The sequence below is a fragment of the Peribacillus sp. Hz7 genome, assembly GCF_042136355.1.
In the GTDB taxonomy this organism is placed as follows: domain Bacteria; phylum Bacillota; class Bacilli; order Bacillales; family DSM-1321; genus Peribacillus; species Peribacillus asahii_A.
Genome location: NZ_JBHHJV010000013.1, coordinates 1 through 110,105 on the forward strand (window position 1 = coordinate 1; position 110,105 = coordinate 110,105).

96 protein-coding genes and 4 pseudogenes are annotated in these 110,105 nt (G+C 36.3%); 20 read left to right on the forward strand and 80 right to left on the reverse strand.

Annotation, left to right across the window (positions count from 1 at the left end; all coding sequences use genetic code 11):
• Window positions 1-144: 144 nt before the first annotated feature.
• The gene (locus ACE199_RS16100) at window positions 145-462 is read right to left on the reverse strand and encodes a hypothetical protein (RefSeq protein WP_218973843.1); all 318 of its coding nucleotides are present in this window, start codon (window positions 460-462) and stop codon (window positions 145-147) included.
• Window positions 446-982, reverse strand: a complete 537-nt coding sequence (locus ACE199_RS16105) for a hypothetical protein (protein ID WP_252282520.1) — start codon at window positions 980-982, stop codon at window positions 446-448. Before ACE199_RS16105 ends, ACE199_RS16100 begins: the two co-directional genes overlap by 17 nt.
• A 133-nt stretch (window positions 983-1,115) precedes the next feature.
• On the opposite strand from ACE199_RS16105, the gene ACE199_RS16110 reads away from it, so the two are divergent.
• Entirely contained in the window at window positions 1,116-1,301 is a 186-nt protein-coding gene (locus tag ACE199_RS16110) for a DUF8096 family protein (RefSeq protein WP_127760961.1), read from the forward strand.
• A 365-nt stretch (window positions 1,302-1,666) separates the two neighbouring features.
• On the opposite strand, the gene ACE199_RS16115 is transcribed toward ACE199_RS16110, so the two are convergent.
• From ACE199_RS16115 to ACE199_RS16150, 8 genes and pseudogenes are all read right to left on the reverse strand, one after another.
• Window positions 1,667-1,981, reverse strand: coding sequence for a hypothetical protein (locus ACE199_RS16115; protein WP_127760962.1), 315 nt, complete (start codon window positions 1,979-1,981; stop codon window positions 1,667-1,669).
• Between the two features lie 1,237 nt (window positions 1,982-3,218).
• Window positions 3,219-4,019 carry a fumarylacetoacetate hydrolase family protein gene (locus tag ACE199_RS16120; RefSeq protein ID WP_375350706.1) on the reverse strand — a complete coding sequence of 267 codons (801 nt, stop codon included), beginning with the start codon at window positions 4,017-4,019 and terminating at the stop codon, window positions 3,219-3,221.
• Window positions 4,020-4,677: 658 nt separating this feature from the next.
• On the reverse strand, window positions 4,678-5,973 hold the full coding sequence (locus ACE199_RS16125) for an IS110 family RNA-guided transposase (protein ID WP_375350707.1): 1,296 nt from the start codon (window positions 5,971-5,973) through the stop codon (window positions 4,678-4,680).
• 234 nt (window positions 5,974-6,207) lie between these two features.
• Window positions 6,208-7,302, reverse strand: a pseudogene (locus tag ACE199_RS16130) (sigma-54 interaction domain-containing protein); the annotation flags it as partial.
• A gap of 151 nt (window positions 7,303-7,453) precedes the next feature.
• Window positions 7,454-7,585, reverse strand: coding sequence for a hypothetical protein (locus ACE199_RS16135; protein ID WP_483878205.1), 132 nt, complete (start codon window positions 7,583-7,585; stop codon window positions 7,454-7,456).
• Window positions 7,586-7,966: 381 nt separating this feature from the next.
• Window positions 7,967-8,404: pseudogene (locus tag ACE199_RS16140) on the reverse strand (sigma 54-interacting transcriptional regulator); the annotation flags it as partial.
• A 226-nt stretch (window positions 8,405-8,630) separates the two neighbouring features.
• Window positions 8,631-9,695, reverse strand: a complete 1,065-nt coding sequence (locus tag ACE199_RS16145; protein ID WP_375350708.1) for a GerMN domain-containing protein — start codon at window positions 9,693-9,695, stop codon at window positions 8,631-8,633.
• A gap of 297 nt (window positions 9,696-9,992) precedes the next feature.
• Window positions 9,993-10,274, reverse strand: coding sequence for a hypothetical protein (locus tag ACE199_RS16150; RefSeq protein ID WP_119118799.1), 282 nt, complete (start codon window positions 10,272-10,274; stop codon window positions 9,993-9,995).
• 351 nt (window positions 10,275-10,625) lie between these two features.
• On the opposite strand from ACE199_RS16150, the gene ACE199_RS16155 reads away from it, so the two are divergent.
• Entirely contained in the window at window positions 10,626-11,234 is a 609-nt protein-coding gene (locus ACE199_RS16155) for a ClpP family protease (protein WP_375350709.1), read from the forward strand.
• A gap of 252 nt (window positions 11,235-11,486) precedes the next feature.
• Here the strand turns inward: ACE199_RS16155 and ACE199_RS16160 are convergent, their stop codons facing one another.
• From ACE199_RS16160 to ACE199_RS16175, 4 genes are all read right to left on the reverse strand, one after another.
• Window positions 11,487-12,059 (reverse strand): cell wall hydrolase, encoded by a 573-nt coding sequence (locus ACE199_RS16160; RefSeq protein WP_375350807.1) that lies wholly within the window; start codon window positions 12,057-12,059, stop codon window positions 11,487-11,489.
• Window positions 12,060-12,310: 251 nt separating this feature from the next.
• Window positions 12,311-12,592 (reverse strand): hypothetical protein, encoded by a 282-nt coding sequence (locus ACE199_RS16165; protein WP_375350710.1) that lies wholly within the window; start codon window positions 12,590-12,592, stop codon window positions 12,311-12,313.
• A gap of 264 nt (window positions 12,593-12,856) precedes the next feature.
• Entirely contained in the window at window positions 12,857-13,756 is a 900-nt protein-coding gene (locus ACE199_RS16170) for a sulfite exporter TauE/SafE family protein (protein WP_375350711.1), read from the reverse strand.
• A 450-nt stretch (window positions 13,757-14,206) separates the two neighbouring features.
• Window positions 14,207-15,457, reverse strand: coding sequence for an erythromycin esterase family protein (locus tag ACE199_RS16175; RefSeq protein WP_375350712.1), 1,251 nt, complete (start codon window positions 15,455-15,457; stop codon window positions 14,207-14,209).
• A gap of 274 nt (window positions 15,458-15,731) precedes the next feature.
• Between ACE199_RS16175 and ACE199_RS16180 the strand changes: the two are divergent.
• Window positions 15,732-16,834, forward strand: a pseudogene (locus tag ACE199_RS16180) (RNA-guided endonuclease InsQ/TnpB family protein).
• Window positions 16,835-17,301: 467 nt separating this feature from the next.
• On the opposite strand, the gene ACE199_RS16185 reads toward ACE199_RS16180, so the two are convergent.
• The 7 genes from ACE199_RS16185 to ACE199_RS16215 all read right to left on the reverse strand — a co-directional run bounded on the left by ACE199_RS16185 (window position 17,302) and on the right by ACE199_RS16215 (window position 25,395).
• The gene (locus ACE199_RS16185; RefSeq protein ID WP_375350713.1) at window positions 17,302-18,279 is read right to left on the reverse strand and encodes a glycerophosphodiester phosphodiesterase family protein; all 978 of its coding nucleotides are present in this window, start codon (window positions 18,277-18,279) and stop codon (window positions 17,302-17,304) included.
• Window positions 18,280-18,481: 202 nt separating this feature from the next.
• Window positions 18,482-19,939: a GntP family permease gene (locus ACE199_RS16190; RefSeq protein ID WP_375350714.1), complete on the reverse strand. Its 1,458-nt coding sequence runs from the start codon at window positions 19,937-19,939 to the stop codon at window positions 18,482-18,484.
• A gap of 124 nt (window positions 19,940-20,063) precedes the next feature.
• Window positions 20,064-20,504 (reverse strand): MaoC/PaaZ C-terminal domain-containing protein, encoded by a 441-nt coding sequence (locus ACE199_RS16195; RefSeq protein ID WP_375350715.1) that lies wholly within the window; start codon window positions 20,502-20,504, stop codon window positions 20,064-20,066.
• A gap of 81 nt (window positions 20,505-20,585) precedes the next feature.
• The gene (locus tag ACE199_RS16200) at window positions 20,586-21,377 is read right to left on the reverse strand and encodes an enoyl-CoA hydratase (protein WP_375350716.1); all 792 of its coding nucleotides are present in this window, start codon (window positions 21,375-21,377) and stop codon (window positions 20,586-20,588) included.
• 84 nt (window positions 21,378-21,461) lie between these two features.
• Complete coding sequence (locus ACE199_RS16205) at window positions 21,462-23,015, reverse strand: acyl-CoA synthetase (protein ID WP_375350717.1); 1,554 nt, start codon at window positions 23,013-23,015, stop codon at window positions 21,462-21,464.
• Window positions 23,016-23,307: 292 nt separating this feature from the next.
• The gene (locus ACE199_RS16210; protein ID WP_375350718.1) at window positions 23,308-24,675 is read right to left on the reverse strand and encodes a sigma-54 interaction domain-containing protein; all 1,368 of its coding nucleotides are present in this window, start codon (window positions 24,673-24,675) and stop codon (window positions 23,308-23,310) included.
• 393 nt (window positions 24,676-25,068) lie between these two features.
• Window positions 25,069-25,395, reverse strand: coding sequence for a YnfA family protein (locus tag ACE199_RS16215; protein WP_375350720.1), 327 nt, complete (start codon window positions 25,393-25,395; stop codon window positions 25,069-25,071).
• A 202-nt stretch (window positions 25,396-25,597) separates the two neighbouring features.
• Here ACE199_RS16215 and ACE199_RS16220 point away from each other — a divergent pair, with 202 nt between their 5' ends.
• Both ACE199_RS16220 and ACE199_RS16225 read left to right on the forward strand, forming a co-directional pair.
• Complete coding sequence (locus ACE199_RS16220; RefSeq protein ID WP_375350721.1) at window positions 25,598-26,659, forward strand: tartrate dehydrogenase; 1,062 nt, start codon at window positions 25,598-25,600, stop codon at window positions 26,657-26,659.
• A gap of 188 nt (window positions 26,660-26,847) precedes the next feature.
• Window positions 26,848-27,105, forward strand: a complete 258-nt coding sequence (locus ACE199_RS16225; protein WP_119118279.1) for a hypothetical protein — start codon at window positions 26,848-26,850, stop codon at window positions 27,103-27,105.
• Between the two features lie 104 nt (window positions 27,106-27,209).
• Here the strand turns inward: ACE199_RS16225 and ACE199_RS16230 are convergent, their stop codons facing one another.
• Entirely contained in the window at window positions 27,210-27,386 is a 177-nt protein-coding gene (locus tag ACE199_RS16230) for a hypothetical protein (RefSeq protein ID WP_164853185.1), read from the reverse strand.
• A gap of 220 nt (window positions 27,387-27,606) precedes the next feature.
• Between ACE199_RS16230 and ACE199_RS16235 the strand changes: the two are divergent.
• Window positions 27,607-27,882: pseudogene (locus ACE199_RS16235) on the forward strand (IS1595 family transposase); the annotation flags it as partial.
• Window positions 27,883-27,921: 39 nt separating this feature from the next.
• Window positions 27,922-28,491, forward strand: coding sequence for a dihydrofolate reductase family protein (locus tag ACE199_RS16240; RefSeq protein ID WP_375350722.1), 570 nt, complete (start codon window positions 27,922-27,924; stop codon window positions 28,489-28,491).
• A gap of 279 nt (window positions 28,492-28,770) precedes the next feature.
• On the opposite strand, the gene ACE199_RS16245 is transcribed toward ACE199_RS16240, so the two are convergent.
• On the reverse strand, window positions 28,771-29,112 hold the full coding sequence (locus ACE199_RS16245) for a winged helix-turn-helix transcriptional regulator (protein ID WP_375350723.1): 342 nt from the start codon (window positions 29,110-29,112) through the stop codon (window positions 28,771-28,773).
• Window positions 29,113-29,286: 174 nt separating this feature from the next.
• Between ACE199_RS16245 and ACE199_RS16250 the strand changes: the two genes are divergently transcribed.
• Window positions 29,287-29,880: a nitroreductase family protein gene (locus ACE199_RS16250; RefSeq protein ID WP_375350809.1), complete on the forward strand. Its 594-nt coding sequence runs from the start codon at window positions 29,287-29,289 to the stop codon at window positions 29,878-29,880.
• 50 nt (window positions 29,881-29,930) lie between these two features.
• Here the strand turns inward: ACE199_RS16250 and ACE199_RS16255 are convergent, their stop codons facing one another.
• The 29 genes from ACE199_RS16255 to ACE199_RS16395 form a co-directional block, all read right to left on the reverse strand.
• Window positions 29,931-30,692 (reverse strand): SDR family NAD(P)-dependent oxidoreductase, encoded by a 762-nt coding sequence (locus ACE199_RS16255; protein WP_375350724.1) that lies wholly within the window; start codon window positions 30,690-30,692, stop codon window positions 29,931-29,933.
• Between the two features lie 108 nt (window positions 30,693-30,800).
• Window positions 30,801-31,670 (reverse strand): HD domain-containing protein, encoded by an 870-nt coding sequence (locus tag ACE199_RS16260; RefSeq protein ID WP_375350725.1) that lies wholly within the window; start codon window positions 31,668-31,670, stop codon window positions 30,801-30,803.
• Between the two features lie 165 nt (window positions 31,671-31,835).
• On the reverse strand, window positions 31,836-32,606 hold the full coding sequence (gene fadH, locus ACE199_RS16265; RefSeq protein WP_375350727.1) for a 2,4-dienoyl-CoA reductase: 771 nt from the start codon (window positions 32,604-32,606) through the stop codon (window positions 31,836-31,838).
• A 132-nt stretch (window positions 32,607-32,738) separates the two neighbouring features.
• Window positions 32,739-33,122, reverse strand: coding sequence for a MaoC/PaaZ C-terminal domain-containing protein (locus ACE199_RS16270; RefSeq protein ID WP_375350728.1), 384 nt, complete (start codon window positions 33,120-33,122; stop codon window positions 32,739-32,741).
• 11 nt (window positions 33,123-33,133) lie between these two features.
• The gene (locus ACE199_RS16275; RefSeq protein ID WP_375350729.1) at window positions 33,134-33,544 is read right to left on the reverse strand and encodes an FAS1-like dehydratase domain-containing protein; all 411 of its coding nucleotides are present in this window, start codon (window positions 33,542-33,544) and stop codon (window positions 33,134-33,136) included.
• 526 nt (window positions 33,545-34,070) lie between these two features.
• Complete coding sequence (locus tag ACE199_RS16280) at window positions 34,071-34,454, reverse strand: MaoC/PaaZ C-terminal domain-containing protein (protein ID WP_375350730.1); 384 nt, start codon at window positions 34,452-34,454, stop codon at window positions 34,071-34,073.
• A gap of 11 nt (window positions 34,455-34,465) precedes the next feature.
• Entirely contained in the window at window positions 34,466-34,873 is a 408-nt protein-coding gene (locus ACE199_RS16285; RefSeq protein ID WP_375350731.1) for an FAS1-like dehydratase domain-containing protein, read from the reverse strand.
• A 24-nt stretch (window positions 34,874-34,897) separates the two neighbouring features.
• Window positions 34,898-36,082 (reverse strand): acetyl-CoA acetyltransferase, encoded by a 1,185-nt coding sequence (locus ACE199_RS16290; RefSeq protein WP_375350732.1) that lies wholly within the window; start codon window positions 36,080-36,082, stop codon window positions 34,898-34,900.
• Window position 36,083: 1 nt separating this feature from the next.
• On the reverse strand, window positions 36,084-37,496 hold the full coding sequence (locus ACE199_RS16295; RefSeq protein ID WP_375350733.1) for an OB-fold domain-containing protein: 1,413 nt from the start codon (window positions 37,494-37,496) through the stop codon (window positions 36,084-36,086).
• Between the two features lie 85 nt (window positions 37,497-37,581).
• The gene (locus ACE199_RS16300; RefSeq protein ID WP_375350734.1) at window positions 37,582-38,754 is read right to left on the reverse strand and encodes an acyl-CoA dehydrogenase family protein; all 1,173 of its coding nucleotides are present in this window, start codon (window positions 38,752-38,754) and stop codon (window positions 37,582-37,584) included.
• 49 nt (window positions 38,755-38,803) lie between these two features.
• Window positions 38,804-40,357: a long-chain-fatty-acid--CoA ligase gene (locus ACE199_RS16305; protein ID WP_375350735.1), complete on the reverse strand. Its 1,554-nt coding sequence runs from the start codon at window positions 40,355-40,357 to the stop codon at window positions 38,804-38,806.
• A 19-nt stretch (window positions 40,358-40,376) separates the two neighbouring features.
• Window positions 40,377-41,471, reverse strand: a complete 1,095-nt coding sequence (locus ACE199_RS16310) for a CaiB/BaiF CoA transferase family protein (RefSeq protein ID WP_375350736.1) — start codon at window positions 41,469-41,471, stop codon at window positions 40,377-40,379.
• Between the two features lie 89 nt (window positions 41,472-41,560).
• Window positions 41,561-42,472, reverse strand: coding sequence for an SDR family NAD(P)-dependent oxidoreductase (locus ACE199_RS16315; protein ID WP_375350737.1), 912 nt, complete (start codon window positions 42,470-42,472; stop codon window positions 41,561-41,563).
• 30 nt (window positions 42,473-42,502) lie between these two features.
• The gene (locus tag ACE199_RS16320) at window positions 42,503-43,681 is read right to left on the reverse strand and encodes an acyl-CoA dehydrogenase family protein (protein WP_375350738.1); all 1,179 of its coding nucleotides are present in this window, start codon (window positions 43,679-43,681) and stop codon (window positions 42,503-42,505) included.
• Window positions 43,682-43,734: 53 nt separating this feature from the next.
• Window positions 43,735-45,030 carry an acetyl-CoA hydrolase/transferase family protein gene (locus ACE199_RS16325; RefSeq protein WP_375350739.1) on the reverse strand — a complete coding sequence of 432 codons (1,296 nt, stop codon included), beginning with the start codon at window positions 45,028-45,030 and terminating at the stop codon, window positions 43,735-43,737.
• A 60-nt stretch (window positions 45,031-45,090) separates the two neighbouring features.
• On the reverse strand, window positions 45,091-46,284 hold the full coding sequence (locus tag ACE199_RS16330; protein WP_375350740.1) for a thiolase family protein: 1,194 nt from the start codon (window positions 46,282-46,284) through the stop codon (window positions 45,091-45,093).
• Window positions 46,285-46,319: 35 nt separating this feature from the next.
• A complete protein-coding gene (locus ACE199_RS16335; RefSeq protein ID WP_375350741.1) occupies window positions 46,320-47,180 on the reverse strand; it encodes a hydroxymethylglutaryl-CoA lyase in 861 nt (286 codons plus the stop codon).
• Window positions 47,181-47,197: 17 nt separating this feature from the next.
• On the reverse strand, window positions 47,198-48,373 hold the full coding sequence (locus ACE199_RS16340) for an acyl-CoA dehydrogenase family protein (protein ID WP_375350742.1): 1,176 nt from the start codon (window positions 48,371-48,373) through the stop codon (window positions 47,198-47,200).
• Between the two features lie 30 nt (window positions 48,374-48,403).
• On the reverse strand, window positions 48,404-49,180 hold the full coding sequence (locus ACE199_RS16345) for an enoyl-CoA hydratase/isomerase family protein (RefSeq protein WP_375350743.1): 777 nt from the start codon (window positions 49,178-49,180) through the stop codon (window positions 48,404-48,406).
• A 40-nt stretch (window positions 49,181-49,220) separates the two neighbouring features.
• Window positions 49,221-50,003, reverse strand: a complete 783-nt coding sequence (locus tag ACE199_RS16350) for an enoyl-CoA hydratase/isomerase family protein (RefSeq protein ID WP_375350744.1) — start codon at window positions 50,001-50,003, stop codon at window positions 49,221-49,223.
• Between the two features lie 60 nt (window positions 50,004-50,063).
• Window positions 50,064-51,263, reverse strand: coding sequence for a CaiB/BaiF CoA transferase family protein (locus tag ACE199_RS16355; protein ID WP_375350745.1), 1,200 nt, complete (start codon window positions 51,261-51,263; stop codon window positions 50,064-50,066).
• Window positions 51,264-51,346: 83 nt separating this feature from the next.
• Entirely contained in the window at window positions 51,347-52,129 is a 783-nt protein-coding gene (locus ACE199_RS16360; RefSeq protein WP_252295107.1) for an IclR family transcriptional regulator, read from the reverse strand.
• Window positions 52,130-52,230: 101 nt separating this feature from the next.
• The gene (locus ACE199_RS16365) at window positions 52,231-53,409 is read right to left on the reverse strand and encodes an acyl-CoA dehydrogenase family protein (RefSeq protein ID WP_375350746.1); all 1,179 of its coding nucleotides are present in this window, start codon (window positions 53,407-53,409) and stop codon (window positions 52,231-52,233) included.
• A 190-nt stretch (window positions 53,410-53,599) separates the two neighbouring features.
• On the reverse strand, window positions 53,600-55,177 hold the full coding sequence (locus ACE199_RS16370) for a class I adenylate-forming enzyme family protein (RefSeq protein ID WP_375350747.1): 1,578 nt from the start codon (window positions 55,175-55,177) through the stop codon (window positions 53,600-53,602).
• Between the two features lie 345 nt (window positions 55,178-55,522).
• The gene (locus ACE199_RS16375; RefSeq protein ID WP_375350748.1) at window positions 55,523-55,933 is read right to left on the reverse strand and encodes a PaaI family thioesterase; all 411 of its coding nucleotides are present in this window, start codon (window positions 55,931-55,933) and stop codon (window positions 55,523-55,525) included.
• A 36-nt stretch (window positions 55,934-55,969) separates the two neighbouring features.
• Window positions 55,970-57,034: a TRAP transporter substrate-binding protein DctP gene (dctP, locus tag ACE199_RS16380; protein WP_375350749.1), complete on the reverse strand. Its 1,065-nt coding sequence runs from the start codon at window positions 57,032-57,034 to the stop codon at window positions 55,970-55,972.
• Window positions 57,035-57,101: 67 nt separating this feature from the next.
• Window positions 57,102-58,277 (reverse strand): acyl-CoA dehydrogenase family protein, encoded by a 1,176-nt coding sequence (locus ACE199_RS16385; RefSeq protein WP_375350750.1) that lies wholly within the window; start codon window positions 58,275-58,277, stop codon window positions 57,102-57,104.
• Window positions 58,278-58,682: 405 nt separating this feature from the next.
• Complete coding sequence (locus ACE199_RS16390) at window positions 58,683-59,465, reverse strand: SDR family NAD(P)-dependent oxidoreductase (RefSeq protein WP_375350751.1); 783 nt, start codon at window positions 59,463-59,465, stop codon at window positions 58,683-58,685.
• Window positions 59,466-59,490: 25 nt separating this feature from the next.
• Window positions 59,491-60,675: a CaiB/BaiF CoA transferase family protein gene (locus ACE199_RS16395; protein WP_375350753.1), complete on the reverse strand. Its 1,185-nt coding sequence runs from the start codon at window positions 60,673-60,675 to the stop codon at window positions 59,491-59,493.
• Between the two features lie 490 nt (window positions 60,676-61,165).
• Between ACE199_RS16395 and ACE199_RS16400 the strand changes: the two genes are divergently transcribed.
• On the forward strand, window positions 61,166-62,704 hold the full coding sequence (locus ACE199_RS16400; RefSeq protein ID WP_375350755.1) for a 2-isopropylmalate synthase: 1,539 nt from the start codon (window positions 61,166-61,168) through the stop codon (window positions 62,702-62,704).
• A gap of 213 nt (window positions 62,705-62,917) precedes the next feature.
• Here ACE199_RS16400 and ACE199_RS16405 read toward each other — a convergent pair whose 3' ends face one another.
• From ACE199_RS16405 to ACE199_RS16425, 5 genes are all read right to left on the reverse strand, one after another.
• Window positions 62,918-63,904, reverse strand: a complete 987-nt coding sequence (locus tag ACE199_RS16405) for an NAD(P)H-dependent flavin oxidoreductase (RefSeq protein ID WP_375350756.1) — start codon at window positions 63,902-63,904, stop codon at window positions 62,918-62,920.
• A gap of 109 nt (window positions 63,905-64,013) precedes the next feature.
• Window positions 64,014-65,384, reverse strand: a complete 1,371-nt coding sequence (locus ACE199_RS16410; protein WP_375350758.1) for an MFS transporter — start codon at window positions 65,382-65,384, stop codon at window positions 64,014-64,016.
• 132 nt (window positions 65,385-65,516) lie between these two features.
• Complete coding sequence (locus ACE199_RS16415; protein ID WP_375350759.1) at window positions 65,517-66,572, reverse strand: TRAP transporter substrate-binding protein; 1,056 nt, start codon at window positions 66,570-66,572, stop codon at window positions 65,517-65,519.
• Between the two features lie 56 nt (window positions 66,573-66,628).
• Window positions 66,629-67,906, reverse strand: coding sequence for a TRAP transporter large permease (locus ACE199_RS16420; RefSeq protein ID WP_375350760.1), 1,278 nt, complete (start codon window positions 67,904-67,906; stop codon window positions 66,629-66,631).
• A 50-nt stretch (window positions 67,907-67,956) separates the two neighbouring features.
• Window positions 67,957-68,493, reverse strand: a complete 537-nt coding sequence (locus tag ACE199_RS16425) for a TRAP transporter small permease (protein ID WP_375350762.1) — start codon at window positions 68,491-68,493, stop codon at window positions 67,957-67,959.
• 1,026 nt (window positions 68,494-69,519) lie between these two features.
• Between ACE199_RS16425 and ACE199_RS16430 the strand changes: the two genes are divergently transcribed.
• Window positions 69,520-71,370: a sigma 54-interacting transcriptional regulator gene (locus ACE199_RS16430; protein ID WP_375350764.1), complete on the forward strand. Its 1,851-nt coding sequence runs from the start codon at window positions 69,520-69,522 to the stop codon at window positions 71,368-71,370.
• A gap of 109 nt (window positions 71,371-71,479) precedes the next feature.
• On the opposite strand, the gene ACE199_RS16435 is transcribed toward ACE199_RS16430, so the two are convergent.
• The 3 genes from ACE199_RS16435 to ACE199_RS16445 form a co-directional block, all read right to left on the reverse strand.
• Entirely contained in the window at window positions 71,480-73,222 is a 1,743-nt protein-coding gene (locus ACE199_RS16435; protein WP_375350766.1) for an adenine deaminase C-terminal domain-containing protein, read from the reverse strand.
• Between the two features lie 104 nt (window positions 73,223-73,326).
• Window positions 73,327-74,103 carry an IclR family transcriptional regulator gene (locus tag ACE199_RS16440; protein WP_375350768.1) on the reverse strand — a complete coding sequence of 259 codons (777 nt, stop codon included), beginning with the start codon at window positions 74,101-74,103 and terminating at the stop codon, window positions 73,327-73,329.
• Window positions 74,104-74,232: 129 nt separating this feature from the next.
• Window positions 74,233-76,413, reverse strand: a complete 2,181-nt coding sequence (locus ACE199_RS16445) for a malate synthase G (protein WP_375350770.1) — start codon at window positions 76,411-76,413, stop codon at window positions 74,233-74,235.
• Between the two features lie 404 nt (window positions 76,414-76,817).
• Between ACE199_RS16445 and ACE199_RS16450 the strand changes: the two genes are divergently transcribed.
• Window positions 76,818-77,651 (forward strand): MBL fold metallo-hydrolase, encoded by an 834-nt coding sequence (locus ACE199_RS16450; RefSeq protein ID WP_375350771.1) that lies wholly within the window; start codon window positions 76,818-76,820, stop codon window positions 77,649-77,651.
• 4 nt (window positions 77,652-77,655) lie between these two features.
• On the opposite strand, the gene ACE199_RS16455 is transcribed toward ACE199_RS16450, so the two are convergent.
• The gene (locus tag ACE199_RS16455; RefSeq protein WP_375350773.1) at window positions 77,656-78,300 is read right to left on the reverse strand and encodes an NUDIX hydrolase; all 645 of its coding nucleotides are present in this window, start codon (window positions 78,298-78,300) and stop codon (window positions 77,656-77,658) included.
• A gap of 200 nt (window positions 78,301-78,500) precedes the next feature.
• Here ACE199_RS16455 and ACE199_RS16460 point away from each other — a divergent pair, with 200 nt between their 5' ends.
• Window positions 78,501-79,646, forward strand: coding sequence for a DUF2515 domain-containing protein (locus tag ACE199_RS16460; RefSeq protein ID WP_375350810.1), 1,146 nt, complete (start codon window positions 78,501-78,503; stop codon window positions 79,644-79,646).
• Complete coding sequence (locus ACE199_RS16465; protein ID WP_375350775.1) at window positions 79,573-80,034, forward strand: CBO0543 family protein; 462 nt, start codon at window positions 79,573-79,575, stop codon at window positions 80,032-80,034. Before ACE199_RS16460 ends, ACE199_RS16465 begins: the two co-directional genes overlap by 74 nt.
• A gap of 381 nt (window positions 80,035-80,415) precedes the next feature.
• Here ACE199_RS16465 and cspC read toward each other — a convergent pair whose 3' ends face one another.
• From cspC to ACE199_RS16500, 7 genes are all read right to left on the reverse strand, one after another.
• Window positions 80,416-80,616 (reverse strand): cold shock protein CspC, encoded by a 201-nt coding sequence (gene cspC / locus ACE199_RS16470; RefSeq protein ID WP_010331195.1) that lies wholly within the window; start codon window positions 80,614-80,616, stop codon window positions 80,416-80,418.
• Window positions 80,617-80,904: 288 nt separating this feature from the next.
• A complete protein-coding gene (locus tag ACE199_RS16475; protein WP_375350778.1) occupies window positions 80,905-82,350 on the reverse strand; it encodes a DEAD/DEAH box helicase in 1,446 nt (481 codons plus the stop codon).
• Window positions 82,351-83,255: 905 nt separating this feature from the next.
• Window positions 83,256-85,511 carry an RNA polymerase recycling motor HelD gene (gene helD, locus ACE199_RS16480; protein WP_375350780.1) on the reverse strand — a complete coding sequence of 752 codons (2,256 nt, stop codon included), beginning with the start codon at window positions 85,509-85,511 and terminating at the stop codon, window positions 83,256-83,258.
• A gap of 495 nt (window positions 85,512-86,006) precedes the next feature.
• Entirely contained in the window at window positions 86,007-86,879 is an 873-nt protein-coding gene (locus tag ACE199_RS16485) for a DMT family transporter (RefSeq protein ID WP_375350782.1), read from the reverse strand.
• A gap of 243 nt (window positions 86,880-87,122) precedes the next feature.
• Complete coding sequence (locus ACE199_RS16490; protein ID WP_375350784.1) at window positions 87,123-87,491, reverse strand: ArsR/SmtB family transcription factor; 369 nt, start codon at window positions 87,489-87,491, stop codon at window positions 87,123-87,125.
• Window positions 87,492-87,926, reverse strand: coding sequence for an SRPBCC family protein (locus tag ACE199_RS16495; RefSeq protein WP_375350786.1), 435 nt, complete (start codon window positions 87,924-87,926; stop codon window positions 87,492-87,494). It abuts the gene before it with no gap.
• Between the two features lie 385 nt (window positions 87,927-88,311).
• Window positions 88,312-88,509, reverse strand: coding sequence for a tyrosine-protein phosphatase (locus ACE199_RS16500; protein ID WP_375350787.1), 198 nt, complete (start codon window positions 88,507-88,509; stop codon window positions 88,312-88,314).
• A gap of 588 nt (window positions 88,510-89,097) precedes the next feature.
• Here ACE199_RS16500 and ACE199_RS16505 point away from each other — a divergent pair.
• Window positions 89,098-89,895, forward strand: coding sequence for an HAD family hydrolase (locus ACE199_RS16505; RefSeq protein ID WP_375350788.1), 798 nt, complete (start codon window positions 89,098-89,100; stop codon window positions 89,893-89,895).
• 2,094 nt (window positions 89,896-91,989) lie between these two features.
• Here the strand turns inward: ACE199_RS16505 and ACE199_RS16510 are convergent.
• A complete protein-coding gene (locus ACE199_RS16510; protein ID WP_375350789.1) occupies window positions 91,990-92,574 on the reverse strand; it encodes a TetR/AcrR family transcriptional regulator in 585 nt (194 codons plus the stop codon).
• A gap of 185 nt (window positions 92,575-92,759) precedes the next feature.
• On the opposite strand from ACE199_RS16510, the gene ACE199_RS16515 reads away from it, so the two are divergent.
• Together ACE199_RS16515 and ACE199_RS16520 are read left to right on the forward strand one after the other, a co-directional pair.
• Window positions 92,760-93,641, forward strand: a complete 882-nt coding sequence (locus tag ACE199_RS16515) for an ABC transporter ATP-binding protein (protein ID WP_375350790.1) — start codon at window positions 92,760-92,762, stop codon at window positions 93,639-93,641.
• 9 nt (window positions 93,642-93,650) lie between these two features.
• Window positions 93,651-95,261, forward strand: a complete 1,611-nt coding sequence (locus tag ACE199_RS16520) for an ABC transporter permease (protein ID WP_375350791.1) — start codon at window positions 93,651-93,653, stop codon at window positions 95,259-95,261.
• 736 nt (window positions 95,262-95,997) lie between these two features.
• On the opposite strand, the gene ACE199_RS16525 is transcribed toward ACE199_RS16520, so the two are convergent.
• Window positions 95,998-96,789 carry a tyrosine-protein phosphatase gene (locus tag ACE199_RS16525; RefSeq protein ID WP_375350792.1) on the reverse strand — a complete coding sequence of 264 codons (792 nt, stop codon included), beginning with the start codon at window positions 96,787-96,789 and terminating at the stop codon, window positions 95,998-96,000.
• A 244-nt stretch (window positions 96,790-97,033) separates the two neighbouring features.
• On the opposite strand from ACE199_RS16525, the gene ACE199_RS16530 reads away from it, so the two are divergent.
• Window positions 97,034-97,630, forward strand: a complete 597-nt coding sequence (locus ACE199_RS16530) for a TetR/AcrR family transcriptional regulator (RefSeq protein WP_375350793.1) — start codon at window positions 97,034-97,036, stop codon at window positions 97,628-97,630.
• A gap of 299 nt (window positions 97,631-97,929) precedes the next feature.
• Here ACE199_RS16530 and ACE199_RS16535 read toward each other — a convergent pair whose 3' ends face one another.
• On the reverse strand, window positions 97,930-99,225 hold the full coding sequence (locus tag ACE199_RS16535; RefSeq protein ID WP_375350794.1) for an ATP-binding protein: 1,296 nt from the start codon (window positions 99,223-99,225) through the stop codon (window positions 97,930-97,932).
• A 243-nt stretch (window positions 99,226-99,468) separates the two neighbouring features.
• Window positions 99,469-100,053 (reverse strand): DUF4878 domain-containing protein, encoded by a 585-nt coding sequence (locus ACE199_RS16540; RefSeq protein WP_483878206.1) that lies wholly within the window; start codon window positions 100,051-100,053, stop codon window positions 99,469-99,471.
• Between the two features lie 435 nt (window positions 100,054-100,488).
• Between ACE199_RS16540 and ACE199_RS16545 the strand changes: the two genes are divergently transcribed.
• Window positions 100,489-101,550: a sulfite oxidase gene (locus ACE199_RS16545; RefSeq protein ID WP_375350796.1), complete on the forward strand. Its 1,062-nt coding sequence runs from the start codon at window positions 100,489-100,491 to the stop codon at window positions 101,548-101,550.
• A gap of 64 nt (window positions 101,551-101,614) precedes the next feature.
• Here ACE199_RS16545 and ACE199_RS16550 read toward each other — a convergent pair whose 3' ends face one another.
• From ACE199_RS16550 to ACE199_RS16565, 4 genes are all read right to left on the reverse strand, one after another.
• The gene (locus tag ACE199_RS16550) at window positions 101,615-102,037 is read right to left on the reverse strand and encodes a pyridoxamine 5'-phosphate oxidase family protein (protein ID WP_375350797.1); all 423 of its coding nucleotides are present in this window, start codon (window positions 102,035-102,037) and stop codon (window positions 101,615-101,617) included.
• A 92-nt stretch (window positions 102,038-102,129) separates the two neighbouring features.
• Window positions 102,130-102,303, reverse strand: a complete 174-nt coding sequence (locus tag ACE199_RS16555; RefSeq protein WP_375350811.1) for an asparagine synthase — start codon at window positions 102,301-102,303, stop codon at window positions 102,130-102,132.
• A gap of 98 nt (window positions 102,304-102,401) precedes the next feature.
• Window positions 102,402-103,430 carry a spore photoproduct lyase gene (gene splB, locus ACE199_RS16560; RefSeq protein WP_375350799.1) on the reverse strand — a complete coding sequence of 343 codons (1,029 nt, stop codon included), beginning with the start codon at window positions 103,428-103,430 and terminating at the stop codon, window positions 102,402-102,404.
• A 25-nt stretch (window positions 103,431-103,455) separates the two neighbouring features.
• On the reverse strand, window positions 103,456-103,674 hold the full coding sequence (locus ACE199_RS16565; protein WP_252290850.1) for a transcriptional regulator SplA domain-containing protein: 219 nt from the start codon (window positions 103,672-103,674) through the stop codon (window positions 103,456-103,458).
• 200 nt (window positions 103,675-103,874) lie between these two features.
• On the opposite strand from ACE199_RS16565, the gene ACE199_RS16570 reads away from it, so the two are divergent.
• The gene (locus tag ACE199_RS16570; RefSeq protein ID WP_127760156.1) at window positions 103,875-104,240 is read left to right on the forward strand and encodes a carboxymuconolactone decarboxylase family protein; all 366 of its coding nucleotides are present in this window, start codon (window positions 103,875-103,877) and stop codon (window positions 104,238-104,240) included.
• A gap of 154 nt (window positions 104,241-104,394) precedes the next feature.
• Here the strand turns inward: ACE199_RS16570 and uvsE are convergent, their stop codons facing one another.
• Window positions 104,395-105,360, reverse strand: a complete 966-nt coding sequence (gene uvsE, locus ACE199_RS16575; RefSeq protein ID WP_375350801.1) for a UV DNA damage repair endonuclease UvsE — start codon at window positions 105,358-105,360, stop codon at window positions 104,395-104,397.
• 244 nt (window positions 105,361-105,604) lie between these two features.
• Between uvsE and ACE199_RS16580 the strand changes: the two genes are divergently transcribed.
• On the forward strand, window positions 105,605-106,789 hold the full coding sequence (locus ACE199_RS16580) for a NupC/NupG family nucleoside CNT transporter (RefSeq protein WP_375350803.1): 1,185 nt from the start codon (window positions 105,605-105,607) through the stop codon (window positions 106,787-106,789).
• A 212-nt stretch (window positions 106,790-107,001) separates the two neighbouring features.
• Here the strand turns inward: ACE199_RS16580 and ACE199_RS16585 are convergent, their stop codons facing one another.
• The 3 genes from ACE199_RS16585 to ACE199_RS16595 form a co-directional block, all read right to left on the reverse strand.
• Window positions 107,002-108,225 (reverse strand): MFS transporter, encoded by a 1,224-nt coding sequence (locus ACE199_RS16585; protein WP_375350804.1) that lies wholly within the window; start codon window positions 108,223-108,225, stop codon window positions 107,002-107,004.
• A gap of 780 nt (window positions 108,226-109,005) precedes the next feature.
• Window positions 109,006-109,713 (reverse strand): DUF2306 domain-containing protein, encoded by a 708-nt coding sequence (locus ACE199_RS16590; protein WP_375350805.1) that lies wholly within the window; start codon window positions 109,711-109,713, stop codon window positions 109,006-109,008.
• Between the two features lie 307 nt (window positions 109,714-110,020).
• Window positions 110,021-110,105, reverse strand: an 85-nt coding sequence (locus ACE199_RS16595; RefSeq protein WP_375350812.1) for an IS3 family transposase, incomplete at its 5' end; no start/stop codon positions are given.

Below are 110,105 nucleotides of genomic sequence, written 5' to 3' on the forward strand. Positions count from 1 at the left end.
TTTCAAATAAAGCAAAAACCTTCCAAACTAAGTTCAGAGGGTTATTTGAGTTGTGCATTTTTAGTATAGCATGAAGTTATTTTTAATTTAAAAGATTTTTATTGACAAACTATTAGCTGGTTTAGTTGAAGAAGAAATATCGTTTCAATCATTAAAGTAATGATTGTACATTCTAAACAAAGAGTTTCTTCTTTTATTACTTGGTTCTTTATAATGGTCAATAAACCCATTACCTAAAGACATACTCCCAAATCCCTTACTTACTCCAAAGATGTATTTTCCAGGTACAAAAGGGTATTCCTCTACTTCCCATTTTGCATCTTTATTATTTTGTACAACCACTTCTCCAAAATAAATTGCCATTACTTTTTCAAATTCATTTCTATCTAATCCCAGCTTTACGAATGCAGAAAAAGCACACCTGATTATTCGGATGCTTCCCCATCTATATTTCCAATTCACTTCTTATATCCGAAGGAATTATTCTTATTTCTAATAAATTACTCCAAATAATTGAAATGGCACAACGTAACTTACCATCTAAACCATCTCCGTACTTTCCACAATAGAAGCCAAGGTTTTTTTCATAGTCAGTCCTAGTTTTAGAACTAAATTGCCCAATAATATTTTTTTCTAAAATTTCCTCGTTGAATTTGTAATCTAAGTTATGGGCTAATTTATTACGAATTTTATTAAAATTATTAAGTGATTTTTTTTCTGAATCAGGCACTATTCCTAAAGCAAACACTAAATTTTCCTTTTGAGCGAAGGTCATTTTAGGAATTTTTAAATACTCAGGCTTTTCCACATACTCTAGAAGTATTAGCTCAAGCTCATATTCAATATAAAGATGAGCCTTTACTAAAACGTACATAATATTCTGATCATCTATATCTTTATTAAATTTTTCTACTCTCGCTTCGACTTCAGTTGCTATTTTTGATAGTCTTTCAATAAATTCTGCGTCCATCTCTTTTTTCAAAGTCTAATCACCCTTTCAATCTAGAATTCAATTCGACACCAGGAGCTGAATTCCTGCAAATAATCGCTAGTCGCTTGATGAATCTATGATTAATGGTATCATTGTCTAATTGAATAAAAGAAGGTGATCTAAGTTGTCTGAAGAAGCTTCAAAAGAACTAAAAGGGTATGATACAAGCATCGTTTACGATTATAAAGAGTATCCTGATGTAATCAGTGGTCGTTGTGACAATTGCGGTAATGCTCAATTTGAAAGCTCAGTAAAGAACTATATATTTTTACGCAAGTGCCGTCATTGTGGCATGATGAAATCTATTTAACCCTGTCACTCGATAGGGTTTTTGAACATAAGAAAAGCACCTGGGTTCCACACCAAGTGCTTTCAGCGCTCCACGATTTATTATACATTGGGGTTTTTTACCGTTTGACTCAATTATAACCTAATCATAATAAAGATATACTTTCTAAAGCAGATACAAGAATAATTTAACTTATGTCTACTTTACAAGGTACAGAACTTGCAAAGAATACCGAAAGACGACACATTGTGCCGCCCTTTGCTTTATTCTCGATGATATAAATTTAACATGTATAAATCCTAACAACACGATTTATTCCCGACTTTTTTTAGGAATAATTTCGAGTTTTTTTAGGAATTATTTCTCCGTTTCTTTGAACTGCGCTGTTAATTTTCTGGTCTGTTTAATGCTTTTGCTGCTATGTCCCTAACCTTATCTGGATTTAAAGCCTCTTCCTTTTCTGAATAATAAACAGCCATTTCATTTAGTTGTTCTAACGCCTTCTCATATACACTAATTATTTTATTGATTGTTTTAGCAGCAATTAATAACTGCTCAGCTGTGCCAAAGGCTAAGAGTTCTCCTTCTTCTTGGTCAATAAGCAAAGGCGTTCCGTTTTCCCCGTTCTGTCTAAAGTAAATACCTTTAGCCGTTCGAATTAGTACGTCACCATTAGCCAAATAAATCTTTCTCTCATTCATTAGATACACCTCCTTTTCTTCGAACTGTGCTGTTACTTCGGTGTTTTAGCCATGTTCTTCAATGAGCTGAGAACATCATCTAGTACTCTTTTATCTCTCGATATGTTTCAGTTTGTTTCTATATGCCAAATGATATTTTTGAGCATTTCTTTAATTTCCATTTCCTTCATCACCTATCTCTTCGTAATAGCAAGATTCAGGTTCAAAGCCAGTTTATAAAAAGCTTTCCATCGTATCTTTGAATAAGTTTTTTCCGATATAGCTGGCTGAAATTTGAAACAGTACACCTGATAATCTGAAGTATATTCTGCATCCTCAGACATATACCGTTCTTCAATCAGAAAACGTTCCATTTTTGGTAATCGGCGAACAGCCCATTCGACACGCTCACTAAATAAAAACAAAAAGCACCAAAAAACTGGTGCCTTTAGCTCGCTTAAGATAGTAATGATGTTTTGAAAATTTGTTTGAAGTTGTTTTTACAAGTTTCTCCTCCTTAATATCCTCAATAACTTTTAGATTTTTTTCCTCATCGATTCCATCTAAATCATCAGTTGTAATGAGATTATTACCTAATCCAAGTTTTTCATAGTCCTTGTTAATTATATATTCTATCGAGGATATGTTCGAAATATATTAGGATGATATAAATGGTTCTGGTACAAATATGACTTGTTAGAAACATAGAATCTCAATATCCTTTTCATTTATCAATTATGATGCTACCCTCAAGTAATTTATGTATAAATTTGTTGCTTTAAAATATAGTTTGATAATATTGATACTAATAACTCTGATAAATGAACAAAAAGAAAGAGCGTGTTTTGAAAAAAGATTGATCAAAACACGCTTTTAATACATTCAATTGAATCATTTTTTATAAAAAAGTTTGATCATTTCTGTGACCCTTCTTCCGTTAAAGCCCCCGTTTGTTGAATAAAAAAAGAGATGCCGCAGCAACCTCCACTCTTAAACTCAAACACTCCGTTAGTTCATTAAGAAATGATTCAATACTCAACTATATTTAGCCATTGACCATCAGGTTTATCATTTATCTTAAATAAATTGACACCAAGCTCTTTTAATACTGCCGTTACTCTAGCAGCACCACATACAAATGCAAGTACAAAGAAACTCTTCTTTCTTTTTATTGCGATGTCCTCTGTAACATTTTAAAAAGTCGGCTCATCTATTTATGAATATTTTCATTTTTGGTTATTAAGAATGCTGGCACATCCTACTGGACAGAATTACACAACTGACCGATTTTCTCGACTTCCACAACTACCACATCCCCCGACTTAACCGGGCAGCTGCCAGATGGTGAACCCGTGGCCAAAATGTCACCGGGCTCCAGTGTCATCACCTGCGAAAGCCAGCTGATTAGATACGGAATGCTCAGAGACATTTGATTGGTATTCCCGTCTTGGACAACGCGGCCGTTTAAAGTGGTTACAATCCGCAAATTTGTAGGATCTACCCCGGTAACGATGCACGGCCCCAAAGGCCCGAACGTATCAAATCCTTTGCCCCTCGTAAACTGTGGATCTTTTTTTGTAAGATCTCTTGCTGTGACGTCATTAAATATCGTGCAACCAAACACATAATCAAGCGCATCTTCTTCTTTAATGTTTTTTCCGCGCTTTCCAATGACCAGGGCTACTTCCCCTTCAAGTTCCACTTGGTTGGTTAGATCGTTGGGAGGAAGAAAAATCGTTCCCTTGTCTGGAATAAGCGAAGATAATGGCTTTAAAAATAGAAATGGCTCTATAAGGTTTGGCTCTCCCCCTGTTTCCTTCGCATGATCTGCATATGTCCAGCCGAAATTAACCACTTTAGAAGGTTTTACTGGCTCCAAAATTTTCACGTCACTATATTTCACCTTTACCCCGTCATACTTTATTTCCTTGTTGACAAGTTCAGCAAAACTGCTAGACAGTTGTAATATTATCTCATCATCCTCAACAATACCGTAATGTATTTTGCCATGTTGATTCTGATAGCGAACTATTTTTTGTGTTTTTTGTAGTATATGCATAATGAATAAACTCCTTTGATAAGTAAGGTATACTGACCTCAGGTAATATAAAATTCGGGTCTCCACATAATCGCAAACGAAGACTTCCAACTCCATTATAACCGATAAGCTCAATGAAACTGAAATTTAGCTTCCACATACAATTAAAGCTACCCAATAGTTTAAGTACATTTCTTCACAAGGTATTCCAAATATTAACATAGATACATACCCATTTTTCTTAAAAGGTGTTGTTCAACAATCTCCCTCAATAAAGAATGTAAAATCTAACGATTTCTCCTGTTTTCTTAGATTCTCATAGTAGTCTTGTTTCAAAGATTACCTTTTGTATGGATAAAGATACATTATTAGGATAAAATTGGACATTTGAAGAAAAAAGACTTGTAGCTTACTAACCAATCACTTGCATAAATTGGGTAATTATCAAAAATATGATAGCACTGGTGGATGTCCACATGTCTCATGGAGGTCAACCCTCCCATGCCTCACAGAGTCTTTGCTCCCAAATTCCTTCGTCCAACCTTTCCATGAGGTGGATGTCAGTTACGCTGGCCCACAGGGTCCTTGCCCGAAGTATTGTTGCTTTACTGACTAATCCGTGCTTCAATGTCCAATAACCATCAATACCATTACAATTGTAATCCCATCTACAAAAGAATTAAGCGAATACTTCTGCCTTCTGATATCCTGTCATATGAGGAATATCCTTCAACATTCTCTCTTCCTGAAACTCAAACTGTTTTTTACCCATGGCAAATAATATTCGTATTAATTTATTACACAAAGCGATAATAGATTGCATCTTTTTCAATGGGTTGTCAGGTCGTTGTGTGTAATAGGTATGGAGTGCTTTAAAAGCTGAATTCTTCGCAACGAGTACCATACAAACTCTGAACAACAGAGCACGAAGTTTCTTTCTACCTCGCTTCGTAATTCTTGTTTGTCCTTTGTGCTTACCAGACGTATTTTCCTTGAGACTTAACCCAGCGAGCTTGATGATTTGCCTAGGGTGAGAGTACTCATTTAGATCTCCGACTTCTGCAAAAAAGCCTGCGACAGTATCTCTTCCGATTCCCTTGATGGCAAGCATCTGTTGAACGCCAGGTATTTGATCAATTAATGCATCTATTTTGGTATCCAATTCTTCGAATTTAGACTGGATTAATTCATATTTAGCTATCAATGTTTGTAATTCTAATTTCTCCATATCTGCCCCTTGACGAATACCAATAGATTCACGGGCTACTTGTTTTAAGTCCTGAATCTTACTAAGTCCTACACTACGTTTAACAGCTTTTCTTAAGTAATTTAATAGCTCTTGATCAGAGAAATGTACAAGTTCATGTGGTAATACATTTAACTTTAAAAATTGTAAAGCTGCCTTACCTTCCCAATTCTTAAAAACTGTTAAAAATTCAGGGAAATATCGGTCAATCCAGTTATGCATTTGACCCTGTACAATTTGTTGGTCAACAGTTAAGAAATCACGAATTTTCTTAGCCACACGGAGTTCTTCATAAATTCCTTGTGGAATAGTTGGTTCAGCATATCTCCCGTCCTTGACCAATTGCGCAATAACTCTAGCATCTTTTATATCGTTTTTAGTTGGTGAATTATCATCTAATTCCTTACTTTTCTTTACGTGTAATGGATTAACTAACACAAATTTAATCGTATGTTCCCTAAGAATATAAGCTAAATTAAGCCAATAATGACCTGTCGGCTCCATACCGACAATCACTTGATCCATCGTTTGAGCTTGCATAAGTCGTGAGATCCAATTAAGAAAATGACAAAATCCTTCTTTTGTATTTTCAAAGTAACAAGGTGAGCCAAACTCTAATCCTCTAAAATCTTGAGCTCTGGCTACATGTTTGAATTTTGCAATATCTACTCCGATAATAAGTGTTTTAGGAGTAATTTGAGAGATTTTCTTATTTTGGTTATAATTCATGATAGGCCTCCTGGTTATGATAGATTTTGTCCTTTTCGCTGGCCAGCTTCAGGACATTTTAATCATATCAAGAGGTCTTTTTGATATTCAAATCTCATTTTCATTCATTACAGGAATGCTGGCTCTTTTGTTGAATAGAATGACTCACATTTTTTTAAACAACTTTATTATCTCTGTACAGCTTTTTCGGTATATCATTTTTTGCACAGTTAAATAAAATGTTGCATGTAATTATTATTTGCGCAAATTAGTTTTTTCCATTTTATAGTACAGGCTTCTTACTGAAATCCCCAGTGATTTAGCAGTCAGCATTTTATTCCCTTTAAAGGTCTGTAATGCTTGCTGAATAACTTTCGCTTCGTATGTTGCGACTATTTCACTTAAAGACTCGCCTGTTTTAAACAGAGTTTCAAACGATGAAGCAGCTTCATTCCGATAGTCAAGGCTTGGGCTTGGGCTTGTGCCTACTAAATTTGGAATATGCTCCGCTTCAATTATTTGTTCATCGAACTTCATTAAAATAATTGCTTGGCCTAAAATATTTTCTAACTCCCGAACGTTCCCTGGCCAATCATATTGTCTTAGTTTTTCAATTGCATCTTCTGTAATCCCTTCAATACTTCGTCCATATTCTTGATTAATCTTATGAATTAAATGCTCTGCTAACTCCTTCATTTCCTCTTTCCTTTTTCTCAAAGGAGCAATAAAAACAGGCATACGATTTAATCGAAAATAAAGATCTTCTCGAAAGTCTCCACTCTTAATAGATTGCTCTAAATCAATATTCGTTGCGGCAATGACACGTACATTAATAGGAATCGGTTTCGTTCCCCCAACTCGCATGATTTCACGCTCTTGTAATACGCGAAGTAACTTGGCTTGAATCTTTGGCGTTAACTCGCCAATTTCATCTAAAAACAAACTGCCGTGATTCGCTTCCTCAAAAAAACCGACCTTACCACCTCGTTTTGCCCCTGTAAACGCCCCATCCTCATAACCAAACAACTCGCTTTCCAACAAAGATTCCGAGACAGCTGCACAATTGACGCGTACAAACTTATTAAATTTTCGCTCACTAGCATTATGAATCGCATGAGCAAATAATTCTTTTCCTGTTCCCGATTCACCACGCAGCAGCACCGTTGCTGGCGTTTTAGCAGAAAGTTTAGCGTGTTTAATAGCCAATACCATATCATCAGACCGTCCAATAATATCCTCAAAAGAATATTTTGCTTGTAATGTTCGTATAAGCCGCTGAGCATGCTTTAATTCATTCGTCAATTTTGGGATTTCAGAAACATCATGTATAACGCCTACACTTCCTTTCAATGCTTGGATTAAAGTCCTTAGGGACTGCCAAACGAATTATTGCGAGGATAGAGGCTATGCACATGATCAAAAAGAATTCATCCATCAACTATTTGGACTAGTTGCTTAAGACCAGGGGGCACTATAAATCTTACGCTTTTTTATATTTTCTTCAAGTATTTGCACCAGAAACGGGATTAATGATATACTCAACACCTTCATTTTTGATGTTACCGTTTTCAATCATAATCTTTTCTGCCCTATCAAAGGTGCGTTTCATAATCACGTAGATATTCATTTGCATCTCTCTATTTTCCTTATATATCCAATCTTGAATACTTGCTAACTTAAAACAATTATGTTGTCCTGTGATTGAACTCTTGAATGAAGTACTCCTTTTCTATTTCATGTTTACCAATTACTTGAAGGGAATCCCCCTCCGATTCTTCCTTACTTTCTATAGTTTCATGACGACCGCTTCCCCATCTACCACCATCTCCTCGTGCTGATTCAATACTTGCGTTTTTAACTTAATAATTTTCTTATCATCCCTTTTTTCCACTACCTCAACAGTCGCCTTAATTATATGTAGGCGTAACGCATTGGTTTATTTCTTCATAGGAACAAAAAACACGAGGAAACCTGGAATTTCACCTATTTTCCACTCGTGTTAAGTGATATTTATTTACTTTTCAACAATTACACCTTCGAATGTAGCTTTATAAATTTTATAAATATCATCTTTTAATAAAGGCATTGGACTACGCGCTAAAAGACGTTTTTGCTCTATGGCATCATTTATTAAACTTTCAAATGCATCCTCGGGAATATTAAAGCCTTTTAATGTAGATGGAATGTTTACATCTTCCACTATACGTTTTAACTCCTCTACACATCTATATGAGGCTTCTTCTTGTGAAAGATTTACTTGAATCTTTGGGGTTAACTCGCCAATTTCATCTAAAAACAAACTGCCGTGATTGGCTTCCTCAAAAAAACCGATCTTACCGCCTCTTTTGGCTCCTGTAAATGCCCCATCTTCATAACCAAACAGCTCACTTTCCAACAAAGATTCCGAGATACCTGCACAATTGATACGTACAAATTTATTAAATTTTCGCTCACGTCTATAACAGCTATTGCTGTAGTATCATTGAGGCAAAAAGAAAGCACGGGACGGTCCCCGCGCTTCTCTGTTTTTGTATATCTACACATTGGATAGTTAGTAAATGATAATAAGCATCTATTGAGAAAGGTGAAATATCAGTTTTTCGGGTGGAATAGAAATGTAAAAATAATGTTATGAAAACCATCATATTTTTGTGTTTGGATAATTTTCAACATACTTCCTATTTTATTTCAATAGCACCATCTACATTTACTTCAAAAAAACCCCCTTTTTCCATAGCGATGTGTCCGGATGAATAAGGTTCATTATCAATAGTGAGATATACTTTTGCCACTCCATAATACTGGCCGAAGGTATTAACAATGCTTTGAAGAATCATTCCTTCATACGCAGCACCGGCACTCATTTCTGTTAAAAAAGCTTGATTCAAGTCAATGTACAAATTGTTATCTTTATTTAAATACAAACTGTTAATTTTTGTGTTTTCAGAGAATACCGGTTCTACTGTATTCGGTACGTTTTCTTTATAAGCATCTTCTAAAACCTTTTTGGTTATAGAGTTTGTCAGGAATGAAAGCTCCCTACTTTTAAAATACAGCTTATCATCATCAATATTAGGGTAGTAAAAAGTAATTGTTTGGACTAACGGGGCGTTTTCTTCAATTTTACTCAAAGAAGAGGATACCTCCATTCCCTCTGAAAAAAATGAAGTTTTTACTAAACCTACTCCTTTAGCATAGTAATCAATGTTTCGTCCATTAGAGCCTTCTGTCGTTACCTCAATCGCTTTATAATTTCCGGAAGGAGTCGATACATCCACAGAAGTATTGGTTATAGTTCTAACACTCGAGTCCTCGAGTCTCCAAGTTGTTCCTTTTTTTAATGGTTCCATTAATAAGGTTTCTTCATCCCCCGTTTTTGTTTCTAAAAGGTTTTCTCTATAGTAAGCCTCTGCTCTTGAGTAGGTGCTGGTTAACTTACCATCTTTTAATTCAACGACACGAGCCATAACGGTTCCGCCATTATCGATTCTTTCTTGTAGTTTGTTCTCAGAAGTATAATCAACGTAAACATTAAATGAAGCGTATTCATTTCCTTTTCCATCGTATATATATCGAGTATTTTCTTTAATTGGGTAATAATCTTCAATTTTTAAAGATTGGACCGAAGGGGCTTTCTCCTTAGTATTCACTTCATTATTATGGTTGCTGGAGTTACTTTCTGATTGGCATCCAGCCAATAAAATAACAAGTGCTGCTGAACCTATTAATATACTTTTCTTCATGTTGATCTCCTTTATCATTCGTCTATTCCGTGTGCTTATAGGGCTTTTTATTATGTATTGTAGAATTTCTTGGACAAAAATCTTTATTTTTTCGATGCCTTTTTGAAGGGAGGCCAGTTGCTCTTATAAAAAACGGAATTGTGGATAGAGAGGCACTGAAAAAAGCCGATAGTAAAAAAATTCCCTTAGCAGAAACCGCCACCAAATCCTGCACTAGCGCCATTACAAAAAGTACCAAGGACTTTCCTTGGTACTTTTATAACGGCAAATACACGATTAACACTTTGCGCATTTCTATTAACTTGCAAGCTCTGTATCTAATTGGACTCCTGTTGATAATATTTCATCTATATATTGAAGCACATCATGATTTTCTACATCGTCAAATAATGAATAATAAGAAATATAATTTGTTTTTAACATATTTTCTTTGATATCTTTCTTATCAATAGCATCAAGGATAACTAATTGGGGTTGATTATTCTCATACTCTCCAGCGGCCAAGAAATACTCGTTTTCATATGTAAAGATAATGTTATAGAAACCATCATATTTTTTCGTTTGGATAATGTTAAACATATTATTAATCCCCCTACTATTTTGATTTCACCTGTTCTAAAGCTGATTTATATATATATCATTCTAAACGACAATCGTTGAAAAAAATGTCGATTCCTATCCTGAACGACACATTTTTTAACGACAAATTTCTTGCATTCTGCCAATTCCCTACCAAATATGGGAGCTTTCTTTTAAATAGCATCGTTTTACTTGATATGAAACAGGCTACAAGGCAGCATTTTAAGTGGATATTGAGGATGAATGCTGTCGCGAAGATTATGTTTGTTGAATAAATTAGTAAATAGGTATGATGGCATGACCATCCTCTTCCTTTCTATATGCACACATATGATAAAGGAGGGTTTTATAATGAAAAAAATTGAATTCGACAAAGAATATTTGGAGTTAGTTGCAAATTTACCTGATTCTCTTGAGGAGTATCAGTTTTATCTGGGACTGAAAGAACGAAGAATTTATTTTAATTATGATGTGGATACAACCATTGTCAATAAAATTGTTTATTGGATTCAAGAATGGAATCGAGAAGATAGAGAATTAAATATTCCAGTCGATAAAAGAAAAACAATACAAATTTATATAACATCTAATGGTGGAGATGTAGTGGCAGGTTTTGCTGCTATCGATGCCATCCAATCAAGTGAAACGAAAGTTGAAACGATTGGTATAGGTTCGTGTGCTTCTATGGGTGCTTTACTGTTAATTAGCGGACATTATAGAAAAGCATATCCCAATACAGTCATTCTTATTCATGATGGGAGTATGGCTGTTCAATCCACTTCTAAAAAAGCGAAAAACACAATGAATTTCTATGATCGTTTAGATGATCGCATTAAGCAGTTTGTTGTGGAAAATACAAACATTTCAGAGGAGCTGTATACTGAGAAGGAAGATGAAGAATGGTATATGTTCGCGAATGATGAGGGATTAAGTTTAGGAATTGTACATGAAATCATCTAATAGTTTACGAGAACTTCTTAACATAGCGTTTGTTTTTTCTTAGTGATTAGACAAGTGTTGGATAAGAAGTTTTTATATAGCATTTGTATCAAGGAAATTTCATCATTAATCGAAATTAAACCAAGACCAACGCTAGTGCTCCAATGTATTGGATCACTAGCCATGTCGAAAAATTAAGTAGAACTTATATAGAACTTTTTTGTAAAAAAATAAGCACTAAAAGGACAGACCCTTTGTGCTTATTAATAACCGTTATTTTGCGAATACGTGATCGCCGATACGAACAGTCACTGGACGAGAAAAAATCCATTCACTTGTTGATTTTTGAGGATTATAGAAATATAAAGAACCATTACCTTGTCCACGAAAAGCAATCGCTTCATCTATCGCTCTATAATCTTCACTAGTTGGCGTATTATGAATCCGTCCATCTTGTACTGGTGAAAATGCATAATGTCCTTGGTCTATTTGGTATATAACACTCTTAATGTCATTTGGAAATAACGAACTGTCCATACGATTGAACACTACTGTTGCCACCGCTACCTTACCTGAAAAAGGCTCTCCTGCCGCTTCTGCATGCACCAATTGAGCTAAAAGTGTTCTTTCAGCAGATGTGATTGTAGGAATAGTCAAACGTTGGCCAATATACAAATTATTATCCCACTCATTATTAGTCTTTTGAAGAGAAATTAAAGGTACTCCATATCGTTGACTAATTTTCCACATTGTATCTCCTGGTTTAACAGTATAATCAGTCGCAGCATCAACAGAATGAACTTGGAAAGCTGATAATGTCATCCCTAATGAAGCTACGAGCAACATTTTTTTAAATATTTTCATATGTACCCCCTAGCAATTTATCTAGTAATCACATATAAGGGTAACAATTCTATTATTTTATTTCCACATACTAAAAATACCAATCCTTGAAAATTCAATTATATCAATACTTCATTTAGCTTCTGTTAATTTTTTCTGTTATCAATCCGTGAGCGGGACCATAAGAAAAAGCTTGGATAATCCAAGCTTTAAACTGTTAATATGATTACAATAATTGTAATTTTATGTTATTATTAACTTGCAAGCTCTGTATCTAATTGAATCCCCGTTGATAATATTTCATCTATATATTGAAGCACATCGTGATTTTCTACATCATCAATTAATGAATAATAAGAAATATAACCTGTTTTCAACATGTTTTCTTTGATATCTTTTTTATCAATAGCATCAAGGATAACTAATTGAGTTTGATCATTCTCATATTCTCCAGCAGCCAAGAAATACTCGTTTTCATATGTAAAAATAATATTATAGAAACCATCATATTTTTTCGTTTGGATAATGTTAAACATATTATTAATCCCCCTACTATTTTGATTTCACTCGTTCTAAAGCTGATTTATATATATATCATTCTAAACAATAATTATTTAAAAAAATGTCGATTCTTCTCCCGAGATACATATTTTTAAACGACAAATTTTTCGTTCTGTCAATTAGAGCAAAATAAAAAATGGACAGGAATACTCAAATTCCCATCCACTTTCTTCTATGTTTTTCTTATTCTTCTCTTTTATCATTTCTTCAATAAATCATAGAACGATTATATAAATGGATTAACTAGCCAACTTTCTATTTTTTTCTTTTTCAGCAGCCTGGTTTGTTTTCATCTTGCGAATACCAAAGAAAATAGCTACTCCCCATCCCAAAAATAGAAAACCATAAATAACAGGATAGTATATTTCATTTGTTACCCATGTGCCTAAAATTGTGCGTGCATTTACTATAATAATAAAACCTCCAACTAAAATCCCCATTAGTTGAGCTGGAACCATTCGAACGAGCCATGCCGCAATCGGTGCAGCAACGATCCCTCCTATCATCAGCGCTCCGACCCAAAGCCAATTCACGACTTCCCATCCTAAAGAAATGATAAAACCGACAGTCGCAGAAATAGCGATAGCAAACTCGCTCGTATCTACTGTTCCAACTACTTTACGCGCTGTCATTCCTTTTTTGGATAAAAGAACAGGTGTTGCAATCGGTCCCCATCCGCCGCCTCCCGTTGCATCCGCAAAGCCGGCAATTAAACCTAATGGTATAGATTGCTTAACTGATAATGGTTTTGATTCCTTTTCTTCACTAGACTGAAATTTAAACAGAAAACGAAAAATAACATAGAAACCAAGCAATAGAAGGAATGCCGAAACGTAAGGCTTAACGACATCGCCAGGTAAATTACTTAAGAAGCACGCACCAGTGAAAGCCCCAATTGATCCTGGAATAATCAGACGATATACCAATTGTTTATCCACGTTGCCAAATTTGATATGAGATACTCCCGAAGCAGCCGTTGTCACGACTTCAGAAAGATGGACGGAAGCAGAAGCTACTGCCGGTGCAATACCAAATGCTAATAAAAGAGAAGATGATGTGACGCCATATGCCATCCCTAATGCTCCGTCAATTAGTTGTGCTAAAAAACCTACAAATGCTAAAACAATCAGCTTTTTCATATTTTTCCTCCTGGTGCCTTTTATTTGATTATGTATTATCTGAAAATACGGAATTTACAGAATTTTATTTTTTTGAAAAAACTCCTACTCTAAGCAGTTAAGAGTAGGAGCCTTCAGTTTGTCTGATCAGCTGCCTCATTTTCTTTTTCATAACAAGTATTCAACTAGAATTTTTTGAAATATAAATAAATTTTATATTATTGATAATAACCGTACTTTTCCTACCTGTCAACTATAGTTTAGTTTTTTCTTTCCTTGTATTTGATATAAACTAGATTTTAGATTGTACCTTTGAAATAACGTTTAATTGAGTTCACACTATAAGCTTTGATAAAAGAGTAAATAAAAAAGCGTGTTTTGAAATAAAGATAGCTCAAAACACGCTTTTCATATATTCAAGTAAATCTATAGTGACAGGTGCCACTCAATCGAATAATTGTACAAATCTACTCATAAAAGTGTTAATGCTTTTGTCTCATCAATATGGATAAACGCATCATATCGTTCAGACAAACGAGAAGGCACATAATTTCCGTAATGTTCGTGAGCAGGATTATATACAACACCAATTGCCCGGTGCCCAATTACATTGCGAAATAAATGCTTGTTTTCTTCTGTAAAGAGCAAATATTGATTAAAGCTACCAGCGTTGTGCATCACTTCTTCCCAACTTCCTTCCGTACCTTTTGGAACAGTCATGACCTCAGCAGGATCTCCCCATCTTTTTGCAGCAATAACAGTGCCCTGATATGTACCAAAACCAATCGCATATACATTGTTTTGTCCATATTTTTCTCGAGTTAATTGACCTACGTTAACCATTCCTTCATCAGCCATATCCGTAGCTCGAGCATCACCAATATGCGTGTTATGTTCCCAAATGATCCCTTTTGCCGCTGCACCATAAAAGTTTCCGATATGGTGAAGGGCTTCGACCATATGACGATCCCGAATATTCCAAGATTCATTATCATTTGTCACCATCGTATGATAATAATGCTCAGCGTTGTTCGCAACAATCGCATTAATATTCATATTAAGAGCTGCTTCAGGATCTTCGGTATGAATACTTTTGCTTTCTTTTATAGTATTTAGTAGCTCGAGGATTTCGCTCATACAATTTTCCCCATAAAATGCAGAAGAAATTCCGTACATTTCTAGCTTACGTTTATATGGATCAAAACATTCAATGGCATTTAATGCTTTTTGCAGATCAGGCGACTTGATTTTTTTAAAATAGTCTACGATTGCTTCCATAGACTCCCATAAACTATACACATCAAGACCATAAAACCCTACTTTTTTCTCCGGTTGTGTTTGGTTATACGAATGTAACCAATCGATAAGATTCACAATTTCATGATTAGCCCACATCCAACTTGGCCAGCGGTTAAACGATTTTTTCAACACATCTTCCGCACTTTGATATTCGGGAGCCAATCCTTTTACATAGCGGTTTACTTCATAACAAGCAGGCCAGTCTCCTTCAACAGCGATAAAAGAAAAGTGATGTTCTTGAATAAGCTGCTTTGTTAATTCAGTCCGAGTGGTATAGAACTCGCTCGTACCATGACTCGCTTCACCAAGCAAAACATATTTAGCATGACTTGCTGCGTTAATCAAAGGCTGAAGTTCTGTTGGACTTGAAAATTTAACAGCATAATTCTTAATTTCGTCTATTAATTGACTTGTTTTTAACAATTCCGCTCACCTCTTCTTTAGTATGAACGGATTTAAGTGACTTTATCTAAAATCGGCAAGGATACCCCTACTTCAGTCGTGTGAAGGGCGTTAGCCCAACGATAAGTGGGGGAGGAATTTCCGTCAGATACGGTATGGTACGGTGAAAATCGTAAGATTTTGTGCCATATCAAGTATCTGAAACTTCCGCCTTGCCTCCTCCTTCCTCTGTTAAGTTATTTACTTTAACTAAAAAATTGGTATAATTTGGTTAGCGGAAGGTGATGTGAAAATAATGTCTACCATTACTGCAAAAATACAAATCTATGTTTCCGATAATCAAGCTCAAAGTTTAAGGATAACGACTAGTGCTTATCGCAAAGCTTGTAATTGGTTATCGAAACAAAAAACCTAAACCAAACAAGTCTTAATAACTTGTATTATTCTGATTTACGAAATCAATTTGGACTAAAAAGTCAAATGGCTCAATCCGTGATGAAAACCGTAATCGCTCGTTACAAGTCAGCTAAATCGAATGGACATGAATGGTCTTTGATTGAATTTAAATTTCCTGAATATGACCTTGTATGGAATCGTGATTACTCACTAACTAAAAATCAATTTAGCGTAAATACACTGGATGGTCGTCTAAAGCTAAATTATGAACGTAAGGCTATGAAGAAATACTTCAATGGTACTTGGAAATTTGGCACTGCTAAATTAGTGCATAAGTACAAGAAGTGGTTCTTGCATATCCCGATGACAAAAGAGTACCAAGTATTAGGCCTAGCAGATGTAAATAGTATTGTCGGTATTGATTTAGGAATGAACTTTCTTGCTACTACTTATGATAGTCAAGGTAAAACCACTTTCTATAATGGCAACATTGTCAAGCATAAGCGTGGTAAGTTTAAAGCTACTCGCAAACAACTCCAAATGCGACAAACACCATCTGCTCGTAAGAAACTAAAACAAATTGGTTCAAGAGAAAACTGTTATGTAACTGATGTAAACCATCAAATTACAAAGGCACTCGTTGATAAATACCCTAGAGGTACTATGTTTGTTTTAGAAGATTTGACAGGTGTTCGCACTGCCACTGAAAAAGTACGAGTAAAAAACCGCTATGTTTCTGTGTCCTGGGCTTTCTACCAATTCCGTCAAATGCTTGAGTATAAAGCTGAATTGAACGGACAGAAGGTGATTGTGGTAGACCCAAAATATACTTCTCAAACTTGCCCCAAATGTGGACATATTGAAAAAGCAAATCGTAATAAAAAGCTACACACTTTTAAGTGCAAAAATTGCCAATACCAATCAAATGATGACCGTATTGGTGCTATGAATCTACACCGTAAAGGAACTGAACATATTGGTGTAGTTACCACAGGAGTATAACTCTTGTGGTAGGGGCGAAGTCAACCGTCCTTATGTTCCATCACACTAAGGTAGGAGAGCATTGCTCGTTCGTACTACTGGGTAGGAACAAGCGTAGTTGCTCGCTATGAGGGTAGAAGCACTGTCAAACTCTGACAGACGCAAGCCCCCACTTCAAACAGACCGTAAGGTCGTTAAGTGGCGGGTTGTTGACTAAATGTTCCATCTAATGAATAAAAACAAGATAACTTCATAAACCGTTTCCAAAAGAAAACACCCATTTAAATGGAATGTAGCTGACTTTGATGTGTATATCAGGTTGAATATGGCATAATACCTTATCTTTGATAATATCAATATATATAAAACTGGTTACAACTCCAAAATTTACACAACTGATATTACACTATGTTAAAAAAATAATAAACCGAAAATAAACTGAGCGCTAAAACCGCTCAGTTTATAAAAATTCCACCACAAAGGCAGATTTATTCTTGTAAGATAGGAGCAACTACATCAATTCTATTGGTCCAAACGCCTCCAGAATAGTTAGATGGCAGACGCTTAACATCCTCCGCCGTATCAAAACCTTCTGACCATCCTCCATCACCTGCAACAATGAATACTCGAGTATCTACATTTTCTAATCGTTTGATAAATTTATCCGGCCATCCCCACATCCACGAAGCATATGTCTCTGGAATGTGAATTTGTGTATTTTGACAAGCAGCAGGAACATATCCCGTCCATCCTACAGCGATATAAGGAAGCATACAACTTTTCATCGTAGCCATGGACATGACCCGAAGTTCTGGCAGACTTTCTTTTAATGCTTGAATAGGTTGATCTCCACCATAAACCGTTAATTGACTTAAACGTTCTTTTGATAATTTAGAAAGAGTATGAGCCAGTTGTTCTCCTTCTGCTGGGTCATCACTTTTAATATGAATTAAAAACGATTCATCTGGAAAATAGGACAACACTTCTTCAAGTGAAGGCATAAGTCCTACTCCTTTGCCACGGAACGGATAGCTTTTTCCATTATCAGCCGTGTATCCATATCCGATATCAAGAGACTTCAATTCTTGCATAGTATGTTCCCTCGTTACCCCTTTTCCATCTGTCCGGCATTCAAGTGTCCAATCATGGAAAATAGCAAACTGACCATCTTTTGTAGGTTGGACATCAAATTCAACGATATCAGCACCCGCTTCAAAGGCTGCTTCCATAGACGGGATCGTATTCTCTAGATAAGGATGTTCCGGCTCATAAATCCTTTCTGCCGTACATGTATCACCTGTAATTCCTTCCATATGGAATGTTTGAGCCATTCCTCTATGCGCTAGCAGTAGAGGGACTTCATCTGTCGTTTTAGTAAATAAAGAGGTATTATTTACGTACATGAATACTACTAAAATGAATAAAAACAAGACAAATCTTTTTATAAATATTTTAATTTTCTTCATAACTTCTCCAATTTTTTTATATGTAATGATGAACTTTTATAGTTTAGCATGGATACCCTTCGCTTGTATCGTTACGAAACTCTAGATAAGCTTTTCTAACATTAAAAAGGTATAATCCCTCTATATTTGTGAGGAGATTATACCTTTTTAATTAAAGTAATTTCGTTAGATTTTTGAAGTCACAGCAAACTTCATTCGTTTTTTAGATAAGACCAGTCAGCATATAAACACCGATAATGAAGAAAGCTGCAAAAGATTTAATAATCGTTATAGCAAAAATATCTTTGTAAGCTTGACGATGTGTTAAGCCGCAAACTACAAGTAAAGTGATAACAGCACCGTTATGCGGAAGCGTATCCATTCCACCGGCTGCCATAGACATTACGCGGTGCATGACTTCTAATGGAATGTTAGCGGCATTAGCTGCCTCTACATACTTCTCTGCCATTACACCTAATACAAGACTTATTCCTCCAGATCCAGATCCCGTCATTCCTGCAAGAATATTTGTCGATACCGCCCCATTTACTAGCGGGTTAGTAAAAGTTGAAGAAAGAGCATTTTGAACGATGGCAAACCCAGGTAAAGCTGCGATAACTCCTCCAAATCCAAATTCAGATGCGGTATTCATTGTAGCAAGCAAGGCCCCGCTTATCCCAACACTCATACTTTCTTGGAAATTCTTTTTAACCTCCTGAACGTTTAGAGCAATGGCCGTTACAATCCCTACAAGAAGCGCCATTACAACTGACCAAATACCAAGATTCTGACTTAAGTTAACCGTTCCAAAACTCTCTAATCCAATTTTCGCAAAATCAAATCCATTCTCATACCATTTAGGAATGTAGGTGGTGAAAAACTTATTCATAACACCTACCAATACAAGCGGCAGAAAAGCAAGCCAATCTTTCGCCTTTATCTTTCCATCTGAAAGTTGAGTGGCAGGTGCAGACTTAGCTTCATGAATATCCGCTGCTTCACTAGCGGCTGCCATCTCATTGATTGCATTTTTTCCGATTCCGTAATACCCTTCCCCATTTGCAGCTGCCTTACGTCGACGGCTCTCTAAATACCACATACCGAGACTGAAAATGAACACTGCACCAATCATTCCAAGTATTGGAGCAGCATAGATATCGGTACCAAAGAAACTTGTTGGAATAACATTCTGAATCTGCGGTGATCCTGGGATGGCATCCATTGAGAAAGTAAAAGCACTAAATGCAATGGTCGCTGGAATGAGTCGTTTTGGAATATTTGCTTCGCGGAACAACTGAGCTGCAAAAGGATAAATAGCAAACACAGCTACAAATAAGCTAACCCCGCTGTAGGTAAGAATAGCACCCATTAGCACAACAGTAAGAATGGCTTGTTTAGCCCCAATAAACCGAACAATAACCTTAGCTATTCTCTCAGCGATTCCAGTAATCTCAATTACTTTACCAAAAATAGCACCAAGTAAGAAAACAGGAAAATATAGTTTTACAAAGCCAACTAACTTTTCCATAAAAATATTAGAGAAGAATGGTAACACATGACTTGGTTCAGTGAAGAATACAGCTAACAATGCACATATTGGAGCCAAAATAATAACAGAATAGCCTCGATAAGCGCCAAATATGAGTAGCCCTAGAGCTGCTAGAATAATAATAAGGTCCATAAATCAATCTCCTTTTACAGTTATATAAAGCCTCTCTAGATATAATCAATGTGCTGAGATGACCTGCCTAAAGAAGAAGGAACATCTGTATTCTTTCTTGAGAATTAACATACAGAAAGTCCTTTTATTCTGCACTTTTCTTGTTCATCAAAATTTTCATATCAAAGACCGCAACCGTTTCACCGGTTTGTTTCTTCACTTCTTGTAATACAGTAACTAGCCCTTGTGATTGACTTCTATCTTTTAGGTCGATTACCTTTGCGTTGAGATGGATTGTGTCACCGATAAAAGTGGGATTTGTAAACCGAACCTTATCCATTCCATAGAAGGCCACTACGATGCCAGGTTCAAACGCTACCAATCCAGTCGTAATCGAAAGAATCGCCATTCCGTGGGCAATGCGTTGCTCAAACTGCGTTCCCTTCGCGTACTCTGCATCACTATGAAGTGAATACCAATCCCCGCTGAAAGCAGAAAACATAACTAAGTCAGATTCAGTAATGGTTCTTCCCTTTGATTGCCAAGTTTCACCTATGTTATAATGCTCAAAATATTTATTAAACATTGTAACCCGCTCCTTTTCAAAAGTTTAAAATAATATTTTCATACATTCCCTTATGTACTCACTTAAGATTGTTTTCTACGATTACTTATCTATAAATTTTGGTTTCCGCTTCTGGATAAAGGCTTCAACCCCTTCTTTTACATCCTTTGTTTGCAAAACATGACCAAAATACTCAGCTTCCGTAACTAAGCCTTCATGAAGTTGTTGTTCATAGCCAATATCAAGAGAGCGCTTGGCAAAGGAAAGAGCCGGCAATGAAAAATTGCTTATACATTCCGCTAGTTCCAACGCTTTTTCTAAAGATTTTCCTTTAGGAACAACATGATTAACTAGTCCAATTTGTTTTGCCTCTTCTGCAGAGAGCGGCTGACCAGTAAAAATCATTTCTTTTGCTTTCGCTTTTCCAACTAATCGTGAAAGCCTTTGGGTACCCCCAGCTCCTGGAAATAACCCCAATTTAATTTCAGGAAGGCCAATTTGAATTTGTTCCTCCGCTATTCGAATATCACACGATAAAGCTAATTCACATCCTCCGCCTAGCGCCAAGCCGTTGATTGCAGCAATCGTTGGTTGAGATAAACGTTCAATCTTGTTAAGAGGTTCCTGAAGCCAAAGTGATTTTTGCTTTCCTTCTTCCACCCCTTTTCCCATCCATTGTGGAAAGCTCTTTATATCTCCACCAGCAACAAAAGCCTTTTCCCCTTGACCAGTAATAATCACAACTTTAATTTCCGAATCGTTTTCAATTTCATCTAATATAAGTGTCAATTGTTCAATAACGTCAGCACTAAATACATTTACAGGTGGATTATCAATCACAATTTTTGCTATCTGACTCTGCTTCGACCATGATACAACTTGAATTTTATTCATTGGATTCCACACCAACTTTCTTTTAAATGTAAACATCAATCTACTATATAAGTATTTCTCTTTTTATCTATTGAAATATGGGATTTAATTTATACCACTATACTGATTTCGTAAAACATACTTTTGAACCTTCCCTGAAGGGGTGCGGGGTATTTCATTCACAAATTTGACTTCTCTAGGTTTCTTATAACTTGCTAGGTGTTTTTTACAAAATTCAACTACATCCTCTTCCGTTAGGGTAGCTCCTTCTTTCTTAACAATTACCGCACATACAGCTTCAATATATTTGGGATCAGGAACACCGATTATCGAAACTTCCTTCACATCCGGATGGCGGTATAAAACATCTTCAATTTCCGCTGCATAAATATTTTCACCGCCGCTTCGAATCATATCTTTTTTTCTCCCTACTATTGATAGATACCCATCTTCATCGAATACTCCTAAATCTCCTGTTTTACACCAACCTTCAACAAATGTTTCCATTGTTGCATCAGGTCTCCTCCAATACCCCTCTGAAACCCCCGGGCTTTTAATTGCAATTTCACCAATTTCACCAACAGCAAGAGGCCTTCCATTATCATCAATGATATTAATTTCCGTAAGAGGCATTGGCTTTCCAACGGTATGACCCTTCGTAAAATTATCTTCCGGATCGAGCGCAGCCGCAATTGGTTGACCTTCAGTTAAACCGTACACTTGAACAACTCCAAGATGTGGAAACTTCATTTTCAATTGTTCGAGCGCCCATGGCATGAGCGGGTCACCACCGGTATAAATTGTTTTTAAAGCTTTCAAATTATAATGATCTAGATTAGGCATATTTAACATTTCATAAATCATAAATGGGAATAAAAAACAATCGGTTACATTTTCATTCTCTATTACGGATAGAATCCTTCCAATCTCGAAACCTTGGCTTTTCGTAATAATAACCGTCCCACCCATCATTAGAATCGGAAGGGCGATATCTTCCATAGCTCCAACATGATAGAGTGGACCAGTAGTCATCCCAACTTCCTGACCAGTAAACTTCCATTTCAATGCTTGTATTGCAGAAAACCAATATGTTGTATCATGAGTCCAAATCGCCCCTTTAGGTCTTCCGGTTGTCCCAGACGTATACATCAGCATAACTGGATCATGTAATTTAATATGTCTCACGTTTACTTCTTCTATCGAACCGCTCTCTAACATACTCCATGGTTCAGACCAATGCGGGATAGCATCTTGGCTATTCTCAAGACAAATAAAACGCTCAACAGAAACTTGATTCACAATCCCTTCCAGCTGCTTAGATAAATTCGAATGAAAACATACTATTTTCGTCTGCGAATCGTTTAATGCATATTCAAGCTCAGCACTTGAAAGCCTAAAATTAAGTCGGACAGCAATTGCTCCAATTTTTGCAACGGCAAAATAAAGACCGAAATATTCAAGGCAGTTATGAAGCAAGATGCCAACACGGTCTCCTTTTTCAACCCCAAGTTCACAAAGCTTATTTGCATAGGAGTTTGATATACGGTGAAGATCCGAATATGTCCATGATTTTCCCATCTCTTCTTGTATGGCTACTTTTCTATGATTTAACGTATTTAAATCATTGGCCATTTTTCTTGTGAAAAATCCAATATCCAAATAAAATTCCTCCCTTTCGTTATATTAACTATATGTAATGCAATATTTATGCCAAATTTTGTAATTTAATGGTATCAACATTTTCAGGATTAAATTGTTAAATAATTAAATATTTTTTCCAGAAGTTTGGAAAGTCTTTACTGCAAAACTTTCTATAATTGATGAAAGTAACATATTGATAGTGTCTAATTTATTGCATCTCTTCCTAATCTATTGAGGAAAAACCAACATTCATTTGAAAATAAAAATAAATCCGGGATTTCGGAGTGCATTCCGAAATCCCGGATTTATTTTATTTGATCAGAATCTGATATTTCTTTATTTTATCGTATATAGTAGAATTCCCAATTCCAAGAGCTGCTGCTGCTCGGTTTTTATCGAAATTAAACTTCTTTAGTGCTTTTTCAATTACCTTCTTTTCTGTTTCTTCTACAATATCTTTTAAGCTTCTTTCCTCTGCTTCCAACTTGTAATTTTTCAAATAATGGGGTAAATCATCTATTCTTATTTCTCCATTACTTGATAGATGAACCCCTGCATTAATTACATTCTCTAATTCTCTTATATTTCCTGGCCAATCATATTGCTCAATTAACGATAGAACTTCCGGGTGTATAGAAGTAATTCTTTTTCCTATCTTAGCTGCGGCCTTTTTTAGAAAATGCTCTACAAGTAAAGGGATATCTTCCGTTCTATCACGTAAAGCAGGAATGAATAATTGAACTGCATTAATTCGGTAAAATAAATCTTCACGAAAAAGCTTTTGTTCAATCAATTTTTCTAAAGGACGGTTTGTAGCTGCAATCACCCGAACATTTATTTTTTTAGGATACAGCGAACCTACAGGCTCATATTCGTTCTCCTGAAGAACTCTTAATAACTTAACTTGCATATGCAAAGGCATATCACCAATTTCATCCAAGAAAATTGTTCCACCATCTGCAAGTTCGAACTTTCCTATTTTTCCTCCCTTTTTTGCCCCAGTAAAAGCACCTGCCTCATAGCCAAAAAGTTCCGATTCAATCAATTGTTCCGGAATAGCTCCACAATTCACCTTTACAAATGGTTTATCCATTCTTCCGCTAAATTGATGAATGCTATGCGCAATAATTTCTTTACCTGTACCACTTTCTCCTCGAATTAAAACAGATATATTCCCCATGGCGACTCTTTTTACAAAATCCTTTAACTCTTGGATTTCTTGTGACTTTCCAATTAAATCATGTGAAGAATACTTAATCCCGCCTGGTATTTCCCATTCCTTTTGATAAAATTTATAATTGATTAAAAGTTCGTTAATATGGCTGTTCATATTCTTCCAATCAGCAAGATCTCTAAAAGTAATAATCCCTATCGCACCAAGTATTTCATTATTTTTTATAATAGGGATTCGATTAGCAATAACAAAATCGTTATGAAGAAAATGTAAGTCGGCCATTTCGGCTTTACCTGTTTGTACTACTAAATGCATTCTTGTATTTTCAATCACATTTGTGACGTGCTCACCAATCACTAGTTCCCGTTCAATTTTTAAAAATTCACAGTAATTATTGCTTATATATTGGATTTTCCCATTAATATCAACAATGACAGTGCCATAATATGTACTTTCAAATACTATATCTAGTATCTTATTATTAAAAAAATGCTCTGTAATCATCGTAATCTCCTTTTTGTAATTTGTGTTTTATGATAAAATTGGTAATAAAAGTAATACCATTAACTATAGCACAATTACAATATTATGGAAATCAAGATTTTCCAATACAGAACTAAGGTTTTTTTCACATATGAACAAATGTAACCTCAAAATCTATACGCAACGAACACTAACTATTTTGTAGAAATAGATTGGCAAGTACCCATTGGTATCAGCTTAATGATAATGCAGCTGAACTGCACGACAATCCTGACAAGAAATGTATGTATGAAACAAGACTGTTTTTCTCTCAAGTGTTGCTTACCCCAGTCTCGCCTCTGTCTCTTCTTATGGAAGATGGTAAGTGGGAGATTTGTGAGAAAAGGACCCCGGCGGCTTTAGCCATGGGAGTTGTTAGTGACGTGGTGCTAATAATATGACTGAAACTCCAACTAAGCATATACCTGCCCCTATCCAATCGTATAGATCAGGTGTTTTTTTATCAATGCCCCATCCCCACAATACAGAAAGCACGATAAATACTCCTCCATAGGCAGCGTACACTCGACCGAATGATGGGAATGATTGAAATGTAGCAATCACACCGTATAAAGCTAATGCTATTCCACCAAAGATTCCCCAATAAACAGATTTTCCTTCTCTTAACCATAACCAAATAAGGTATCCCCCGCCTATTTCCGCTAAACCTGCTAGTATAAATAATACAATAGCATAAAGCACTTCATTCACTTCCTTCAAAAATTTTAATGATATACAAGTAATATCATAACGTATTCTTCTATTTTCTAAACTCTTAAAAGTAAAAAATTTTTGCTCATTCTTATTGTCTAATACTACAAAATATTGGAATGTTTTGTATAATAGATTAGATGCTTATAAATTATTTTGAAAAAGCATAGTATGAATCCAAGGGGGATACAACATGAAAAAGTGGGAGATTTCCGTTATTCCTGGAGATGGAATTGGAACAGAAGTAATGCCAGAAGCCATTAAAGTTTTAGATGTGCTGGCCGATATTCATGGGGGGCTTAACTTTACATATAAAGAATATCCATGGAGTTGTGAATATTATCTAGAACACGGTGTGATGATGCCAAAAGATGGATTAAAGCAACTAGAACAAAGTGATGCCGTTTTTTTAGGAGCGGTTGGAAATCCAAAACTTGTTGCAGATCACGTATCTCTTTGGGGACTGCTTGTTAATATCCGAAGAGAATTCGAACAAGTCATCAATGTTCGTCCTGCAAAACAAATGAAAGGAATTCTGTCTCCGCTCGCCAACCCGCGAGAATTTGATTTCATTGTAGTAAGGGAAAACAGTGAAGGAGAATATAGTGAAATTGGAGGAAGAATTCATTCTGGCGAAGATGAAATGGCGATTCAAAATGCTGTTTTTACTAGAAAAGGAATTACGCGTGCCATGGATTATGCGTTTGAATTAGCCAAAACAAGGAAAGGGCATGTTACAAGTGCAACAAAGTCAAATGGAATTGTTCATTCTATGCCTTTTTGGGATGAAGTCTTTCAAGATGTTTCAAGAAAGTATGACAATATCGAAACACAATCTATACATATTGATGCTCTTAGCGCTTTCTTTGTTTCAAAACCTCATACCTTTGATGTGATTGTAGCGAGCAATTTGTTTGGAGATATTCTAACGGATATCGGTGCATCCATTATGGGAAGCATCGGAATTGCACCTGCTGCTAATATTAATTTAAATGGAAAATTCCCATCCATGTTTGAACCTGTTCATGGTTCTGCGCCAGATATTGTTGGCAAAGGAATTGCTAATCCAATTGGACAAATTTGGACAGGGAAAATGATGCTCGATCATTTTGGAGAGCAAGAGCTAGGTACTCTATTATTAGACACAATAGAGGAAGTACTACAAGATGGCATAAAAACTCCGGATATCGGTGGTACTGCGTCTACAATGGAAGTAACTGAACATATTATTAATAAACTAAAAGCACGCTCATAAGATGGCGATATAACAGTTGAAGAAAAGGACTCTCGGAAGGTCCTTTTTTTCTTGACCGAATATAAACATAAACTTCTATATCATTACTTACATTTCATTAAGTATTTTCAGAATATTTATTTAATGATATGGTAATATATAGTAAGGACGGAATGCTGATTATATCTCAAAAAAAGAGGGGGAACAGCATGGGGAAAATGAACGTTCTTTTATATGAAGTCCATGAGTATTTCGAGAATGACTCAAACTTTATTAAGGCACAAATCGAAGAGTCTATAGGTACAGTCGTTTTAACTGGTGAAATTAGAGGAAAAGGTACAGGGGTTAAAATTTACGTTAAAGATCTTAACAAGGAAAAGTATCATCACACTTTAATCCCTTCTCTGCGCAACAAAGGGTATGATGTAGAATTTCTTTATACGGAACATGAATTATTCTTGTTTTAATTCGTTGCAACGACTAACTAAAAGAAAAATAAAGAACAAACAGGGTTGCCTCATCTTATAAGGCAACCCTGTTTGTTCTGATAACCCATTAAAGCGCTAATTCCTTATTTTCTCTGCTTACCTTTTTTATATTTAGAATAATACGCATAGCTCATCCAAGCATATAATACTGTCGCTATACTAAAAATGATTTTCATACCTGTTAAAGGATATATAATAGCCGATAGTAAGGCTAATATTGTGGCAAGTACATAAAGCCCTAGAACGATTGTATCTTTCATTCGAATCTCTCCTTCTTCTGTTGATACCACGTTGTTTTTCTCTAATAATTGTGGTTTATATGTATAAACGGCTTAAAATAAGCTCCATTATATATGTTTTATTTAAATTATCATTGCTGCTATCACTTCATTTTACATATAAAGTCTAACTTAAACAATGATAGATATGCATTTATCTAATCCTACTCTTTTATTATTTGGCTCTGTTATAATCAGTCAATTCGAAAAATATAATGGTCGGCAACGATATCGCTGTAAATGCTGTAGCAAACCTTTCACTGACACAACCAATACTTGCTTGTACCGTACCCGAAAAAGTAACGAATGAATTACATTTGTTGATTGTATATTCAAAGAATATTCCCTGCGAAAATCGGCTAAAATCGTAGAGGTTACTTAGTGAAATGCTTTAAAACAAATGGGTTTTGAGCATTTTGATGGTATCGTTGAAATTGACGAGACTTATTTCCTGTATTCTCAAAAAGGAAAACGGGGCAGAAGAAACAAAACCTGAATGATAAAAGGATGAAGAGTTATGACAAACAACGTAAAACAGAGAAAAATAATTTTAGATTTAGCAGTTACTTTAGATGGTTTTATTGAAGGGAAAAATGGAGAAGTTGATTGGTGCATTATGGACCCTGATATGGGGTTTACTGATTTCTTGAATCAAATTGATACTATTTTGTATGGTAGAAAGAGCTACGATTTATGGGGACAATATATTCCAAAAAATAAAGACTTTGATACTGAAAAAGAAATTTGGAGATTGGTTCATAATAAAGAGAAATATGTATTTTCCAGAACACAAAAAGAAACTAATAATCAAACAATATTTGTAAATGATAATATTCTTGAAGAAGTAAATAAATTGAAGAAAAAGTCTGGTAAAGACATCTGGCTGTATGGCGGAGCAAGCCTCATTACAACTTTTATAAATTTAGGGCTTGTTGATGAATTTAGATTATCTATTCACCCCGTTGTTTTGGGAGAAGGAAAACCGCTGTTTATTGATATAAAACAGAGGATAAATTTAAAAATGGTTAATACAAGAACGTTCTCTTCTGGCGTTGTGCAAATAATCTATCATTTGAATGATAACTAATAATATCGTTTACTCCAAAGATATATTGTAATAAATATTATAAGCTAATACTCGACAGTAGTTGTCGCTTATTCAACTATTGGCAGATATGAGGAATAGGGAACCCATAAATAATGGGTTCCCTTAATATTATGGAATTTTTAACAAAACCTATTATTTTTTTAAAAAGCCCTGTAGAGATTTCAAGCCTTCACAGAACCAGAATGGGTTTGTTCATAAATCTACACTAACTAAAGTCAAGGGCACATACAATCGAATTGAAGAGCGATACAAATTGATTTACTTATTTTGTTCCCATTCATACACTTCTATCCAATGATGTATGGCGACAATTACTTCTTTTAATGCTACACCACTAGGAGTTAGTGTATACTCCACTTTTTTTGTAGAGGAATCAAGATAATGCTTGTTTACGATATTAGCGTTAACTAATTCATTCAGTCGTTTGGTTAAAAGCCGATCTGAAATCCCTGGAACCGCTGAAAGAATTTCATGATATCGCTTTGGTCCGGACATTAAAGTATAAATGATGATCCCCATCCACTTTCTTCCGATAAATTCTATCGTACTATGGTAGTTACTACAAACATCCACTTTAGTTTCACAGTTAGACTTCTTCAATGCGCTCCCCCATTTAATCTTCATTTATCTATTTTTATCTTATCATATATGTATATTTATTGACGCAGAAAACTTACTAATGGTAAGCTATAGTCTGTAAACTTACTAATAGTAAGTTTTAATAAAGGAGGAATATCAGTGACTACAACAATTGATTCAAATATATATTCAATCATGAAAGCTAGAAAGTCTGTCCGCGTATATGATCCAACATTCAGTATTCCAAAAGAAGAAATTGAAGAAATGATTCAGATGGCAGCATCCGCTCCATCTTCTAGTAATCTTCAACCTTGGCGCTTTCTTGTGATTCAAGATCAAGAAGTAAAAAAAGAATTAAGAACCATTGCGAATAATCAAGAACAAGTAGAAACAAGCTCTGCTGTTATCGCTGTATTAGGTGACCACGAAATGTATCAAAAAGTAGAGCAAATTTATAACCAAAACTTTGCTGAAGGTCATATGAACGAAGCAATCACAAAGCAAATGATTGATAGTACTCGACGTGTATATCCACAAATCTCAACAGAAGCTAGAAAAAATATCGCTTCTTTTGATGCAGGACTCATTTCTATGCAATTCATGTTAATTGCTAAAGAAAAAGGCTATGATACCGTTACAATGGGTGGATTCGATAAGGTGAAATTCGCTGAAAGATTTGAGTTGCCAGAAGGAACTTTTCCTATTGTTTTAATAGCACTTGGAAAAGCTGCTGCCCCAGCATACGGCTCTTCTCGTCTTCCGGTAAACGATATCGTACGTTTTATTTGATAGGATGAATAAAAAATCAGAGCATGCATCAAACTATGCTCTGATTTTCTTTAAAAATTCATCCTAGATTGTCCACCATCTACATTTATACTAGCTCCGACAATCCAAGAAGCTTTATCAGAAGCTAGAAAAGTAACAACATTGGCTATTTCTTCAGGAGTGCCAAAACGACCTGCAGGAATTTCATGCTGAATAAATTCTTTCATTTGCTGAGGATTCTCTTCAATTCGCTTTTTCCAATTTCCTGTTTCGTGAAGAATACTTCCTGGAGCAATGCTATTTACACGAATTCCATAAGGGATTACCTCATCAGCGAACGATTTAGTAAAGCTAATCAAAGCCGATTTGGCATTATTATAAGTCACTTTTCCGCCGCTCTCTCTTCCAAATATAGATGTAATGTTAATAATGGATCCGCTGCGAGAGGTTTTCATATGCTCAGTCGCTAATTTACTTAAATGAACGGCGGAAAAATAATTTAGCTCTAGCGCCTTATAAAATAGATCCATCTCTGTATCTAGGGCTCTGCCCCCATTACTGCCACCTGCATTATTAATTAGGACATCTATTGTTCCGTTTTGTTTAATAAAAGATTGCATGAGTTTTTCTCGTTCATCTGCTCTTAAAATATCCGCTTGGAAAATGGATACGTTGCCGCCAAACTCTTCTTTTGTCTTTTGTAAAGATTCTAGGCCGCGGGCAGCAATCGATACATTCGCTCCTTCTAAAACAAAGGCCTGAGCAATGGCTTTTCCTATCCCTTTCGACCCGCCCGTAATCAATATGTTTTTCCCTTGTAATTGTAAATCCATTTCAAAAATCTCCCATTCATTTTCAGTTAACTTTACATATGTATTTTGTTCGATATTTCATTTCAGAATTAAACTTCTCTTTTGGTATATCCATTATAAAAGAACTTTCTATAATTTCTTTAAATTTCTAAATATATGTCTAGCGATTTCTAGTTCGTTCATTTGATATTGTTCCATTAAAGATACACCCAAACAACCGATAAGTATAGGACCATCTGAATTTGTTTGAAACTCCAGTCCGCACTGCTGTAAATAATCAATTAGATTGAATACGCACTCGTCTTGATGTACATATAGAGTATTGAGTCGACGATAAACAATTGCTTTAATCTTCCCGTGCGGCTCATTGTCCCATTCTTCTAGTTGTGAGTCAGCGACACCGTATGGAAATTCAAAATAACTATCTATTTCTTTAAATGAAAGATTTTTATCCTGACCAAACACCTTTTGTACAGTTTGATCAAATGCTAAAAGCAAATTCTTTTCTACTTCCGTTCTGTACAACTGAGTGGCAATCGATTGATAATACCAATCCTGTTCTTCTTTTCCACTATTAAACCGATTCCATACTTCTTCCCCTATCCTACTACCTTCTTCTTTGATAGACGAAAGATTATTCAACTTATCCGCACAGACGATTGCCGCTCCATTTTTGGATAAAGAGTGAATTGTCTCCACTGTATGTAATTTTCGTACTTTCCATGGTAAGGTTTTATCTTTTTCTGATGCTTCTTCTACTAAATTGGCTATCCTAAAGCCGAATTCATCGACGAGTTGCTCATACGTAGCTTGGGTATCTTCAAGCACATCGTGTAAAATACCAGCTGTTATTGTCTCCTCGTTATAGCCATATTTTTGTAAAAGGAAGCCGACAGATAGGGGATGAACGACGTAAGGAATTGTTGTTTGCTTGCGCATTTGTCCATGGTGAGCGGAAAGAGCGAAATTGATTCCTTTTTCTATTAGCGATGTACTCATTATTTTCATTCCTTTATTATTCTTTTTGAGCAGCTTTTTTCTTAAACTAATCATTCATGAACTCACTACAAAAAAAAACACCTTCTAGAATGAAGTTTACCCACTACATCCAAGAAAGGTATCGTTATGATTAAAAATAACACAATATTTCTGAATATATCTAGACTAATTCTTACTAATTTGATTATTTAACCATCTTCCTCCATCCATAGTAATACATTCGCCATTAATATATTCAGCTTCTGGTGATAATAAGAAGTTTGCTAGATTAGCAATTTCTTCAGCTTTCCCAAATCGTTTTAGAGGTACAGAATTAATAGCCTCTTGATATACATTCCTCGTTTCGATTAATCTCGTTACCCCTTCTGTATTTTCAATCGGTCCCGGAGCAATGCAATTTACCCTAATTCCATATTTACTGCCCCATTCTACAGCAAGTGTACGCGTCATCGATAGCACTCCTGCTTTTGCACTAGCTGAATGTATAGTGCCAGGTCCAGCCCCCCATGCATAGGTCGCTACAATATTTAGAATACTACCGGTTTGTTTATTAGCAATCCACTCTTTTCCAACCGCTTGAGAACAATACCATGTCCCATTTAATACGATATCAATAACAGATTTCCAGCCATTTATCGAAAGCTCTTCGGCAGGACAAACGAAATTTCCAGCAGCGTTATTCACAAGTGCATCTATCTTTCCAAATTGATTTTTTGTTGCAAGAATCATTGCCTGCACATGTTCAGGATCACGAACATCCATTTGAAAATCCAGTACTTGACCGTTCAGTGATTTCATTTCCGCCTTTGCCTGTTTTAACCGCTCAGGATTCCGGCCAGTAATGACTACATTTGCGCCTTCTCCAGCAAATTTCATCGCCATGGCTTTACCAATACCGCTACCGCCTCCAGTTATAATGACCGTTTTTCCGTTCACAATATCTCCTCCCAAAAAATGATTTAGTAATAAATAAGGAAAAGTAAAGAGACAGACCTTACCTCCTCAATATGTTGTATATCAATTTTCCTATATACAACATATTGAACAGGGAGACTGTCCCTTTTCACACTATCTTTTCTTAATCTCAAAGGAAGATTTTACCTTAACTTCTCCTGCCTCGTTTACTGCCTCGGCTTGACAAATCCAGCGATCTTCTGTTTCCTCTACTACGCTGCCCTGAACAGTAATTTTTTCTCCCGGTCTTGTCATTGCTCTAAAACGAGTAGAGAATTTTACAAGATCTTTTGTTGAAAACCATTGACTAATTGCTTGGCCAACAAACCCCTTAACCAGCATGCCATGAGCGATTACACCACCTAATCCAGCAGATTCCGCAAATGGTACAACTGTGTGAATAGGATTGAAATCTCCTGATGCTCCTGCATATCGAACAAGCTGTGAATGAGTAATTTCTTCTTTATGTAATGGTTCAAACTGATAACCGACTTCCATATAATCCCCTCCTAGTGTCTTTCGATAATAGTCGAACGGCTAATTAATACCGTTTCACCATTTTGATTTACAAACTCTTTTTTGATAATGTAAAAATCCATAGATGCTTTTGTATACACATTTTCAATTACACCTGTTACTGTAAGATCATCGCCTGGTTTCATTTCTCCTAAATATTCATACTCTTGTTCCCCATGAAGAACCTTTTGTAGATTTAACCCTAATAGATCCTCCAACGTAGAGGTTTCTTCACCCATAAAATCAACAACAGTTGGAAAGGTAGGTAAGACCAACTCTCCTTTTAAGGATTCCTCTCGCAAATCACCAATCGCAAGGGCAAGCTCTCTAAGCTTCCCTTTTTCGATTTTGAAATTATATGTATCCAATTTCATACCGACTTTCTCTTGTAGTCCTGTGCTCAAACTCTCCACTCCTTTTGTATTTTTTAATATGTATAAATTTACATTATATTCAATATATTCAATATATTGAATATATCTAGGATAATATTAATCTAGATATAAGTAAACAATATTTTACATAAAATGATAATTTTTTATAAAATTAGAAATAATTTTATAAAAATTTCAAGATAAGCTAAGTCGGCACCTAACTCTCTCCAATAGGAATTCGGGAACTGGCTGCAAACATGGCGAAGACTTTGTCTTAATTTTTCATAAAATTGACTCTTTTCTTTTATACTTATATTAGTCATAGATAGATGGATTTCTAAACCTTAAATAAGACTTCAATCTGCCATCATAACCAATAGAGGGAGATGAAATGGTACTAAAAAGAGTATCCAATCTATTTTTTGCGGATATAATGGAATATGAATTAAAGAAATGACCATCCTGATTCAGTTGCATACTGAATCAGGATGGTCATTTTTTGTTTTTTATATCATTTTCTTAACTTGATGGCTATCAGGTCTGCCCCTTTTTAACACTATCTTTTCTTGATTTCAAAGAAAGCTTTCACTTTCACTTCTCCTTCATCGTTTACTGCCTCAGCCTGGCAAATCCAGCGTTCTGCTGTTTCATCTACTACGTGGCCCTGAACAGTAATTTTTTCTCCTGGTCTTGTCATTGCTCTAAAACGAGTAGAGAATTTTGCAAGATCTTTTGTTGAAAACCATTGACCAATTGCTTGGCCAACAAATCCCATAATTAGCATGCCATGAGCGATTACACCACCTAATCCGGCAGATTCTGCAAATGGTACAACCGTGTGAATAGGATTGAAATCTCCTGACGCTCCTGCATATCGAACAAGCTGTGAATGCGTAATTTCCTCTTTGTGTAATGGTTCAAATTGATAACCGATCTCCATATAATCCCCTCCTAGTGTCTTTCGATAACAGTTGAACGGCTAATTAAGACCGTTTCACCATGTTGATTTACAAACTCTTTTTTGAGAATGACAAAATTCATAGCTGCTTTTGTATATACTTTTTCAACTACACCAGTTACTGTAATTTCATCACCTGGTTTAATTTCTCCTAAATATTCATACTCTTGTTCCCCATGAAGAACTTTTTTAACATTTAACCCCAATAGGTCAGATGTAGAAGCTCCTCCGCCCCAGAAATCAATCACAGTTGGAAAAGTGGGTAAAATCGCTTCTCCATTTAGGTATTCCTCTCGCAAATCACCAATTGCAAGTGCTAATTCCTTAATTTTCCCTTTTTCTACTTTAAAGGTATACGTATCTAATTTCATACCGATTTTCTCTTTTAGTCCTGTGCTCAAAATCTCCACTCCTTTTCTATATTATTAAGACAACTCTTTCCCTACGATAGATACGAAAGAAACACATTGCATGGGTGTTCCACCTAAATTGTGGGTGAGTCCAATCTTTGGATTATCTAATTGGCGTTTACCTGCACGGCCTTGGAATTGTAAATACATTTCGTATAACATTCGCAAGCCGCTAGCTCCAATCGGATGTCCAAATGACTTTAGCCCTCCATCTGGATTAACCGGCAGTTCTCCACCCAGTTCAAAAACACCATTTAAAACGTCTTTCCAACCTTGCCCGCGTTCACTAAATCCTAAATCTTCATAAATGACCAATTCTGTAGGAGTAAAGCAGTCATGCACTTCCGCCATACTAATTTCTTTGCGCGGATCTTTAATTCCCGCTTCACGATAAGCAGCTTGTGAAGATATAACATTTTCCTTAATGCTTGTAAAATCAAAGTCCTGACGTAATCGACCATCTCCAGGTCCAGCTGCAATCGATAGCGCTTTGACATACATCGGATCTTTTCTATATTTATGGGCATCTTCTGTTCGAACGATAATGGCAGCAGCAGCTCCATCTGCCACCCCCGAACAATCCATAATTCCAAGCGGGGCTGCTACCATCGGAGAGTTCGAAATTTTCTCCATTGGAACTTCATTACGGTATTGAGCTTTAGGATTCAACGAGCCATTATAGTGATTTTTCCAAGCAATCCGTGACAGTACTTCTCTTCCTTGCTCTGCCGATAATCCATATTTATCAAAATAGGCTGGGGCGAGGAAGGAAAAAGAAGCGGGGGCAGAAAAATTAGGGGCTGTCCCATCACTTGGCGGCTTAGGTGAATTCAATCCGCTAAATCCTGAATCCTTCAGTTTTTCAACCCCGATTGCCAGAACGATATCATATGCACCTGAAGCTACTGCATAACAAGCATTTCGAAATGCTTCAGAGCCTGTTGCGCACATATTTTCTACTCTCGTAACTGGAATGAATTGTGTTTTTAACGGTCCCGAAAGAGTAATCCCTGCATATCCAGAAATCATCGTTCCTAACCACGCCGCTTCTATATCCGCTGGTTCAATACCGGCATCAGCGAATGCTTCATACGCAGCATCCACTAATAAATCATCAACACTTTTATCCCAATGCTCGGCAAATCTTGTACAGCCCATTCCAATAACGGCTACCTTATCGCTAATTCCCTTTCTGCTCATACTAGACACTCTCCTTTTGCCTGATTGGTCGGGCTTTCCAGAAATAATTACTGATCCCCCCAGCTTCATATAAACGTCTGAATGTCATCTCAACATTCATCCCAATTTCTATTTCTTTTGGATGACAATCGGTCACTTCGCAAATAATGCGTCCTCCTTTATCAAAATCCACAACCGCTACAATCATTGGAGGAGCAGGTGAGGCAGCTAAATGATCGAGTGTATAAGTCATTACTTTAGCAGATTGTCCAACAAAGCGATAATCGTCCATTTCATCCTTTACTTGGCATTGGGTACAAATACGTTGCTTTGGAAATTGTGGTGTACCACAATTTCTACATTTCGATCCGGTAAATGAAAGGTTTTGATGATACCCCCTATATAGAGCGGGAGCGGACGGACGCTCTGTTTCTGGTCTTCTTGGCGGCTCTGTTTCAAGAAGATTTCTCCATTTTAAATAATCACTATAAGACGTTTGATCGTTTTTAACCGTTAAATAACCTTGAACGCCTTTTCTTTTAGCAAGACGAGAAATGGCCTCTGTCACCTCTAGCAACATGACATCCAGTCCTTCTGCAAATGCTACGACAAGAAGCTGATCCCCAGGCTTTGCTTCTTCTAATGCAGAAACGAGCATCATCGGAGCATGAGCATTTCCGGCAGCACCTACTGAATCAAATAAGGGGTCTTGTATTTGATTTTTTTGGAATCCAACGGCACTAGCCGCTTGTGTATGAGCACGTGTTCCTGGACCAGATATAATAACCTTGTTAATGGCATCAGCAGTACAATTGTTTTTTTCTAAAAAAGGGGTAACGACTTCTTTCACTTGCTTTAAAAATACCGTTGAACCTAAACGTTCCTCCCAATTTTGAGTAAATGAATCGGTTTGACTGCGCCATTCACTGACCAATTCGCCCTGTACACTCACTGCATCAATAACGTTGGCGATTACTTCCGGCCCGTGACCAATTAAGAAAGAAGCCGCTCCATCGCCAAACCACTGTTCGTTTTGTCCAGTAGGGGCCCCTGTCCGGCAATCTGAGGCAATAACAAGCGTTTGCTCGAGTTCATTAGCTGCTAAAATAGCAGAAGTGCCGCTTCTTAAAGACGAGGCTGCTTCGATTCCTCGGACATTTTCTTTTAAATGTAATGCCGCAGCAATCGTGGAAATCGACCCTTTTTCCTTATAAGGAGCACTCGTTGTCGCAAAATAAACAGCATCAATCTCTTTTGAATCTGTTCCATGTAAGCAATCAAGTGCTGCCTCAACGCCCATCGATACGCTGTCTTCATCATAGCCAGCAACAGCTTTTTCCCCGCTATACGTAGATTTACCAAAGAATTCCCCAATTTTTTTTCGTTGGAGACGATTATACGGAATGTATGCTCCGTAGGAAATAATTCCTTTCATATGCCTGCTCCTCTCAATCTTCACTATCATTAGTGTGCAATTTTCGGATCATTGTATAAAGGCTGGAAAGCTACCAATCTATTAATTAAGCATGGACAGTTGGTACAGTTTTTAAGTACTCTTTGTGTATTTGGGCAGCAATAATGTTCTTTTGAATTTCAGATGTTCCTTCATAAATTTTTGTAATACGAGCATCGCGATAATATCTTTCAATTGGATACTCTTTGATGTAGCCAATCCCACCGTGAATTTGAACCGCTTTGTCAGCGATGCGATTATAGATTTCTGAACCAAGAAGCTTCGCCATTGCTGCTTCCTTAATAACATTCATGCCTTGGTCAACCATCCATGCCACTCGATAGGTAACTGAACGCAATGTTTCGACGTCCAATGCGATTTCAGCTAAATAATGCTGAATGACTTGCTGCTCAAAAATCGGCTTGCCAAACTGCTCACGCTCATGTGCGTATTTGACAGATAATTCATACAACTTTTGGCATGATCCGAGATTACGTGCCGCGAGTCCAGCTCGACCATTCGCAAGAATCTTCAGGGCATTTACATAACCCAGCCCTTCTACACCAAGAACATTTTCAACTGGAACTTCGCAATCCTCAAAGAAAATTTCAGAGGAGTGGGAGCCGCGTAATCCCATTTTTTCTTCAGTCTTGCCAATGATAAGTCCTTTACTGCCTTTTTCTACAATGAAGGAAGTAATCCCTTTCGCTCCTTTACTTGGATCAGTAACGGCCATAACAGTAAATATATCGGCAATCGGCCCGTTTGTAATATAATGCTTGGATCCATTAAGAATATATTTATCTCCCTTTCTCACGGCTCTCGTCTTTAAGGCAACGGCATTAGAACCTGCACTTGGTTCTGTTAAAGCAAACGCTCCAATCAAATCTCCTGAAGCCATACCCGGCAAATATTTTCTTTTTTGCTCCTCATTCCCCATCTCAACGATTCCAACTGAACCAATACCTGTATGAGCACCAATTACCGTTGTAAATCCATTAGATGTACGACCAATCTCTTCATAAATGCCGCATTTACCAACCATATCAATTCCTAGTCCACCGTATTCCTCTGGAATACTTAGACCAAACAGGCCGATTTCCTTACTCATTTTCATAATATGTTCTGGGATTCTATCTTCTCTTTCAATTTGATCAGCAAGAGAATCCACTGTATTATCGACAAAATCTCTAATTGATTTTTTCATTTCTACTAAATCAGATGATAAGTTAAAATCCATTCTCTAACACTCCTTTAATTTAAAATGATTAATCATACTGCTAATACTTTTACAATTGATTCAGTTTTTCTTTATATTCTTCAACAAGTCGGCGCCTCAATATTTTCCCAACTATTGTTTTAGGTAAAGCCTCCCGAAATTCGATAGCTCTTGGAATTTTATATCTTGCAATTCGACCTTCACACCAACTTAGCAATTCTTGTTCACTAATGTTTTCACCCTGTTTCAATATCACAATGGCTAACAGTTTTTCACCAAGATACGCATCAGGTACGCCAAACACACACGCTTCAGCTATTGCTGGATGCTGATAGAGCATTTCTTCCACTTCAGTTGGGTAAATATTCAAGCCGCCCGCAATCACCATATCTTTTTTCCTGCCGACTATATAATAGTATCCGTCTTTATCACGAACAGCTATGTCTCCTGTGTATAGCCAACCATCACGAATCGTAAGAGCTGTTTCTACAGACTTATTCCAATACCCTTTCATCACTTGTGGGCCTTTCACGATAAGTTCACCACGTTCTCCAGTCGCTAACTCTCTCGTCCCTGTTTCGATATCTACTATTTTTGATTCTGTTAAAGGGACTGGAATGCCAACGCTGCCAATCTTTCTTTCTCCATCTACTGGAGTTCGGTGAGTGGATGTTGTTGCTTCTGATAAACCGTATCCTTCGAAAATATGTGCTCCGGATTTTCGCTCTAATTCTTTTAAAACTTCTACAGGAAGAGGGGCAGAGCCGGAAATACAAATTTTAAAGCAAGATAAATCATTTTTCCCTAGGTTAGGATGATTCAGTAAAGCAATATACATCGTTGGAGAGCCTAACATCATTGTAGGTTTATATTGACTAATTGTTTGTAAAACTTTCGTCACTTCAAATTTCTCTACAATAATGTATGTAGCAGCAAATCGGACAGTATAATTCATATTTGTCATAGCCATAGCATGTGTCAGCGGTGCCACTCCTAATATGCGCTCTTCTCCTTCCTTCATGACCGATGAAACAACACTGCCCGATTGATGAATATTACTAATAATATTAAAGTGAGTTAACATAACCCCTTTAGATCTGCCAGTTGTTCCACCTGTATACTGTAAAACAGCTACATCCTCCTTTGGATTAATATTTAGTGAAGGAAGTGTACAGTTCTTTCCTTTTAATAGGATTTGATCCTTATTGCTTTCATCCTTTGTGAAAATGACATGTACGTTTTTAAAATCCTCAATTTTCTCTAGTTTTTCAGCTTGATTTCTACCGCAAATAAACAATTTCGGCTTTGCGTCATCCAGCATATATTGGAGTTCAGATGTTTGATATAAAGGGTTAACTTGTACAACAATTCCGCCTAAACGCTGAATAGCATAATAAGAAATCATATAGTGAATCCCATTCGGTAACATTAACCCGATTCGATCGCCTTTTTGAATTCCTTTTTCATATAGAACGGAAGCGAAAGCATCAATCGTTTCCTTTAACTCGCTATAACTTAATTTAATTTCACCGTCTATTACCGCCACTTGATTAGGATATTTGACCGCAGTTTGTTCTAACACTTCATAAAGGGACAGGAGAGAAAAGTTATCAAGATTAATCAAAGCATTTTACCCCTTTCACTTAAACTTTCCTTTTATATTGTTCTTTTACCTGATCTGAATGTTGTCCAAACTTTGGTGGAGCTGTGTAATAGTCTTCAATAGCTGGATATTTTGTTGCTGTATATCGTATCTCTTCTTTTTCGACAATAAGTCCTCTTTCTTGGCTAAATGGATGATTATATAATTCACCAGTTTCTAGAACAGGAGCTAAGCAGCAATCTACTTGGTAAGAAAACTGCGTCCATTCGGCCAATGTTCTATTAGCGAATACTTCCTTCATTTCGTTAAATACAGGATTACTTGGTTGAGCTAGTGAAAAATGTTCTGAGATCCAATGTTCTTTATTCAAAGCTGTACAGAAATTCCTCCAAAATTTCGCTTCCAAAGCTCCTAAACTCACAAATCTACTATCTTTTGTTTCATATAAGAAATAGCAGACGTATTTATTATTAAGCTTTGAAACACCGTGCTGCTCCCCTGTGGCATGTTCGATTACAATATGATTGGACATAAGGGAGAATAGAGAGTCTGTAATCGATAGATCAATATAAGAACCTTCCCCTGTTCTTAGTTTTTTCACTAATGCGCCTAAAATGGCTTCACTAGCGGATATCCCTCCTACAAAATCTGCTATTGTCGTGCTCGGTTGCACCGGACGTCCTTTTTCATCCTTTAACTGCGCAAGCAGCCCGCTTATCGACATATAGTTAATGTCGTGTCCACCTAAATGACTCATTGATCCCGTTTGGCCATAACCTGAAAGCGAGCAATAAATAATATCTTTTTTAACTTGGGCAGCATGTTCATAACCAATCCCAAGTCGATCCGTCACTCCTGGGCGAAAGCTTTCAAGGACAACATCAGCTTCACTAATTAGATTTAAGGCATTCTTTCGATCTATAGGATCCTTTAAATTTAATACGACGCTTTTTTTATTTCGATTTTGTGTTAAAAAAACAAAACCATTTCCATTTATTCCAGCAGAAGCTCGAGAAGGATCTCCTTGAGGCGATTCGACTTTAATGACTTCGGCTCCCATATCTACTAAACGTAAGGTTGCATGAGGTCCTGGAAGATACTGAGAAAAATCGATAACACGTATTCCTTCTAACATGTAATCCCCCTTATCTTTTTAATAACGGTTATGAGCTTGAAACAATATACGCGCTCAAGCTCATAACTATTAAAATTATTTATTTAGCATTATACTAATGGCTCATATGGGAATACGTCAGCACTTACTTCAAGCGGAGTAAAACTAGATTGTAAGGATCCTTTAATCGAACTTAGGCTATCGATGGACCAGCCTTCTGCATTATAAACAGAACGAACTGGACGCGGCTGTGAAAAGACCATAATTTCCTTGCCTCTAACACCGAAAATTTGGCCGGAAACATCAGCCGCTTCATCCGAACTTAAGAAAGCGACTAATGGTGCAATATGAGCTGGGGATAGTTGCTTAAGTTTATCGACTCTAGCCTTTTGGTCGTCTGTCTCAGTCGGAATGGAACCAATCAATCGACTCCATGCAAACGGCGCGACCGCATTAGCTGTTACATTATAGCGGGCCATATCCAACGCTGTTATTCTATTAAGACCCGCAATCCCTAATTTTGCTGCAGCATAGTTTGCTTGACCAACATTACCAATTAAGCCTGATGTAGATGTAAAGTTAATGAAGCGGCCGCTTTTTTGTTCTTTAAAATATGGAGCGGCTGCTCTTGTCATATTAAATGAGCCTTTTAGATGTACCGCAATAACAGCATCCCATTCCTCTTCACTCATTTTGAACAGCATGCGATCTCGTAAAATACCAGCATTATTGACAACAATATCGATACGGCCAAACTCCGTTAATGCTGTTTCTACAATTTTTGTAGCGCTTTCATATTCAGAAACTGAATCATAATTGGCTACAGCTTCTCCACCTAGTTCTCTAATTTCTTGAACTACTTCATCCGCCACTTTTGTATCGTTCCCATTTCCATCAGATCCACCGCCCAAATCATTGACAACGACCTTTGCTCCTTCTTTAGCCATTAATAACGCGATATCTCGACCAATTCCACGACCTGAACCTGTAACAACTGCAACCTTATTTTCTAATTTTCCCATTATAATCCATCCCTTCAAATTGTTATTTTTTTATAAGCCTAATTGTTTTGAAATAATGACCTTCATAATTTCATTGGATCCTGCAAAGATTGAAGTAACTGGAATATCTCGATAGCGACGGGCAATCTTGTACTCTTCCATATAGCCATATCCTCCGTGCAGCTGCATACATTCTGTCGCCACACGTTTTGCCATATCGGTAATCCACCATTTAGCCATCGATACTTGAGTCACGATATTTTCTGAATCGATATGTTTAGCAATTAAATCATTAACGAAAGTACGGCCAATTTGAACTTCAGTAGCCATTTCAGCAATTTTAAACTGTGTATTTTGAAACTTACTGATTGATCTTCCAAAGGCTTCGCGCTCTTTTACATATTGAATAGTTAGTTGAAGCATGTCTTCAGCTGCTACAAGAGCATTAAGAGAGGCAATTAATCTTTCCTGTTGCAGCTTAGTCATTAAGTAGGAAAAACCCTTTCCTTCTTCTCCTAGAAGATTGGAAACCGGAACTCTAGCATTCTCAAAAATGAGTTCAGCTGTGTCTTGACTATGCATACCTACTTTATTTAATTTACGCCCTCTAGAGAAACCTAACGTATCTCTCTCCACGAGCAATAAACTAACCCCTTTATGCGGCGGTGATGCTTTTGGATCTGTTTTACAAGCAACGATAATTAAGTCTGAATGAACACCATTGGTAATAAATGTTTTTTGCCCATTAATGACATAGTGGTCACCATCCTTAATTGCTGTTGTACGAATGCTGGCTAAATCTGAGCCAGCCCCTGGTTCAGTCATGGCAATAGCTGTTATGATTTTCCCGCTTACACAGCCAGGAAGGTATTTCCTTTTTTGCTCTTCTGTACCAAATGAGGCAATATAAGGAACAATAATGTTGCTATGTGTACCAATTCCTGTTAACCCTGCACCTACTCTTGCTAACTCTTCTCCTAAAATAGCGGAAAAGGCAAAATCCGTACCTAAACCGCCATATTCTTCACTTACCCATGGACAAATGAATCCTTTTTCACCCATCTTCTCCCAAAAGGACCTCGGGATAATACGATCCGCTTCCCACTCGTCAAAAAAAGGCACCGCTTCTTTTTCGAGAAACTTTCTAAGCGAATCACGAAACATAACATGCTCATCAGTAAAAATAGAAGTCTGAACTTTTTGATTATTTAAAACAGCAGATTCTTTCATGATTTCCCTCCCTTTTATACTATTAATAGTCGGTCAAGGTCCTGTTATATCATTTAAGCTTTCACAGATAGGCTTTGCTCAAATTCATGAGAAAGTGCTTCACGGAAATCAGGATGTGCTATATGAATTAAAGCCTGTGCTCTTTCAGTGAGCGATTTTCCAAACAATTTAGCAATTCCATATTCGGTCACAACATAATCGATTTCAGATTTGATGGACGTAACATATGGAAGCTTAATTTTAATGCGTGATTCAGTTCCTCTCTTCGCTGTAGAAGGAAGTGCTATGATAGCCTTTCCACCTTGTGAGAGCCTCGCTCCATGAATGAAATCCATTTGGCCGCCAACACCAGCTACTGGATAGCTGCTAACCTGCTCAGCATTAATTTGACCGAATATATCGACTTCAAGCGCCGAATTGATAGAATGGAAATTACTTATTTTTGAAATAATTGCAGCATTGTGAGTATAATCTGTGGGGAACAATTGTATGTTTGGATTCTGATGGGCATATTTATATAATGTTTCTGTACCAGTTAGCGTTGCACATACTGTTTTGTAAGGATTAATCTCTTTTCGCTCATTTGTAATCACACCAAGATCAATCAACTCTGTAACGGGATCGGTGATTGATCCTGAATGAACACCTAATCCTTTTTTTGATGTAAGAGATAATAAAACACTCTTTGCAATCTTACCAAGTCCTACTTGAATCGTTGCGTAATCCGGTATAAGTTCTGCGACGTATTTTCCAATCGTCAGCTCCTCGTCAGATGGTTTTCCATCAGGAACGCTAAGTAATGGTCGATTAGAAACAACAAAATGATCAATTTCTGATACATGTACGAGAGTATCTCCGTAAGTAAGCGGAAGTTGGTTATTCACTTGTGCAATGACGACCGTTGCTTGCTTAATCAGTGTTTGTACAGCATCTACGGATATACCTAGGTTGCAATATCCTTCATCATTTGGAGGTGAAACTTGTACAAGAGCTATATCTATGTTCTCTTGATGAATCCAGTGCGGAATTTCTGAAAGATTTACAGGAACATAGTCGCACACTTGATTTAAAAATGCGCTTTTTAAAAGAGAAGAGCTTAAAAAGGTACGAATTTTAAAATGTGAGTGACAATCTGGATCTGCATATAAACATGGACTGCCAATCACAAGATTATATAGAAATACATCTTGTAAACGATTCTTTTGTTGAACGAGTTCTTCTACTAACGTTTGTGGTTCGTTACAAAAAGGTGCAAGGAATACTTTTTGACCTGACTGTATCCTATTGATCGCTTGCTCGACACTCGTTAGTCTAGCATTGTATATGGCACCCCATTCTTTCGTTTTCATGATTATTCATCTCCGTAATGTTAGATAGTAAATAAAACATCTTAATTAACAGTTTTATTATTAAACTTGTAAATTTTCAACTATCGTTGTTATACCTAAACCACCACCAATACAAAATGTAACTAATCCGTACTTTTCTCCACGTCGTTCCATTTCATGAAGCAGCTTTGTCATAAGTACTCCACCGGTACCTCCTAGTGGATGCCCTAAAGCAATGGCACCTCCGTTGACGTTTACTCGATTCATATCCAATTCTAGTTCTTTAATAACAGCCAGCGATTGAGCAGCAAAGGCCTCATTCAATTCGATCAGACCGATATCGTCTAATGTTAAACCCGCTTGTTTCAATGCTTTGCGTGTGGCAGGTGCAGGTCCGATTCCCATAATTTCTGGCGATACACCGGCGACAGCCTGAGCAATAATTTTAGCTTTTGGTTTCTTTTCATAGCGTTCAGCTGCTTCCTCCGACATGAGTAGTACAACTCCTGCCCCATCGTTACGACCACTTGTATTTCCTGCAGTGACCGTCCCATTTTCTTTGAAAACGGGCTTTAACTGAGATAGCTTTTCCATGCTCGTTGCTCTTGGATGTTCATCGACCTTAAACTCTATCGTTCCTGTTTTTGTCTTGACTTCAAAAGGAACAATTTGATCGGTAAATAAACCTGTAGAAATCGCTCTTTGAGCATTTTCTTGACTTCTAAGTGCAAATTCATCTTGTTCTGTTCGAGATATAGAGTATTGTTCAGCTAAATTCTCTGCTGTCATCCCCATCGTTAAATGGCCGTAAGTTTCAATCGGCTGTGCCCGGGGCTGACTTTCCGTATTTGAATCAAGAATTTCAGCATTTCCTACTCCAAATCCATATCGAGCATTTCGAAGATAGTATGGTGCTGTACTCATACTTTCAGCACCGCCAGCAATGATGATATCTGATAATCCGCACATAATTTGTTGTGCACCATTATTCATTGCTTGAATTCCAGAGCCACATTGACGATGAACCGTGTACCCAGTTATTTCAATAGGAAGCCCAGCACGTAAAAGGGCCAAACGAGCTAAATTGGGAGCATCTGTACTTTGTTTTGCTTGACCAAGAATCACTTCATCTACATGACTTTTATCGATTCCAGTACGCACCAAAATTTCGTCTAACACTTTGGCCGCTAAATAATCCACCTCGATATCTTTTAACGTTCCTCCCATACGCCCTACTGCAGTACGGACAGAATCAATAATGACGGCATTTCTCATATTAAGTTCTCCTATTCTTATCTTTATAGTATAGTTTATATTCGACTTGAAAGACTTTTAGCAAAAGGACTCACGTTTACTAGTTCACCGAAATTAAGATTTGTCTCGCATCCCATTCGTATAAGCATATTTACTAATTCCTCTGTCGCAACATTACCCGTTGCCCCTGGGGAATAGGGACAACCGCCAAGCCCTCCAATGGAACTATCAAATTTTGTAATCCCTGCTTGTATGGCAGCAATTACATTTGCTAGCGCCATTTTTTCTGTATCATGGAAATGTCCAACAAACGTAGTATCCGGATATAAATCTCGCAATCTAGAAAAACGCTCATACACCATCTTTGGATCTGCTTGCCCATTCGTGTCTCCTACATCAATTTCATCTGCTCCAAGCTGTATAAAGCGATTACAAACTTCTTTCACTTCATCAAATGTCACTTCACCTTGGAACGGACAAGTAAAGGCCATTGATATATAAGCACGGATGAACATTCCTTCTTGCTTTGCTCTAGCAAACATCGGCTCGCATTCAGCCAAAGATTCTGAAGTCGTTTTATTAATATTCCTTTTATTAAATTCGGAACTTGCCCCAATAAAAACGGCCATTTGCGGGACTGTTGCAGCAATCGCTCTCTCCAAGGCTTTCATATTTGGAGTTAGAGCGATATAGGTAATCCCAAGCTCATTACAATAACGAGCAATTTCTTCACAATCAGCCATTTGCGGAACCCACTTTGGATGTACAAAGGATGTTGTTTCCATGCGCGAAAATCCTGCTTTAGCGAGCCTTGCAATTAGTTCCTTTTTCTGTTCTGTCGATATAGCTAGCGGTTCGTTTTGCAAACCATCACGTGGTCCAACTTCAATAATTTCAACTTCCTTAGGAATAAACAAAGGATCATCTCCCTAAATTAATACGACCTTGGCAACCCTAGCACGTGCTCTGCAACATAAGAAAGTATTAAATTCGTTGAAATAGGCGCTACCTGATATAATCTAGTTTCTTTAAATTTTCGTTCCACATCGTACTCTTCCGCAAATCCAAAACCACCATGTGTTTGCAGGGCAACGTTTGCCGCTTCCCATGAAGCGTCTGCGGCAAGAAGTTTCGACATATTAGCTTCCGCTGCACATTTTTCACCTGAATCAAATAGCTTCGCTGCTTTAAAGCGCATAAGATCTGCCGCTTCAATATTTACATGTGCTCGAGCAATTGGAAATTGTACCCCTTGGTTTTGCCCGATTTGTCGACTGAAAACGATTCGCTCATTGGCATAATTAGTGGCGCGCTCAATGAACCAGCGACCATCCCCAATACACTCTGCCGCAATTAATATACGTTCTGCATTCATACCATCTAAAATATACTTAAAGCCTTTTCCTTCTTCTCCGATAAGGTTTTCAACTGGAACTTCTAAATCTTCTATAAATAACTCAGTAGTAGCATGATTCATCATCGTACGAAGCGGACGAATTGTAAGCCCGTTTCCAACAGCTTCTTTAAGATCCACTAGTAAAACCGATAAGCCTTCTGTCTTCTTTTTCACTTGTTCAATTGGGGTTGTACGAACTAATAAAATCATCAAATCAGAATGTTCTGCGCGTGAGATAAAGACTTTTTGTCCATTCACGATATATTTATCACCTTTACGTTCTGCAAATGTTTTTAATTTTGTTGTATCTGTCCCCGTATTTGGTTCTGTTACACCAAATGCTTGTAATCTAAGAGATCCATCTGCAATTTTAGGTAAATATTTCGCTTTTTGTTCTGCGCTTCCGTGACGAAGCAATGTACCCATTGTATACATTTGAGCATGACAAGCTCCTGCATTGCCTCCTGAACGATTAATTTCTTCTAATATAATAGAAGCTTCTGTAATTCCAAGGCCAGAACCGCCATACTCTTCTGGAATAAGAGCCGCTAAAAATCCGTTTCTTGTAATCTCGTTAACGAATTCTTCAGGATAAGCTAATTTGGCGTCTAACTCTCTCCAATAGGAATCTGGGAATTGGCTGCAAACATTGCGAACACTTTGTCTTAGTTCTTCATGAAATTGAACATTTTCTTTTACACTTGTACTAGTCATATGTAGTACCTCCTCAATAATCATGTATTTTTATTGATTAAACACCGGTTTACGTTTTTCGAAAAAAGCCTGAACACCCTCTTTGAAATCCTTTGATTCAAAACACATAGCTTGTGCAAACCCTTCCAATTCTAGCGTTTCATCAAGATCCGCTAAAACACTCCGATTGACCAATTTCTTCATAAACCCTAATGCCATATCTGGTCCTTCCGCAAGCTGTAAGGCTAAACCATACACTTCATCCATTAGTTGTTCATCCTCAACAACACGATTAATCATGCCAATATTTTGTGCCTGTTCAGCAGATACTTTTTCTCCTAAAAACATAAGCTCTAATGCACGATGACGCCCTATTAGTTTCGGTAAAAAATGAATGGCTCCAAGGTCAGGTATTAATCCTACTTTCGCAAAACTTTGGATAAAAGCAGCGGAACGGCTGGCTATAATCATGTCACAAGCTACCGCTAGACTGACCCCCGCTCCTGCGGCCACACCATTAATTGCTGCAATAACAGGCTTTTCTAAATTCACTATCGAATGGATCATTTCATGTCCAGCTTGCAGTCTCTTTCTACCTGAAACAGCATCTACTTCTTTTAATGCACTTAAATCTCCTCCAGCTGAAAACGCTTTCCCTTCACCCGTTAAAACGACGACTTTTACTTCATCATTCTGTTTAACAGAAGTGAAAAAATCTTTTAACTCTTCCCGCATTTCCAATCCTAGTGCATTTCTCACTTCGGGGCGATTTAGCTTAACCGTACAAACCCCATTTTCAGTTGTCACGTCAATATTTTCATAAATCATGTTTTCACTTCCTACCTTTATTGATTTATAATCTACTAAATCATTTACCGACAAACTGTGGTGAACGCTTTTCTACAAAAGCACGGACTCCTTCCAATCGATCTTCCGTATTAATACAGCGGTTGTAATAATCTATTTCTATTTTTCTTGCCTCTTCATTCGGCATTCCGAATATTTCATCTACAGCCGCTTTACAATTTTGAACAGCTAGTGGAGCATTACTAGAGATTTTATCCGCCAACGCTAGCGCCTTTTCTCGTATATCACTTGATTTTGCTAGAATATTCACAAGCCCCGCTCGATCAGCTTCTATACCTGAAACCATTTTCCCTGTACATACCCACTCTTTCGCTCGATGAACTCCGATACGTTTAGATAATAGCCTTGTACCACCGCCGCCAGGCATAATTCCTCGTGTTACTTCAGGTAAACCAAAGGCTGCAGTTTCTGCAGCTACGATCATGTCGCAGTTTAAAATCATTTCAAATCCTCCGGCTAGTGCATATCCATCGACTACAGCTATTACAGGTTGTTTTAAATCTTGTATACTATTAAACATATTTTGAAATAGTTGATGTTGCGTACGCCATTCTGTTTCTGTCATATTATTTCGTTCTTTTAAATCAGCTCCAGAGCAAAAGGATTTTGGATTAGAAGAGGTAAGCAAAACGACTCTAACATCGCTTTTTGCTATCGTTTGAAAAATTCCGAGAATTTGTTCAGCCATTTCTGAGTTAAATGCATTTCTCGCTTCTGGACGATTTAAAACAATTTCCGCAATAGTGCCTGTTTCTCCAACTCTTTTCCATTCAACAAATGCCATAACTGTCTTTCCTCCTCATTCACATTAAAACTCACAATACTTTTTTAATTTTCAGATATTTCAATTTCCAACTGGCGTATGAGTACCAATTACTCCTTTACTTCTAAAATCATCAATGTTAGCTCTAGAGTAATTTAATGCCGATAAAATTTCCTCGGTATGCTCTCCAAGAATCGGTGCATGAGAATGAATTTTTCCTGGCGTATGTGAAAATTTAATAGGGAATCCAATTTGCTTAATCATTCCCGCTACAGGGTGATTCATTTCAGTAAATAACTCTCTTTCAATAATTTGAGAATCTGAAAAGATTTCATCAATATTATAGACAGGTCCCACACATGTATCTTTTGTTTGTAATAAATCCAGCCATTCTTGCTGATTCCTTTGTTTAAATAATTCACTCATATCTTTCTTTAATTGTTCTTGAATGTCTTCAGGTCCTTCATGAAGTTCAATCCACTCGGGCTTTCCAACTAATTCGCAAATTTCTTTCCAAAATTTCTTTTCCGATGCTCCAACTGAAAGATATTTCTGATCTTTCGTTTCGTAGACATTGTAAAAAGCAAAGTGGCCATCTAAACGAGTTTTCCCTCTTTCTGGAATGGAACCCGAAGCGAAATAATCTGAGAGTGCCGCATATAACCATGTAACAGCACCATCTAGCATCGATACATCAACATATTGACCCTTTCCGGTTTTTTCTTTATGAAAAAGTGCCATCATAATGCCGGATAGCGCCATCAATGCTCCTCCGCCTAAATCAGCAATTTGAACTCCTGGAACGACTGGTTTTCCATCCTTCTCACCAATCAAGCCTAATATGCCGCTGTAACCGATATAATTGATATCATGTCCAGGTAAGCGGCGATAAGGACCAGTTTGTCCATACCCTGTTAACGAACAATACACAATTCCTTCATTAATCTTGGAAATTTCATCATAACCGATACCCAATCGATCCATGACCCCTGGACGAAAGCTTTCTAAAATAACATCCGCGCTTTCAGCCATTTTCTTGAAAATCTCTTTGCCTTCTTCAGTCTTAAGGTTTAATTCAATACTTTTTTTATTTCGATTTACCGTTAAATGTCTGGCTCCAATTTCTTCAATGGCCGGCTTTCTCCAGCGTATATAATCTCCTTGCCCTGGTTCTTCAATCTTAATAACTTCTGCGCCGTAGTCTGCCATTATCAATGAACAATAAGGTCCTGGAAGTAGCCTTGATAGATCTAATACTTTAACTCCGTTAAGTGCTCCCACATTATTACTCCTTTTCAACAAATATTTTTCTTCTTTGACAAATAGCTTTATAATAGTATTATTGAACACGCTTACAACGTTGATTAAAAACTCCTGATTTTCCTGCTGATTTCATCAGCAACTTCTCTAATTAATCTGCCTTTTACATGAAGATCTTCTCTCTCAAATTGAGAAGTAAAACCAATTAACTCTATGGACATTTCAACTTTATTTCTAGTATCAAAGATTGGAGCGGCTATGCCACACAAGCCTTTTATATACTCGCCATAAGTAATCGCATACCCAGTTTTCTTTAAATTCTCAATATCTCTTTCGATTAGTTGTAAGTCCTCTTCTGAAAATGATTTTAAGCCTTGAGCTTGTTTTAAATAATATTCTCGTAATTCCTTATCCATATATGCTAAAAAGCACATTCCAAATGAACCGTCAGTAATTGAAAAATGTCTTCCTACTGATACACTTACTCCAAAATCACTAGCTTCTGATTTTGCTATAATTGCTAATTTTTCTTCACCAATTTTATTAACTAGAATCGAAGTCATGCCTGTTTGTCTCGTTAAGTCTTCTAGATAAGGCATAATGACAGAGATATAATCTAAATGTTCCTTTGCTCTTTCCCCTAAAACAACGAGATATGGACCGAGCGTATATCTTTTTTTATCCTCTAAATATCGAACAATTGAAAGATTTTCCAAACTTTGTAAAATCCTGTAACAAGTGGCTGGACTCAATGATAATGCATTAGCAATCTCCGTTACAGTGCTTTCACTAAAACGTTTACGACTGAGCAACTTTAGTATTCCAAAGGCATTTTCCAATGCTGGTACTGAATATTTCTTTTTTTCCTTAGCTTTAGCGTTTTCCATTTATTTACACCTCTTGATTATTATTTTATATATAAAAACTTTTTTTGTCAACAAAAAACACCACTAATATTCAGCGGTGTTTTAAGAAGTAGATAAACTTGTTACAGTCCCATTCTTTTTGCAATAATCACTTTCATAATTTCATTTGTTCCTGCAAAAATCGGAAAAACGGCAATATCTCTATAACGACGAGCCACTTTATATTCTTCCATATACCCATATCCCCCGTGCAGCTGCATACATTGAGAAGAAATTCTTCTTGCCATATCCGTAATCCACCATTTCGCCATAGAAACCTCTGTTACAATATCATCACCATTTTGGTGTCTAACAACCAACTGGTCAATAAATGTGCGCCCGACCTGAACTTCTGTTGCTATTTCAGCTAGAGTAAATTGGGTATTCTGAAACTTACTAATTGGCTTGCCGAAGGCCTCTCTTTCTTTCACATATTGGAGGGTTAACTCCAACATATCTTCAGCAGCTACCTGGCCTCCAATTGCTGCTAAAATACGTTCCTGCTGCAATTTAGCCATTAAATATTTAAAACCTTGCCCTTCCTCACCAAGCAGATTAGCAGCAGGGACTTTAACATCTTCGAAAATAAGTTCAGCCGTATCCTGAGAATGCATGCCGACTTTATCTAATTTTCTTCCTCTTGAAAATCCTGGCGTGTCTCTTTCTACTAAAAATAAACTAACCCCTTTATGCGGAGGACTTGCTTGCGGATCCGTTTTACAGGCTACAATGATTAAATCAGAGAGAATCCCATTTGTAATAAACGTTTTCTGACCATTAATAATATAATCATCACCATCTTTAATAGCGGTTGTACGAATATTAGCTAAATCTGAACCCGCTCCCGGTTCTGTCATAGCAATAGCGGTTATGATGTCCCCGCTTACACAACCAGGGAGATACTTTTGTTTTTGTTCATCTGTTCCAAAAGAATTTAAATAAGGGACAACGATATTACTATGTGTTCCCATTCCAGAAAGCCCCGCCCCGACTCGACCTAATTCTTCAGATAGAATAATAGATAAACCAAAATCACCACCGACACCGCCGTAATCTTCACTTACTTCCGGGCACAAAAATCCATTTTCACCTAGTTTTCTCCATAACGTTCGAGGGACTATTCTTTCTTTTTCCCATTGTTCAAAAAAAGGAACAGCTTCTTTTTCTAAAAATCTCCTTAAAGAGTCTTGAAACATAATATGTTCTTCCGTGAAATAAGGACGATTTGTTTTTTGAATATCATATACAGCAGTATTTGGCATTTGTTTCCCTCCGTTTTATAAATCATTTATTTTTTGGGTCAATGAACAAGTCATAAAAAAGCCCTTTATAATGGGATGACAGGTGATTCCCTATTTCCCCCACTAAAAAGGACCAATTATGATGGACAAGGATAGGTAAAAAAATAGCCTTAGATAAAATTGGCTTTCGTTGGTTCATTCAACTATTTTCTTAATGAACCTTATTTTCTTGAGCATTTGAGCGTAAAACCGTTTTTAATACTTTGCCGGCTGCATTTCTTGGAAGGGAATCTATAAATTCGATTATTCGTGGTTTCTTGTAGGAGGCGATATGCTGCTTACAAAATTCAATAACTTGTTCTTTCGTTAATTGCTTTCCAGGTTTTAATACAATATATGCTTTAACCGTTTCTCCCCATCTTGAATCTGGAATGCCGATTACAGCTGCTTCTAAAATGTCGGGATGACGATAGAGCACTTCTTCAAGTTCTTTAGGATAAATATTTTCGCCACCGCTAATAATCATGTCCTTTTTACGATCGACTACATAAATATAGCCATCTTCATCCATCCGAACTAAATCACCGCTATGGAACCATCCCCCTTTAAAAGCTTCTTTCGTCGCTTCAATATTTTTATAGTATTCCTTCATCACAGTTGGCCCTTGATACACAATTTCTCCAACTTCTCCTACAGGTACATCATTCATCTCATCATCTACAATCCGAATTCGAACGTTAATGGATGGTTTTCCAACAGATGCTGTTTTATTATTGCGAAGAGAATCTTCACCATACAAATAGGTTGTAGATGGGCTCATTTCCGTTTGCCCAAAAGCTTCATATACGTTAGCGTTTTTAAATACTGTCATAATGCGTTTCTTTATTTCAACAGGACAAATAGCCCCGCCCAACGAGCAATTTTTCATTGAACTTAAGTCATAATCTAATAGATTAGGAACTTGGAACAAAAAGTTCCACATTGCTGGGACTAAGAACATCGAATTGATTTTTTCACTTTGAATGGTTTCAAGAATGTTTACGGGTTCGAATTCTCGCTGAAGAACAATCGTACCTTCCGTTAGACAATTTTGTACTAAAAGAGATAACGCTGCTATATGGAAAAGAGGAGGAATTACTAAATGTTTTGTTCCTTTTGGTGAAGAATTATGATATAGCTTGTTCATACCATTAATATAAAGATTTTTATGTGTCAGCACTGCTCCTTTCGGCCTTCCAGTCGTTCCAGATGTATAAATAATGACATGGGCATCTTCGTCATTTAATATCTCTATACTTTGATAGCTTACAGGATTTTCAAAAATGGTTTCATATGAAATAGCATCGAAATCAAGTTCTTTCTCTACAGTATCTACTATTACAATCATTTGGAGTTGCGGAAGCTTATCTATTATCGGGCGGATGGTCTCAATAAATTCTTCTTCAATAAATAATATTTTCACGTCTGAGTTATTTACAATATATTCAATTTCGCTAGCAACTAAACGGAAATTAACTGGAACGAAGACACTTCCATTTAAACTCGTCCCAAAATATAATTCTACAAAGGGAATTCCGTTTTTAAATAGACAACCCACTTTGTCATTCCTGCCGATGCCTTGTTCTTGGAGCCATCCTGATAACTGAGAAGCACGTTTAAGTAGTTCTTGATAAGTTAATCGTTGATGCCCATATACAAAAGCGACTCTCTCGGGTACATTATGTGCAGCACATTTTAACGCCTCTCCAATAAGTAGCTGTTGAGATAAAGAAACTTTTAATTGATTCATCTAATTCCCCTTTCGACACTTATAAATGAAGGAAATGATTATTCAGTTTCAACTCTTGTGAAAATAACACAGTTATAAGTTCCTCCTTCGTTTCTTGGAGGAAAAGAAACGATTCAACTTTTCTGAAAAGCGGACTTCATACGCCTTAAGCAAAAAATCATATGAATCAGCACTATTCATTAACATAGTTAAATTTTAATATAGAAGAATTTCATTGATTCTATCCAGGACATTTTAAAGAAATAAAAAGGATTCTAAAACAATAGAACCCTCTTTATTTCTATTTGAATCCCCCTATTACGTAACATACAAGAAGTTTCATTAATTATTACTTATTAAAATCTTTCAACGGTTTCTTATTCTTTTAAAGGTGCCAGTTGCTTTCGCTAATAATTGACCATTAGAATCTTCAATTATTCCTTCTGCAGTCATAATGCTTTTTCCATGTTGAATAACATTAGCTTTTGCAATCATTGTTTCCCCATTTTCCACTGGAGCAAAATAATTAATCGTTACATTCACTGTCACAATAGATTGTTTAATGACTGTACGAATGGTTGCCCCCATCACTGAATCGAGAATACTAAAATACACTCCTCCATGTACTCCTTGATTCACGTTTAAATGGGCCGGAGTAACTTTAAGAGAATAAACGACAGACCCTTCCTCGAATTCTTCTAATTTAATGCCTAAAAAATTGTTAAACGGGCTGTTTTCATAAATTTGTCTCATATCTTCCATTGATTCCACTAGCACAAAGCGTCACCTCTTCTTTAACTCAAGATTAAGTTTTTACTTATATTTTTCTAGTTTTTCTTTATACAGATTTAGTACTTCTTCATACGAATGGCCGTCAGATTTATTCTTTTCTAACCAAGATTGATTAAATTCTTCTGTTATCTTTGTCCATTCCTCTTGTTCTTTCTTTGTTAATTCTGCTATCGTTCCGCCGTTTTTTACGAACTCCTCATTGAATTTATTCGTTTCTTCCTTATAAATTTCTCCTGCTGATTCCATAATTTCTTCTCCCGCTTGAATCATCGCTTTCTGTGTATCCTCAGAGAGTCCTTGCCAAACCTTTTCATTAACGACTAATCCGTGTATAACAGATCCAACATGTGGAAAAACTCCATAATTAAGAATTTCTTCTGCACCAGAACTTTTTACAGCCATAGAGTAGTAATTAGCCGCTTGGATAACTCCTTTATCAAGAGCTTCATACGTTTCTCCATGAGAGATTGTAACAGGGACTGCTCCCATAAATTTATACATCTCACTTGTAATGCCTCCTGCTGTTTTCACCTTCAAGCCTTTTAAATCGTCTGGTACACGAATTTCCTCCCCTGTTGTCCAAATTTCGTTCGGAGGAGATACATGAGTCAAAACAGGCCTAACTCCATTATTTAAGTAATCTTTTTCTAATAATGTCGAGCTTTCTTGCAACAAGTCACGATAAGCGAGAGTTCCTTGATTTGATGTCTCACTAAGATTCGGAAGACCTGCTATCATATGACTATAAGGCATATTATCTGGGAAATAGTTAGCTGGATAGATACTAATATCAGCCACACCATCCTTCGTTAACTTCAAGAGATCTTGAGCTTTCCCTAATTGTTCGCTAGGGAAATATTGAAATTCAACTTTTCCTTCAGTTAACTCTGTCACTCTTTCCATCCAAGGTTTTGTTACCGCTGTATAAATAGGAGATGTATCAGCAAAATAAGACGCTAATTTCAAAGTAACTTTTTTGTCCTCCTCTTTTTCTGAGCTGTTTGTAGTACTTGAACTACAGCCTGCTATTAGCAGAGAAAGAGTAGTCATAATCGTTGTGAAAATTAAAAGCCTCTTTTTCGTCATTAAATTACCCCCAATTAAAGCGTTTATTTTAAGCCATTAACCGTAACTTAAATAAATTTGAATACGGTTACATTCCTAAGTTCTTAGCGATAATAATCTTCATAATTTCATTCGATCCGGCATAAATAGGGGCGACAGCTGCGTCACGGTATCTTCTAGCAATCTTATATTCCTCCATATAGCCATACCCGCCATGCAGCTGCATACATTCTGCGGAAATCCGTCTAGCCATGTCAGTAAGCCACCATTTTGCCATAGATACCTCCGTAACAATATTTTGACCTGCCATATGCTTGACAATTAAATCATCAACAAACGTACGACCTATTTGAACTAATGTAGCAATTTCCGCTAGTTTAAATTGTGTATTTTGAAATTTACTAATTGGTTTGCCAAAAGCTTGGCGTTCTTTTACATATTGTAACGTTATGTCTAACATGTCTTCTGCAGCAACGATTCCTCCAATTGCAGTGAGAAGGCGTTCTTGTTGCAATTTATCCATTAAATAAAGAAATCCTTTTCCTTCTTCTCCTAAAAGATTAGAAGCTGGAACACGTACATCTTCAAAGATTAATTCAGCTGTATCTTGACTGTGCATGCCAACCTTATCTAGCTTTCTACCTCTCGAGAAACCAGCCATTCCTCTTTCTATCAATAACAGACTTACTCCACGATGCGCAGGAGTTGCTTTTGGATCTGTTTTACAGGCTACTAATACGACATCAGAAAGGATTCCGTTTGTAATAAATGTTTTTTGACCATTGACAATATAATCAGAACCATCTTTAATAGCTGTCGTAGAAATATTTTGCAAATCTGATCCTGCTCCAGGTTCAGTCATAGCGATTGCGGAAATCAATTCGCCGCTAACGAATTTTGGTAAGAACCTCTTCTTTTGCTCTTCTGTCCCAAAAGAAGAGAGATAGGGAGTAACTACATTACTATGTAGGCTTATTCCGCTAAGTCCCGTACCTACTCTAGCTAATTCCTCTGATAGAATAGCCGCAAAGCCAAAATCTACCCCCATGCCTCCGTATTTCTCATCAACGAAAGGACAAAGAAATCCCTGTTTGCCTAGTTTCAGCCATAATTCACGAGGTATTAAACGTTCTTCTTCCCATTGTGTAAAATAAGGCTCCACTTCTTTTTCCACGAATTTTCTTAATGATTCCCGAAACATTAAATGTTCATTAGAAGGATAAATACGACTTGCTTGCGCCTTATGAATAGTTTGATTACTCATCTTTTTCCCTCGCTCTCCTTTTTATAGTATTGCTGCTATATAATCATGCAATTTCTATGCCAACAAAACCAACCTATGTCTTTCAAGGATTCTCCTATTTCAATGCTACAGAAAGGAAACACTATTGTGTTTAATTGTCTTAAAAATCGGACAGTGTCTCTTTTTCGAGACAGTTTTGAAGTGCATCACCATTTCTTTTTCATCACAGAGGCGTATGTCCTTCCTTCAAAAACAGGCTAGTCAAATAGCAGAAAGAGGTTAACCTAGCCCATCGTTATGAAACGACCTTTTAGGTCAACCTCTTTCGTTCGCCATTATAAAAGCAAAGCATTTCTACAAAATAACAGGACAGCAAAGACTTGTTGAATGTATTCCACACTCAACGGAAAGTTAAGACTCCAAACTTTATAAAGCCTCTCCTTTCCCCCCATCAATATTGACGGAGGTCCCTGTGACGTAGGATGCAGCATCCGATACTAAGAAACTAATCACATTAGCTGCCTCATCCGTTTCACCAATTCTCCCTAATGGGATTTTATGGGAAGTTAATTTCGAAAACTCCTCCCACGACAAATGACCATAATCTCTTTTCCACTTTCTTTCTATTTGCTCACTTCTAATTAATCCAATACAAACTGTGTTCACTCGTATATTATATTTAGCTAAATCTTTGCTCATTGCATTTGTTAAAGTCATTCCTGCTGCTCTGCTCACACTCGTTGGCAGTGATGAGGCAGGAGCCGTCTTAGCGATTGTTGCTGTGACATTTAAAATTGCTCCACCTCCTCTTTCTTTCATATACGGAATCGCAGCATTCGAACAAAAGATTGCAGCAAATAGCTTTAAATCTAGATCTGCTCTCCACATTTCTTCATTAACCAGTTCAAATGAATGTGCAGAGCTTTGACCAGCATTGTTAATTAATATATCAACCCCGCCAAAATGCTCTGCCGTCTCCCTAACAAACTCCTCACAATCACTCTTTATAGACACATCTTTTGAAGCATAATAGACATCACTTCCCGTTGCCTCTTTAATAATTGCTGAGGCCTCTTGCAATTTCGTGATATCTCTTCCGCAAATAGCAACGTTCGCCCCTTCTTTTGCTAATAATAGGGCTGTTGCAAAGCCAATCCCCTTACTGCCGCCTGTTACTATGGCGACCCTATTTTTCAAGTTTAAGTTCATTGGTTGTACTCCTTCTTATGAATAGTTAAATAATTTTCCCTTGTTCCAAATTCGCAATTTCCTCTTTTGAATAGCCTAATTCTAGTAATACTTCGTGCGTATGCTCTCCTAGTAAAGGAGGATGTTTTTTTAATTGTGCAGGGGTTTCAGAAAATTTAATTGGAAATCCAGGAACTTTTAAATTTTTGACAACAGGATGTTCAATTTCGAGGACCATCTCTCTTGCGATTACATGTGGGTGAGTCATGATTTGATCGATAGTATGAATAGGTCCACATGGTACTCCGGCGTGTTCCATTCTTTCAAAAATCTCCTTGCTTTCCATTTTGGATAGACGTTCATTAATCATTTCAACAAGTAATTCGCGATTAGCTACTCGATCATCGTTTATTTTAAATCTAGAATCCTCTAATAAGTCATTCCATTCAAAGCCTTTACAGCACTTTTCCCACAATCTATCATTCGCTACCGCTAATATAATATCCATGTCCTTGGCTTGAAAAGCTTGATAAGGAACAATTGTCGGATGCCCTGATCCATATCGTTGCGCTACTTGTCCAGTAGCAAAAAAATTAGTAGCTAAATAATTTAAAATAGCGACCTGACTATCTAGTAAACTAGTATCAATGAATTGTCCTCTCCCACTTTTCTCTCTAGCAAATAGCGCAGTTACAACTCCAAATGCTGCAAACATACCTGTATTAATATCCACAGTGGAAGTTCCCGTCTTCACCGGCGGCCGTTCGGGATCTCCGGTTACGCTCATTAAACCGCTGAATCCTTGTAATAATAGATCATAACCTGGCCTGTTCCTTTCAGGTCCGGAACGCCCAAATCCAGAAATCGAACAGTAAATTAATCGTGGATTTATTTCTTTTAATTGTTCATAGCCGTATCCTAATTTCTCCATAGTTCCTGTTCTAAAGTTCTCGACCAGCACATCAGCTTCTTTTACTAATTTATATATAATGTCTCTACCTTCTGGAGATTTTAAATCAATCGTAATACTACGTTTATTTCGGTTGGATGAGAGATAGTAGCAACTTTCACCGTTCCATGTAGGCGGGGTAAATCTTCTTGTTTCATCACCTACAGATGGCTGTTCCACTTTAATAATATCTGCTCCCATATCACCTAACATCATCGTACTAAATGGACCTGCTAATGTTCTTGATAAATCTAATACTTTGATTCCCTCTAAAGCTTGCAATCTAGTTCACCTCAGACCGTATAATTTTATTCTGTGTTAACAGATAGACTTTAACTATTTAAGAAGGCGCTTTCAAACATTACTTCCCTATTTCTCTATAGACAAGACCTTGTCGACATGTATGCCTAGTCTACTTTTAAAACAACCAACAAGGGGCCCCATCTTTTATTTCCTAACTATAATTTATCCTCCTCTCCTTTTTCTACAATTTAATTAACATTATTTAACATTATCAGACTTTTGAATATATTTCCAATTCAAAACATTCATAAGAGTGAAATAATTATTGTTCATACGGCTATAGGGATCATTTAAATACATATCTATATAAGAAATCACGACCGTACTCATTCAAAAAATAGCTTGAATATATGTTTTGGAGATTGATAAAATACTTGAATCCCCTAAAAAATTGTAGTAGTATACATTTTATACAAAAAATGGATAATGATATCCGTAATAGGTGATTAATTGAAAAGGGGGTTTCATGATGGAGAATAAAAGAGTTTATTTTTTTGATACTACATTAAGAGATGGTGAACAAACACCTGGGGTGAATCTTAATCAAGAAGAAAAGGTGGAAATTGCACTACGATTAGAAAAGCTAGGAATCGATATTATTGAGGCGGGATTTGCTGCTGCATCGCCTGGGGACGCACAAGCTATTAGAGCAGTCGCACAAGCTGTTTCTAAACCAATGGTAGTCAGCCTCGCTCGAACAAATAAAGAAGATATTGATGCAGTAATAAATGCTATTGGAGATATTGATAATACAGGTATTCATATTTTTATAGCTACTTCCCCGATTCATCGAGAACGTAAACTAGGATTGACAAAAGAACAAGTAGTAGCCAAAGCGGTCGAAAGTGTCTCTTATGCAGCCAAACATTTTAAACATATTGAATTCTCCTGTGAAGACTCTACACGTACCGAATTAGATTTTCTTTGTGAAGTAGCCGAAAAAGTGATTGAAGCAGGCGCAACTGTTTTGAATTTCCCTGATACAGTCGGTTACACAACTCCTGAAGAATATATCAAGCAATTTCAATATATTAAGGAAAATACAGCAGGAATTGAAAACGTACGCTTAAGCTGTCATTGTCATGATGATCTTGGTTTAGCATTAAGTAATAGTATTGCGGCCATTAAAGCGGGGGTTACACAAGTTGAAGGCTGTATAAATGGGATTGGTGAACGAGCAGGAAATGTAGCTCTTGAAGAAGTAGCTGCTTTATTAGAAACTCGAAAGGATTATTATCATAAAGAAACAGGGATTGATTTGAAAGAAGTGGCTAGAACAAGTAAATTAGTAAGTAGACTTACAGGCATTGCTATTCCTCCTAACAAAGCGGTTATAGGTGGAAATGCATTTGCTCATTCTTCTGGTATCCATCAGGATGGGGTTATTAAAGATAAATCTACCTATGAAATTATGAAGCCTGAAAGTATTGGTTTTCATGAGACTAAGTTAGTATTAGGCAAACTCTCTGGCAGAAATGCGCTTAAAAAGAGATATGAAGAGCTCGGTTATTTTGTTAACGATGAGCAGCTTAGAGAAGTTTTCAAAAAGTATAAAGATCTTGCCGATCGTAAAAAGGAAATTTTTGATGAGGATATTATCGCTTTGTTAGAAACACAGACGACAAAAGAAAAGCATTCTTTATATTCATTTAAAGACTTCAGTTTACAAATACTTACAGATAATCAATATCGAGCATTCGTTAATATCGTGCATAGCGACGGCTCTTTAATTGAAGGAATTGGTGAAGGAAATGGTCCGATTGATGCTCTTTATAAAGGAATAGATGGTGCTCTTCAGTTGGAGGATACCGAATTAGTCGATTATAAAATCAACTCCATTTCACAAGGAAAAGATTCAATTGGAGAAGTATTTGTTAAAATTAGAAAGAAAGGATCGTTATTCCAAGGCAGAGCTATTAATGTTGATATTATCGTTGCAAGTGCTAACGCTTATATCGATGCAATTAACAGATTAAAAACCCCACATGAAAATTTATCCAAAATTTAAAACGATCAACTACGTTTAATAAACTTCTATGCTGGCTATTTATAAATATTGATACCACAAAAAAGATGGCTTCTATTTTGAAGTCATCTTTTTTTGTGGCCAATTGGCTATGTGTTAGTTAATGTTCGGTTTAGTTTAAAAAACCAAAGCTAAAATGAGCTATAAATCGTTTTATCAACACTATTAGTTAACAGCGTCAATTCATTTAAATAATTAACATTGTATCTTTCTTGTAGATATTAAAGCAGATAAGGCTTGTTCATACTCTTCTTCAAGGTCATTAACTACTTGAGAAATTGGTAGAACTTTATCAATTGTCCCTACGCCTTGACCAGCAGACCAGATGTCCTTCCAGGCCTTTGCTTTTACTTCCTTATTCTCCATATGTGAAAAATCTATCGTTTCTTTTCTCTCAAGCTGCGAAGGGTCAAGACCAGCATTTTTAATACTTGGAATCAGATAATTGGCATGTACCCCGCTAAAAGCAGGCGTGTAAATGATATCATCAACTGTTGAATCCGTTACCATCTCTTGATATTCTTTGCTAGCATTACTTTCGTTTGTAGCAATAAATCTCGTTCCCATATAAGCAAAATCTGCGCCTAAAGCTTGGGCTGCCAATATATCTTGTCCATTCGTAATACAACCAGAAAGCAGGGTAATTCCATTCCAAAACTTTTTGACGGCTCCCATAAATGCTATTGGATTGATTGTGCCACCATGACCTCCTGCCCCATTACAAACTAACACTAATCCATCGACACCAGTCTCTGCCGCTTTTTTTGCATGAGTAAGGGTCGCTACATCAGAAAATACAAGTCCACCATATTCATGGACAATGTCAACAACAGATGTAGGCTTACCTAATGAAGTAATAACAATAGGAGGTTGATATTTCTTAATTAATTCCAAATCTGTTTCATAACGCTTATTTGATTTATGGACAATGAGGTTGACAGCCCATGGAGCTATTTTCTGATCAGGATTCAACGCTTTTGCTTCTTCTAATTCTTCAGTAATTCGATTCATCCATTCTTCTAAAATTTCCCCTGTCCTTGCGTTTAATAATGGGAATGAACCAATTATGCCCGATTTACAAGCTTCAATCACTAATTCTGTACCAGATACAAGAAACATTGGTGCTGAAATAACTGGTAACCTTGTTTTTTCCAAGAGCATATTTAATTTAGTATTTGTCATGATTATTCCCCTCTCTTTAAAATATGAGAATAGTATATCTAAAAGTATTAGGATTATTAACCACCATTCTATAATAGTACCATTATTTTTAATATTTTGTAAATATTTGTTAAATGATTCTCTCGAACTTAACTTTTCGATAATAGAAATAAAACATGACCATAGCGCAAAAAATAAAAAAAGAAATACTTAAGAAAATATTTCTATAAACTAGTTCCAATAATAACCCTTTTTGAAATGTTAACATTAGACCAGCAAGAGTTACGCCAAAGGCGCCTCCAAAAAACTGTACTAACTGAGTCATTCCTGCACCTGCCCCAATTTCCACGATTGATAAAATTCTTGTTACTTCATTAGAAATACTTGAATTGATTGTAGAAAATCCAATACTAAACAATATATATATTGTAAGTAGTGATAATGGAGATACAGTAGAAAATAATCCTAGCATAATAGTTCCACTAAAAAGCAATAACTGACCTGTGATAATTAATGATACACTTCCAATGCGGTCAATTAATCTCCCTATAAACTGAGAAGCTATTGCCCCTAAAATCGCTCCAGGAAAAATAATCAACCCTACTTCTGCTGGTTCTTTTTTAAAAACAACGGTTAAAATAATAGGCAATAAAAATAAAGTTGAAAAGTTGGTTAGAAACGTAGTAAATCCAATAAAAAGTAATTTTAAAAATTGTCGATTTTTAAGGAGCTTCGGTTGAATAAAGGGCGCCTCCATTTTATGAAGATACTTCCACAATATGAAACCAAGAACTAATGTACTTATTAAAATGACATATGAAAAGGTAGAGAAGAATAATAAAAGCCCTGTTACACTTAATGCCGTAAGCACTGCACCAAGTAGATCAAAATGTCCCCTCTTGACCTTTTCTTTAGGCAACAACTTTTGAAAAAAAGGAATAAATAAAACAACTAAGCCTGTAATCCCAAATAGATATTTCCATCCTAAATATTGAGTAATGGCTCCTCCTACCACAGGACCTAAGCCGAATGCTAAGGAAACAGCAGAAGTAATAAATGACATTGCTTTTCCTCGTCTCGTTATCGGTACATAGCGCCTGATAAGCACTACAACTAGTCCCGGAACTGCCCCTGCTCCTGCAGCCTGTAAAATACGGGCTGCTAGTAATAGATAGAAATGAGAAGCAAAGAACCCTAGTATGGATGATACTCCTAATATCGCTATGCCAATTAATAATAATTTAGAGATGGGAATAAAATCAGACAGTCTACTAAAAGTCAAAGTAGAAATGGCAAATGCGATAGAATAACCAGATACAATCCATGATGCCATCGAAGAATTGATAGAAAGCTCACTAAGTACGGTCGGCAACGCTACATTAAACATCGTTGTATTCATGACTACTAACCAACTAGTGAAACTCCAAATGATAAGGATTTTATTCTCTTGAATAGGTTTGGCACTTGCAAAGTCCGAAGTAGGGGTAGAAATGGACGACATTGTCTCTCACCTTAATTCTTATATTTTTTGAAAACCGAAATATTAAAAAGGCCTTGCTTTTAAACAAGACCCAAAATTAACTTCAAATTAATTTAACCTAACTATTAGATTGGTGTCTGGCATTCTTATTTTTTATTTATATTTTTCTAAACTCTCTTTATACTGTTTTAACACTTCCTCATACGGAAAGTCTTTAGATCCTTGTTCTTTTAACCATTTTTCTGTGAATTCTTCAGTAACTTTTTCCCACTTTCCTTTTTCTTCATCGGTTAATTCTACGATAGTACCCGTTTTGCTGAACTCCTTATTGAAGGCCTCTGTATCTTGATCGTACTTTTCTCCAGACTGTTCTATTAACTCTTGTCCTGCTTCCTTCATTGCCTTTTGTACATCTTTAGGAAGTCCATTCCAAACCTTTTCATTAACGACTAACCCATGAATAGCCGTCCCTATGTGTGGAAAAGTCGCATATTTAAGAAGATCTGCCGTTCCAGAAGCTTCCACAGCCACACTGGAGTAACCCGCGCCTTCTATAACACCTTTCTCAAGAGCTTCATATGTCTCTGTATGAGAAACCGTTACAGGAACTGCTCCCATATATTCGTACACTTCGTTAGCGACTCCACCTACTGTTCTAGCTTTTAACCCTTTTAAATCTGCTGGTACTCTTACTTCTTTTTTCGTGGTCCAAATTTCATAAGTCGGTGATACATGTCCTAAAATAGGAACGAGCCCATTTTTTGAAAAATCTGTTTCTAATAGTTCCTTATTTTGCTGTAATAATTCGTTATAAGCTGCTGTTCCTTGATGTGAAGTCATACTAAGGTTCGGCAAGCCTGCCAACGCATTTGTTAAAGGCATATTATCTGGAAAGTAGTTGGCTGGAAAAACACCAATATCCGTTACTCCATCTCTTGTTAATTTCAGCATATCTTGAGCTTTTCCTAGCTGTTCTCCAGGATATGCATCGAATTGTACTTTACCATCAGTAAGTTCAGTTACTCTCTTCATCCAAGGTTCCGTTACATATTTATATACTTGGGATGTAACTGGAACATACGTAGCTAACTTTAGTGTAATCGTTTCATTTTCTTTTGAATCATTGGAAGAACTTGTACTGCATCCGGCGATTACTAGAGAAAGAATCGAAATTATAATTGTAAGACTAAACAAACGCTTGGCTTTCATAATATTTTCCTCCACCCAAAAGTTATAGTTGTTTTATAAACCCCATCAAATTAGCTCTACATATTAGTTGGTAAGTAAAGAGCAATTTGTGGAAAAATAACTAGGAGTAATATCGTTAATAGCAATATCCCGATAAACGGTATAGACCCATAAAATACACGGTCAACAGGGACTTGGGAATGCTTACTTGTAATAAATAGATTAATTCCAACAGGCGGTGTAACAAGACCAATTTCTAGTAACAGTACAACAACTACACCAAACCATATTTCATCAAAACCTAAAGCTTGAATGATTGGAAATACGAGAGGTAAGGTCAAAATCATAGAGCCGATCAAATCCATAAACAATCCAAGGATGAGGTAGAAGACAATAATTAAAAATAAAATGGTCCATTTAGATAAACCGCTCTCAGAAATTGCTGAGATAATACTTTGTCCAGTACCAGTTAATGTGAAGAAATATGCGAATATGTATCCGCCAATCACAATGGTAAAAATCATAGCCGTCTGCTGAACAGCGTCTTTAAGTGATTCAATAACAGATTTAACATTTAATCGCTTTATAAGTAAACCGATTAAAAGTGCTCCTAATGCTCCAAATGCAGCAGCCTCTGTAGAAGTTGCAATTCCTAAATAGATAACGGCTAAAACAAATACTACAAGTATCAGCATCGGCCAAATTGTTTTTAAAGAAGCAAATCTTTCACTCCATGAGGATTTTTCAATTTTAGTATTCAATTTTATAGAAGTAATGAAGATGAAGGCACAAAGAAGTCCTGCAAGCAGTATTCCTGGTAAAACTCCAGCCATTAATAGGTGCCCTATTGATGTTTCTGTTTGCACGGCATAAAGAATAAGCGGAACACTAGGTGGAATTAGGACGGCTAAGGTTCCCGTAGATGAAGCAACTAAACCGGCAGCAAAAGTATCCTTGTATTTAGCCCTAACCATCTCTGGGATACAAATTTTTGACATAATCGAAGTGGCAGCGATACTTGAACCAGATAACGTTCCAAATCCTGCACTGGCAAATACGGTGGATACTCCTACTCCACCTGGTACATGACCAATCCATTTTAGGATACAGTCATATAGATCTTTCGCAATATTACTTTTGGAAATGAAGTTCGCCATTAATATAAACAAAGGGATTGTTGTTAAAGTAAAACTATTGACACTTCGATAGGCTGTTGATGAAAGAATCCCAGTAAATGTATCAAACCCGCTAACCAAGAAAATGCCTAACGAACCAACAACTATTAAAGTAAACCCAATAGGCATGCCTATAAATAATAGCAACAGCAATAAGAGAACAATTCCTAATGCTAACATAGATAATATCCCCCCCCTTAAATAGATAAAACTAATGTATGAATCTTTCTTTAACCAGTAATTTGCTTTTCAGAATCAGCCAAAGAATTACTAGATATCACTTTATTTGGAAAAATAATCGAGACACATTCTATTAAAAGTCTTAATGTTATCATCATCATCCCTAACGATATGATGAATAGGGCCGGTGCAAGCGGATAACTTAACACGCCAGAAGATCGAATATTCTGTTCGATGTATTCTAGACCTTCTTGAAAATTCAATATGCTAATCAAAAAGAATAAGCAAGCAGCAAAAAGATTTGTCATACATTTCGTGATGTTTTTGATTCGTTTGGAAAACTTATCCTCTAGAAAAGTTACTTTTACATGACCATCCTGTTTATGAGTATAGCTTAACGATAAATAGACTAGCAGCACCATTAAATACTCTCCAGTTAATTCAATAGTTCCTTGAATAGGTCTATGAAGAAACGTTCTTAACATTACATCTACAAAAATCCATACCATCATAAGAAACAAAGTAAACGCTGAAATTCCAGAAGTGACTTTATCGATACTTTCAAAAAGCTTTTTCAACTTTTCCATTATTACCCACCACCTCTTTGCTTAGTTTGAAACTTATAGAGTATTGATACTTTCAGCTATGACCTTTCCTTTCTCTCGTCGATTCTTTTAAATCATACATAGCCGTAATCAGTTCTAAAATAAACGAATTCACCTCCTTTATCAGTACTTAATAAAGCTTTGCGATGAAAAAAAACATGCAAAATGAAAGACAGCAGAAAATAATACAGACGTTTTTCAACTGATTTTTTCTCACTGTCAGTGCACTGTTAGTTGCGTATTTATTTAATTGAAAAGTTTTAGATAGTCGGATAATTATATGCATGTTATAAATAGATTTATTTTTCTGGGGAACATCATTTTGCGGTCATTTTGGAAACGATTTCATAAATCTGAATTTCTCTTCATTTAAGCTGTGTTGTATGACTCTAGTGGTTTTATCAACATAGCTCTTTGTAAAAAAGAGGCTTAAAGACATGCATATTATACTTGGAGTATGTAAATCTATTTCTAATATATTAAGCGCTTACAAGTTAGATTAATCATTATCATTCCAAAACAGGAAAAGCGATATGTCGAATTAATTATAATTACCACTTCCTTCATTTACCATTTATTAGGAATACTTTAGCATGCGCTTTTTATAAATGTCAATATTTTTCCATATATAAAATCTTTTTGCGTATAGAAAATAAAAGTTATTTAACATTTTTAGAGAAATATAGATGACTATAATAAAAAATTAAGAAGGGATATATTATCTTTTAGAGAATACAGTTACTATTGAACTACCGACCATTTAATTTTCCGAAAGAAATTTGAAGTGAAGGATTCCTGTAAACTCCATTCTACTCTATCGCTCCGACGGTTAGCAGTACAAACGACTTAGTTAGACTCCTGCGGCCATGCAAACTTGTACGTTGACTCGTCACACACTATACTTTAGCTAAGGTTAGCAATTTTCAGGAGGCGTCCAGCACAGAATTGAAGTAAACATCTTCTTACCTAACCTAAAATGATAAAATTCAATAAGTAAAGGAGGATTCCATGTTTGTAAAACATTATTTTTACCCGACAGTGAAGGAATTTATGAATCAAGATGTTTCAAAATTGTTCTTAACGAGCACATTACGTGACGCCGTAGTACTATTTCAGCATAACAAAGTAAAACTTATTCCTGTCGTGAATTCACACGATCAATTGATTGGTATCATGACTCACTCTGCTCTTTTTAAAGCACTTTTACAAGATGTATCTATGAATGAAAGCATAGTCCCTTTTATAAAACATCAAGTTGTTACGATAAAAGAAAGTGATTTTTTATACGATGTTCGCCAATTATTGACCAATAATAAAATAGGCCATGCAATCGTGATTAACAAAGATAATTGTGTACGCGGTATTCTTGATACGACAAATATTATTAAAGCTTATCGTTCTAAGTCTGAATTATTAACTAGTAAACTTGAAATGACAAAAAAATTAAAGCACACTTTACAAACTTTTTTAGATACTACTTATGACGGATATATTGTCATTGATCATAAAGGAAAAATTAAGAATATCAACGAAACAGCATGTGAATTTTTACGAAAGCCAAAGAACAAACTACTCGGTCAACCTTCATCTTATATTATTCCAGAATTAAAACTAGAAGATGTCCTTTCTATAGACTTTCAAGGGGAAAAACTAGAAGCAATGGTGATTGGACAACATCGATGCCTTGTTATAAAAAGTAAAATATATGAAAATGAACAACTCGTTGGAGCTATGGCTAAAATTATCTACCAAAACTTAAACAAATGGAAACACGCTGTTAGCAAACTAGATGATCTAGAAAAGGAAGTTTCCTATTGTCACGAAGAACGATCACTCAGTAGTAGTACTCCTTTCAATTTAGAAAACATCCTAACAAAAAATAAACAAATGGAAAGTATAAAACGATTAGCCCGGCAATCAGCCTCTAGCTTTTCAAATGTGCTGTTATTAGGAGAAAGCGGGACAGGAAAAGAGCTATTTGCACGCGGTATTCATGTTACATCTAATCGTTCTGGAAGGTTTGTGAAGGTAAACTGTGCTGCCGTACCTAATGAGCTATGGGAATCTGAATTTTTCGGCTATACAGATGGTGCGTTTACAGGTGCAAAGCGCGGCGGGAAGCCTGGTAAATTCGAGATAGCTCATAATGGTACATTATTTTTAGATGAGATTGGCGATATGCCCTTAGCTATGCAAGGAAAATTGCTTCGAGTTCTTCAGGAAAGAGAATTCGAACGTGTTGGAGGAAATGAAACAATTAAAGTGAATATTAGAATCATTGCTGCAACCAATAAAAATTTAGAACAAATGGTGGCTAATCATGAATTTAGAGAGGATTTATATTATCGACTAAATGTTATCGTTATCAACATACCTCCCCTTCGAGAGCGAAAAGAAGACATCCCTTTACTTGCTACTTCCATTACAAAAAAATTTAGTCGTCTTATGGGCCTAGGAGAAGTTACGATAAGTAAGGCTGCACTCCATCTACTTTCCTCGCATAACTGGCCAGGAAATGTAAGAGAGCTTGAAAATGCCATTGAGCGGGCAATCAATTGTGTAAATAGCGATACACTTGATGCAGAGCATTTCTCTGAATATATAAAAAGTAAAAAATGGAGTGAAAGTCAATCCTCACTAAATATACTCAAACCTACTATACAGATGCATCCACAAGAAAAATTAACCCCTGAGTTTTTCAGATTTAACATAAATAAGACAGAAAAAGAGACTATTGAAATGGCATTAAAACAAACAGGCGGAAATCGAACAGCCGCGGCTAAACTATTAGGCATTAGTCGGTCACAATTTTACAAAAAACTTAATAAATTTGAATCTGAAATGGGGCTCTTACAATGAATACGTGAGCTAACAATCCTGTTATCTTACAGATTGTTAGCTCATTTCGTGCGAAATCGCCATTTCGCATGAAAAAAAGAGCTACCTAAGCAGCCCTTCATGAACAAATTTACCGCGTAACTGGAGAAAGTAATACTTCCTTTTTCATCACATCATAGATTCCTATTGGTGTAATTCTTATATAAGGAAGATGCGTCGCCGAAAAGAATAATAGTGTGAAGGCTGGATCGCCAAATTGATAGCCACGCTCTTGAAGCAACTTCTTCAATTGCTTCTCTTCTTCTATTAAATCGGATAATTCCTTAGTAGACATATATCCCTTTAACTCTAGCGGGATTTCAAAAATGATTTTTCCGTGTTCAGCAATGACAATTCCGCCGCCTATTTCTTTCATCCGCTGAAAGGCGAGTAAAATATCTTCTTTTCGTTTCCCAATTAGGATGATGTCCCCTGTTCCAGAATACGTACTGGCAAATCCGCATAATTGATTTGCGAAACCCTTCACAAACGTATTAATTCTCCATTCTCCATTCCGATCAATCATCATGAAAAAGCATTCATCACGTTCAAAAGGAATGTTTTCATCAAACTCTTCTGGTGTAACAGAAAATGGTTTGGTGATGACATCATTAACTAATTGTAAGCCAAGTGTTGTAGTGAATTCTAAATCAGATTTAGTTAAGTTCCAATTAAGCTCTAATGCGCCTAGTCCATTTTCAGCCCAATGGATTACAGCAGAATCCTTTATCTCCACTCCATCACGTTTAACCCATTGACCTTTGGCCAAAACAGAAATAGGTGTAGGATTTGTCTTACTTTGAAGAAAATTAATATGAGCAATTCTGCCTGTTGCAATTTTCCCGTGTAAATGAGCTAAATTGTAATATTGAGCCACATTGATGGTAGCCATATTGTAGGCATCAATAATCGGAACATTTTGCTCAAGTGCTATTTTAATCATCTTATCAATACAGCCTTCATCATAAAAGGACGAGTGCGAACCATCAGTCGTGAAAATAAAGTTATCATATTGATGAATACCTAGTTCATGAATGTCCTTCAGTAGATTTTCTAAATCAGGGCGAATAGAAGAGTTTCTCAAGGAAACGGTATATCCTTGCATCAAACGAGAAAGAACTTCCTGACCTGTCATAGCTTCATGATCACAATCCGCTCCTAGTAACATAAGTTTAGCTAACGTTTTTTCTGATGCACCTGGAAAGTGACCTTCAATTTTCTTTCTCATTCGTTTTGCTTCTTGGACCCAATTTAGCATGTCTTCATGACCAGCTAGCAATTTAGGCCATGCTGTCAGTTCACCGCCTTGGACTACAGCATCGTGTTCAAGCCAAGCTGTCACTTGATCATGTGTAAAAATTGTTTCTTCATTTCTAAGTTCCGTTTGACCATCAAAACGGCACCACCAATACATACTAGCTGGGATATTTTTCAGTTCTTCTAATAACGTAAACGCTTTCTTCTGCTCAAGATGTAAAAAGAATTGAAGATTATCATTAACCAATGTTGTCGTTCCACCATACGCTGAATATCGTGCATACGTTTGAGGATTATATAATTGAAATGGATGCGAATGAGGCTCAATATAACCGGGAACTAAAAAGTAATCTGTGCAATCTACAATTTCACAGCCCTCTGTCACGTCTGGAAGCTTATCTCCTACATAAATGATTCGATCACCGTAAATCCAAATATTTGCCTCCACCCATCTTTTCAGTGGATGATTTAAATACGTTGCATTTTTTAAAAGAATACTAGGAGCCCGTTTCCCATCTACTATTTCAATCTGTTTGCGTAACTGCTTATTTTTCCATCTATATCTCTGCTCTACCAAAAAAAGCCCCCCATTCGGTTAATTATCTATATTTTAACATAATTTTAAATAAAAGGGTTTTTAGGAGCTCAAAAAAAGAAACGAAGCGAGTTCGTCTCTTAAAGTCAACTTATTTTATTTTCATAACCAAGACGCGCTGATATTTGCTTTCCTACTTGAATCATTCGCTGGCTCAATTGCTCTAATCGTTCATCCGTCATTCTGATTGTTGGTCCTGAAATACTTATAGCAGCAATAATATTCCCTAAATGATCAAAAATAGGCACAGCGATACAAGTAATCCCTGATTCATTTTCTTCTAAATCAAGAGCAAATCCTACTTCTCTCACCTTGCTTAATTCTTGTAAAAACTCTTCTTGATTCGTAATCGTTTTATCCGTATGTACCGGCATGCCTTTTTGATCCAAAATATTTAAAACAACTTGTATTGGCAGATGAGCTAATATTGCTTTACCAACCGATGTACAATGCATCGGTGCTCGTTTTCCTACTTTAGAATGCATTCGTAATAACTGGTTACCTTCTAACTTCTCAATATATACAACTTCACCTTGATCATACACAACTAAGTGAATGACCTCCGTTGTTTCTTCTTCAAGCTCTTTTAAAAAAGGTCTAGCTTCTGTACGTAAATCAATAGACTCTAATAATTTAGAGCTTATTTCTAAAAATTTATAGCCTAATTTATAGCGATCCGTTTCTTGATTTTGTTCCACATACCCGTATTGAACAAGGGTGGATAAAATTCGATAAACGGAACTTTTATTAATGTCCATTTGATTAGCAATTTCAGTCACGCCTAGACCTTGCTGCTTTGTACCTAGTATAGCAATAATATCCAAGGCTCTGCTTACAGATTTAACCATATTATCTCTATTCATATATTTTGTTCACCTCCACTGCTGTATTTTATTATGATAAAGGATTCCTCTAAAACTGTAAATCTACTGAAAATAGCTGAGTCAAAAGTTTGTATGTAACAAGCTTTCAACTCAGCCGTTCCTAGTGTATTAGGATTGTTTTACTGCAAATTTAGCTTTTGCTTCTAAACGACGACGATGTAAAATTGGCTCTGTATATCCATTTGGTTGATCGTAGCCTAAGAAAATTAAATCACTTGCTGCTTGGAAAGCTACTGAATTTTCATAATCAGGACTCATTGGACGATATGCAGCATCTCCCGCATTTTGTTCGTCAACAAGCTTTGCCATACGTTGTAAAGTTTCCTCTACTTGTTCTTTTGTTACAATGCCATGGTGAAGCCAGTTTGCCACGTGTTGACTAGAAATTCGAAGTGTAGCACGATCTTCCATTAAACCAATATTGTTGATATCCGGCACTTTTGAACAACCTACACCTTGTTCTACCCAACGTACTACATAGCCAAGAATACCTTGTGCATTGTTATCTAATTCCGCTTGAATGTCTTCAGAGCTCCATTGTGGATTTTCTGCTAATGGAAGCGTTAAAATATCATCTTTTAAATCACTTGTTTGATTCTTTAATTCATTTTGAACTTCTGTTACATCTACTTGATGATAATGAAGCGCATGTAATGTCGCTCCTGTTGGAGATGGAACCCAAGCAGTATTGGCCCCAGCTTTTAAATGACCGATTTTTTGCTTAATCATTTCAGCCATTAAATCTGGCATTGCCCACATTCCTTTCCCGATTTGGGCACGACCTTGTAAGCCAGCATTTAAACCGATGTTTACATTAGATTTTTCATAGCTTTGCAGCCATGTTGTTGCTTTCATATCATTTTTGCGAATCATAACGCCCGCTTCCATAGATGTGTGCATTTCATCACCTGTACGATCTAGGAATCCTGTATTAATGAAGGCAATACGATCTTTTACCGCATAAATACTGTTTTTCAAGTTCAATGATGTACGGCGTTCTTCATCCATAACCCCAATTTTTAATGTGTGGCGTTCTAACCCAAGCATATCTTCAATTCGGTTAAATAACGTATTCGCAAATGCCGCTTCTCGAGAACCGTGCATTTTCGGCTTAACGATATAAATAGAGCCCTTCGCTGTATTGCTATATTTTCCATTTCCTAAAAGCGTATGCTTCGCAATTAAACTTGTAATTACGCCATCCATAATCCCTTCATACACTTCATTTCCATCCGCATCTAAAATCGCTGGATTCGTCATTAAATGCCCCACATTACGAACAAATAATAGAGAGCGACCATTTAACGAAATTTCTCCTCCATTTACCGATGTGTACGTACGGTCAGGATTCATCGTTCTTGTCATCTCTTTATTTCCTTTAGCGAAAGTCGCTGACAAATCACCTTTCATTAATCCTAACCAATTGCGGTATACTAGCGTTTTATCTTCCGCATCAACAGCAGCAACGGAGTCTTCACAGTCCATAATTGTTGTTGTTGCAGCTTCTAGTAAAATATCTTTTACACCAGCTGCATCATCTTTACCAATTGGATGATTGCGGTCGATTTGGATTTCAAAATGCATTCTATTATTTTTTAGTAACACGGCTGAAGGCTCTGCTTCATTTCCTTGGTAACCGATTAATTTTTCACTTTCAGCCAAAGTAGTTGTTTGACCATTGTTTAATGTAACAATTAGTTGTCCTGCTTCAATTTTGTATTGTGCTGCCTCTTTATGAGAGCCATTTTGTAACGGAGCAGCTTGATCTAGGAAATTGCGTGCAAAGTCAATAACCTTTTGACCACGAACTGGGTTATAACGGGGTGTAACCTCGGCCCCATCCTCTTCACTAATAGCATCTGTTCCATAAAGTGCGTCATATAAGCTTCCCCAGCGAGCGTTCGCTGCATTAATCGCATAGCGACCGTTATTAACAGGTACAACTAATTGAGGTCCGCCTTGAATCGCGATCTCGTCGTCTACATTTTCTGAACCGATTTGAAAATCGGCTACTTCCTCTTCCAAATAACCAATGCTTTGTAAAAATGCTTTGTATTCTTCACTATTAAACTCTTTATGTTCTAAATGCCAAGTATTAATTTTATTTTGAAGCTCGTCGCGGATAGCTAATAGCTCTTTGTTTTCAGGTGTTAAATCTGTAATGATTTTTTCGAAACCTGCCCAAAATTGCTCCGTTGTCAAACCACTTTCTGGTAAAGCTTCTTGATTCACAAAATTATACAATTCATTTGCTACTTGTAAACTACCAACCTTTACATATTGAGTCATGTTTCTTTCCTCCAAACTATTAATAAAAAATTCAGATAATTAAGCGTTTGTTATTACGAAACGCTGTTTTTTATTCATGTTGAAAATATAACATACTACTATGGGAATATTCAATAAATTTTCCAAAATATATTTTTTATTTCATAAAATTGTAAACACCACCGCACTTATTGAAGGATTTTGGCGATTTATGAGGAATATATTTAGTTTATCCCACTCTTAACGGGCAGTAAGACCCCTACCTCAAGATTCAGATTGAATAAGGAAGATAGGTGGGGGACAACTGCCCGTAAAGGTCCGATTGGTTCAACTAACCATCAGTGGGGGATGAAGAAAAACCCCCACTGATGGAAGTTTCACTTTATCATTCGTTTAAGTATCACATTGCCGAAAGGATGAAATTCATGCCATTACATAATCCAATTAAAATCGTACGTGTTCCAATTTCCACGCCAACTCTATGGCCAAATACAACAACAAATTGTTATTTAATTGGGAATAACCAAGAAAGCATATTAGTTGATGCGGGATACGATCAGGGGATAACGAAAGAGGCGTTAAACAAAGCGCTTAAGGAAAATGATTTAGCCATACCCAAATCTATTATTCTTACACATTCTCACCGGGATCATGCACCGGGGGTTCGTCAATTAATGGATTGGTCTCCTATAATTTATTGCCATCCAAAAGAAAAACAAGCCATCTTGAAAGCGATTTTTCCAGTGCATGCAGTATCGATGCTAAACGATGGTGATGTCATACATATAGCTGACCTAGAAATAATGATTATTCATAGTCCAGGACACACTCCAGGTATGTTAAATCTTTATATACCTTCTAAACAAATTCTCCTTGCCGGGGACAATATTTTATCTGAAGGAACAACATGGATTGGTCCCCCAGAAGGAGATATGAGCGATTATATTCATACTTTAGAACGTTTACAGCACTTGGATTTAGCAAAAATTGGACCAGGACATGGTGAATGGGTCGAACACCCCTATAAACAAATTGAATTTGTATTAAACCGTAGATTATACCGAGAAAGCCAAATTCAATCTCTACTTTTAAAACATCAGCAATTAACCTCTACAAGTTTGACAGAAATGATTTATGAAAAGAATATTCATCCAAGTATTTTTGAGGTTGCGAAAAAAACGACAGAGGCCCATTTAATCAAGTTGATGAAGGAAGGAAAAGTTTCACTACACGATTCATGGTACTGGATTCACTCTTGATTTCTTACCTAGGCATGAGCAGTGCTCCCCCTTTTTGATAATTGATAACTGTTTGAAGTGCAGTAACCGTTGGAGGAGCAAGAAGCATATTTCCATTTTGATAGGACAATAAAGCTTCCTCTGGGGCAATCCAAAAAGCTTTGTCAATTTCGTTTAAATCAGGCTTCGGGGTTTGTCCCTCAGGCAATTCCGCTAGAAAAAATCGAGTATCGAAGCGATAAGCGCTTTCTTTTGGAGTAATTCGATGCCCAAAATATCGCAGACAATCAAGATGAAGGCGAATGTTTTCTTGCTCTAATAATTGTGCAAATGAAATGTCACGATTCACAAGGAGACGACGATATTCCTGTTCCGTTTCTTTTTGAAATTGAATAGGAAATCCGTCGCCTTGACTGCCAAATAAAATCCCAACTTCTTCGAATATCTCTCGTACTGCAGCGATATAATGAGCAGAACTAAATGGCTCATTCGATATCGAGTGAGTTATGTATGCATGATCTACGACATAATCTCCTTCTTCTACTGCTCCGCCTGGAAACACATAAAAGCCGGCTAGAAACTTCATCGTCGCTGGTCGCTTCGTTAAATAAACCCTAGACATATGATCGATTAAAACAACGGTTGATGCAGGTTTTGGAAGTACAGTCATAACAGTCCACCTCATTTTCTATAATTTACCACATAACAATATTCAACTTTTGAGCGGCGTTTCCCTCCCTGCTCCTTCTTTAAATATAGAGAATCACCCTTTTGTCTAAATATTGACACATAAACTTCTCATCATGAACATTTCATTCCTTTAATAAAATAAGCATAGGTTCTTCATAGATTTAAAAGGAGGATACCGTTATCTGGTCTAAACTTATAAGTCAGAAAAAAATAACACTCCTTGAACCTCTTGCCACAATCAAAAAAGAATTAAGAGTAAGAAGTAAACAGCCTTCTATAAAAACAGAACTCTCTTCCGAAGAAAGAACATTAATCGAACAAATCAAATTTAAAACAAACAAATGGAACCAAAATAATATAACAAGAACGAAAGCCTATCTTGATTTTTATCAGTGCCATCCCGAAGTGCATTGGGCTTTTCTAGGACATATGGTGTCGCGAAATGGCGGCTGGAATATGACCGATTTAAAGGGCGGGCTTCTTCCTCGATTACTAACGAAAAAAGAATGTCAGTCCTTTTTCACATTTTTAGAGAGAGGGAATTGGCTGATTTTTCAAGATGCATTTCCCCAATTTTTACTTTATGAAGAGAGCATCAAAAGAGAAAAAAATCTTTTTTATCTTTTGCCGCATTTTCATGTGTCACTATTCATGGAAATAATTTGGAATCATTTTTTAGAAGATTGTGATTCATATACACTAACAATTGCCTTAATTATTAATGAGCAAAGCTATTTAGAATTAAGAGTGATAGACAACCCTATTTTTAAAAAGAGCATTTTTAATACTTTAGAATTTAAACTACAGGATTTATTATCAATGAATCAAATTCTTTTTCCTTATTTAGAAAATGGCAAAGTAAAGCTAATTGGTGAGACCTTACATCATTTTGAAAGCTTACACCGACGAATTTTATTAGGAAAACGACTATATTCTATTTTGTTTGCAGATTCAAAACGGTTAAATAAAATCGAGCAATGGGCATATCTGACCCCTCATTCCGGTTCTAGAAAAGATTATTGGCCTCATATTTTTCATGATATCGATGAAGGTGTTCCAGGAAGATTGTTGAAACGAAGGCTCAAGTCATGCCAGCTGCTTCCAGGCTCCATACGCTTCTATAGTCCTAAATTAGAATTCGTATGGAAAGATTGCGTACATGAGGAGGCTGAAATCAAGGAATGGTATGAAGACTGGCAAGTTGTTTATTACTTAATTAATTCAGAAGAAACCATAAATGGAGAGATTGAAGATGAATATTGCCAAACACTTGAAAGAATCGAGCTCACAACGATTGCCAAAAAAGCGATTTTTCTACGGAACTAAACATATATCAGTTGTAATTCCTACGCTACTTCTCGCTTCACTCATTGGAACGTACCTTGATCTTTATTTTGTTGGAAAAGGTATATACCACTTTCCTAAAAGACCCTTGCCCGAGATTTTTCCAATCAATATTTTCTTTACATTGATTGGGCTCCCGCTGTTCGTTGGCTTTTATATATATGTGTGTCAGAAAGTAAACGTCTGGAAAAAAGCAGCGCTTATTCTCCTCTTAAGCCTATTTATATCTATTGGCGAAAAGCAAGCAGAAACATGGGGACTTTTCATTCACAACGATTCATGGAAGCACATCTATTCATTTATTGGTTATGCACTTTATTTAACATTCATTTATGTTTTTTATCGTTGGGTTAAACGAATCAGAGATTAATCTTCATAACATTTTCGTTATTTTAATATGGTTAAAACGATGAAACATACGAAGCAAAACTCCAAATATTTTAACTATTTTCTGTTGGATGAATTAAACGAGTAAGAAAAATAAAAATATTTAATTAGGGGTTCTTAACTTACTATGCTATACTTAGAGCAACCTTTTAAGTTTTAAACTTTTTTTTGCTTCACTTGTACCATACGCTCTACTCATATATTGAGTAGGGTTTTTTTATATCTTTTTTAAAACGAGCATCTGAATTTTACTGGTATATGATGTATGTAAACGAACGATTCTTCTTGCCAGTCATTTAAAGAAAATAAAAAAAACAGACTCTAATTAAAGAATCTGTTTATAGATGTTTAGTTATTGTTGCTATTAAGCTTTTTGAACGTTAGCAGCTTGAGCACCACGAGCACCTTGCTCAACGTCAAAAGTTACTTTTTGACCTTCGTCTAATGATTTGAAACCTTCACTTTGGATAGCAGAGAAGTGTACGAATACGTCGTCTCCATTTTCACGCTCGATAAATCCGAAACCTTTTTCTGCATTAAACCATTTAACTGTACCTTGTTCCATTTTTGTTGCCTCCTAGTGTGTTAAACACACAGTATATTACTATTCTTGCCCAAAGTGATCATCAAGACGAAAAGTCAAACTTATACTATCCTTTACACCGAACAAAAATAATTCTTCTTTATCATAACAGAGATTGGAAAGGAATGCAAATTATTTTAACATTGTATTCAATTGATAATAGGAGGACAACACATTCAGAATAGATTAAGGCAGCAGCTACTCTTTTGAGGAAATCCATTCTTCCGTTAGAAGGAAAGCTTCGTATAATTATCCTTATTGAAGATTTAATCACTTAATAGCCTTGCTAACTTTCAGCTTCTTTCCTTTGATTGTTGTATTTTCCATGGCTTGTAAGACTAGCGAGCCTTTTCCATTAAGAATATCAACATATGACAAATTATCTCGGATTGTTATAATACCAATATCATCTGCTGTTACTCCAGGAATTTTTGCAATCGTTCCAACAAAATCTACAGCTCGAATCTTCTTGTTTTTTCCCCCATTAAAATGAAGTTTTAGAATATCTTTGTTTATTCGGGCAGTTTTATTATTTTTAACGACTCGGCGGCCGCTTGCTTTTTCTTCGAAGGAGGCTTTTCCTCTAGCAACTTCCTCATGTGTAGGTGCTTCCATTATAGGTATCTCAAAGCCAATGTATTTTTCAATTGCTTTAAGGAATTTTCCTTCATGAGGTGTCGCAAACGTAATTGCTTTTCCTTTATTGCCAGCGCGACCCGTTCTTCCTGTTCGGTGGACATAGCTCTCTTTTTCCATTGGAACGTCATAGTTGATGACAAGTGTCACATTATCAATATCAATGCCTCTCGCAGCTACATCAGTGGCTACAAGATAACGAAAATTCCCCATTTTGAAACCATCCATAACCGCAAACCGTACTTCTTGTTCTAACCCTCCATGAAGTCTTTCACAAGAATAATTCGATGCTTCCAATTCGGTAAATACTGTATCTACATGTTCCTTGGTTCTGCAAAAAATAATACAGCTATCTGGATTCTCAACTACTGTAACGTCTTTAAGAAGTGAAATTTTTCCTTCTTCTTTAACTTCGATTAAACTATGTTCAATTGTATTCGTCGTTATTCCGGTAGCATTAATCTCAATATTAATAGGATTTTTCATATATTTATGGCAGAGATTTTCAACATCTTTAGGTAACGTAGCGGAAAATACCATCGTTACTCTGTTTAAAGGGATTTCATTTATAATCGCTTCTACTTCGTCGATAAAACCCATATTAAGCATTTCATCAGCTTCATCTATTATAAGATACTTTACTTGGTCTAGAACTAGAGTCCCTCTTTCGATATGGTCCATGACACGCCCGGGTGTACCGACGACTACATGAGTTTTTTGCTTTAATTCTTCTTTTTGTTTCGCAAAAGGTTCTTTTCCATAAACGGCCATAGCTTTAATTCGTTTAAATCTTCCAATATTCGTTATATCTTCTCGAACTTGGACAGCAAGCTCCCTAGTTGGTGTAAGAATAATTGCCTGTGGCTTTTTTTCTTCCCATTCAATCATTTCGCAAATAGGTATACCAAAGGATGCAGTCTTGCCACTGCCTGTTTGAGATTTTACTACAAGATCTTTCTTTTCCAGTGCTAATGGTATTACGTCACTCTGAACCTCTGTGGGAATTTCGTATTTTAACACAGCAAGTGCTCTTTTTATTTCATCGCTTAAATTATAATCCTCAAAATTTCTTTTCCTCATGTATTAACCTCGTTTTTTGTATTATCCGACTTATATATAGGATTCTCTCAAAGAAATATTATATGTAAAACCCGAATATAGTTCATTATACTTGAAATACCAGACAAATCGGCTTTTATTTTTATTACATCAAATTTCTGGATCGAATAATCTGTTTTTCCTTTGCTGCTATATAGTGGATGGGCCTTCTCGTTCGGAAAATCTGTAATAGAAGAGCAGGCACTCAACTTTTTATCCTAATCATCATCTGAGTCCTTTATAGCAGACATTACTAAATCTAAATGATTTTCGTATATAATGGGCAAAGTTTTTCAGTTTCTATTTAAATTATTCTGATTCGTCGTTTAAGTATAAACCTCCACAATCTCTACTAAACTTTCATATAGATATCCAATTTACAGATTTTGCGAAAGGAAAGCCCATTACGGTGCGCTGGCACCCCCTTTAGGGATGGGATGAATGTTCGCTCAAATGCGGTGTGCAGATAAAATAGCGAAAATACGTTCTATACACCATGTGTTTCAAATGGTATAATTTGGTGTATAGGATGTTCTTTGAAAACTGAACATAGGTGGTTGTGACAGGAAAAACGTCTGTCACGTAAAATGTTCAACGTTCTACCGACCAACACTCTTCGTAGAAAGAGTGCGGTATCATAATCCTAGACAAGTATCGCCGGTTGAACGGCGTAGTTGGCATCGACCTTGCCCTCTTGAAAGACTGTTTTTCTCTCAAGTGTTGCTCACCCAAGTCTCGCCTCTGCCTCTTCTTATGGAAGGTGGTAAGTGGGATATTTGTGAGAAAGAACCCCAGCGGCTTTAGCCATGGGAGTGGTCAGCAAAGATGTTGTTCATTTCAGATATAAATAAAGACTGAACCCCTCAATATGGTTTCAGTCTTTCGCTTTAGTTCCTGATTAAAAAATCCTCTTCAGAATCCCCAATAAAAAAGAGACGATGAAGCGGCCTTGTCATGACGACGTACATTAATTTAATGTCCAATTCGCTTTCGATTTTATAGGATTCGTTCAGAGAAATTGCAAAAACGCCATCAAATTCAAGTCCTTTTGCTAGATACGATGGCAAAATAACTAGTTGATCCTTTGGGATGGATGCTTGTTCTTCGAGTAAGCAAACTGATTCGTCTATTTCACTCAACACTTTGTAAGCTTCCCGGCAATCTTCCATCGTTTTAGCAATGACAGAAAATGTGCGTAGTCCTTCTTGTTTCATAGTTTGAACTCGATCAAGCAACTCCTTTCCCCAGAATTGATTCACCTTTTTAATAAAAATAGGTTTCTCACCGTGACGAACGACTGGCTCTACTTGAGGAAAGTTATAAGGTAATAGTTCCAATAGTTTATTGGCTTCATTCATGATTTCAACTGTCGTTCGATAACTTTTCTTAAGCTCAGTATAGGTAGCGCGCGGAAAAATATTGTGATGAACTTCCTCCCACTCTTCTAATCCGCGATACGAGTAAATCCCTTGCGCCAGATCGCCGACCAATGTGAACATATCCGTGTCAGATGACGTTTTTAACGCTTGCAGCTGCATGAAGCTGTAATCCTGTGCTTCATCGATGACGATATTCTTGGCCCGCTTCTCTTTATCGACTCCAAACAGATGCGAATGGAGGTATAGTAGAGCACCTAAGTCCTCCAGCTCATATTGATTTTCTCTGAAAAATTTCATTTGATATCGGCAAAGTCGTTCCGCTTCCTCAATTGAGAGTGTCCCATCACTATATGTAACCAGCATCTCTGAATCAGTAAAAAGCTCCTGATAGTATTCAAGAATATGTTTTCGTTCAAATGGTTTAAAATAAGCTTTAACAGATGTACGAATCGCTTTCTTGATTTCTTCCGTTCGTTCTGCTTTTTTATCCAAGAATTTCGTGACGTACTCTCGGCGAAGATCAGGTTTAATATTTCTAGTTAAGGCCTTTTGAATCTTAGTATCATAAAAACTAGTCACTCGGTCGAGCATAGTTTTTTTCTTCGATTTTACTTGACTTTGCAAAATCTGCTTTAACTTATCAACTCGTGTATAAATCGGTAAATACCAATATTCTTCCACCAACAGCTTCTTGAACTTTTTAGCCGAATAAAGTCGGTATTTGTCACAGTAGAAATCTTCCTTTGGAAAGAATCGAGTGATGATTTCTTTCACATATTGGTCGATGATCCCCTTAAATTTGGACGATCCCTTAATCCCTGAAACCCAGATTGACTCTGCTGTCTCATCATCTTTCTTTTCAAGCAAATCAATAAGTTTCTTATCAGGAATGATGTTCAACTCACATTCAATCGCACTTTGTACATATTCCGTAAAGGTAAATTGCTTCGCTTTTTCTACCCCTAACTCTGGCAGCGCCTCTGATATGTAATCGATAAACAGTCGACTTGGCGCCAAAATCATCATCTGTCTTGGATCAAATAAATCTTTATAGTAATAGATGAAATAAGAAATTCTATGGAGAGCAATCGTCGTCTTTCCGCTCCCCGCCGCGCCCTGGACAATAATCGGTTTATTCAAGTCGGCCCGGATGATTTTATTTTGCTCTTCCTGAATCGTGGAAACAATTTCGGTCAAACGATTACTAGAGCTCTTCGCTAACGAATCTTGCAACAGCTCATCCGTTGTTGTCAAATCAATGTCACGGATTTCATTTAAATTTCCATCCTCAATCATTAACTGTCGTTTCAGCGTAATATCACCTGAGAATGTTTCCCCTTCTGCTTCGTATGTTACCGAACCGATTCTACCCTCGTAATACAGGTTGGCAATCGGCGAACGCCAGTCAACAATGATCTGCTCCTGATTTTCACGCTGATACAAAGAAGTTTTACCAAAGTAAAGAATTTCCTTTATTCCGTTTTCATCCCGCGTGAAATCCACTCTAGCAAAATACGGCTTGCTTTGTGCTTTTTTAAGGCTTTCCAGCTCCGCTTGCGACATGTCGAAGAAATTAGCCGTCGTCAGTAATTCGGCATATCTCCCTGACTCCTTCCAGTCTTCATCTCCAAACGTTTCCTGCATAATTTTCTTAAATTGATCCTTGCTCGTCTCAGCAGTCTTAATGACCACATCCATATAACGCTTTGTAAATTCTAATCTTTCTTGCTCACTTTTCCTGTCCGGGTGCTGTTTCGATGTCATTTCGTTCTCCTCTCATTCTTCGAAATAAGGTCCTTGACAATCGTCTACAGCGGTGAAATGGACATTAATACTATCAGAAATATCTTCTTATTGCAATGAAAAAACACCTCTCATTAGAATGGGCTTTTACGTTCTATTCTTTCTTCTTCATCCCAATAGTTTACCTCTGTTTACACACGTGACTGCACCTTACTGCTTATTTATTTTGTATTTAAAAATAACCTAATTTCGTTGGGTTACAGCACTACCACTCACAATTTCAGATGTTTATTTTTTGGGAAATAAAGACACCCCTTTGGATAATCAAATCTAAAGGGGTGAAAACGGTGCAACTTTTTATAAACAGTTAAACTTTATTTCAAACCAACATTAACATATTTGTTAACGATTAATACTAATAAAGTGCTTTAAAATTTATTCAACTAAAAGGCGGAACAACTAGTTGCATATAAAAAGCTGATCGGCAAATAACAGCAATTAGCTTTTTCGTGATGCTTATTCTTCTCGAATGACTAATAGTACACCCATAAAGATTAATAGGGTACCTATCCAAAAAGAAAAGCCAATTTGTTCACCTAGTAATAACCACCCTAAGAAAGTACCGACTATAGGTTGGAAAAAGAAAAATAATCCGCCACTCGAAGCGTTAAGCATTTGCAGCCCGCGATTCCACAGTAAAAAGCCACATGCCGTCGAAATAACTCCTAAGTATAAAAGACCGCCCCAAATAGATGGATGCATCATAGCTTGAAAATCAAGATCTGCTAATCGATTAATTGTAAAAGGAGTTAGTAAGGCAATTGCTACAAGAATAGCATAGCTCGTCACGACAATTTGTGAATAGTGTTCAGGTACACGTTTAATAAGAACAGACATAAGTGACCATGTTAGTGCTGCAACAAGCAGTGATATACCACCAAGTTGATGAGATGAATCAATATTGGCATTTCCAACAATCATACAGACACCGATTGTTGCTAAAATAATAGAAATTGCTTTTTTAAATGTGATTTTTTCTTTTAAAATAATGCGGGCAAATAACATCATAAATGCAGGTGTCGTTGAAGTAATGATGGCACCCATTTGTGCGGTAGAAAGCATCGTACCGACTTCTTGGGTTACGATAGAAATTGTATTCCCCATAAGCCCAATCATGAAAAGTAATAGCCAGTCTCGTTTTCCAATACGCCACGATTGTTTTGTTACAACACCAATAATGAGCAAGGCAAAAATCGCAATAACATAGCGAAACCATACTAATTCAAGTGGCGGTACAACATCTACCACAACTTTTACTACAACATACATCCCGCCCCAAATACTCGCAGCGAGTGATAAATATAAAGAACCTAATAAGGTGTTTTTCATTTTGTACCCTCCGTTTTCTCTAGACAATTCTTGTCCTTAACGGAGATGTAGTTATTCTACCGTTAAGGGAGAAGAACTACAGGTACATCATTTTCAAATAGTGGCAACCACATCATCAGCTTTCAACTCACTTTCAAAACGTTTACTTTATCATATACTAATTTTGTTGAATTCGATATAAAACAGTTCAATTATTCGAGCACTCGTACGATTCAAAAATTTGATAGACTATATTTATAATTGTCATTTCTGTTCATCACATTCAGTTTGAATAACTTGTAATCCAGCTTGTCCGTCATTTTCAACCACATGTTTGAGGATTGACAACTTATTAGTCCAAAATTGTTCGAAAAATGAAAGCCACTGTTTTAATTCTTCTAAGGATTCTGGTTGCAGTCGATAAAGTTTTTCTCTACCAACCTTTTGCCCACTAACTAATTTTGCTTCTGAAAGAATATGAAGGTGTTTTGCAATGGCTGTACGACTCATAGGAAAATAAGATGTTATGTTTGAAATAGATCGTTCTTTTTCAGTAAGTAATCTAAGTACTTCTCTACGAGTTGGGTCGGCAATAGCTTGAAATACATCGTATTTTTCTGCTGATGAAGACATTTAGCCCTCAACAACCTTTTTAAGCTTTTCATTCACAATTCCTACCCAACCTTGATTCATTCTGTCACGAATAACAGCACTTTCCTCGTTGGCTTTCGGAAGAATAGTATCAGAATGTTTCCATCCAGTATGAATCAGAGTAAACTCCGTCTTATCGCCCATCTCTTTTAAAATAAACGATACAATCCAACCATCTGTATCCCATGAAAAAGAAAGTCGATAAGGTGCGTCAATTTCTAATACTTTGCATGGGGATGGCCCAAAAGGTGATTGCACATGAAATTCATGCCCTATTTTCAGCTCAAAATCATTTGGCATAAACCATGATGCAATACCTTCCGAAGTAGATACTGTATCCCATACTTTTTGAATAGATGCTTCAAAAATAACCGTTTGCTTAATATCTGGTACTGTTTTTTGATTATTTGTTTCCATAATAATAATTCTCCTTATTTAATTTAAAATGCAACACTATATGGTTTCATATCCCCATAATATAACACCCAATGGTTTCGTGTCAAAGTAATGTTTATCTCCAAAAAACAGATGTTCCTCTAAAGAATCCACCAGGAAACCACAGTAAAGCGACAAAAGTTGTCGTAAAAAATAAAAATTATCACCGGCAAACAAATGACTCCCGCTAGGATTGCTGGAGTCATTCTACTGAAATACATTTGTGTAGATCTGCTTGCTTTTTATGGCTATGTTAAACGATATTGTTGGTACTGCGATTGTTGACTCATTTTAGCCAACAATCAACTAAGTCCTCTAACCAAGCCTTTAAAGAGAAATACTATATGCTTTATATTCAAAATTGAGCTTACTCAAGCAGTAAGTGTTTCAAATTCAATAAGCTATCCTGCTGAACTTTGCAAGCTTGACATAAATATGTTTCTATATCTCCATATTTATCAATAATGCCATAATACACGTCATCTAAATAGTCACGACGAACTTCTAACATTGGTTTTATTCGCTCCGGTGATGCTTGAAATAAACTCATCAATTCAGTTGTCAATATTTTTTCTTATTTAATATACTATTTAAATTTTGGCTCTGTTAAATGTTGATGTTGATAATTACTCAAAAATTAAGGGGATCCCATCTATCTGGGATTCCCTTAATTTTTGTTAAACTTCCGCAACCGTTATCTCTATTAACATAATACAACTGTTATTTAATCCATTCCTGTTTTAATACTTTATAATACTTTTTTTAAAACTCTCTAATGTGTAAAGCGACAATAAAGTTATTTAATTTTAAAACCCCAAATATGCATACCCCTGTTCTGATTTTAGGACAGGCGTAAAATAATGTTGTTTAATTTTTAATATAAAATACTTCACTACACTTAAAAATATAACAATAAAGTCGTTTAAATCTAAGAATTATTCCATTATCGCGCCCGATTGTTGAAGATTAAAGGCTGTTGCAGTTAGCTCGTACTTATTTAACTCTAGCCCCCGTTAATGGAATAACATTTTTATCTTGCAGAGAAACGTCTCCTGCTTCCCAATAAACTTCACTTAATCTATACACTGAGTTTACTAGACTTTAATATTCAGATGATATGATTGGTTTAGCAACAAATGAGGAGGCAGTATAAATGAATGTACGTGCAATATTTATTGATATGGATGGTACACTACTAAAAGCCTCAAACTACATTTCCCGCCGAAATATGGAAGCCATTTATAGGCTCATTAATCAGGGAGTCAAGGTTTTTCTAGCCACTGGTCGACACTATGAAGTAACCGCTCCCTACCATAAAGAAATTGGATTACGGACTCCGATGATCTGTCTGAATGGTGCCGCTATTCACGCTGCAGAGACAGGAAGAGTTATGCAAATGAGAACCGTCCGATTGAACGAAGAACGATTTCACCATCTGACCGCTGAAAGTCCTTATAATGTTATTATCCATACAGCAAATGGGCTTTATTGTAAGGAAACAAATGAAGAAATCGATTATTGGACAAAAGTTGGGCAAATTCCGCCACGGTATATTGGAGATTTAAGACAGGCAAATTATCAAGATGTTCTTAAATATAGTGTTCGAACAGGTGCACCAAGTCCTGAATTAACCGCTTTGTTTAAAAAGGAAGCAGAAGTCATCGATTGGAATGACGGGTTTGAGATAGTTGCTCCTAATGTTTCCAAATGGTCTGCTATAAAAAGCTTACTTACCGAATCTGGAATTAGTCCAAATGAAGTCGTAGCCATTGGAGACGGACCTAATGATATAGAGATGCTTCGTCATGTCGGTATTGGTGTGGCAATGGGAAACGCTAGCGAAAAGGTTAAAGCATCAGCTGATATGGTTACAGGACACCACGAAAATGATGGATTAGCTGAGTTTATAGAACGTTATCTTCTTAAAACATATGAATCATATGTGATTTAGAATTTTTTTATAATGACTTTTTGTAATAAAAAAATGACAGGTGTGAATCACACCTGTCATTTCAGTTTGTCGACAAACTGAAGCTTCTATATTAAAGAAGCTTTTCCTTCTTCCTATTCATCTTTTCATAATTCTACCTGTTCAAAAAGGTCCACTGCATAAGAGTTTTCTTTAACTAGCGGTCTGTTCACACATCGGTTCAAATTCACTTTATATTGCAATTCCCTGAAAAATGCTACTGTAGCTTTGAAATAAAGTTTAATCAAAAGCACCTCACAAACCGGCATTTTGCGATAAATAAAAAGAATCCATTTTGAAAAAAGATTGATCAAAATGGATTCTTATCTAGTAGATTTAAATATTGTTTTTATAAAAAAGTTTGATCATTTCTGTAATTCTTATTCCATTAAAGCGCCCTTTAATGAAATAACTATAAGAAGTTCTCAAACCTAAAATCACTTAATTCTTCTTTAACTAGTCGAGTAGAAGAGAACCTCTCTACCTTTCGGTAGATTGAGTTCTCCCCCCCTCACAGAACCGTGCTTGCGCAATTAACGCACACGGCTCCTCCTAGTTACCATTCACAAAATGTAGCTCATCTCTTTCATTCTGATTTTTTGCTAATTCTGCTATCCTTACTAGTTTTGTTCCCATCATTATTCCTACCTCTGAGTGTAGTAAATGTGTCCCTAGTAAGGGTGATAACTGGTAGCCAGCCTTTCCTCCATCGGCATTACCCAACTTCATTGGTACTACGCTGCTATCCGACTCCCTACATCGGCTTTTGGTTTCCTTGCTTTGTATCGCTTGTACACCATACTCTTCTATCACGAAAAGACCGGTAGGGTCTCCCGAGTTGCCGTATCACATCAATGTGTGACGTGCCGAGGTCTCTGACTCCAGAGAGGCCTTACCCTTCTTGCCTTTAACGAAGGATAAGATGTAGCTTTCTGCTGTGCGTAAGGCATCAGCCCTCTCGAGTTACTAACATTATGGAGCTCAATCCCTTCAACCATTTGGCTTTCGGCCCGCTGTCGGGTAGAAAACAAGCGCGCGCAATCAATTATGATTCACGTTTCTTGTAGCCCCCCTACGATCCCGGACGGTCGGATTTCCCGAGTCCGGTTCTGACCTTGGATTAATCACCTACAAGCCTTCCCATACAACCGCAGGATTAAATGTCGGTACACATATTCCCCCATCATTTGTAGGTTTACTTGTAAGTTAGTTTAAACATGCTTTATAGCTCAGAGTCTATAATGCTCAAACATTCCAAGTGCCCAGAGGTCCTTTGCCCTATCAAAGGTGTTACCTTGATAGAATTGTAATTTCCTTACACTTAAGAAAGCATTACCCTTCCCTCATTGCTACTACGACCTCATGCGCCAATCCTAAATCATCCTACCATTTTCTATTAGCCTCTTATATGATAGGTCTTTATTGGTTAGTACCTTCCCAATTTGAAGTAGGACCTTCCCGTCGTTATCTCTGAAAATCTTTCCACAGATGCCAGAACCCATACCCCGGCTGCTCTTACGGTGCTGTTGACCGTTTCTTCCCGTAAGACATCGGTCTTCCCCCGTTAGGCAAAGGTCGACGCTAAGCAAAACATCCCTCGAACAGTTTCTTCGAGGGGCGTAGATTTCGGGATTGCAGTATTCGTTAAATCCTTCTGGCCTCTATGTTTGCTCGCCACACAGACTGTTCCGACCTTATCCTCTCTGTGTAGAATAGGCCGCCGTGACTTTTACTTCCAAGCAGAACGTAGTTCGTTACCTCCCCACGCATTGGATATGCTAGTCATCCGAATCGGTCAATTGATGACAGGAGACTTTCACTCCATAAGACTCTCAGCCTTGACGGCTGCTCCACCTAACTGTCTACGCTTAAAGACTAAAGTTACCTTTAACCCTCCAAGACTCGCTACGAGCGAATGGCTAGTTCTTACTCGACGGGAATCCCACCCGCTATATGATACGACCTAGGCTCGGCCGCACACGCACCCTTTAGCTAAACAAGCAGCAATAGTTATTATATTTGTCCTAAATCTTTAACACATATATCGAATAATTTGTTCGATTTGTCGAGTTTACTTTAACGCAAGCCATTCATAAACATTTGAGTGATTTGAGGGCTATATTTTATCAAGTTATCACTATTAATCGCTTGACTCTTCAGTCCCTCCGTGAAAATATGCATAAACATCAATAAAACCTCATCAGAATATGCGGGATTAATTTTTCCTTCTTTACGCCCTTTTTGAAACATTCTTAAAACTAATCTATCACTTGTTTTTTGTGCGTCCTTATCAAAAAAAGTCTGTTCACTTGCAAATTGCTGCATCACATTATGAAAAAACACTGATGTCGTACTTTGGATTTTTTTCATTTTATATTGCGTGAGTTCCATATACGTTTGCTCAAAAGATAAATCACTTTCAATCAATCGTTCGTACTCTTTATGGATAGAGGCAAATGAATTCTGAATCGCGGTATTTATTAAATTATCTTTTGTATTGTAATAATTAAATAAGGTTACTTTACTAACACCCGCACTTTTTGCAATCTCGTCCATGGTTATATTTGAAATGTCCTTTTGATTCAGCAATTCAAGCGTAGCTTCCTCAATAATTTTCATTTTCTTTTCACGTCTTAGATCAAAGCCATTTTTTTCCGTCATCTTCCCACCACATTTTTTCCGTTTTTTAATTAATTTCTACATATATATAGTATTTCATTTTTTGAACTAACTCAAACATTTTAGTAAAAAATAGTTTGAATTACCATAGAAACGAGCGTATATTATGAACTATAAATATGTTTTTAGTAAAAATTTTCAATCTCACAGAATAGGAGATGAGACGCATGGTTATAGCAGAAATTAAGGGCCTACAAAAAAAGTATAAATCAACACAAGCCTTAAAAAATGTAACGATGGAATTAAAAAGAGGTGAAGTATTAGGTTTTATAGGACCAAATGGAGCCGGAAAATCGACGACCATCCGCATCCTGCTGGGCATTATAAAATCTAGCGGAGGAGCAGCCAAAATCTTCGGGAAGGATGTCTGGAAAGATTCGATTGAAATCCATAAACGACTTGCCTACGTTCCTGGCGATGTAAACCTTTGGCCAAATTTAACGGGCGGAGAAATTATTGATGTTTTTATGCGCATGCAGGGAACGAAAAACGATGCACGACGCGATGAATTAATTCAAAAATTTCAACTGGATCCTAAGAAAAAAGCACGGACTTATTCAAAAGGAAACCGTCAAAAAGTTGCCCTTATTGCTGCGCTTGCTAGTGATGCAGAACTTTATATTTTTGATGAACCAACTAGCGGTCTTGATCCTCTAATGGAAGCTGTCTTTCAAGAGGAAGTAGAAAATTTAAAAAATCAGGGAAAGTCCATCCTTCTTTCCAGCCACATCTTAAGCGAGGTAGAACGCTTATGTGACCGCGTAGCGATTATTCGTCAAGGAGAAGTAATTGAAACTGGAACATTAGATGAATTAAGACATTTAACCCGATATCAATACAAGGTTACGACTCGTGACGTACCGGTTGGATTAAAACAGGTGAGCGGTGTGCATGACCTAGTGATCAATGGCAAAGAAGCTGTTTTCCAAGCCGATATTAATCAAATTGAGACCATTCTAGAAGCAATCATGCCTTACCATGTAACAAAGCTCGAGAGTGTACCGCCGACTCTTGAAGCGTTGTTTATGCGTCATTACACTGGAAAGTAGGTGAGAAAAATGAAAAATTGCTTTAATATGGCTGGAATGCTCTTTCTTCATACATTACGTAAAGATTGGTTAAAGCTTCTCATTTGGGCAGTGGCCTTAAGTCTTTTCACAGGCGGCTTTGCGAGTGCAATGTATGAAATCTATGGAAAAGACCCTGCTGGATTGATGGCTATGTATGAAACCTTAAAGAACCCAGCAATGATTGCCATGCTTGGACCAACATCAGCTACTGCCGAAACGTATACAGTGGGAGCAATGTACGCACATGAAATGATCCTCTTTACGGCACTCGTATTTGCCATTGTATCGATTATGCATGTAATCAGTCGGACAAGAAAAGAAGAGGATGATGGAATAACAGAGCTTATTCGTTCCTTTCAAGTTGGTCGACTGGCCAACACGACAGCAGTCGTTATCGAAATGCTTCTTTTACATTTGGTCATAATCGCTCTTTCTACAGGCTTGCTACAAGTCCAAGATGTACCTGGAATGGATTTTTCAGGTAATTTGTTATATTCCGCTTCATTAGGTATGCAAGGGTTCTTATGGGCAATGATTGCACTCATATTTGTCCAATTAGCTTCTGGAGCTGGAAGTGCAAGAGGACTGAGCTTCTTGACTCTTGGCTTTTTTTATATCCTTCGAATGGCAACAGATATGAACGCACCAGATGGTTCTTGGTTCAACCCGCTGGGATGGAGTTATCTAGTAAATGTTTACGTTAGTGATAGCTGGCTTCCAATCGTCATTGCTGTTGTTACCAGTATCGTTTTCATTGCAGTTTCTTATCTTCTGGAACAAGCTCGAGATCTGGGGGCTGGATATTTACCAGAACGCGCTGGGCATACACATGCAAAAGAACGTCTGTTGAGTCTTCCTGGCCTTGTATTACGGCTGCAAAAAATATTTATTATTGGCTGGCTCTTCGCTCTCTTTATATGTGGAGCTATGTATGGGTCCATTTTTGGAGATATGGATGATTTTGTAAGTGAAAATGAAATCATGAAGCAAATGTTCCTTCATAATTCAGATTACACCATACAAGAACAATTTATGAGCGTTCTCTTCGTGATTTTATCTCTATTGACTACGATTTTTATTGTAGGAAGTCTCATGAGGCTCGTAAACGAAGAAAAGAAAGGGCGCTGGGATCAGCTTTATGCCACTAAATTAAGTCGCACAAAATTTTACTGGTACCATGTGATAATGGCTTCCATACTAGGAGTGGTTGGACAATTTTCTGCAATATTAGGGCTCTATTTGGCCCAACGAAGTGTCATGGAAACACCGTTAAGTTTCTGGGAAATTACTAAGGCTGGGATTGTGTGGATACCTGCGATTTTCTTCTTTATCGGCATTTTGTCTGTCCTAATTGGTTGGTCGCCGCGCTTTACGATGATTATTTGGGCTTATCTAATATTTGCTTTCTTTATCAGTTATTTTGGGCAAATGATGGAGATTCCGGAATTCGTAACCAACCTAGATGTATTTAGCTATATTCCAAAAATTCCAATTGAAGAATGGAAATGGGGAGCCATCATCCTCATCAAATTATTGGCTCTCTTCATAATCGTTATTGGTTTCATCGGCTATAAAAAACGGGATTTAGTAAGTGAGTAAAAAAGAAAAGTGTCCTTCATACGAGACTATTAAAAAGAAGATGATCTCTGAATTGAGAATAGGGATCGTCTTTTTATTTGGCTCTTTTGTAAAAGATTGTTGTTTGCTCATTATTAAATCTGTTAACCTCCTTTAAAGTTTGATTATTTTGAGGCTCCTTCTTCAACTAACACACCCTTTCGTCTAAGTACAAACATTCACAATCTAAAGTTGTCGTTCCACAATATGGCCTTTTAATGGAATAACATGACTGAAATTTTTAAACCACTTTATTATGTTTTAAATGACTTTATTGTAACTTAACATAATGTACTCACGAAAAGCTCCTAGCTCTTCAATAAAATTCTTCTCAACTTCAGCAGGCTGATTCTGTACTACTCCATCAACTGTTGGTTTGGAATAAAGTTTGATTAAAAATGTGCTGCAAACGTTGATTTTATAATAAAAGAAAACCACTCGTTTTGAACAAAGATTGATCAAAATGAGTGGTTTTGATTTTGGGATGGATTTAGTGTTTATAAAATTACCATGATACAAAAAGAATTATCTGAATTTTTAAAGTTATAACTTTTTCCAACGCCGCAACTGACACGAGAGTCCCAAATAAAATTATCAATTTTTTAATAGATGATCAGACTTGGTTATAAATTATCAAACTTTATTTCAAATCAACATCTTTTTCAATAAGAGAACTACTACTAGCTTGATTATTATCACTTTATATTCAAGATTTAGCTTACTCAAGTAGCAAGTGTTTCAAATTCAATAAGCTATCCTGCTGAACTTTGCAAGCTTGACATAAATATGTTTCTATATCTCCATATTTATCAATAATGCCATAATACACGTCATCTAAATAGTCACGACGAACTTCTAACATTGGTTTTATTCGCTCCGGTGATGCTTGAAATAAACTCATCCATCGAATAAATCTTTCCACTTTTTTCATTCTTGGTCCAATGACATCATTTGAAAATAAATAATCCTTTAACACCTTTTCATAAGATACTCCAACAAGCAATTGAATGATAGCTGCTATATATCCTGTGCGATCCTTTCCTCCTGTACAATGAATAAGTGCTGGTACATTTTTTTGCTCCGAAAGCAATTGAATGACTTCTTGAATTTCATTACCACTTGAAAATGCCATATTCCGATACATTTCCTTCATGATTTCCTCAAAATTGATGGTATTCGACTTTCCAACTAAAAATTTAAAAAACTCAAAGTGAGTAAATTCCTGGCTTTTATCGTACATTGATATGCTTACTAACTCTACTCCATGTTCAGGCTTTATTCGACCTGGTTTTGATTTTTGCTCATTTGGTGTTCTTAAATCACAAATTAATTTTAATTGTAAACGTTTCATCTTCTCTATATCTTGTTTAGATAAACGAGACAATTCATCTGAACGAAATAAAACACCTGTCTTCATTCGATTTCCATCTATTGTCTCTCGACCGCCAATATCACGAAAATTATACACCCCATCGAACTGTCTTATAACTTCCTTCTCCATAATTCCCATATGAATTCCCCCAGCTTTATTTATTAACTCATTCTATGAACAGAACGATTGCATCCAAAGCAAGAATTTTATTTCATATGACTAAAATTGTTTTTATAGTCACATAAAACACAAAAGAAAAAACTGTTCCTTCAACAGTCTAAAGTTTACTTTATAGAATATAGCGATTATGATGATTATAAAATATAATATGACTAAAAGTCTATAAAAAGTCACATAAATAATTTTATACAGGGGTTTTATTATGCCTAAATTTACAGAACAAGAAAAAGAACAGATTCGTCAATCTCTTTTATCAAAAGGGAGAGAATTATTTATTCAATATGGTTTAGCGAAAACAAGCATTGATGATATTGTACTTGCATGTGAAATTGGAAAAGGTTCATTTTATAAATTTTTTTCTTCAAAAGAAGAATTGTATTTCGCAATTTTAAAAAATGAAGAAGAAGTGCGCGAGACAGTACTGAATCAGTTATTTAAAGAAGAACTTTCTTCCAAAGAATTACTGTCCTCCTTTTTTCATACATCGTTTCAATTTGTGGAAGAAAATCCATTTCTCCAACGTGTATTCCAAAACGGAGAACACGAACGTTTGATGCGAAAATTACCTCATGAGATGATGGCGTTTTCTGAACATAATATGAACAGAGGGACTCTGGCTATCCATACTCTAATAGAACGTGGAATACTACCTAAAAAAGATCCACAAGTTATCGTCGGAATTATCAAAGCTATTATGATGTTGCGATTACATAAAGAAGAAATAGGCGATGAGTTATTCCCTAAAGTAATGGAGAAAATTATCGATTTTATAGCAGAGGGATTAACTAAAGAAGGATGAGATAATATTGTGGAAAATCTGATTATTTTATGCTGGAAACACCTCATTACGTTCAAACAAAACTCAATTCATAATTGAGTAGCAAGTATACTCAAAGATAGCTCCACCTAAAATTATACTAATAAACTTGTTCTAATCTATCTTTTATACATTATTTATACAAAAGGTTTGACCAGTTTCCATACTCTTTTTAACTAATGCGCTCACTTACACTTATGGATTTAGTATAATTATTCATATAGAAAAAGCGATTCTTATTAAAGAATCGCGCCTTCTTGTTAAAGAAATCCTATTATTTATTATGTTTCTCTCATATTACAAACACTTGTATCAATTATAACGTTTTCACTATTATGAAATGAACGTGGTAAATATATAGTAAATGTTGTACCTTTCCCTATTTCACTAGTTACTTCGATTTTCCCATTTAACTCCTCAATTACACGATAAGCAACCATCATTCCAAGTCCTGTTCCCTTTTGACCTTTTGTAGTAAAGTACGGTTTTCCTAATCTCTCAATTTGTTCACGATCCATTCCGACTCCTGTATCTTCAATAGAAATCTCATACATATTTTTATGAGAGTTCATAGATATTACTAATTGCCCACCATTAGGCATAGCCTCAATAGCATTTTTAAAAATATTTAAAAATGCCTGCTGGATGATTCTTCTATCGCCTATAATCCAAAAAGGAGAGAGGCTCTTCTTAACTTTTATAGAGTTCATATTGGAAATAGGACTAACTAATTCAATTATATAATTCAAAAAATGTTCCATGTTTATTTTTTCTATTTTTTCAGGAGCAGGTTTAGCGAAAGTAAGAAAATCACGAATAATAATTTCCGACCTTTCTAATTCATCCAATGCAATTCCAATATATTTTTGCTTTTGGAGATCGCTTTCATTCTCCTTCAAAAGCTGCATGAACCCTTTTGCACCAGTTAAACCATTTCTAATCTCATGTGATATGGATGCACTTAAGTGACTTAGGATTTCCATCTTTTCAATATCTACTACTTTATTTCGAATTTGGTAATTCATCCTTATTCTTTCGAGAGTCAAAACACAAAGTATAATACATATAATTTTAATAAGATTTCCTAGTAAAGTTATGTTTAATGGCGTATGTGAAACAAATATATTACTATAAATAAAGTAACCTACTGATAAGTGGAAAATAATAACACTTAAAGAAATCAGTAATTTATGAGTGGTTTCCGATTTTATAAATCTTTTAAAAAAAATAAAAGTAAGCAGCGGTATGACACTATAATTCAAAATAGTACCCCAAAAACCAAAGTCTACACCTATAACAAATCGATACAGAACTATAAACACATATAATCCAACACTTACCAAAGGTCCGCCATACAAGCTTGCCATAATAAAAGGAACTATGCGAATATCAACGATAAACCCTTCATTTACAGAAAATGGAAAAGTCATACAAAAAAAGATTGATACCGAACCTGCAAGAAACGAATAGATTTTTATTAATTTCCTTGTTAGTTTCTTTGTGTAAATTTCTATAATGTGTTGTGTGATAAGTAACACAACTAATAGAAATAAGACATTGATAAGAATCGCATACATTTGTAATGCTCCTAGTATAAAAATTATTAATAATATTTTACCATATATAAATCCCCCATTATTACAATATTTCAAATAAAATACTGGAATTTTATTTGAAAAAAGGCTCTATTAAACTTTAAATGTTGATAATTCTATAAAAAATTAGGGAGCTAAAAATCAACAACACCCTCTAACAAAGCTAAACAAAAAACAGCTGAAGCCAGTACGATCAGTACCAACAACAGCTGTTTCTTATACTTATTATTCTTCACCAAACATCTCATCAATTGTTCCTGCGTTTGCCATTACTGCTTCCATCAGATTTTCATCGGAAACAATTTTATACTCGCCTTCTTTGTCCTTCTTCAAGTTCAATGTAACCTCACGAGTTGCCATAGAAGCATCTTTAGCAGTCAAATGTTTAATAAGAGTGGTCTCCATCATTTTATCCATTGCTTTATCGGCCTCTTCTGTATCTTCACTGAACGCCATCCCGAAGGCCATTGGCATGACTTCGCTAATTGTTGAAGTTACTGCAACTGCGAAATCCACAGACGTTACTTCCACTTTAACTTTTGCAGTATCCCCCTCTTTTGACACTTCAACTGGCTTTTCAAATTTGTATGTTTTACTTAATGATTTAAAAAGCTTGTCAACATCCATTCCCTCAGCTTTTCCTTCATTTAAGTTTTTAAAGTCGAAATCCTCTGTTGCTTTTGTATCGACAAATGTACTTGCCTTTTCAAAATCGCCCTCTTGGATAGAAGCCATAAAATCATTAACAGTATCGGTTGGTTTCGGTGACCCGCATCCTGCCAACATGCTAACGGTCAATCCTGCAACCATAATTCCAGACAATAGTTTCTTACTCAATTTCTTCAAGATATATTTCCCCCTATTGATATATAAATTTATTAATCATTTAAAACTATTGTAACATAACAAATTCTTTTATAGGATTACACCCATTAACTACCAGGACTTAAGAGACAAAATAAGCCCCGCAGCTACAAAAGAACAGAACCGTTGGGGTGAGGACATTTAACTCGAGAATTAAAAGAAGCTGCAAATACAACAGCTGAGTTTAATCGAAAACGAAGCCATATTAATGATGAGATGAATATTGTAAATTTCATGCTCTACACTCGCCCAGAAATCTATTGCAATCATACAAATTTGCATTTTTACATAAACATGGATCTTACGGTCTGACATGAATAATGGAATTATAGTCTATCTTCTTGTATTAGAAATATCATAGAGAATGAGAGAGGTGAAAAAATGAAAAGTGAGGACAAAAAGCCTTATTTAACAACTAAAAATCTTACTCCAGAAAATCAAGAATCACCTATTCATTTTCTTAACAAATGGCAAACACCCACTAAATACTTTTATCGTAGAAATCACTTCCCTTACCCGTTGTTTAGCCCGCACCATTTTTGGTTACAAATTACTGGTCATGTTTCTCAACCACGCTTTTTTCATTTTTACGAATTATTATCTATGCCCACAAGATCTCTTATAGTCCCCCTTGAATGTTCAGGAAATAAACGGGCACATTTCATTCCAAAAATATATGGAGAACAGTGGGAGGAAGGAGCTTTAAGTCAAGGTAAGTGGACTGGTATTCCTTTAAACTCCCTCCTTAAATACGTAGGACTCACTAATGATGCCCAAGAAGTTGTCTTTCAAGGAGCTGATTTTGGCAATAGAACAGATATAGAAGAAAAAGTTTCTTTCGAAAGAAGCCTTCCTTTGGAAAAGGCATTGCATCCTGATACAATGATTGCTTTTCAATACAATGATAAACCGCTCACTTTTAAACATGGTTATCCATTCCGTTTAATCGTTCCTAACTGGTACGCGATGGCTTCTGTAAAATGGTTAAGAAAGATTACAGTGATCAATCATTCCTTTAAAGGGCCCTTCCAAACGAATGATTATATGTATTATCCATACAAAAACATTAATAAAGATTCATTTCCTGTGACAATAATGAACGTTAATTCAATCATACAACAACCACTGAACCTTTCCATATTAGATACTGGTGCACACCAAGTTAAAGGAATTGCTTGGTCTGGACAAGGAATAATCACCGAAGTACAGTTAAGTTTCGATAAGGGGGAAACATGGCTGCAAGCAACAGTAAATCAATTGCCAAATCAGCCCTATTCTTGGTCAAGTTGGTCCTTCGATTGGAAAGTTAATAAAAAAGGAGAATATATGATTTACGTAAGAGCTAAAGATTCATCAGGTAACGTACAGCCTTTAACCCCATTTTGGAATCGAAAAGGATATGGTTATAATGCTGTATCAAAAATTACTGTGAAAATTGAATAATATTATGAAAACTAATAGTAGCGATGCTTACTTATAAAGCATCGCTACTTAGCGTAAAAGAATTTTATAAATGAAGCTCTTGAGGTGGTTCACCTTGATTATTTAAGATACGAACCGTTTCAGGCTGTATTTGTAGAAATACATAGTTCGGATCTTCAGGGCCATCGAACCATTTGTTAAAGGATTCATCCCAAAATTGCTTTTTTAGCTGTTCCGAATTATTAATTGTAGACGTTCCAGCAATTTCAACATACGTATCGCTTTGCCCTTTATCTTCGTAACCTAACAGTACAGACACAGCTGGATTTTTTTCTATCTCTTCTATTTTCTCCGTATCAGCTTTCGTTGGTGTAAATAGGGTTAGGTCCTCATTATAGAACGTCATATAGCGTGAATGAGGTTTATTATTTTCAACAGATGAAAGGATACCTGTTCTATGATTAGAGAGAATTTCAACTACTTCTTTTTTTAAATCTTGTTGGCTCATTAATATTTACTCCTTTTACACAATTATTTATTACCTGTGAAAAATAGTTCGATTATTTCAAGAAGGCGAGCGTATACATGCTCGCCTTTTTTCTAACGACGGTGTTCAACAAGGTCAATTACTCCTAACACGACATGTGCTAAACCAAAACCAAAAATGGTATTGGCCATCATTTTGTTAGAGCCTCGTTTTTGTTTCAACATATAACCTGCCGTGGATACAGCTGTACCTAATACAGTTGGAATTAAGCCTTCACGCATTGTAATTTCCCTCCACCCCGAAGTTAGTAGTGCCTAAACACTATTTTATTTTCACCTGAGTAATATCGAAATATACCGAGTCATATAAAGGCTTACTGTGAATATCATGTGAAGTATTCTAATTTAGCATGGGGAAAAAATTTCTCCATATAAGAATATAAATGACTTTTAATATCTTCCTCTTCTTCTTTTTGATAAATGTACTTACCTATTCCATATTTCCCCCATTTATATCTTCTTGCTGATTCGTTTAATTCTAATTTAGTCATCGGATAGTTCTTTTCAATCACTTTTTTAGCTGGTTTCGTAAAACGATGCTGAATAAATTCAAATGTTATATCTTTCCTTGCCTCTGCAGGCAATTCTGCATCGAGCCGCTCAAACATATGATAGTAGCCATCCTGCCATCCTTCATGAAGATAAATGGGTGCAACAATAAAACCTAGTGGATAACCCGCTCGTGCTACTTTGCCTGCTGCCTCAATCCGTTTAGCCAACGGAGAAGTTCCCGGCTCAAAGTTCTTAATCACATAATCAGCGTTGACACTAAATCGAAATCTTGTTTTTCCATTATGCTTAGCATCAAGTAAATGATCCACATGATGAAATTTAGTCACAAATCTTAGTTTTCCATATTCTGATTCTCCAAAGTGTTCAATTGCACGCTTTAACGTATGAGTTAAATGATCAATCCCTACGATATCAGACGTACAGGATGCTTCAAACCTTGTCATTTCAGGTGCACGTTCTGCCATATATTGATCGGCAGCCTCCAAAATTTCATCAACATTTACATACGTACGAATATATGGTTTACTCCCCATTGTAGTTTGTAAATAGCAATAATGACAATGCCCCATACAGCCTGTTGCAAAAGGAATCGCATATTCAGCAGACGGCTTAGAAGTATCGAATTTGAGCGTTTTTCTTATTCCAACGACAAGCGTAGACTTGGCAATTCGATATTTTTGAAAATCATTTTCACCAGGCAAATTCCTTACTTGATTATGAGAAGTTGTATATCGAATTTCTATATTCATTTTTTCGAACTTTTCTCTAAGTTCTCTTCCTAATGGATACTCCAAAGCGTTTGGCTCAAAATATACAAGTTGGGGTGTAAACGGTTTATTCATTCTAGAATCCCCTTTTTTAATTCTTCTAAAAAAACTGTTGATAAGCTTGTTCCGCTTCTACTTGGCTTGAATATACAGCTGTTTCATTTGTTAACGGATAATATGTCTCATACAAAAATAAAGCTAATTCACCTGGGCTCTCAGGGTTATTGACAATCGTCGCTTCTTGTATATTAGCTACATCTTGTGTATGCGGATTTCGATAAAATATATATACAATATCTCCTGCCTTGTAAGACTCCACCTAATCACCATCCAATAGGATTTATTATCATTCTTCCTTGAGAAGAAAAAAATATAATTACTTGATTATGGAATTAAAGCCCTTGTATCAAGCAGCATTAATTTAACAAAACCTCAAGATTGAAAAGTGAATATGGATTAATTATTTTTAATTTAGCTCATACTAACTTAGTATTAATGAATTATAGGAGTTGAATAAGTATGGAATTTGAAGCTAGAAACTCTACAGAAGCTGCCCTGCATCATTATAAAGCTGGTTTAGGGCTATTTACTGAGAAAATGCCTGAACTCGCTCAACAATTTAATGCTTTTACAGAAGAATGTTTTAAAGAAGGGGTTTTATCGCAGAAAGAAAAACAACTAATTGCCCTTGGTATAAGTCTGTATTCTCAAGACGAATATTGTATTATTTATCATGTTAAAGGATGTTTGGACCAAGGCTGCTCAGAGCAAGAAATCTTTGAAACAGTTGGAGTAACCGCAGCATTTGGCGGCGGAGCAACAATGAGCCAAGCCGTAACGCTTGTCCAAGAATGTGTTCAAGAATTAAATCAGCTCAAGCAATAGAACTGCGCGGCTTGAATGAATTATTTAGCATGAGTCTAGAACAATTCCCCTAGATTCTTTATATTGAGTACGAATAAAGCGTGGCTCAAAAGGTTGAATATATACCCTTTTGAGCCACGCTTGTATAGTTCATATTTTCACAAAAATATTGTATTTATTTCAAACGAAAGGAAGATCCATCAATAATTTCAACATCATCCCGTACTTTTACTTCTTCCATTAAGTGAAAAAGCGCTTCATCCTTTTTCTTAGCCTCAATCATACAATCAATTTGTGGGACACTTCCCTTAATTTCTTTTAAAAATCTAAAAAACATATCCACATCGACATAATCTGAATGATGACGAAACGCTTTTTCGTTTTTCGGACTTGAAATATGCATTTTAATCGGTAGTGGAGAGTCATCCCATGTGTGTATGACACGATCCCAATTATCTTCCCAATTAGCATGACGATGATGAGCCAGGTGATGATGATAATCAAATACAAGAGGAATCCCTAATTTTTCACATAAATAAAGTGTGTCATCTAAAGTAAAAGAAGTATCATCATTTTCAAGCATAATCATGTTTTGAATAGAATGTGGGACAAGCATCCAATTATCTACAAAACGTTCCAGTGATTTTTCCGTTTCCTTATAATTGCCTCCGACATGCATGACACAGCGATGCATCGGATCAATACCCATCCCTTTTAATAATAAATAATGCAGCTTCAATGTTTTTATTGAATTTTTTAAAATAGATTTTTTTAAAGAATTAATAAGAACAAAGTGGTCTGGATGAAAGTCAATTCTAATTTTATGCTTTTTAGCAAAATCCCCTACTTCACGCAATATTTCTTTTAGGGGTTTCATATAATCCCAATCAAGAAGTTCTTCATGATTGGCTAACGGAATCAGACGGGAAGTTAAACGATAAAAATGAATATTAGAAGCCGCATTATGTTTCAGCAGTCTAAGTGTCGTTTGTAAATTTGAAATCGCAATTCGTTCCAATTTACGAATTGCCGCTTCTCGATCCTTAATTTTTTCAAATTGGGCAAAAGTCATTGTTTTCGATGGGGATGCGTTTTTCAGTTCCATGCTCATAGCAACGTAACCAAGACGTACAGTTGTCATTTTTTCACCTCTTCAACAGTATGGGGTAAATGATGAGTTGGTAGACAGCTAACAACTAAAAATTTCAGATAAGTGAATAACCTTATCATTTCTCTTTTAAAATCCAAGGCCTGATTAAAAATCGTATAAATATCAATATTCCTTCAAAAATACAAACAGTAAATAGACGCATGTTGCTATTTATTTAGGCAATAATAAGGTCTTAGAAATAGACGGACAAAAACTTAAAGAGGGAATGACATATATGGATATATTAATTGGTATTATAGGTATCTTACTTACACTAGTAATTGCTTTCTTATTATCAAATGATAAAACAGGCATTAACTACAAGGCGATTATTATCTTATTTGTATTACAACTAGTGATAACACTTATCATGTTTAAAACAGTAGTTGGACTGAAGGTTGTGGAGGCTGTTTCAAATTTCGTCACAACGGTCCTGAATTATGGATACGAAGGTGTAAATTTTGTAACTGGCGGTTTAGTTCCAGAAGGTACATCGGTATTTTTTATCAATGTACTAATGCTCATTATTTTTACATCTACACTATTATCCATTCTAACGTATATCAGAGTTCTTCCTTTAGCTATTAAATATATTGGCGGAGCTTTAGCGAAAATAACTGGCTTATCTAAAGTCGTTTCATTCAATAGTATAAACTCTATTTTCTTCGGTCAAAGCGAGGCATTATTAGCCATTAAAACGCATTTAGATAAAATGGATAAAAATAAATTGTTTATTGTATCTACATCTGCCATGGCTTCAGTGTCAGCTTCAATCATGGGCGCATATATGTCCATGATTCCAGCCCAATATGTTTTAGTCGCCATGCTGTTAAATGCATTATCTGGTTTAACTATAGCCAGTATTATCGCTCCAATTAGAAAAGATGAAGATGAAGAAATCCATGTGAAGGATATTTCCCAGGCAGATTCTGTCTTTGGGGCTATTTCTGCTGGTGCTCTTGACGGAGGAAGAGTTGCTCTGATTGTAGCGGCCATGCTAGTAGCGTATGTAGGTTTAATGGCTCTGATCAACGCTGCATTTGCTGGCGCAATTGGGATTTCTTTCACTAAAATTCTTGGATACATCTTTGCACCTGTTGCCTTTATTATGGGTGTTCCTTCAAGTGAGATTCTAACAGCTGGTTCTATTATGGGAACAAAGTTAGCAACAAATGAGTTTGTTGCCATGCTTCAATTACAACCTATGATTGAAACGTTGAATCCTAAAACAGTTGGAATTATCTCTACATTCTTGGTTTCATTTGCTAACTTTAGTTCAATTGGTATCATCAGTGGTTCTATTCAGGCAATCAACGGAGAAAAAGCGAATATTGTTGAAAAGTTCGGTTTAAAAATGCTATTAGCTGCAACACTGGCTTCTATTCTTACAGCAACAGTTGTAGGATTGTTTATTAAATAAACAAGGGTTGTCCCAAAAGTCGATGAAAATCAACTTTTGGGACAACCCTTTAACTTGATGGCTATGAAGTTACGCTCATGTAATTCACATACTTTAACAAAGAATCTGCCATTCATTTCAAATGAAAGGAAGCCCCATCAGAATTTATATCATTTTCGAGGGTACAGGTGTCTAGCTCATGACTCCTTGCACTTTTCTTATCTACAGCCTAACTACAATTTCAAGATTTGACGTCTACTCAATATAATGATTATGGTTGTTACAATACACCCGAATCCCATTACACTCCCTGCATATAGAGCTCCTGCCCACGCAGCAATAGCGCCGATGAGGATTGCACCTAAAGGAATAAAGCCTCTATCCATTAAGGCAATGCTCAAGATTCTCCCACGCAGATGATCAGGAACCTGCATCTGTAAAGTAATACGGCTCAATGTTCGGTAGGTTTGACTCGTTAAGCCGACAAGAAACATAGCTACACCTGCTACAAACAGATTGTTACTCCCTATGAATAAGAGCAAAGAAAGACCGAAACCTATAATAGAAGAAATCAGCCACTTTCCTGTGCCTTTCATCTCTTTACCAAGAGATAGCCATGTCGTACCAACTATAGCCCCGATAGATGAAACGGATAAAAGTATTCCAAACCCTTCAGGTCCAAGATTTAAAAGATCTCTAGCAAATAACGGCATCATCGTTGTATAAGGAAACCCGAATACCATAGGTACAATAGCTAAAATGAGTAAAGATTGAACGGGTGGTTGAGTTTTTATATAATCTACTGCCTCACGAAGATTTATTTTTTCCCCTTCCTTTTTATCACGAGTTGGAAAGGAATTAGAACGAATCATAAGTAAAGAGAATAGTACACCTAAAGTCCCCCACGCATTGATATAAAATAAATTAGCAATATCAGTAATAGCCAGCAATAATCCTGCAATAGCTGGCCCAATAATACGAGAAAGATTGATGACCAGTGTATTAATAGCTAGTGCACTTGTCATAGAGCTTCGAGGAACTAAATTGGGTATTAACGCATTACGAATGGGCGGATCCATAGCTGCAAGCATAGACCGTAGTGTGACAATGAATGCAAAAATCCAAAATGATTGTTTTTCCTCGACAAGATAGCCCAGACAAAACGTCAATAACATCATTCCTACTTGAAGCCACATTAATAATTTTCGTCGATCGTATCGATCCGCTAGGATACCTCCCGGAACACTTAGTAAAAAAGTTGGAACCAAACGGCAAGCATTTATTAATCCTAAATGAAGCGGAGAATTCGTGAATTGTAACACTGCCCAATTTAAGGCGACTAAATCCATCCAATCCCCTACTCGAGTCACTAAACTTCCATATGTAAACATCCTGAACGTTTTTGAGCGAAGAGCAAGGCGTGATTCCTGCTGATACTGAACTTCAATTTGTTTCATAATCTCTTACTTATTCCTTCCCCCCAAATTCGTAAAGAGGATTAGTGGATAATTGCGCAGAAATCTCCTCTCTTCTTTTCAGGTTCTAAGCATATTTTTCAATTTTCTTGTGTTCTATTTCGTTTATAAAAATTGACTTGAGATTGATGATCTTGAAACTTTCTTTGACACCCTCTCACGCCTCCACCATCCCGGTAAAACATTTGAACGGGACGACTGCCCTTTGACTATCATAACACTGTATTGCAAACGACGGCTCAAACCAATTCAGTTTAATGTACGCATTTTGCTGATGAGGTTGCTTTTATTCCGCTTGCTTTATCACAATCATGTAGATTGGCACTTATATAACTCTTTAAATATGCATAAAAAGAACGTCACATATTCTAACACAAATAAAGATTTAAAGTAGGATTATCAGTATGATATTAGTATAGATTACATTGAGGAGAGGAAGATTCCTATGAAAATGTTTATGAATGCTTTTAAAAAGAATACCTTGTGTATTATTGAAACCGCTTATCTTTATATACTATTCTTACTTGTAGAGTTACAAACTACTACTGGTAATGCCATAAAGTTAAAATAAATTCTTAATTATCTCAATGACTTGTTTATATAGAATCCTAAATCTCTATATATTATAGATAAAATCCCCATTCTAAAACACTTCCTCAATTAATATTAAATGTGAGTTAAATAAGAATCCCTCCTTTTTTAATACAAACAAAATGCCCTACTGACAAAAAATCAGCAGGGCATTTTGTTTGTATTCATTAACTAAATATTTATAGAGGCATGTTTTTTCCTATTATTAAATTTTCTTTCATAATACATTGTAAAGCCGATTAATACTGGAACAAGAATACATGTCGGAAGCAGCCATAAAAGCAGGCTTGAAGATTGAATGTTTAATAATCTTGGAGCTCCAAATACAGTAAAAGCCGTAACCGTCGAAATACTACAAGCAATCATTCCTCCAAAATGTTCAAATAACCAGTGCATCTTTTTCACTGGTTTGCGCAACCAATAATTTAATTGGATTCCGCCTAATAAAAGACCTAGTAAAGGAAAATAAGTGATAAGTGCTGAATCAATGATTAGACCATATATCCCAACCCCAATTCCTGAAGAAAGCAGCAATAGACTGACAAGAAGATCGATTACTTTACGATGCGTATCTTTTCTCTTTTTAAATCGGAGTACACGTATTCCGTACCATGCAGATGCACCGCTCAGAATAGAAATAAATATTAAGAACCAAGAAAAAGAAATTCTATCAGCATCCGCCTGATTATCGAAAAATACTCGATATACCCCCATATAAAAGGCTGAAATGGCAACTGCGCCCATAGCGTATACATAAATCCACCCGATAAGGTTATGAACTTTACCTCCTTTTTTGGTAACCATAGGTATCCAAAAAAGGACTAGCGCTACAAATCCCGCCACGATATGTACGATTCTAAACAGCGAAAAAACCTCCATTATACATCCCCCTCCGATTTTAATTCTTTACAATATTTATACATCAAAAAAGCGCATAAAATCACTTCCTTAATATAGCATGTAAAATAAACCCTGAAATATTTTATATTGATAAAAATATAATATGATTTTTGATATATTTATTAGTGATAGTTATTTTATATATTCTATCGATATCAATTATGAAATATACGATATCTTTATACCTATTCTACAAAGATAAACGGATGAGCGAACAGTCTAAGAAAAGAAAAAACCCAGGATACTTATGAAGTGTACCCTTTGTAAAGGACATTTTAAAAAAAGCCTAGGCAGTTTTAAGAAGATGATCTCTGTATTGAACAGGGGTCATCTTTTTTAAATTCCATTGATATCTATAGTGATTGTAATAG

Coding starts and splice junctions, on each gene's coding strand:
- ACE199_RS16115 (WP_127760962.1), bottom strand. CDS start 1,981: ATGAATGAGAGAAAGATTTATTTGGCTAATGGTGACGTACTAATTCGA.
- ACE199_RS16120 (WP_375350706.1), bottom strand. CDS start 4,019: ATGCATATACTACAAAAAACACAAAAAATAGTTCGCTATCAGAATCAA.
- ACE199_RS16125 (WP_375350707.1), bottom strand. CDS start 5,973: ATGAATTATAACCAAAATAAGAAAATCTCTCAAATTACTCCTAAAACA.
- ACE199_RS16135 (WP_483878205.1), bottom strand. CDS start 7,585: ATGCAAATGAATATCTACGTGATTATGAAACGCACCTTTGATAGGGCA.
- ACE199_RS16145 (WP_375350708.1), bottom strand. CDS start 9,695: ATGAAGAAAAGTATATTAATAGGTTCAGCAGCACTTGTTATTTTATTG.
- ACE199_RS16150 (WP_119118799.1), bottom strand. CDS start 10,274: ATGTTTAACATTATCCAAACGAAAAAATATGATGGTTTCTATAACATT.
- ACE199_RS16155 (WP_375350709.1), top strand. CDS start 10,626: ATGAAAAAAATTGAATTCGACAAAGAATATTTGGAGTTAGTTGCAAAT.
- ACE199_RS16160 (WP_375350807.1), bottom strand. CDS start 12,059: ATGTTGCTCGTAGCTTCATTAGGGATGACATTATCAGCTTTCCAAGTT.
- ACE199_RS16165 (WP_375350710.1), bottom strand. CDS start 12,592: ATGTTTAACATTATCCAAACGAAAAAATATGATGGTTTCTATAATATT.
- ACE199_RS16170 (WP_375350711.1), bottom strand. CDS start 13,756: ATGAAAAAGCTGATTGTTTTAGCATTTGTAGGTTTTTTAGCACAACTA.
- ACE199_RS16185 (WP_375350713.1), bottom strand. CDS start 18,279: ATGAAGAAAATTAAAATATTTATAAAAAGATTTGTCTTGTTTTTATTC.
- ACE199_RS16190 (WP_375350714.1), bottom strand. CDS start 19,939: ATGGACCTTATTATTATTCTAGCAGCTCTAGGGCTACTCATATTTGGC.
- ACE199_RS16195 (WP_375350715.1), bottom strand. CDS start 20,504: ATGTTTAATAAATATTTTGAGCATTATAACATAGGTGAAACTTGGCAA.
- ACE199_RS16200 (WP_375350716.1), bottom strand. CDS start 21,377: ATGAATAAAATTCAAGTTGTATCATGGTCGAAGCAGAGTCAGATAGCA.
- ACE199_RS16210 (WP_375350718.1), bottom strand. CDS start 24,675: ATGATTACAGAGCATTTTTTTAATAATAAGATACTAGATATAGTATTT.
- ACE199_RS16220 (WP_375350721.1), top strand. CDS start 25,598: ATGAAAAAGTGGGAGATTTCCGTTATTCCTGGAGATGGAATTGGAACA.
- ACE199_RS16225 (WP_119118279.1), top strand. CDS start 26,848: ATGGGGAAAATGAACGTTCTTTTATATGAAGTCCATGAGTATTTCGAG.
- ACE199_RS16230 (WP_164853185.1), bottom strand. CDS start 27,386: ATGAAAGATACAATCGTTCTAGGGCTTTATGTACTTGCCACAATATTA.
- ACE199_RS16240 (WP_375350722.1), top strand. CDS start 27,922: ATGACAAACAACGTAAAACAGAGAAAAATAATTTTAGATTTAGCAGTT.
- ACE199_RS16250 (WP_375350809.1), top strand. CDS start 29,287: ATGAAAGCTAGAAAGTCTGTCCGCGTATATGATCCAACATTCAGTATT.
- ACE199_RS16255 (WP_375350724.1), bottom strand. CDS start 30,692: ATGGATTTACAATTACAAGGGAAAAACATATTGATTACGGGCGGGTCG.
- ACE199_RS16260 (WP_375350725.1), bottom strand. CDS start 31,670: ATGAGTACATCGCTAATAGAAAAAGGAATCAATTTCGCTCTTTCCGCT.
- ACE199_RS16270 (WP_375350728.1), bottom strand. CDS start 33,122: ATGGAAGTCGGTTATCAGTTTGAACCATTACATAAAGAAGAAATTACT.
- ACE199_RS16280 (WP_375350730.1), bottom strand. CDS start 34,454: ATGGAGATCGGTTATCAATTTGAACCATTACACAAAGAGGAAATTACG.
- ACE199_RS16290 (WP_375350732.1), bottom strand. CDS start 36,082: ATGAGCAGAAAGGGAATTAGCGATAAGGTAGCCGTTATTGGAATGGGC.
- ACE199_RS16295 (WP_375350733.1), bottom strand. CDS start 37,496: ATGAAAGGAATTATTTCCTACGGAGCATACATTCCGTATAATCGTCTC.
- ACE199_RS16300 (WP_375350734.1), bottom strand. CDS start 38,754: ATGGATTTTAACTTATCATCTGATTTAGTAGAAATGAAAAAATCAATT.
- ACE199_RS16310 (WP_375350736.1), bottom strand. CDS start 41,471: ATGTTAGAAGGAATACGTGTTATCGATTTTTCTCAGTATCTTCCAGGA.
- ACE199_RS16315 (WP_375350737.1), bottom strand. CDS start 42,472: ATGGGAAAATTAGAAAATAAGGTTGCAGTTGTTACAGGTTCAGGTCGT.
- ACE199_RS16320 (WP_375350738.1), bottom strand. CDS start 43,681: ATGAAAGAATCTGCTGTTTTAAATAATCAAAAAGTTCAGACTTCTATT.
- ACE199_RS16325 (WP_375350739.1), bottom strand. CDS start 45,030: ATGAAAACGAAAGAATGGGGTGCCATATACAATGCTAGACTAACGAGT.
- ACE199_RS16330 (WP_375350740.1), bottom strand. CDS start 46,284: ATGAGAAATGCCGTCATTATTGATTCTGTCCGTACTGCAGTAGGGCGT.
- ACE199_RS16340 (WP_375350742.1), bottom strand. CDS start 48,373: ATGACTAGTACAAGTGTAAAAGAAAATGTTCAATTTCATGAAGAACTA.
- ACE199_RS16345 (WP_375350743.1), bottom strand. CDS start 49,180: ATGATTTATGAAAATATTGACGTGACAACTGAAAATGGGGTTTGTACG.
- ACE199_RS16350 (WP_375350744.1), bottom strand. CDS start 50,003: ATGGCATTTGTTGAATGGAAAAGAGTTGGAGAAACAGGCACTATTGCG.
- ACE199_RS16360 (WP_252295107.1), bottom strand. CDS start 52,129: ATGGAAAACGCTAAAGCTAAGGAAAAAAAGAAATATTCAGTACCAGCA.
- ACE199_RS16365 (WP_375350746.1), bottom strand. CDS start 53,409: ATGCCAAATACTGCTGTATATGATATTCAAAAAACAAATCGTCCTTAT.
- ACE199_RS16370 (WP_375350747.1), bottom strand. CDS start 55,177: ATGAATCAATTAAAAGTTTCTTTATCTCAACAGCTACTTATTGGAGAG.
- dctP (WP_375350749.1), bottom strand. CDS start 57,034: ATGACGAAAAAGAGGCTTTTAATTTTCACAACGATTATGACTACTCTT.
- ACE199_RS16385 (WP_375350750.1), bottom strand. CDS start 58,277: ATGAGTAATCAAACTATTCATAAGGCGCAAGCAAGTCGTATTTATCCT.
- ACE199_RS16390 (WP_375350751.1), bottom strand. CDS start 59,465: ATGAACTTAAACTTGAAAAATAGGGTCGCCATAGTAACAGGCGGCAGT.
- ACE199_RS16400 (WP_375350755.1), top strand. CDS start 61,166: ATGGAGAATAAAAGAGTTTATTTTTTTGATACTACATTAAGAGATGGT.
- ACE199_RS16405 (WP_375350756.1), bottom strand. CDS start 63,904: ATGACAAATACTAAATTAAATATGCTCTTGGAAAAAACAAGGTTACCA.
- ACE199_RS16410 (WP_375350758.1), bottom strand. CDS start 65,384: ATGTCGTCCATTTCTACCCCTACTTCGGACTTTGCAAGTGCCAAACCT.
- ACE199_RS16415 (WP_375350759.1), bottom strand. CDS start 66,572: ATGAAAGCCAAGCGTTTGTTTAGTCTTACAATTATAATTTCGATTCTT.
- ACE199_RS16420 (WP_375350760.1), bottom strand. CDS start 67,906: ATGTTAGCATTAGGAATTGTTCTCTTATTGCTGTTGCTATTATTTATA.
- ACE199_RS16425 (WP_375350762.1), bottom strand. CDS start 68,493: ATGGAAAAGTTGAAAAAGCTTTTTGAAAGTATCGATAAAGTCACTTCT.
- ACE199_RS16430 (WP_375350764.1), top strand. CDS start 69,520: ATGTTTGTAAAACATTATTTTTACCCGACAGTGAAGGAATTTATGAAT.
- ACE199_RS16440 (WP_375350768.1), bottom strand. CDS start 74,103: ATGAATAGAGATAATATGGTTAAATCTGTAAGCAGAGCCTTGGATATT.
- ACE199_RS16445 (WP_375350770.1), bottom strand. CDS start 76,413: ATGACTCAATATGTAAAGGTTGGTAGTTTACAAGTAGCAAATGAATTG.
- ACE199_RS16450 (WP_375350771.1), top strand. CDS start 76,818: ATGCCATTACATAATCCAATTAAAATCGTACGTGTTCCAATTTCCACG.
- ACE199_RS16455 (WP_375350773.1), bottom strand. CDS start 78,300: ATGACTGTACTTCCAAAACCTGCATCAACCGTTGTTTTAATCGATCAT.
- ACE199_RS16465 (WP_375350775.1), top strand. CDS start 79,573: ATGAATATTGCCAAACACTTGAAAGAATCGAGCTCACAACGATTGCCA.
- cspC (WP_010331195.1), bottom strand. CDS start 80,616: ATGGAACAAGGTACAGTTAAATGGTTTAATGCAGAAAAAGGTTTCGGA.
- ACE199_RS16475 (WP_375350778.1), bottom strand. CDS start 82,350: ATGAGGAAAAGAAATTTTGAGGATTATAATTTAAGCGATGAAATAAAA.
- helD (WP_375350780.1), bottom strand. CDS start 85,511: ATGACATCGAAACAGCACCCGGACAGGAAAAGTGAGCAAGAAAGATTA.
- ACE199_RS16485 (WP_375350782.1), bottom strand. CDS start 86,879: ATGAAAAACACCTTATTAGGTTCTTTATATTTATCACTCGCTGCGAGT.
- ACE199_RS16490 (WP_375350784.1), bottom strand. CDS start 87,491: ATGTCTTCATCAGCAGAAAAATACGATGTATTTCAAGCTATTGCCGAC.
- ACE199_RS16495 (WP_375350786.1), bottom strand. CDS start 87,926: ATGGAAACAAATAATCAAAAAACAGTACCAGATATTAAGCAAACGGTT.
- ACE199_RS16505 (WP_375350788.1), top strand. CDS start 89,098: ATGAATGTACGTGCAATATTTATTGATATGGATGGTACACTACTAAAA.
- ACE199_RS16510 (WP_375350789.1), bottom strand. CDS start 92,574: ATGACGGAAAAAAATGGCTTTGATCTAAGACGTGAAAAGAAAATGAAA.
- ACE199_RS16515 (WP_375350790.1), top strand. CDS start 92,760: ATGGTTATAGCAGAAATTAAGGGCCTACAAAAAAAGTATAAATCAACA.
- ACE199_RS16520 (WP_375350791.1), top strand. CDS start 93,651: ATGAAAAATTGCTTTAATATGGCTGGAATGCTCTTTCTTCATACATTA.
- ACE199_RS16525 (WP_375350792.1), bottom strand. CDS start 96,789: ATGGGAATTATGGAGAAGGAAGTTATAAGACAGTTCGATGGGGTGTAT.
- ACE199_RS16530 (WP_375350793.1), top strand. CDS start 97,034: ATGCCTAAATTTACAGAACAAGAAAAAGAACAGATTCGTCAATCTCTT.
- ACE199_RS16535 (WP_375350794.1), bottom strand. CDS start 99,225: ATGTATGCGATTCTTATCAATGTCTTATTTCTATTAGTTGTGTTACTT.
- ACE199_RS16540 (WP_483878206.1), bottom strand. CDS start 100,053: ATGGTTGCAGGATTGACCGTTAGCATGTTGGCAGGATGCGGGTCACCG.
- ACE199_RS16545 (WP_375350796.1), top strand. CDS start 100,489: ATGAAAAGTGAGGACAAAAAGCCTTATTTAACAACTAAAAATCTTACT.
- ACE199_RS16550 (WP_375350797.1), bottom strand. CDS start 102,037: ATGAGCCAACAAGATTTAAAAAAAGAAGTAGTTGAAATTCTCTCTAAT.
- splB (WP_375350799.1), bottom strand. CDS start 103,430: ATGAATAAACCGTTTACACCCCAACTTGTATATTTTGAGCCAAACGCT.
- ACE199_RS16570 (WP_127760156.1), top strand. CDS start 103,875: ATGGAATTTGAAGCTAGAAACTCTACAGAAGCTGCCCTGCATCATTAT.
- uvsE (WP_375350801.1), bottom strand. CDS start 105,360: ATGACAACTGTACGTCTTGGTTACGTTGCTATGAGCATGGAACTGAAA.
- ACE199_RS16580 (WP_375350803.1), top strand. CDS start 105,605: ATGGATATATTAATTGGTATTATAGGTATCTTACTTACACTAGTAATT.
- ACE199_RS16585 (WP_375350804.1), bottom strand. CDS start 108,225: ATGAAACAAATTGAAGTTCAGTATCAGCAGGAATCACGCCTTGCTCTT.
- ACE199_RS16590 (WP_375350805.1), bottom strand. CDS start 109,713: ATGGAGGTTTTTTCGCTGTTTAGAATCGTACATATCGTGGCGGGATTT.